At 34.1% G+C, this 115,343-nt stretch carries 94 protein-coding genes and 1 tRNA gene (1 of these 95 running past the window's edge); 51 read left to right on the top strand and 44 right to left on the bottom strand.

All coding sequences use genetic code 11. From position 1 onward, the window contains the following. From ACY2RS_RS12655 to ACY2RS_RS12665, 3 genes are all read left to right on the top strand, one after another. The coding region (locus ACY2RS_RS12655; RefSeq protein WP_490099031.1) for a T9SS type B sorting domain-containing protein at positions 1–1,938 on the top strand (1,938 nt) is incomplete at its 5' end. Between the two features lie 51 nt (positions 1,939–1,989). Beyond that, positions 1,990–2,949 carry a PorP/SprF family type IX secretion system membrane protein gene (locus ACY2RS_RS12660; protein ID WP_490099032.1) on the top strand — a complete coding sequence of 320 codons (960 nt, stop codon included), beginning with the start codon at positions 1,990–1,992 and terminating at the stop codon, positions 2,947–2,949. Between the two features lie 21 nt (positions 2,950–2,970). After that, positions 2,971–4,914 (top strand): OmpA family protein, encoded by a 1,944-nt coding sequence (locus ACY2RS_RS12665; protein WP_490099033.1) that lies wholly within the window; start codon positions 2,971–2,973, stop codon positions 4,912–4,914. Between the two features lie 122 nt (positions 4,915–5,036). On the opposite strand, the gene groL is transcribed toward ACY2RS_RS12665, so the two are convergent. The 8 genes from groL to miaB form a co-directional block, all read right to left on the bottom strand. Further along, on the bottom strand, positions 5,037–6,668 hold the full coding sequence (groL, locus tag ACY2RS_RS12670; protein WP_490099034.1) for a chaperonin GroEL: 1,632 nt from the start codon (positions 6,666–6,668) through the stop codon (positions 5,037–5,039). Positions 6,669–6,840: 172 nt separating this feature from the next. After that, positions 6,841–7,116, bottom strand: coding sequence for a co-chaperone GroES (locus ACY2RS_RS12675; RefSeq protein WP_490099035.1), 276 nt, complete (start codon positions 7,114–7,116; stop codon positions 6,841–6,843). Positions 7,117–7,312: 196 nt separating this feature from the next. Beyond that, on the bottom strand, positions 7,313–8,680 hold the full coding sequence (locus tag ACY2RS_RS12680; RefSeq protein ID WP_490099036.1) for a sensor histidine kinase: 1,368 nt from the start codon (positions 8,678–8,680) through the stop codon (positions 7,313–7,315). Positions 8,681–8,852: 172 nt separating this feature from the next. Next, complete coding sequence (secG, locus tag ACY2RS_RS12685; RefSeq protein ID WP_490099037.1) at positions 8,853–9,170, bottom strand: preprotein translocase subunit SecG; 318 nt, start codon at positions 9,168–9,170, stop codon at positions 8,853–8,855. Beyond that, positions 9,167–10,126, bottom strand: coding sequence for a DUF8458 domain-containing protein (locus tag ACY2RS_RS12690; RefSeq protein ID WP_490099038.1), 960 nt, complete (start codon positions 10,124–10,126; stop codon positions 9,167–9,169). Before ACY2RS_RS12690 ends, secG begins: the two co-directional genes overlap by 4 nt. 4 nt (positions 10,127–10,130) lie before the next feature. Further along, complete coding sequence (locus tag ACY2RS_RS12695; protein ID WP_490099039.1) at positions 10,131–10,646, bottom strand: LptE family protein; 516 nt, start codon at positions 10,644–10,646, stop codon at positions 10,131–10,133. Positions 10,647–10,710: 64 nt separating this feature from the next. After that, positions 10,711–11,988 carry a sigma-54 interaction domain-containing protein gene (locus ACY2RS_RS12700; RefSeq protein WP_490099040.1) on the bottom strand — a complete coding sequence of 426 codons (1,278 nt, stop codon included), beginning with the start codon at positions 11,986–11,988 and terminating at the stop codon, positions 10,711–10,713. 45 nt (positions 11,989–12,033) lie between these two features. Further along, positions 12,034–13,473 carry a tRNA (N6-isopentenyl adenosine(37)-C2)-methylthiotransferase MiaB gene (gene miaB, locus ACY2RS_RS12705; RefSeq protein WP_490099041.1) on the bottom strand — a complete coding sequence of 480 codons (1,440 nt, stop codon included), beginning with the start codon at positions 13,471–13,473 and terminating at the stop codon, positions 12,034–12,036. 128 nt (positions 13,474–13,601) lie between these two features. Here miaB and ACY2RS_RS12710 point away from each other — a divergent pair, with 128 nt between their 5' ends. The 7 genes from ACY2RS_RS12710 (at position 13,602) to porN (ending at position 23,121) form a co-directional block, all read left to right on the top strand. Next, complete coding sequence (locus ACY2RS_RS12710; protein WP_490099042.1) at positions 13,602–14,375, top strand: hypothetical protein; 774 nt, start codon at positions 13,602–13,604, stop codon at positions 14,373–14,375. Between the two features lie 264 nt (positions 14,376–14,639). Continuing rightward, on the top strand, positions 14,640–17,147 hold the full coding sequence (gene topA / locus ACY2RS_RS12715) for a type I DNA topoisomerase (RefSeq protein ID WP_490099043.1): 2,508 nt from the start codon (positions 14,640–14,642) through the stop codon (positions 17,145–17,147). 12 nt (positions 17,148–17,159) lie between these two features. Further along, positions 17,160–18,323 carry a formimidoylglutamase gene (locus ACY2RS_RS12720; RefSeq protein ID WP_490099044.1) on the top strand — a complete coding sequence of 388 codons (1,164 nt, stop codon included), beginning with the start codon at positions 17,160–17,162 and terminating at the stop codon, positions 18,321–18,323. Positions 18,324–18,434: 111 nt separating this feature from the next. Beyond that, complete coding sequence (gene porK, locus ACY2RS_RS12725) at positions 18,435–19,814, top strand: T9SS ring complex lipoprotein PorK/GldK (protein ID WP_490099045.1); 1,380 nt, start codon at positions 18,435–18,437, stop codon at positions 19,812–19,814. 55 nt (positions 19,815–19,869) lie between these two features. Beyond that, a complete protein-coding gene (porL, locus tag ACY2RS_RS12730) occupies positions 19,870–20,514 on the top strand; it encodes a type IX secretion system motor protein PorL/GldL (RefSeq protein ID WP_490099046.1) in 645 nt (214 codons plus the stop codon). Positions 20,515–20,555: 41 nt separating this feature from the next. Continuing rightward, positions 20,556–22,121 carry a type IX secretion system motor protein PorM/GldM gene (porM, locus tag ACY2RS_RS12735; protein WP_490099047.1) on the top strand — a complete coding sequence of 522 codons (1,566 nt, stop codon included), beginning with the start codon at positions 20,556–20,558 and terminating at the stop codon, positions 22,119–22,121. Between the two features lie 91 nt (positions 22,122–22,212). After that, positions 22,213–23,121 carry a type IX secretion system ring subunit PorN/GldN gene (gene porN / locus ACY2RS_RS12740; protein ID WP_490099048.1) on the top strand — a complete coding sequence of 303 codons (909 nt, stop codon included), beginning with the start codon at positions 22,213–22,215 and terminating at the stop codon, positions 23,119–23,121. 74 nt (positions 23,122–23,195) lie between these two features. Here the strand turns inward: porN and ACY2RS_RS12745 are convergent, their stop codons facing one another. Both ACY2RS_RS12745 and ACY2RS_RS12750 read right to left on the bottom strand, forming a co-directional pair. Then, positions 23,196–23,504 carry a rhodanese-like domain-containing protein gene (locus ACY2RS_RS12745; RefSeq protein ID WP_490099049.1) on the bottom strand — a complete coding sequence of 103 codons (309 nt, stop codon included), beginning with the start codon at positions 23,502–23,504 and terminating at the stop codon, positions 23,196–23,198. Positions 23,505–23,514: 10 nt separating this feature from the next. Further along, on the bottom strand, positions 23,515–25,272 hold the full coding sequence (locus ACY2RS_RS12750) for an aromatic amino acid hydroxylase (protein ID WP_490099050.1): 1,758 nt from the start codon (positions 25,270–25,272) through the stop codon (positions 23,515–23,517). Between the two features lie 203 nt (positions 25,273–25,475). Between ACY2RS_RS12750 and ACY2RS_RS12755 the strand changes: the two genes are divergently transcribed. From ACY2RS_RS12755 to ACY2RS_RS12805, 11 genes are all read left to right on the top strand, one after another. After that, on the top strand, positions 25,476–26,042 hold the full coding sequence (locus tag ACY2RS_RS12755) for a TetR/AcrR family transcriptional regulator (protein ID WP_490099051.1): 567 nt from the start codon (positions 25,476–25,478) through the stop codon (positions 26,040–26,042). Between the two features lie 80 nt (positions 26,043–26,122). Next, entirely contained in the window at positions 26,123–27,193 is a 1,071-nt protein-coding gene (locus ACY2RS_RS12760) for a 2Fe-2S iron-sulfur cluster-binding protein (protein WP_490099052.1), read from the top strand. 158 nt (positions 27,194–27,351) lie between these two features. Beyond that, entirely contained in the window at positions 27,352–28,308 is a 957-nt protein-coding gene (gene paaA, locus ACY2RS_RS12765) for a 1,2-phenylacetyl-CoA epoxidase subunit PaaA (RefSeq protein WP_490099053.1), read from the top strand. A 95-nt stretch (positions 28,309–28,403) separates the two neighbouring features. Beyond that, a complete protein-coding gene (gene paaB / locus ACY2RS_RS12770) occupies positions 28,404–28,691 on the top strand; it encodes a 1,2-phenylacetyl-CoA epoxidase subunit PaaB (RefSeq protein ID WP_490099054.1) in 288 nt (95 codons plus the stop codon). 6 nt (positions 28,692–28,697) lie between these two features. Continuing rightward, entirely contained in the window at positions 28,698–28,955 is a 258-nt protein-coding gene (locus tag ACY2RS_RS12775) for a four helix bundle protein (protein ID WP_490099055.1), read from the top strand. 181 nt (positions 28,956–29,136) lie between these two features. Continuing rightward, the gene (gene paaC, locus ACY2RS_RS12780) at positions 29,137–29,889 is read left to right on the top strand and encodes a 1,2-phenylacetyl-CoA epoxidase subunit PaaC (protein ID WP_490099056.1); all 753 of its coding nucleotides are present in this window, start codon (positions 29,137–29,139) and stop codon (positions 29,887–29,889) included. A 92-nt stretch (positions 29,890–29,981) separates the two neighbouring features. Further along, a complete protein-coding gene (paaD, locus tag ACY2RS_RS12785; protein ID WP_490099057.1) occupies positions 29,982–30,482 on the top strand; it encodes a 1,2-phenylacetyl-CoA epoxidase subunit PaaD in 501 nt (166 codons plus the stop codon). 59 nt (positions 30,483–30,541) lie between these two features. Continuing rightward, on the top strand, positions 30,542–31,324 hold the full coding sequence (locus ACY2RS_RS12790) for an enoyl-CoA hydratase-related protein (RefSeq protein WP_490099058.1): 783 nt from the start codon (positions 30,542–30,544) through the stop codon (positions 31,322–31,324). 56 nt (positions 31,325–31,380) lie between these two features. After that, positions 31,381–31,746 carry a four helix bundle protein gene (locus ACY2RS_RS12795; RefSeq protein WP_490099059.1) on the top strand — a complete coding sequence of 122 codons (366 nt, stop codon included), beginning with the start codon at positions 31,381–31,383 and terminating at the stop codon, positions 31,744–31,746. A gap of 68 nt (positions 31,747–31,814) precedes the next feature. Then, positions 31,815–32,996, top strand: a complete 1,182-nt coding sequence (locus tag ACY2RS_RS12800; protein ID WP_490099060.1) for a 3-hydroxyacyl-CoA dehydrogenase NAD-binding domain-containing protein — start codon at positions 31,815–31,817, stop codon at positions 32,994–32,996. Positions 32,997–33,084: 88 nt separating this feature from the next. Beyond that, entirely contained in the window at positions 33,085–33,498 is a 414-nt protein-coding gene (locus ACY2RS_RS12805; RefSeq protein WP_490099123.1) for a PaaI family thioesterase, read from the top strand. Between the two features lie 5 nt (positions 33,499–33,503). Here ACY2RS_RS12805 and ACY2RS_RS12810 read toward each other — a convergent pair whose 3' ends face one another. The 3 genes from ACY2RS_RS12810 to ACY2RS_RS12820 are packed head-to-tail and all read right to left on the bottom strand — an operon-like array spanning position 33,504 to position 36,255. Beyond that, positions 33,504–34,118: a hypothetical protein gene (locus ACY2RS_RS12810; protein ID WP_490099061.1), complete on the bottom strand. Its 615-nt coding sequence runs from the start codon at positions 34,116–34,118 to the stop codon at positions 33,504–33,506. A 13-nt stretch (positions 34,119–34,131) separates the two neighbouring features. After that, complete coding sequence (locus ACY2RS_RS12815; protein WP_490099062.1) at positions 34,132–35,394, bottom strand: hypothetical protein; 1,263 nt, start codon at positions 35,392–35,394, stop codon at positions 34,132–34,134. Positions 35,395–35,454: 60 nt separating this feature from the next. After that, complete coding sequence (locus ACY2RS_RS12820; RefSeq protein ID WP_490099063.1) at positions 35,455–36,255, bottom strand: helix-turn-helix domain-containing protein; 801 nt, start codon at positions 36,253–36,255, stop codon at positions 35,455–35,457. Between the two features lie 159 nt (positions 36,256–36,414). Here ACY2RS_RS12820 and pcaF point away from each other — a divergent pair, with 159 nt between their 5' ends. The 4 genes from pcaF to ACY2RS_RS12840 all read left to right on the top strand — a co-directional run bounded on the left by pcaF (position 36,415) and on the right by ACY2RS_RS12840 (position 41,451). Beyond that, complete coding sequence (gene pcaF, locus ACY2RS_RS12825; RefSeq protein WP_490099064.1) at positions 36,415–37,629, top strand: 3-oxoadipyl-CoA thiolase; 1,215 nt, start codon at positions 36,415–36,417, stop codon at positions 37,627–37,629. A 91-nt stretch (positions 37,630–37,720) separates the two neighbouring features. Further along, positions 37,721–40,261: a phenylacetic acid degradation bifunctional protein PaaZ gene (gene paaZ, locus ACY2RS_RS12830; RefSeq protein ID WP_490099065.1), complete on the top strand. Its 2,541-nt coding sequence runs from the start codon at positions 37,721–37,723 to the stop codon at positions 40,259–40,261. A gap of 102 nt (positions 40,262–40,363) precedes the next feature. Beyond that, positions 40,364–40,651 (top strand): GIY-YIG nuclease family protein, encoded by a 288-nt coding sequence (locus ACY2RS_RS12835; RefSeq protein ID WP_490099066.1) that lies wholly within the window; start codon positions 40,364–40,366, stop codon positions 40,649–40,651. Positions 40,652–40,698: 47 nt separating this feature from the next. Further along, positions 40,699–41,451, top strand: coding sequence for an enoyl-CoA hydratase/isomerase family protein (locus ACY2RS_RS12840; protein ID WP_490099067.1), 753 nt, complete (start codon positions 40,699–40,701; stop codon positions 41,449–41,451). Between the two features lie 2 nt (positions 41,452–41,453). On the opposite strand, the gene ACY2RS_RS12845 is transcribed toward ACY2RS_RS12840, so the two are convergent. Beyond that, positions 41,454–41,744: a hypothetical protein gene (locus ACY2RS_RS12845; RefSeq protein ID WP_490099068.1), complete on the bottom strand. Its 291-nt coding sequence runs from the start codon at positions 41,742–41,744 to the stop codon at positions 41,454–41,456. 108 nt (positions 41,745–41,852) lie between these two features. On the opposite strand from ACY2RS_RS12845, the gene ACY2RS_RS12850 reads away from it, so the two are divergent. Then, on the top strand, positions 41,853–42,449 hold the full coding sequence (locus ACY2RS_RS12850) for an acyltransferase (protein WP_490099069.1): 597 nt from the start codon (positions 41,853–41,855) through the stop codon (positions 42,447–42,449). A gap of 1 nt (position 42,450) precedes the next feature. Here the strand turns inward: ACY2RS_RS12850 and purT are convergent, their stop codons facing one another. Further along, entirely contained in the window at positions 42,451–43,617 is a 1,167-nt protein-coding gene (gene purT, locus ACY2RS_RS12855) for a formate-dependent phosphoribosylglycinamide formyltransferase (RefSeq protein ID WP_490099070.1), read from the bottom strand. A gap of 213 nt (positions 43,618–43,830) precedes the next feature. Between purT and ACY2RS_RS12860 the strand changes: the two genes are divergently transcribed. After that, positions 43,831–44,634, top strand: coding sequence for a T9SS type A sorting domain-containing protein (locus ACY2RS_RS12860; RefSeq protein WP_490099071.1), 804 nt, complete (start codon positions 43,831–43,833; stop codon positions 44,632–44,634). A 68-nt stretch (positions 44,635–44,702) separates the two neighbouring features. Here the strand turns inward: ACY2RS_RS12860 and ACY2RS_RS12865 are convergent, their stop codons facing one another. Next, positions 44,703–45,890: a pyridoxal phosphate-dependent aminotransferase gene (locus tag ACY2RS_RS12865; RefSeq protein ID WP_490099072.1), complete on the bottom strand. Its 1,188-nt coding sequence runs from the start codon at positions 45,888–45,890 to the stop codon at positions 44,703–44,705. Positions 45,891–45,894: 4 nt separating this feature from the next. Next, positions 45,895–46,998 (bottom strand): fatty acid desaturase family protein, encoded by a 1,104-nt coding sequence (locus tag ACY2RS_RS12870; RefSeq protein WP_490099073.1) that lies wholly within the window; start codon positions 46,996–46,998, stop codon positions 45,895–45,897. A 122-nt stretch (positions 46,999–47,120) separates the two neighbouring features. Between ACY2RS_RS12870 and rsmG the strand changes: the two genes are divergently transcribed. Then, positions 47,121–47,753 (top strand): 16S rRNA (guanine(527)-N(7))-methyltransferase RsmG, encoded by a 633-nt coding sequence (rsmG, locus tag ACY2RS_RS12875; protein ID WP_490099074.1) that lies wholly within the window; start codon positions 47,121–47,123, stop codon positions 47,751–47,753. Positions 47,754–47,842: 89 nt separating this feature from the next. Here rsmG and ACY2RS_RS12880 read toward each other — a convergent pair whose 3' ends face one another. Continuing rightward, on the bottom strand, positions 47,843–49,570 hold the full coding sequence (locus tag ACY2RS_RS12880) for a T9SS type A sorting domain-containing protein (protein ID WP_490099075.1): 1,728 nt from the start codon (positions 49,568–49,570) through the stop codon (positions 47,843–47,845). A gap of 240 nt (positions 49,571–49,810) precedes the next feature. Between ACY2RS_RS12880 and ACY2RS_RS12885 the strand changes: the two genes are divergently transcribed. Then, positions 49,811–50,536, top strand: coding sequence for a T9SS type A sorting domain-containing protein (locus tag ACY2RS_RS12885; RefSeq protein ID WP_490099076.1), 726 nt, complete (start codon positions 49,811–49,813; stop codon positions 50,534–50,536). Positions 50,537–51,021: 485 nt separating this feature from the next. On the opposite strand, the gene ACY2RS_RS12890 is transcribed toward ACY2RS_RS12885, so the two are convergent. Together ACY2RS_RS12890 and ACY2RS_RS12895 are read right to left on the bottom strand one after the other, a co-directional pair. Continuing rightward, positions 51,022–52,695, bottom strand: coding sequence for a DUF6029 family protein (locus ACY2RS_RS12890; protein WP_490099077.1), 1,674 nt, complete (start codon positions 52,693–52,695; stop codon positions 51,022–51,024). Positions 52,696–52,744: 49 nt separating this feature from the next. Next, on the bottom strand, positions 52,745–53,230 hold the full coding sequence (locus tag ACY2RS_RS12895) for a TlpA family protein disulfide reductase (RefSeq protein WP_490099078.1): 486 nt from the start codon (positions 53,228–53,230) through the stop codon (positions 52,745–52,747). 143 nt (positions 53,231–53,373) lie between these two features. On the opposite strand from ACY2RS_RS12895, the gene ACY2RS_RS12900 reads away from it, so the two are divergent. After that, positions 53,374–54,432, top strand: a complete 1,059-nt coding sequence (locus ACY2RS_RS12900; RefSeq protein ID WP_490099079.1) for an Omp28-related outer membrane protein — start codon at positions 53,374–53,376, stop codon at positions 54,430–54,432. Positions 54,433–54,513: 81 nt separating this feature from the next. Further along, the gene (locus ACY2RS_RS12905; protein WP_490099080.1) at positions 54,514–55,581 is read left to right on the top strand and encodes an NAD(P)/FAD-dependent oxidoreductase; all 1,068 of its coding nucleotides are present in this window, start codon (positions 54,514–54,516) and stop codon (positions 55,579–55,581) included. Between the two features lie 28 nt (positions 55,582–55,609). Here the strand turns inward: ACY2RS_RS12905 and ACY2RS_RS12910 are convergent, their stop codons facing one another. Continuing rightward, positions 55,610–55,981 carry a DUF983 domain-containing protein gene (locus ACY2RS_RS12910; RefSeq protein WP_490099081.1) on the bottom strand — a complete coding sequence of 124 codons (372 nt, stop codon included), beginning with the start codon at positions 55,979–55,981 and terminating at the stop codon, positions 55,610–55,612. A gap of 91 nt (positions 55,982–56,072) precedes the next feature. Here ACY2RS_RS12910 and ACY2RS_RS12915 point away from each other — a divergent pair, with 91 nt between their 5' ends. The 4 genes from ACY2RS_RS12915 to ACY2RS_RS12930 all read left to right on the top strand — a co-directional run bounded on the left by ACY2RS_RS12915 (position 56,073) and on the right by ACY2RS_RS12930 (position 58,867). After that, complete coding sequence (locus tag ACY2RS_RS12915) at positions 56,073–57,989, top strand: ABC-F family ATP-binding cassette domain-containing protein (RefSeq protein WP_490099082.1); 1,917 nt, start codon at positions 56,073–56,075, stop codon at positions 57,987–57,989. A gap of 9 nt (positions 57,990–57,998) precedes the next feature. Further along, a complete protein-coding gene (locus ACY2RS_RS12920; protein WP_490099083.1) occupies positions 57,999–58,178 on the top strand; it encodes a zinc ribbon domain-containing protein in 180 nt (59 codons plus the stop codon). Between the two features lie 63 nt (positions 58,179–58,241). Continuing rightward, a complete protein-coding gene (locus ACY2RS_RS12925) occupies positions 58,242–58,601 on the top strand; it encodes a SpoIIAA family protein (protein WP_490099084.1) in 360 nt (119 codons plus the stop codon). A gap of 193 nt (positions 58,602–58,794) precedes the next feature. Further along, a tRNA-Met gene (locus ACY2RS_RS12930) sits at positions 58,795–58,867 on the top strand. Between the two features lie 113 nt (positions 58,868–58,980). On the opposite strand, the gene ACY2RS_RS12935 is transcribed toward ACY2RS_RS12930, so the two are convergent. Both ACY2RS_RS12935 and ACY2RS_RS12940 read right to left on the bottom strand, forming a co-directional pair. Next, the gene (locus ACY2RS_RS12935) at positions 58,981–61,590 is read right to left on the bottom strand and encodes a hypothetical protein (protein ID WP_490099085.1); all 2,610 of its coding nucleotides are present in this window, start codon (positions 61,588–61,590) and stop codon (positions 58,981–58,983) included. Between the two features lie 18 nt (positions 61,591–61,608). After that, positions 61,609–63,357, bottom strand: coding sequence for an NACHT domain-containing protein (locus tag ACY2RS_RS12940; protein WP_490099086.1), 1,749 nt, complete (start codon positions 63,355–63,357; stop codon positions 61,609–61,611). Between the two features lie 179 nt (positions 63,358–63,536). Between ACY2RS_RS12940 and ACY2RS_RS12945 the strand changes: the two genes are divergently transcribed. The 8 genes from ACY2RS_RS12945 (at position 63,537) to ACY2RS_RS12980 (ending at position 69,579) form a co-directional block, all read left to right on the top strand. Beyond that, on the top strand, positions 63,537–63,737 hold the full coding sequence (locus ACY2RS_RS12945) for a hypothetical protein (RefSeq protein WP_490099087.1): 201 nt from the start codon (positions 63,537–63,539) through the stop codon (positions 63,735–63,737). Positions 63,738–64,004: 267 nt separating this feature from the next. Continuing rightward, positions 64,005–65,408, top strand: coding sequence for a hypothetical protein (locus ACY2RS_RS12950; RefSeq protein ID WP_490099088.1), 1,404 nt, complete (start codon positions 64,005–64,007; stop codon positions 65,406–65,408). A 2-nt stretch (positions 65,409–65,410) separates the two neighbouring features. Further along, complete coding sequence (locus ACY2RS_RS12955; protein WP_490099089.1) at positions 65,411–66,139, top strand: hypothetical protein; 729 nt, start codon at positions 65,411–65,413, stop codon at positions 66,137–66,139. Positions 66,140–66,197: 58 nt separating this feature from the next. Then, positions 66,198–66,488 (top strand): helix-turn-helix domain-containing protein, encoded by a 291-nt coding sequence (locus tag ACY2RS_RS12960; RefSeq protein ID WP_490099090.1) that lies wholly within the window; start codon positions 66,198–66,200, stop codon positions 66,486–66,488. 3 nt (positions 66,489–66,491) lie between these two features. Beyond that, complete coding sequence (locus tag ACY2RS_RS12965) at positions 66,492–66,788, top strand: hypothetical protein (protein ID WP_490099091.1); 297 nt, start codon at positions 66,492–66,494, stop codon at positions 66,786–66,788. A 113-nt stretch (positions 66,789–66,901) separates the two neighbouring features. Continuing rightward, positions 66,902–67,354 carry a hypothetical protein gene (locus ACY2RS_RS12970; RefSeq protein WP_490099092.1) on the top strand — a complete coding sequence of 151 codons (453 nt, stop codon included), beginning with the start codon at positions 66,902–66,904 and terminating at the stop codon, positions 67,352–67,354. Positions 67,355–67,377: 23 nt separating this feature from the next. After that, the gene (locus ACY2RS_RS12975) at positions 67,378–68,226 is read left to right on the top strand and encodes a relaxase/mobilization nuclease domain-containing protein (protein WP_490099093.1); all 849 of its coding nucleotides are present in this window, start codon (positions 67,378–67,380) and stop codon (positions 68,224–68,226) included. A gap of 111 nt (positions 68,227–68,337) precedes the next feature. Beyond that, on the top strand, positions 68,338–69,579 hold the full coding sequence (locus ACY2RS_RS12980; protein WP_490099094.1) for a type IV secretory system conjugative DNA transfer family protein: 1,242 nt from the start codon (positions 68,338–68,340) through the stop codon (positions 69,577–69,579). Positions 69,580–69,867: 288 nt separating this feature from the next. On the opposite strand, the gene ACY2RS_RS12985 is transcribed toward ACY2RS_RS12980, so the two are convergent. The 9 genes from ACY2RS_RS12985 to ACY2RS_RS13025 all read right to left on the bottom strand — a co-directional run bounded on the left by ACY2RS_RS12985 (position 69,868) and on the right by ACY2RS_RS13025 (position 80,885). Then, positions 69,868–70,611 (bottom strand): hypothetical protein, encoded by a 744-nt coding sequence (locus ACY2RS_RS12985; RefSeq protein WP_490099095.1) that lies wholly within the window; start codon positions 70,609–70,611, stop codon positions 69,868–69,870. Between the two features lie 2 nt (positions 70,612–70,613). Beyond that, positions 70,614–71,039 carry a hypothetical protein gene (locus ACY2RS_RS12990; protein WP_490099096.1) on the bottom strand — a complete coding sequence of 142 codons (426 nt, stop codon included), beginning with the start codon at positions 71,037–71,039 and terminating at the stop codon, positions 70,614–70,616. Then, positions 71,036–77,581: a hypothetical protein gene (locus ACY2RS_RS12995; RefSeq protein ID WP_490099097.1), complete on the bottom strand. Its 6,546-nt coding sequence runs from the start codon at positions 77,579–77,581 to the stop codon at positions 71,036–71,038. Before ACY2RS_RS12995 ends, ACY2RS_RS12990 begins: the two co-directional genes overlap by 4 nt. A 357-nt stretch (positions 77,582–77,938) precedes the next feature. Next, positions 77,939–78,322 carry a helix-turn-helix domain-containing protein gene (locus ACY2RS_RS13000; protein WP_490099098.1) on the bottom strand — a complete coding sequence of 128 codons (384 nt, stop codon included), beginning with the start codon at positions 78,320–78,322 and terminating at the stop codon, positions 77,939–77,941. 2 nt (positions 78,323–78,324) lie between these two features. Next, the gene (locus ACY2RS_RS13005) at positions 78,325–79,248 is read right to left on the bottom strand and encodes a hypothetical protein (protein ID WP_490099099.1); all 924 of its coding nucleotides are present in this window, start codon (positions 79,246–79,248) and stop codon (positions 78,325–78,327) included. Positions 79,249–79,266: 18 nt separating this feature from the next. Further along, positions 79,267–79,488 (bottom strand): hypothetical protein, encoded by a 222-nt coding sequence (locus ACY2RS_RS13010; RefSeq protein WP_490099100.1) that lies wholly within the window; start codon positions 79,486–79,488, stop codon positions 79,267–79,269. Between the two features lie 201 nt (positions 79,489–79,689). Next, positions 79,690–79,860: a DUF7222 domain-containing protein gene (locus tag ACY2RS_RS13015; protein WP_490099124.1), complete on the bottom strand. Its 171-nt coding sequence runs from the start codon at positions 79,858–79,860 to the stop codon at positions 79,690–79,692. A gap of 176 nt (positions 79,861–80,036) precedes the next feature. Further along, a complete protein-coding gene (locus tag ACY2RS_RS13020) occupies positions 80,037–80,579 on the bottom strand; it encodes a JAB domain-containing protein (protein ID WP_490099101.1) in 543 nt (180 codons plus the stop codon). A gap of 36 nt (positions 80,580–80,615) precedes the next feature. Further along, positions 80,616–80,885: a hypothetical protein gene (locus ACY2RS_RS13025; RefSeq protein ID WP_490099102.1), complete on the bottom strand. Its 270-nt coding sequence runs from the start codon at positions 80,883–80,885 to the stop codon at positions 80,616–80,618. A 213-nt stretch (positions 80,886–81,098) separates the two neighbouring features. On the opposite strand from ACY2RS_RS13025, the gene ACY2RS_RS13030 reads away from it, so the two are divergent. From ACY2RS_RS13030 to ACY2RS_RS13055, 6 genes are all read left to right on the top strand, one after another. Further along, the gene (locus ACY2RS_RS13030) at positions 81,099–81,257 is read left to right on the top strand and encodes a hypothetical protein (protein WP_490099103.1); all 159 of its coding nucleotides are present in this window, start codon (positions 81,099–81,101) and stop codon (positions 81,255–81,257) included. Positions 81,258–81,361: 104 nt separating this feature from the next. Beyond that, on the top strand, positions 81,362–82,960 hold the full coding sequence (locus ACY2RS_RS13035) for a recombinase family protein (protein ID WP_490099104.1): 1,599 nt from the start codon (positions 81,362–81,364) through the stop codon (positions 82,958–82,960). A 602-nt stretch (positions 82,961–83,562) separates the two neighbouring features. Continuing rightward, a complete protein-coding gene (locus tag ACY2RS_RS13040) occupies positions 83,563–83,988 on the top strand; it encodes a hypothetical protein (RefSeq protein ID WP_490099105.1) in 426 nt (141 codons plus the stop codon). Positions 83,989–84,019: 31 nt separating this feature from the next. Then, positions 84,020–85,465 (top strand): hypothetical protein, encoded by a 1,446-nt coding sequence (locus tag ACY2RS_RS13045; protein ID WP_490099106.1) that lies wholly within the window; start codon positions 84,020–84,022, stop codon positions 85,463–85,465. 207 nt (positions 85,466–85,672) lie between these two features. Beyond that, a complete protein-coding gene (locus ACY2RS_RS13050; protein ID WP_490099107.1) occupies positions 85,673–87,127 on the top strand; it encodes a hypothetical protein in 1,455 nt (484 codons plus the stop codon). 16 nt (positions 87,128–87,143) lie between these two features. Next, positions 87,144–88,040, top strand: a complete 897-nt coding sequence (locus tag ACY2RS_RS13055) for a serine protease (RefSeq protein WP_490099108.1) — start codon at positions 87,144–87,146, stop codon at positions 88,038–88,040. Between the two features lie 54 nt (positions 88,041–88,094). Here ACY2RS_RS13055 and ACY2RS_RS13060 read toward each other — a convergent pair whose 3' ends face one another. The 9 genes from ACY2RS_RS13060 to ACY2RS_RS13100 form a co-directional block, all read right to left on the bottom strand. Next, positions 88,095–91,850, bottom strand: a complete 3,756-nt coding sequence (locus ACY2RS_RS13060) for an nSTAND3 domain-containing NTPase (RefSeq protein WP_490099109.1) — start codon at positions 91,848–91,850, stop codon at positions 88,095–88,097. Between the two features lie 21 nt (positions 91,851–91,871). Continuing rightward, a complete protein-coding gene (locus ACY2RS_RS13065) occupies positions 91,872–92,633 on the bottom strand; it encodes a hypothetical protein (RefSeq protein ID WP_490099110.1) in 762 nt (253 codons plus the stop codon). A 7-nt stretch (positions 92,634–92,640) separates the two neighbouring features. Continuing rightward, positions 92,641–94,173 (bottom strand): UvrD-helicase domain-containing protein, encoded by a 1,533-nt coding sequence (locus ACY2RS_RS13070; RefSeq protein WP_490099111.1) that lies wholly within the window; start codon positions 94,171–94,173, stop codon positions 92,641–92,643. Further along, entirely contained in the window at positions 94,160–96,061 is a 1,902-nt protein-coding gene (locus tag ACY2RS_RS13075) for an AAA family ATPase (protein WP_490099112.1), read from the bottom strand. Before ACY2RS_RS13075 ends, ACY2RS_RS13070 begins: the two co-directional genes overlap by 14 nt. 186 nt (positions 96,062–96,247) lie before the next feature. After that, on the bottom strand, positions 96,248–97,363 hold the full coding sequence (locus tag ACY2RS_RS13080; protein WP_490099113.1) for a Fic family protein: 1,116 nt from the start codon (positions 97,361–97,363) through the stop codon (positions 96,248–96,250). 154 nt (positions 97,364–97,517) lie between these two features. Next, a complete protein-coding gene (locus ACY2RS_RS13085; protein ID WP_490099114.1) occupies positions 97,518–98,849 on the bottom strand; it encodes a tyrosine-type recombinase/integrase in 1,332 nt (443 codons plus the stop codon). A 465-nt stretch (positions 98,850–99,314) separates the two neighbouring features. Further along, positions 99,315–101,828, bottom strand: coding sequence for a TonB-dependent receptor (locus tag ACY2RS_RS13090; protein ID WP_490099115.1), 2,514 nt, complete (start codon positions 101,826–101,828; stop codon positions 99,315–99,317). Next, positions 101,815–102,729, bottom strand: a complete 915-nt coding sequence (locus ACY2RS_RS13095) for a FecR family protein (RefSeq protein ID WP_490099116.1) — start codon at positions 102,727–102,729, stop codon at positions 101,815–101,817. Before ACY2RS_RS13095 ends, ACY2RS_RS13090 begins: the two co-directional genes overlap by 14 nt. A gap of 46 nt (positions 102,730–102,775) precedes the next feature. Then, complete coding sequence (locus ACY2RS_RS13100) at positions 102,776–103,300, bottom strand: RNA polymerase sigma factor (RefSeq protein WP_490099117.1); 525 nt, start codon at positions 103,298–103,300, stop codon at positions 102,776–102,778. Between the two features lie 142 nt (positions 103,301–103,442). Here ACY2RS_RS13100 and ACY2RS_RS13105 point away from each other — a divergent pair, with 142 nt between their 5' ends. Both ACY2RS_RS13105 and ACY2RS_RS13110 read left to right on the top strand, forming a co-directional pair. Next, positions 103,443–105,224 (top strand): hypothetical protein, encoded by a 1,782-nt coding sequence (locus ACY2RS_RS13105; protein WP_490099118.1) that lies wholly within the window; start codon positions 103,443–103,445, stop codon positions 105,222–105,224. A gap of 22 nt (positions 105,225–105,246) precedes the next feature. Beyond that, complete coding sequence (locus tag ACY2RS_RS13110; protein ID WP_490099119.1) at positions 105,247–105,729, top strand: hypothetical protein; 483 nt, start codon at positions 105,247–105,249, stop codon at positions 105,727–105,729. Positions 105,730–106,023: 294 nt separating this feature from the next. Here the strand turns inward: ACY2RS_RS13110 and ACY2RS_RS13115 are convergent, their stop codons facing one another. The 3 genes from ACY2RS_RS13115 to ACY2RS_RS13125 all read right to left on the bottom strand — a co-directional run. After that, complete coding sequence (locus ACY2RS_RS13115; protein ID WP_490099120.1) at positions 106,024–110,094, bottom strand: DUF8693 domain-containing protein; 4,071 nt, start codon at positions 110,092–110,094, stop codon at positions 106,024–106,026. Positions 110,095–110,189: 95 nt separating this feature from the next. Beyond that, positions 110,190–111,791: a tetratricopeptide repeat protein gene (locus ACY2RS_RS13120; protein ID WP_490099121.1), complete on the bottom strand. Its 1,602-nt coding sequence runs from the start codon at positions 111,789–111,791 to the stop codon at positions 110,190–110,192. Between the two features lie 174 nt (positions 111,792–111,965). After that, positions 111,966–115,343 carry the 3' portion of a DUF8693 domain-containing protein gene (locus ACY2RS_RS13125; RefSeq protein ID WP_490099122.1) on the bottom strand. It continues 459 nt past the right edge of the window, so only the last 3,378 of its 3,837 coding nucleotides appear in the window; its start codon lies off the right edge, out of view; the stop codon is at positions 111,966–111,968.

Consider the following 115,343-nt stretch of genomic DNA (forward strand, 5'->3'; position numbering starts at 1 on the left):
GATCCATGTGATCCAATAGGAATTGATTCGACCGATACCGATGGTGATGGTCTTACAGATTGTGAGGAGACAACTGGAATCGATGATCCAAATACACCTTTAGATCCGAATGACTTCCCAGGTGGTCCATTATCAGATCCAAATGATCCATGTGATCCTGAAGGAGCTAGTTCTACAGATACCGATGGTGATGGTGTTACTGATTGTGATGAGATAGCAGATGGTACAGATCCAAATGATTTCTGTGACTATGATCCAGCAAGTGTAACGCAAGTTCCAGGGGCAGATTATTTAGCTGCAGATTGTGATGGTGATGGTGTTACTAATGGAGACGAACTTACAGATGGTACAGATCTATTTGATCCTTGTGATTTTGATTCTTCAAATGTTACCTTACCAGTATCTGGAGATTATTTAGCTGCAGATTGTGATGGTGATGGTGTTACCAATGGTGATGAGATTGCCGATGGTACGAACCCAGAAGATCCTTGTGATTTTGATCCAGCAAGTATTACTGTTGCTCAAACTGGAGAATACTTAGGTGCAGATTGTGATGGCGATGGTGTTACTAATGGCGATGAAATTGCAGATGGTACAGATCCAAATGATCCTTGTGATTTCGATGCAGCAAGTGTAACTGAACCTCAAACAGCAGCGTATTTAGATGCAGATTGTGATGGTGATGGTGTTACCAATGGTGATGAAATAATTAATGGTACAGATCCAAATGACCCATGTGATTTCTTTGAAGGTAGTATTACATTACCTCAATCTGGAGATTTCTTAGCTGCAGATTGTGATGGAGATGGAGTTACCAATGGCGATGAGATTGCAGACGGTACAGATATTAATGATCCATGTGATTATAACCCTGAAAATGTTACACTTCCTCAAGGAGGAGACTTCTTAAATGAAGATTGTGATGGAGACGGTGTAAGTAATGGTGATGAAATATTAGATGGTACAGACCCATTAAATCCATGTGATTACAATCCAGATAGCGTAACATTACCTCAAGATCCTGATTTCTTAGCAGATGACTGTGATGGCGATGGAGTTACAAATGCAGATGAAATTATGGATGGTACAGATCCTTCAGACCCTTGTGATTATATTGCTAACAGCCAAACTGTTGATCCAAGTAATGCTTGGAATGAGTTAGATTGTGATGGCGATGGTGTTACGAATGGTGATGAGATTATGGATGGTACAGATCCACAAGATCCTTGTAACTATGTAATAGCTAGTCAAACCATTACTCCTTCAGATGCATTTAACAATGCAGATTGTGATGGTGATGGTGTTACGAATGGTGATGAGATTATGGATGGAACAAATCCATTAGATATTTGTGATTTCGATATTGATAGTCAAACCGTGACACCTACACCAGAATGGTCAGATATAGATTGTGATGGAGACGGTGTAACAAATGGCGATGAAGTCTTAGATGGTACAGATCCTCAAGACCCATGTGACTTCGATATCACAAGTCAAACCATTACTCCAACAATCGCTTTCTTAAATGGTGATTGTGATGGTGATGGAATCCCTAATGGACTTGAATTAGGAGATGACAATGGTAATGGAATTCCTGATTATCTTGAAATTAACAATGGTAATCCAGACAATGAGCTTGACATCTATGATATTGTTACTCCAAATGGTGATGGCTTAAATGACTTCTTCTCAATTCGAGGAATCCATTTATATCCAGACAATAATGTTAAGATATACAACCGTTGGGGAGTGTTAGTGTATGATATGGATGGTTATGGTCAGAATGATAATTTCTTTAGAGGATTATCTGAAGGACGTGTAACTATTGCACAAGAGTCTGAACTACCTGTAGGAACTTATTATTATGTAATAAGGTATACCAAAGATAATGGCGAGACAACAAAACTTGCAGGTCCATTATACATTAACAGAAGATAAAACCAATCATAAACAACCCCATAGGTAACTGTGGGGTTAAAAATTAACCTTATGAAAAAACAAATTGTACCAATTTTAGCTTTATTGCTGATGGTTCTTTTCACCAAGGAAACATACGGTCAACAAGATGCTCAGTACACACAATACATGTATAATACATTGAGTATTAACCCTGCTTATGCTGGGAGTAGAGATGTATTTAGTTTGGTGGGTATTTACAGAAACCAATGGTTTAACAATATAGAAGGTGCTCCTAATACCTATACACTCTCCTTACACAGTCCTGTGGGTAATAAGATAGGCTTAGGACTTAATATTGTTCGAGATGAAATTTTCATATCCAATGAGACCTATTTTGATTTAGCCTTTAGTTATACTCTTAATTTGAGTGAAAAGGGTAAGTTGGCTTTAGGATTAAAAGGAGGAGGTCATTTGCTTGATATCGATACAGCACGTTTAAATACGGGTGCCTTTAATGATGGTGATGCAGATGCTCAGATCAATATTGATAATAAGTTTTCACCACAATTTGGTTTAGGGGCATATTATTACACAGATAGTTTTTACCTAGGTTTCAGTGCTCCAAACGTGTTAGAGACAGAGCATTTTGATGAGAGTACAACGATAAATAATAGCACTACTAATTCAAGCGCAACAGCACGAGAAAAGATTAATTTCTATTTAATTGGAGGGTATGTGTTTGAGGTGAATCCAGACTTAGATTTAAAACCTGCAGCCTTGATTAAAGCAGTTGAGGGAGCTCCAATATCTTTAGATATTTCTTTAAATGCTTTATTGAAAGATAAGTTAACTCTAGGTTTGGCTTATAGGTGGAGTGCAGCTTTAAGTGCAATGGCTGGTTTTCAAGTGACCGATCAGTTAATGTTAGGTGTTGCTTATGACCGTGAGACTACAGAATTGAATCAATACAACTCTGGAAGTTATGAAATTATGTTACGCTACGAATTATTCAAGAAGGAAGAACGATTGATTTCGCCTAGATTCTTTTAATTTTATAAAAATTTATTACGAATGAAATATTCAATCAAAATACTTATCGCAATTCTCTTTTTAAGTTTTGGGCATGCTGAAGCACAAAAGAGAAAAGTTAAAAAAGGAAATGAAGAGTTTGCTAATTACTCTTTTATAGATGCACAAGATGAATATCTGGAGCTTGCTAATGAAGGTTTTCGCTCTGAAGAATTATTTAAAGGTCTTGGTGATTCTTTTTATTTCACAGCAGATTACGTAAATGCTTCAAAATGGTATGGAGAACTCTATCAGTTTATGGAACTCAATGATTACCCAGAATACTTGTACAGATATGCGCAGTCATTAAAGAGTGCAGAACAATATGACTTGTCATCTACAATCATGAAAGAGTATAGGATAGCTGCTGGACTTCCAGAGAGTACTGTAGATGAAGTGCAAGTAATGAAGGATATCGAATATAATTCGGGAAGATATGAAGTTAAAAATGTAACCTTTAATTCGTCTCTTTCAGATTTTGCACCAGCATTTTACACAGACAATTTAGTGTTTGCATCCAATAGGTTTAAGGATAAAGATCCAAAAAAGCATAACTGGAACGACCAACCTTTTCTTGATTTATATGCAGTAATCTTAGAAGGTACGTATACAGGTGCTACTCCAGAAAAAATGGAAGATGCTTTCAATACACAGTATCATGAATCTACAGCGGTATATACCAAAGATTGGAATACCGTATATTTCACTAGAAATAATTATACAAAAAACAATTATAAGTCAGATAAAGATGGTACGAATAGACTGAAATTATACAGAGGTAAAAAGAATGAAGATGGAAAGTGGAAAGTGGAAGAATTGCCTTTTAATAGTAACCAATATTCTGTAGCACACCCTGCATTAAGCGTAGATGAAGAAACTCTATATTTTGCTAGTGATATGCCAGGAGGTTTTGGGGAATCAGATTTATATAAAATTTCAATTGAAGGAGATGGTTTTGGTGTTCCAATAAATTTAGGAGACAAAATAAATACAGAATTTAGGGATACCTTTCCTTTTATAAGCGGTGATAATGCAATGTATTTTGCTTCTGAAGGGCATTCAGGTCTTGGAGGACTAGATGTTTTTGTAACTGATCTAGAAGTGCCAACATTTGAAGAAATCTATAACCTAGGAAAACCAATCAATGGTCCTAAAGATGATTTCTCTTTTATTATAAATAGCGAGACTAGAGAAGGTTTCTTTTCTTCTAATAGAGACGGAGGACAAGGTTTTGATGATATTTATGGTTTCAAAGAGTTGATTCCAATCAAGAGACCTTGTAACCAATATGTAAAAGGAATTGTTAGAGATAAAAATACAAAGCAAATCATTCCCAGAGCTAAGGTCATCTTAATGAATTCGGATAACGAAATTTTAGCTGAGGATATTTCCGACGAAAAAGGTGCCTTCGATTTAGGTCAGGTAGAATGTGAACAAACCTATACCGCTCGTGCAACCAAAGAAGGGTATAGCATTGCGGAAAAGATTTTTACAAGTACTGCAGAACTAGAATTGGAATTAGATCTTGGTTTAGATATGACACCGTTGGTGGTAGAACCAACCATCGCTATTGGTACCGATCTTGCGAAGCTGTTAAATCTTGAAAATATTAACTTTGATTATGATAAGAGTTTTATTCGTCCAGATGCTGCAGCTATCTTACAACGTGTTGTAAACTACATGAACGAATATCCTACAGTAAAAGTAGATGTGCGTTCGCATACAGATAGTAGAGGTAGAGATGCGTATAACGAATCCTTATCGCAACGCAGAAACGTTTCTACGAGAGAATGGCTCATTAACCAAGGCGGAATTTCAAGAAATAGACTTTCTGGTCGTGGATATGGAGAAACTCAAATTACAAACGAATGTACCAACGGTGTTCCTTGTTCAGATGAGAAACACGAACGAAACAGAAGATCTGAATTTATTGTAGTAAGTAAATAAAGATTACATCCTAATATATAAAAAATCCCAAGTAGCGTTCTTGGGATTTTTTTATGAAGAACATAAAAGCCCTCACGTTTATTGTGAGGGCTTTTATTTTAAGTATAAGACTCTTTCTTATATTACATCATGCCTGGCATTCCACCGCCACCCATTGAAGGCATCGCTGGAGCGTCTTCTTTAATATCAATTAAAGCACATTCTGTAGTTAAAATCATTCCAGCAACAGAAGCAGCATTTTCTAATGCAATTCTAGTTACTTTTTTAGGATCAATAATTCCAGCTTTTAACATGTCTACATAGCTGTCAGATTTAGCATCATATCCAAAGTTTTTCTTTCCTTCGGAAACTTTATTAATCACTACGCTTCCTTCACCACCAGCATTTTCTACTATGGTACGCAACGGAGCTTCAATAGCTCTAGCTACAATTTGAACTCCTGTAGTTTCGTCTATATGCTCTGTGGTTATCTTTTCTAGGACTTTTTGAGCTCTTACCAAAGCAACACCTCCACCTGCAACAATACCTTCTTCTACAGCGGCTCTAGTAGCATGAAGAGCATCGTCTACACGGTCTTTCTTCTCTTTCATTTCCACTTCACTTGCAGCACCAACATATAACACAGCAACACCACCAGCTAATTTAGCCAAACGTTCTTGTAGTTTTTCTTTGTCGTAGTCACTTGTTGTAGTTTCAATTTGAGATTTAATTTGCCCTACACGTGTTTTAATATCACCTTTTTTTCCTGCGCCATTTACAATAGTAGTGTTGTCTTTGTCTATAGTTACTGTTTCTGCAGTTCCTAACATTTCAACAGTTGCATTTTCTAACGTAAATCCACGTTCTTCACTAATTACAGTTCCTCCAGTTAAAATAGCAATATCTTCAAGCATTGCTTTTCTACGGTCACCAAACCCAGGTGCCTTTACAGCAGCAATCTTTAATGAACCACGCATTTTATTTATAACCAATGTTGCTAAGGCTTCTCCATCAACATCTTCTGCAATAATTAATAAAGACTTTCCTTGTTGTGCAACAGGCTCAAGAATTGGCATCAAATCTTTCATAGATGAGATTTTCTTGTCGCATAACAAAATCATCGGGTTCTCTAATTCTGTTTGCATTTTCTCACTATCGGTTACAAAGTAAGGAGAAAGGTATCCGCGATCAAACTGCATTCCTTCTACAACATCTACATAGGTATCTGTTCCTTTTGCTTCTTCTACAGTAATTACTCCTTCTTTTCCTACTTTCCCAAAAGCTTGTGCAATAAGGGCTCCAATAGTATCATCATTGTTTGCAGAAATAGAAGCAACTTGTTGAATCATTTCGCTTGAGTTACCTACTTTGGTAGACTGCTTTTCAAGGTCTTTTACAATCGCTTCTACCGCTTTGTCAATTCCTCTTTTTAAATCCATCGGATTTGCACCAGCAGCAACGTTTTTTAATCCTTCTTTTACAATGGCTTGAGCCAATACGGTTGCTGTAGTAGTTCCGTCTCCAGCAAGGTCGTTTGTTTTGCTAGCAACTTCTTTTACCATTTGAGCGCCCATATTCTCTAGCGCATCTTCTAGTTCAATTTCTTTAGCTACAGAGACACCATCTTTTGTTACCACCGGTGCTCCAAACGATTTACTAATAATTACATTACGTCCTTTTGGACCTAAGGTTACTTTTACTGCATTTGCTAATGCATCTACACCGCGCTTAATTCCGTCGCGTGCTTCTAAGTCAAATTTTATATCTTTTGCCATAATTTTTGCTTTTAGCAAAAAGCTGTAAGCAATATGCTTTATGCTTTTTGTATTGTTTTTGTTATGCTAAAAAGTAATATGGTTATTACTTTACGCTTAGCCTTGTGTTTTTTGTTTTTTAGATAGTCTCATGAATGAGACTGTAAAGTCTACCGCCTATTGCGTTTAACAATTAAACTATCGCAAGAATATCTTCCTCACGCATGATTAAGTAATCTTTTCCGTCTAGTTTCAGTTCTGTGCCAGCGTATTTTCCATACAACACGGTATCACCAACTTTTACGGTCATTTCATGATCCTTTTTACCTTTTCCAACGGCAGCTATGGTACCTTGTTGTGGCTTTTCTTTAGCACTGTCTGGTATGTACAATCCAGAAGCTGTTTTGGTTTCTGCAGCTTGAGGAGCTACGACTACTCTGTCTGAAAGTGGTTGAATTTTTAATCCCATATGTAAAGTATTAATTTTTCATTTCCGCGCAGGCGGAAATCTATTAAACGTTATATTAATTAGTTGTTTAGCAATTGGCAGAAAGTATGCCAACACTCTAAAACTGACAATTTGAAAATATCATGGTACAAAAAATGCCAAGGTAGTGACAAGCTGACACTGTTTGGTGAAATTTGTAGTCTTTCGGGGATAGCTATTAGAGTGGAATATCTATTAAAACAGTAGTACCTTTTCCAATATAAGAATCTATTTCCATGGTCCCGTTAAGATGTTCAATTCTCTTTTTTATACTAGAGTGTCCCATTCCGTTGGACTTGCTTTTGCTTTTAGAGACATTAAATCCTTTGCCATTGTCTTCTACAATAATAGAAAGTGCTGTTTCGTGTTGAGTAATGTTTATAGTAGCTTTAGATGCGTTTGAATGTTTAACAATGTTAGTGACTAATTCTTGAACAACCCTAAAAATGGTTATTTCTAGATTATTTTCTAATCGGTCTTCTAAACCAAAGTCTTTGAGAGTTACCTCAAGATTCCCGTGTGTCGACACATTATTTGTAAGTTCTTTAATAGCAGGTAGAAGACCATTTTTAGCCATAACACCACTATTTTTTAAATGTGCCATATTACGTACCTCTTCATATGCATTCTCAAGAAGTTTACTTGTTTTTTCAAAAAGTTCACCCATTTCTTGAGCTTTATCTTTATTATTTGAAATATGATTAAATTGAAGTTTAGCCGCTGCTAATGATGCTCCAACACTGTCATGAAGGTCACTAGCAAGAATACGGCGCTCTTTTTCTTGCCCTGCAATCATTGCATTTATAGATTTTACTTCTTGTTCTTTTAGTATGGTAACTACTCTTTGTTTTTCTAAGTCGTAATTTGCTTGCGTCGTTGCTTTTTCTAATTCTATTTCTTTTATCTGATATCCAATAAGTAAGGCGAAAATTAAAGCTTCCAATAGAAAACCTATATAACTAATGAGTTGTATTTGAAACCCGAAGCGTTCTAAAAAGGTGTCAGCCCCAATTGTGATTCCTGTGTATAATACAATCATAGAGCAAGAAAAGTAAAGCAAACTGGCAGTGAGTATATACCTTGCATATATTGTTTTTATTTTAAAAAAGTAATAGTAGATAATGAGGCAATAAATAGTCAAGAAAGTTGCAAAGGCATCAAAACTCATCACAAATTCAGAATAGCCTATTTTAATGGCAATAAATGGAAAAACAACACTTGCAACTGCTAAGAGCAAAATCCCATATTTAAACAATGCATCAAGGGTAGGATGTTTTTTGTTTGTATTCAAAATGGTTCTTGAAGTCTGGAAATAAAAAGCAAAACTCAAACAAAGAAATGCACCATTATAATTCAATAAAACCCTGCCAAAAACATCTTTGAAATTACTACTAAAGATGTACATCACAATAAAAAACATGTACCCAGAATAATATAGATATACGCTTTTCTTATTTTGAATAAATAACAGCAAATGATACACTACCAGCATGAGTAGGGCTCCAACAATAAGACTATAAAATTTTGAGGTAATTTCAGCAAACATAGCGGGAGTTCAGTTTATCCGTAAATTCTTACAAAAAATAAATGTAAGCATTTTTGCTAGTAGCTATTCCATCAAATAGTGTGTTTTTTAGAATTATAGTACACTACGATTTTTAACAAAAAAAATGCCGACTCATTTCTGAATCGGCATTTTATATAGTGTATCGTAATTTTTACTCTGGCGCTTCTGCTGGAGCAGGTGCCGTAGTTTCAATGATTTCTGCATTTGGAACTTCAGACTGAACCGTTTCGATGCTTCCCATTAATGGAATGCTGGATAATAAGATCAAGGCTAATAATAAACCTCCTAAGGTCCATGTAGACTTATCTAAAAAGTCTGTGGTCTTTTGTACACCTCCCATTTGGGTAGATCCACCTCCACCAAAAGAAGAAGACAATCCTCCACCTTTAGGGTTTTGTACCATTATAACTACTACTAGCAAAAATGCTACGAAAATGATTAAAATTAAAAATATTGTAAACGTACTCATGATTCTTCTTTATTTATCAGTTTTTCTACTGCTCGAATTTGGTCTGCAAAGAAACCACTTTTTTCGGGATTTTTCAAAATTAATATTTTATAAGCTTGAATTGCCTTTTTATAATTTTTTTGTTGCAAGTATACCTTCGCTAAGGTTTCTGTCATCAAGGAGTCTGAAGATTTTGTATAATCTGCAGCCAAGTCTTTTTGAGGCGCTTTGTTTGTAACAGGTTTTATTTTTGGCTTTTCATTGATGAATTTTTCAATCAAATCAAACTTACGATCTTTCTCAGTTTGAGTATTTTTCTTTTCAGATGGTGCTGTATCTCGTTGAATAGGAGTTGCGGCAGTTAATTGCAGCCACTCGCTAAACGAATGTGAGTCCTTTTTAGAAAAATGCAAAGGCTTGTCGATTTCTAATATTTCCGAAGGGGACTTTTTATTTTCTTCGGAAATTTTAGGGGCTTGGTTGCTGTTTCCTGTTACATCAACCATTTGTTCAGGCTCTTTGTTTGTGTCTTTGGTTAAAGCGGTGGAAGTTGCAATCATGTGTTTTAAGACATCTTCCTTTTTTTCAAATAAATTTGGATTTAAAATCGCTTCTGCGTTCTGTAAAGCTTCTTTATTTTCTTGTTGTATGGTTTGAGAAACATCTTCCGAAATGGCTACTTCATAGTCGTTAATGGCTGCGTCATTAATTAAAATTTGACGCGATATTTTATGTTGCTCGAAAGTTTCCGAAGTAATAAATTCAAACAAAATATCTCTATTGGTCGTGTGGGCGGCGGTTAGCTTTAATGCATCATTATACCGAAAGCTTTCTTGGTTTTTGAGCCCTTTTAACCACAGTGCTCTAGCACTTTGAAAAAACGGATAGGCATCAATAACTTCTACCAATTGACTCAGTAACTCCCTATCTAGTTGCTGGGGAGTTGCGAGTAATGAAGTATAGGTTTGCGTGTTCAAAATACTACCAGTTTGCAAGTGATTTGTTAAAAATATCCTGTGTAATGCGCTCAAATATTTCTTCTAAAGCCTCGTCTAATTGAGATCCGTTGAGCAGTCCTTGTCCTGGGTAATCTTTGTAGAATGAAAAGCGTTGTTCAAAGCCCTTTTCTTCATTATTTTTATTAAAGAAACGCACATTAACGCTAATAGTAAGTCTGTTTTCTGCTGCGGTATTTTGTGAAGTTGCGGTAATAGGAGCCACAAAATACTCTATAATTTCACCCTCATAAGTAAGATCTCCATTATTGGTCACCAAATCTAAACTTGTTTGGTTTAATAACAAATCTTGTAGTCTTTGGGTAAATATTCTGTCAATTCCGGGTTCTACAATAGCAGCATTGTTTTGAAAATAATTTACCTGAAAAGATTTAGTCTTACTGTAATCAATATCGGCACCCGTAAATGAATACACGCCACAGCCTACATAAGAAAGACTTACGGTGAATAAAATAAAAAGAATAAACAGTTTTTTTTGCATGCTATAAGTTCTGAAATAGGAACGGTTTGTGCTTGTTTTTGGTATCCAAAGATACTATTTTACATTACAAATTGTACTGTTTGATTTTACGGTACAAGGTACGTTCCGAAATTCCTAATTCATCGGCGGCATCTTTACGCTTGCCATCGTATTTTTCGAGTGATTTCTTTATCAGTTCTAGCTCTTTTTCTTGAAGCGATAGACTTTCTTCTTCTTCAATTTCCTCGGCAAAATCGTAGTTCCTTTTTGGACTCTCATCGGTAACTGGAAGGTCTAGTACTTCTATATTATGTGGTTGTGTGTGGTCTGTGTCTTCATCTACAATGGCTGCAAGGACTGCCTCATGGTTTTGTTCCTCGTTGTAAATTTTATTAATCAGGCTAGAGTTTTCTTCTTGTACTTGATGTGCATTACCGCTTTTCATAAGCTCCATGGTCAGTTTCTTGAGATCATTTACATCGCGTTGCATGTCAAATAATACTTTATAAAGTATCTCTCGTTCATTGCTAAAATCTCCTTCTGCTTTCTTGTTACCAATCACAGCAGGTAAATTGGGGGTCATATTAGGTAAGTATTGACGTAAAGTGTTGCCATTAATTTCACGTTTTTGTTCTAATACAGAGATTTGTTCAGCAACATTACGCAGTTGTCTAATATTTCCGCTCCAGCGATAATTGAGCAATAATTGTACGGCACTTTCATCTAAGCGTACAGTAGGCATTTTGTATTTCTGAGCAAAGTCTGAAGCAAATTTTCTAAATAATAAGTGTATGTCCTCAGAACGTTCGCGTAAAGGAGGAAGGTTAATGTCTACGGTGCTTAAACGATAAAACAAATCTTCTCTAAATTTCCCTTTATCGATGGCTTCTACCATTTTTACATTGGTAGCAGCTACAATGCGCACATCTGTTTTTTGTATTTTGGAAGATCCCACTTTTAAGAACTCTCCATTTTCTAAAACACGAAGCAAACGAACTTGAGTAGGTAGTGGAAGCTCTCCAACTTCATCTAAGAAAATAGTACCTCCATCGGCTACTTCAAAATAACCGCTTCGCGTTGCTGTAGCTCCTGTAAAGGCTCCTTTTTCATGTCCAAAGAGTTCACTGTCAATAGTTCCTTCTGGAATGGCACCGCAGTTTACAGCAATATATTTTCCATGTTTTCTGTGCGAAAGGGCATGTATAATTTTAGGAATACTCTCTTTCCCGACACCACTTTCTCCAGTGACGAGTACTGAAATATCTGTAGGAGCCACTTGTATTGCTTTTTCTACAGCACGATTGAGTTTGGCGTCATTTCCAATAATACCAAATCGTTGTTTTGTTGCTTGTACACTTTCCATGTTTCTCTTTTTAAATGGTTTTCGATTTCATGTTCGATCTCGATTTCATTTTTTAATGACAGCCTCTCCAATCAATGTCGCACTAGTACAACTATTGATTTTTACATTTACAAGGTCTCCTGGTTGGTAGTGTTCTTTTGGAAATACCACCACAATACTTTGTTCTGTTCGTCCACTCCACTCGTTAGGGTTTTTCTTAGAAGCACGTTCAATAAGTACTGCTACTGTTTTGCCAACATAGCTCTGGGTGATTTCGGCACTGTGTTTTCGTTGTGCGTCCACCACTTCCATCAATCTTCTTTTTTTAGTTTCCTCTGGGACATCATCCTCAAATTTTCTAGCAGCCATGGTACCAGGTCTTTTAGAGTATTTGTACATGTATCCAAAGACAAACTTTACTTCTTCCATTAATGCTAATGTATCTTGATGGTCTTGCTCTGTTTCTGTAGGGAACCCAATAATCATGTCTTGCGAGATGCTACAGTTAGGTAGAATCTCTTTTATTTTGCGCACCAATGATAGGTATTCTTCTGTGGTGTGCTGGCGGTTCATTTCTTTTAAAATTCTATTGCTTCCGCTTTGAACCGGTAAATGAATGTGCTTGCAAATGTTGTTGTGCTTTGCCATGACATGAAATACATCTTCGGTCATGTCTTGCGGATTAGACGTAGAAAAACGAATTCTCATCTGGGGCTGTGATGCAGCTACTTGATCTAATAATTGTGAGAAGGAAGTTGCGGTTGCTTTCTCCATCTCAGTCGCATTTTTAAAATCTTTCTTAAGTCCGCCTCCATACCAAACATAGCTATCTACATTTTGACCTAATAGAGTGATTTCTTTATACCCTTTTGTTGCTAAGTCTTGGATTTCTGCTAAGATACTTTGCGGATCTCTACTACGTTCTCGACCTCTTGTAAAGGGAACCACACAAAAAGTACACATATTGTCACATCCCCTAGTAATGCTTACCAAAGCATTAATACCGTTACTATTTAATCGTACAGGCGAAATGTCACCATAGGTTTCTTCTTTAGAGAGAATAACATTCACGGCATCGTTGCCATCTTCTACTTCTGCTAATAGGTTGGGTAGGTCTTTATAGGCATCTGGCCCAACCACCATATCTACTATTTTTTCTTCGTCAAGAAACTTTTCTTTTAGACGTTCTGCCATACAGCCCAAAACCCCTACTTTCATTTTAGGATTATGGTCTCTTTTTACGGCATTGTATTTCTCAAGGCGTTTGCGTACCGTTTGTTCTGCTTTATCTCTAATAGAACAGGTGTTTACCAATACTAGATCTGCTTCTTCTAAAACTTGTGTGGTATTAAAACCTTGTTTGCTTAAAATAGAAGCAACAATTTCACTGTCGCTAAAATTCATAGCGCAGCCATAGCTTTCTATATAAAGCTTGCGGCTATTCTCTTTTTGAGGGGAGATATCAAGGGCATTGCCTTGTGCTTTTTCATCAATAATCTTTTTCATATGCTTAGGTGCGCTCTTTAAGGGGCTAGTGTCAATTAGTGTGCAAAGATAAAAAAAACAAGGTGTTTCTGCCATTATGGCAGCTTTCTTTTTACTATTTTAGTACCTTAATTTAAACCAACCAAAACATGCAAAAAGCTATTTTCACTAAAATTGAGCAAATGCCTTCCTTTGATTTTGGGAGTGTATTTAGCAGAAGTATCGAATTATTTAAAAAAATATGGGTAGAAGGATTTATTCACCTGTTGTTAATTTTTTTGGTGAGTATGCCAGCTATAATTATACTTTATATAGCTATGTTCGCCATTCTTGGAGTGAATTATTTTATGGCAGGCCCCGAAGCTTTTAACGGAGAAGAAGTTAGTCTTGCCATGCTGCCGTCTATGATAGGAGTGTTTTTGCTTTTCGTTTTAGTAGCAGCAATTATGCAAACCTTCAGCATTGCTATTATGGCGCATTTTTATAAAGTTTGTAAAAATGCAGATATGGGAACGAATACAAATACAGGAGGGTATTTTGGTTATTTGAAAAATGGAAATTTCAAAAAAGTGCTTACACTTTCTTTTGCTGTCATGGGAATTACATTGTTGGCGGCACTCTTGTGTTTTTTCCCGGCAATTTATGCAATGGTGCCAATGAGTTTATTTCTGGTAATTTTTGCGTTTAATCCAAATCTTACAGTAAAAGAATTAATAAGTGCTTCCTTTAAAATGGGGAATAAAATATGGTTGCCCACTTTTGGGATGTTAATTATAGCCGGAATTATTTCTCAGTTAGGGATGTTGGCTTGTGGTATTGGTATTTTGTTTACCGCCATGTTTGCTAGAATACCTTTGTATTATATTTATAAGGACACGATTGGTTTTGAAAATAGTACCGAAGAAATTGCCGAGCGTTTTTAGTGCTTCGGAAATTTTAGTTATTCATACCCATTCAAGAGGTGCCTTTTGGTTCTCATGAATGGGTTTTTTGTTGTTATTTTTTGTTTTTTAAAATAGTGTGGATATCTAAAATTTCCGACCGCGTGTCGCCTAAAGCTTTAGCGATGGGGCAAGAAAAGCATCCTAATATTAAGGAGTTTCTTTAGCTTTTATTTTTAAAAAAGTGCTTTGTAAATTTTGTTTAAAAAAAAATCACATACTTTTGTAGCCCAAATATAATAGACAATGGCAAAAAATTTAGTGATCGTAGAGTCCCCTGCTAAGGCAAAAACTATTGAAAAATTTCTAGGGAAAGATTTCAAAGTTCAGTCAAGTTTTGGACACATAGCAGATTTGCCTTCCAAAGAGTTAGGTGTTGATGTTGAAGGTGATTTTACACCTAAATATATAGTATCCAGCGATAAGAAAAAACTGGTAACAGAATTAAAGAAAGCAGCGAAGAAAGCAGAAATGGTTTGGCTCGCTAGTGATGAGGATCGAGAAGGAGAGGCTATTGCATGGCACTTGGCCGAAGAATTAGATTTAAAAGACGAAAACACAAAACGTATTGTGTTTCATGAAATTACAAAGACGGCTATTTTAAAAGCCATAGAGAATCCAAGAAAGATTGATTACAATCTTGTAAACGCGCAACAGGCGAGGAGAATTTTAGATAGATTGGTGGGATATGAGCTATCTCCAGTATTATGGCGTAAAGTAAAAGGTGGTTTGTCTGCAGGACGTGTACAAAGTGTTGCGGTGCGACTTATCGTAGAGCGCGAGCGTGAAATAGAGGCATTTACTCCTGTAGCTAGTTACCGAGTAGATGCAGAATTTACTACAACAGATGGTGCTAAGTTTAAGGCAAAACTTCCAAGAAATTTTGAAACCGAAGCAGAGGCACGTGCTTTTTTAGAAAAAAATATTGCAGCGACTTATGATGTAGCAGATCTTGTAAAAAAGCCTGCTAAAAAATCTCCAGCAGCTCCGTTTACAACGTCTACCTTACAACAAGAAGCAGCGCGTAAGTTGTATTTTTCTGTGAGTAAGACCATGACCATGGCACAGCGTTTATACGAAGCAGGTTTAATAACCTACATGAGAACAGATAGTGTCAATCTATCAAATGATGCAAAGACCGCTGCCGAAAAAGAAATTACAAAGTCTTATGGGGCTGAGTATAGTCAGCCTCGTAATTACAAAGGAAAATCTAAGGGTGCACAAGAAGCGCATGAAGCGATACGTCCAACAGATATGTCAAAGCATAGCGTTTCTGTAGACCATGACCAAGCGCGTTTGTATGATTTGATATGGAAACGTACTTTGGCATCGCAAATGAGTGATGCACAATTAGAGCGTACCAACGTAAAAATTGGAATTAATGGAATACAGCCTGTAAAAGAACAATTCACCGCAAATGGTGAGATGATTAAATTTGATGGGTTTTTAAAAGTATACCTCGAAGGAACAGATATTGAAAATGAGGAACAAGATGGTATGTTACCTAGATTGGTAAAAAGTGATGCTCTTGTAAACACTTTTATTACAGCAACCGAACGATTTACACGACCACCATACCGTTTTACAGAAGCATCTTTGGTAAAACAATTAGAAGAGTTAGGAATTGGAAGACCTTCTACCTATGCGCCAACGATTTCTACCATTATCAATAGAAATTATGTAGAGAAAGGAACTATTGAAGGGAAGGAACGTTCTTATCTACAAATGGTTTTAGAACAAGAAGGTGTAAAAGACAATAAACTCACCGAAATGGTGGGTAGTGATAAGGGTAAATTAGTGCCTACAGATATTGGAATGATTGTAAATGATTTCTTAGTAGAGCATTTCTCATCCGTATTAGATTTTAATTTCACAGCGAAAGTAGAGCAAGATTTTGACGATATAGCTGAAGGAAAAGAAAACTGGAAGCATATGTTGAAAGATTTCTACGGAAAGTTTCATCCAACAGTAGAAGATGTTAAGGAAAATGCTGAAAGAGAAAGTGGAGAACGTATTTTAGGAGAAGATCCTGAATCTGGTAGAACTGTTTTAGTTCGTTTAGGAAAATTTGGTCCAATGGCACAAATTGGAGCTCCAGATGATGAAGATAAGAAGTTTGCGAGTCTTCGTCCAGACCAACAACTGCATTTAGTGACCTTTGAAGAGGTGATGGATTTGTTCAAGCTTCCAAAAACACTAGGAGTGTATGATGGAGAAGAAGTAGATGTAAATAATGGTCGTTTTGGTCCTTATGTTCGTTTTGGTAAGACCTTTGTGTCTTTACCTAAGGGGATGGATCCGCTTGATGTAGATATGGCATTTGCAAAACAGCTTATAGAAGAAAAGAAAAAAGCAGACGCTCCTATATACACCTATGAAGATTTACCCGTTCAAAAAGGTACAGGTCGTTTTGGACCTTTTATAAAATGGAACAACATGTTTATTAATGTCAATAAGAAATATGATTTTGATAATTTGAGTGATGCCGATATTATTGAGTTAATTGAAACCAAGAAGCAAAAAGAAATAGATAAGCTTATCCATAACTGGGAAGAAGAAGGAATCCGTTTAGAAAAAGCTAGATGGGGTCGTTTTAACTTAATAAAAGGCAAGACAAAAATTGAGCTTCCAAAGACAACAAAGGCTGAAAAAATGACCTTAGAAGAAGCCCAAGGTCTTCTAGAAAAAAATGCTCCGAAGAAAAAGAAAAAAGCCCCAGCAAAGAAAAAGAAACCAGCCGCTAAGAAAAAATAATAGCACCGTCTCGTGATAGAATTTCTCTCCCCAGTATCGAATTCGGTTATTGCACACCGCGAAATATTGCCTATTGGAACCTTAGGTAAGCAAATTACATTGCATACTTCTGCTAATGGTCTTCCTGATTTAAAAGATGTCAAGTTTGCTATTTTTGGAAGTAAAGAAAATAGGCGTGATGTAAATTACATGGGTGCTGAAATAGATTTTGATGCTTGCAGGAAGGCGCTGTATTCTTTGTATCCTGGTAACTGGAAACACACCATTGCAGATGTAGGAGATATAGAAAAAGGGGATAGTGTAGAAGATTCTTATTTCGCATTAAAAACAGTTACGGAGGCATTACTTAAAAATGATATTATCCCAATCATACTTGGAGCAAGTCAGGATGCAATTTATGCACAATATAGAGCATATGACAGTATTGGTACTATGATTAATATGGTGAATATAGACACGCGTTTCGATTTAGGAGATGCAGATGCTGCAATTACCAATAAATCTTATGTAGGTAAAATAATCGTTGAGAAGCCTTATAATTTATTCAATTATAGTGTGCTTGGATATCAATCTTATTTTAATCCCCCGCAAGAAATTGCCTTAATGGATACACTCTATTTTGATGCATATCGTTTAGGAGCTGTAACAGCAGATATTAAAGATGTAGAACCCATCTTGCGAAATGCTGATTTGGTTACTTTGGATATTTCTGCTATTAAAAGTGCCGAATTAGGGGTTGTTTCTATAGAAAATCCTAACGGTTTTGACGGAAGAGAGATATGTAGTATTGCAAGATATGCTGGAATTAGTAATAAAGTAACATCTTTTTCGTTGTTTGAGCTAGCAGATTTTAGTAAATCTAGCGTTGGAGCCATGCTTCTAGCGCAAGTGATTTGGTATTTTATGGAAGGGGTAAATTTTAGAGTTTTAGACGATGATTTTACCGATGAAAAATGCTATACAACGTACAAAGTACCCGTAGACGATGAAATTTTAACATTTAAAAAGAGTAGTAAAACTGGGCGTTGGTGGATAGAATTACCTTTTATTTCTAATATTGATAATAAATTGAAATCACGTACGTTATTACCTTGCACCTATGGCGAATATTTGGGTGCGACAGATCAGGAAATTCCTGAAAGGTGGCTTAAAGCCCGCCGAAAGAATGAAGTTTGACCAATTAAAATTGAATAATTAGCTTTAAGGGTTTTTTAAGAAAATTGTTGTTTTTTTAAAAATATATTGATAGGTTTACGCCCTTGAATCTAGAATTTAACCTAAATACCTATGAAAAAGTTTATTGCATTAACTGCGATTGTTGCCTTATTGTCTAGTTGTAACTCTGGAGATAGAGGAGAACTAGTTGGAGCAAAAGGTAAAAAATGGTATCCTGAAAAACCCTTTGGAATGACTTTAATTCCAGGTGGATCATTTATTATGGGTAAATCTGGCGACGACTTTGTTGCTGTTGAAGATGCCCCGACCAAAACAGTAACCGTACGTTCATTTTATATGGATGAAACTGAAATTACCAACGCAGAATACAGACAGTTTGTAGAATGGGTTCGTGATTCAACAGTTCGTTTAAAACTTGCGATACTTGCCGATGAAGTAGGAGCTACTCCTGGAGACGGCGAAGGAAGTATTGGCGACTTTGCTTTTGTAGACAACCAAGATGAAGAAAAATCTCCATATGATCAATATATGGAAGACAACTATTATGGTATGGGAGATGACTTCTATGCAGGTAGAAAAATTAACCGTGATATTGATATTATTTGGGACAAACAAGAATTTCCAGATGAGTATTATGTAGAGGTTATGGATAGTATGTACATCCCAGCTGAGGAAGCTTACAATGGACAAAGTACTATTGATGTTTCAAAATTGAATTTCCAATATACCTATATGGACATTCAAAAAGCGGCTCGTGATAAAACGAAAAGAAGAAAAGATTTTATTGTAAAAGAAGAAATCAATATCTACCCAGATACTACTGTTTGGATAAAAGATTTTAACTATTCTTACAATGAGCCAATGCACAATGATTACTTCTGGCACCAAGCCTATGGAGATTATCCTGTGGTAGGTGTGAGCTGGAAACAAGCAAAAGCATTTTGTGCTTGGAGAACATTATACAAAAATGCACATCAGAAAAAGAAAAAGCGTAACTACGTAAATTCATTCCGTCTTCCTGGAGAAGCAGAATGGGAGTATGCAGCTCGTGGTGGTCTTCAAGGTGGAGATTTCCCTTGGGGAGGTCCTTACACTAAAAATGATAGAGGTTGTTTCTTAGCAAACTTTAAGCCACTACGTGGTGATTATGCAGCAGATCAAGCATTATATACTGTAGAAGCAGACGCTTATGAGCCAAACGATTATAACTTATTTAATATGGCTGGTAATGTTGCCGAGTGGGTTGACAGTTCTTACGATGCTGCATCTTATGAATATACTTCAACGATGAACCCTAATGTAAACGATGATACTAACATGCGTAAAGTAGTACGTGGTGGTTCTTGGAAAGATGTTGCATACTTCTTACAAGTAAGTACTCGTAACTATGAATATGCAGATTCTGCAAGAAGTTACATCGGCTTTAGAACAGTACAAGATTATATGGGTACAGATGTTACCTTAAATGAAAACTTCGGTGACGCGAGATAAAACGTCAAAAAAACTTAAACTTAAATACTTAACTTAAACTTAAAACTTACTTATTATGGCACAGTCAAAGTCAACTAAAAAATTATTTAACATGGCCTACGGGCTTGGAGCATCAATTGTAATCATTGGTGCATTATTTAAAATTCTTCACTGGGATTTTGGTTTCCCTTTTGATGGAAACACTTTATTAACAGTAGGTCTTGTAACCGAGGCAATAATTTTCGCAATTTCTGCATTCGAACCAGTAGACGAAGATCTAGACTGGTCATTAGTATACCCAGAATTAGCGGGTGGTGCTTCAACTAACAAAAAAGGTAAGCAAGAAGACGCACAAGGTCTTTTATCTAAGAAATTAGACGAGATGCTAAAAGACGCACGTATCGATAGTGAGTTAATGAGTAGCCTTTCTACAAGCATCAAATCTTTTGAAGGTGCGGCTAAAGGAATGGCTCCAACTGCAGAAGCAATGAACTCAACTAAAAAGTACAGCGAGGAAATGGCAATGGCAGCAGCTCAAATGGAATCTTTAAATAGCTTATACAAAGTACAAGTAGAGTCTACAAGCCGTCAAGCTGAAGCTAACGAGCGTGTTGCTGAAAATGCAGAACAGTTAAAAGCTCAAATGGAGCATTTAACGACAAACCTTTCTTCATTAAATGGAGTATACGGTGGTATGTTATCAGCAATGAACAGAAACTAAGATTGTTTTTCAAGAATTATTAATTTTTAAAAGAAAAAATTATGGCTGGAGGACAATCCCCAAGACAGAAGATGATTAACCTGATGTACCTGGTTTTCATCGCGATGTTGGCATTAAATATGTCAAAAGAGGTACTATCTGCATTTGGTTTATTAAATGAAAAAATTGATGGTGCTAATGTAGCAACAGCGCAACGTAATACAGCTTTCATGGAAGGTTTAGCTACAAAAGCAGCTGATGAACCAGAGCAGTACGCAGCAGTAAAAGAAAATGCTGATAAAATTAGTGCGGCTTCTAAAGAACTAGATGCATATTTAGCGACTATAAAGTCTGATATGTTAGCTGGTATAGAAGATCCAACCGATTATGAAGTTATGGATAAAACTGACTACCTAGACCAAAAATGGTTTAAAGGCGGTGATGTGTCTGAAGATGGACAGGCTTTTGTTGCAAAGATTGAAGCATACAAAACTAAGATGATGAGCATCCTTCCAGATAGCGCATATCCAGAAATTAGAAAAGCAATTGCTTCTAATTTCAAAACGGATCCTGTAACTGATGGTGACGGTGTTGAAAAATCATGGCTGTCATACAACTATGAGGGCTTCCCTATGGTTGCTTCATTAACTAAGTTAACTCAAATCCAAGCAGATGTAAATACGACACAAGGTGAAGTATTACAAAAGATGTTAGCTGGAAAGCAAGCAGATGCACTTTCTTTTAGTAACTACAATACATTCTTAGACGTTCCTAAGTCTGCATATTACCCTGGAGAAAAGTTTGAAGGTTCTATTTTATTAGGTCGTACAGATAACAGTACGCAACCTAAAAGAGAAGACTTGAAACTAGATGGAAGAGCACTTGTTAAAGGTAAAGACTATACTATTGAAGGTGGTCGAGTAAAACTTAACATTAGCTCTGGTGGTGCTGGAGATCACAAAATTACTGGGTTCCTTTATTATGGTGAAGGTGGTGACGAGGTTGAAGTTCCTGTAGAAGCTGGATTTGCTACAATCACTAAACCAAACGCTGCTGTAATTGCTGCAGACAAAATGAATGTGGTGTATCGTGGTGTTACAAATCCAATGACAGTTTCTATTCCTGGTATCCCTGATAACAAAGTATCTGCTTCAGGTGCAGGATTATCAAAAGTTTCTGGTAGTAAGTACAACATGAAGCCAGGTTCTGGTCGTGAGGTAACAATTACTGCTAGTGGAACATTACCTGATGGAAAGAAAATTAGTACTCCAGCAACCTTCCGTATCAAAGATATCCCTCGTCCAACAGGAACCATTCGTGGTGAAGATGGAAATGGTGGTTGTGTGCGTATGCAACGTCAAGGTTTAGAAAAATCTAGTATCGGAGCTGCATTACAAGACTTTGATTTTGATCTTAAGTTAAATGTAACTGGATTCAGTTTCAAAGTATCTGGACAACCAACAGTAAAAGTGAGTGGAAGAAAATTAAATGGTCAAGCAAGTGGTGCTCTTAAAAGAGCGAAACGTGGTGAGACAGTTCAAATTTTTGATATCACAGCTAAAATTGCTGGAAACAGCGGATATAAATTGAAGAAGATTTCTCCAATTTGTATTGAGTTAACAAACTAAGAAATACAATAATCACACTTGATGTTCGTTATTTTTGTAACTATATCAAGTGTGATTTTTTATCATCACTTTTTTAAATAAAAAGGAACAAATGAGATTAAGAAACATAATTTTAGGTGCTTTTATGCTAGCTTTAGGAATGTCAAGTGCTACTGCGCAATTAAACATTTTGAATGCTAAATCACCCGAAGAAATAGGTAAAAAGACAGAAGACCAAATTGCTTATGACAATGACGAACCATTACCATATGGATATATTGATGAGCGTGATGTGTTATGGTCAAAAGCTACTTGGGAAATTATCGATCTTGATGAGCGTGTAAACTTTCCATTATACTACCCTATAGACACCAATAATATTGGTAGCGATAGACGTTCTTTGTACGATGTTTTAGTAAAAAACATGAAAAATGGCACCATTAAAGATGTGTATTCAGATTCTTATTTTACCGAAAAAAGAACACTTGAAGATCTTGATGCATCTTTAGTATATAGAGATACTACAGATTATGGTATTGATCAATTTAATGCTGAAGGGTTTGTAGATGACGAATATATTAGAGAATTTACATTAGACGCAGCAGATATTGAAGAATGGAGAATACGTGGATTATGGTACTTAGACAAACGTCAAGGAGAGTTAAAATACCGTATCCTTGGTATCTGCCCTGTTGCTGGAGAAGCACGTTCTAAAGCATTTGGAGATGATGGTGGAGGAATTGACAATAGAGTTGAACTGTTTTGGGTATATTTCCCTGCAGCAAGAAAAGTATTGCACGATGCGAAAGCATTTAACCGTAAAAATACATCAAGACCTATTTCTTATGATCATTTGTTAAACTCAAGACGTTTTAACGGTCTTATTTATAAGGAAGAAAACGTTCAAGGTGATAGAGCTGTGAAAGACTACATTAACGATAACTCGTTAATGCAACTTCTAGAGTCAGATAGAATTAAAGAACAAATTAGAAACATTGAAATAGATCTTTGGAACTATTAAGAATACCGTTTCTTTTAACAACTAAAAAAAGCTTCACAATCGTGAAGCTTTTTTTAGTTTATGACGCTTTGTTTCTAATTCGAAAGCTTTTTATACAAACTCATCCATCCACCGCCATTCATCGATTCAATTCCATTGCTTTTTAAAACAGCCGCAGCACTTGCGCTTCGCATACCACTTGCGCAACAAGTAATAACAGGTTTGTTCCATTTTTTTATTTCTGAAATTTTAACACCTACTTGTTGTAGCGGAATGTGCTTAGATCCAGGAATTGCTCCTCCATCATATTCTGCTTTTGAACGTACGTCTAGTATAATGGCATCTCTTGACGTGAAGTCTTGAATTTTCTTTGATTTATTTCCAAATAGATTGAATAGTCCCATAGTGTGTTTTTTAATTAGTTGTTATCGTTTGTTGTTCTAATAAAGCTAGTCCTCCATCTATAAGATGTGCTATGCTAGCTTGGTTTGTTTTAAGCAGTGTAAGATGCGCTAATATTTCAGAAGAAGGAATAAGTTCATAAATTTCTAACACCAGCAACCAATCATTCGGGAAACGTAGTCGTGTTACATTGAAAATCTCAAGAAGTCTCTCAGATGCTTTGTTAGTACTAACTTCATTTCTTATCACTCGTACTTCTTTGTATAGCTCTTGTAGAAGTTGTTCATCTTCCGAACGTGTGGTTACTTTTTCATGTGTACTTAATTCGTGTTTTTCCAACTCAAAACTTAAGTAATCGGCAGCACCTGCAAAAGCAGAAACAATTTCTTTTCCAACTGCCATATCAAAGTCGCCATCTTCTGGTGAAAATAATACTTCGTCTTTGTATGTCACGGTACATTCCCTAAATTGAATGAGCATTAATTCGCCTTTCAAATTTCGCATTCCTGTAACGTTGAGTCCTTTTACATGTATACCGCTCTCAAATTCAAACTCAATAGGTTTTCCGTCATAGAAGTCATACGCTGCTAAATCTCTTGGCCCCATATTTTCGATGGCGAGATTAATACCTTTTAGTTTCCCTAACGGACTCCTAAAGCCATGGCTGTGTCTAGAAACTCCATGTCCTATCACTTCAGTTTCTCTAAAGGCTAAGGCCGTTTTTCCGGTGGTTTCAAAATAGACAACCTCATTGTCTTCATTTTTTATCATGCGCGTAAATACACCACTTACCTGCAGTCCTGTGCTTATTTCAATACTACCTAATTGTTTAGAGTCTATTAGTTTTTGTAAACCACGCCAACCGCCTTTTCGAACAGCCATGGTATTTGCAAAATTCTCAAGAACTTCTTGTAAATAAGCAAAGTCGGGTGTTACAAACAACTGTGGTTGCGGTTTTGTAATATCAAATTCTTGGTAGGCAGCATCTATGGTGTATGGTATTTTTTTTACACTTTCTTTCATACACCATTCGCTTTCGCCTATTGAAGAGAGTAGACCAGCACCATAAATCTTTGGGTTTTCAACGGTGCCTACCATGCCGTATTCAACAGTCCACCAATGTAGGTTTCTAATCAATGCAATTTCAGAAGGTGTTACTTCTTTGTTTTGCAATGCTGTTACTTTTTGTTCGGCAGCATCAATATTTTTTTGAGGTGTACCTTCCGCTTCTTTTAAAATAGAAAGCGTTCTAACCGCTTCATATAATTCCATGTCATGAGCACTAGAAATTGCCTTAGCACCAATTTCTCCAAAACGTCTCAAGTATTCTGCATAATCCGGACTGGCAATAATTGGGGCATGCCCAGCGCCTTCATGAATAATATCTGGGGCAGGTGTATATTCAATGTTTTCGAGTTGTCTAATATCGCTAGCAATAACCAACACCTTATAGGCTTGAAACTCCATAAATGCATTGGGAGGTATAAAACCATCTACAGCAACGGCTGCCCATCCAATTTCCTTTAAAATTCGATTCATTCCATACATCGAAGGAATGGTATCTATAGAAATCCCAGTTTTAGCGAGTCCATCAAGATAGCTTTCATGTGCTACTCTGCTTAAATAATCAACATTCTTGCGCATCACATAGCGCCATACAGCTTGATTTATAGGTGTGTAGTGTTCGTAGTTTTGAGGCTTGATATACTGTTTTAGATGCGGTGGCAATCTATCCAGTAGCTCGTTACTTTCTATAGCAGTTGCATTCATATATCAAAAGTAGTAAAATGATTGTCGATTGAAGATTTTAGATTGTAAATTTATGAATGAATAATATGTTGGAAGTCTGACTTTTGTTTTTAAAATTTTTATGCATTGTAAGGATACATAGGTTTTTTTTTAAATGCCTCAAAAGTATGCCAAATCAAAAATCAAAAATCGTTAATCTTAAATCAATTAGTATATTTACGATAATGAAATCTACCCGAAAAGAAGAAATTGTTGCTGTTGCAGCCACCTTGTTTAAAGAAAAGGGGTTTAGTGCGGTGTCTATGCGAGACATTGCTCAAAAAATGGATATTAAAGCAGCAAGCTTATACAATCATATCAAAGGGAAACAAGAAATTTTAGCTTCGTTAGTACTTACGGTTGCCAATGAGTTTACTAATAGTATGCTAACAATAACTTCTGAAAAATTAACGCCTCTAGATACCATTAGAAAAATAATAGAAGTGCATATCGATATCACCGTAAATCATGCCGAAGCGATTGCAGCCCTAAATAACGACTGGATGCATTTGGATGGAAAAGGGCTATTAGATTTTATCGCCATGCGAGATCAGTATGAAGCAAACTTTAGAAACATCATTAAACAAGGGATCGAAGCAGGGGAGCTACAACCCAAGCATCCAGAAGTGATATTGTTTTCGATACTCTCTACGCTTAGAACCTTGTACTTATGGAATGAAAAACGTGGCAAATTGGAAGTAAATGTGCTAAAGAAAGAATTGGTTTCAGTCCTTATTTCTGGGATTGTATAAGCAATACTTTTTCCTGTAAATAGCTATATTTGGTATTTAAACTAACAATCGTTAGTTTTGTATTATAATAAGTACAATTCATGGCTACATTTCATACATTGAAAATTAAAGATATCTACAAGGAAACTCCAGATTGTTCTGTGATTACCTTTGATGTTCCTTCTGAAATTTTAGATGAATTTCAATACACCCAAGGTCAACATCTTACCTTAAAAGCTATTATTGATGGTGAAGATACCCGAAGATCGTACAGTCTTTGTTCTAGTATGGTAGATCATCAATGGCAGGTAGCTGTAAAAAAAATACCGGGAGGTGTGTTTTCCACCTATGTAAATGAAGTTTTGCAAACAGGAGATTCGCTCGAGGTGATGGCACCTAGCGGAAAATTTGGTGTACCTATTTCCGAAGAAGAAAAAACATACATTGCTTTTGTAGCGGGAAGTGGTATTACACCTGTCTTGTCAATGATTAAAACCCATTTGGCTAAAGAACCTAAAGCGAAATTCAAATTATTCTATTTGAATCGTACGGTGAAATCTATTATCTTTAAAGAACAGATTGAACAACTTAGAAATCAGTACTTTGGAAGGCTCGAGATTTTCTATTTCTTAACCAAAGAACATAGAGATGCCGAATTGTTTAACGGACGCTTTACTTCGGAAAAATTAGATGAAATTTTTAAGAAGTTAGTATATGTGCCAGCTCTTAATGAAGCTTTTTTATGTGGTCCTGAAGAAATGATTTTTTTAGTAAAAGACAAACTAATCGAAGCTGGAATGCCTGAAGCAAATGTACATTACGAACTTTTTGTTACAGGACTAACCGAAGAAGATAAGCAACGTGCTGCTCGTTTAGCAGAGCAAAGTGTAGAAGGTATAGAAGTAACCATTGTGGATGGAGGTAAAGAATTTCATTTCACTATGACCGATGAATATGACAATATTCTTGATGCTGCCTTGGGCGCTGGAGCAGATTTACCTTTTGCCTGTAAAGGTGGAGTTTGCAGTACTTGTAAGTGCGAAGTGCTTGATGGTGCAGTAGAAATGAAAATAAATTACGCGTTGAGCGATAAAGAGGTATCTCAAAACTTAGTATTGAGCTGCCAAGCCGTTCCAACAACAGATAGTGTTAAAGTAGATTTTGACGTATAGTCTTTATCTAAAATGAAACGAAAACATTTCTCTCCCACTGGGAGAGATGCCCAAAGGGCATAGAGAGATAGCATTCTCGTGAAAACGGGTATCTTTTTGAAATTAGAGATTGTTTAATTAGCCTAAAGCTTACAGCTTAAAGCCTAAAGCAAAAAATCATGAGTGAAGATCAAATTAAAAACCTAGAAGAAATTTTTGAAGCGCGCATTGCACGTGACGAAAAGATTGAACCCAAAGATTGGATGCCAGAGAAGTATAGAAAGACGCATATTCGTCAGATTTCTCAGCATGCCCATAGTGAAATTGTTGGAATGCTTCCTGAAGGGAACTGGATAACCAGAGCTCCGTCACTTCGAAGAAAAGCTGCCTTACTTGCCAAAGTACAGGATGAAGCAGGACACGGTCTCTATTTGTATTCTGCTTGTGAAACCTTAGGGATTTCAAGAGATGAATTATACGAACAATTGCACTCTGGTAAAGCAAAGTATTCTTCTATTTTCAATTACCCAACAGTAACTTGGGCAGACATGGGAGCCATAGGTTGGTTGGTAGATGGTGCTGCCATTATTAACCAAGTGCCTTTGTGTAACACCTCTTTTGGTCCTTATGCAAGAGCCATGGTACGCGTTTGTAAAGAAGAAAGTTTTCACCAACGCCAAGGGTTTGAAATCATGCTAAAGCTTTGCAATGGAAGCCAAGAGCAAAAAGACATGGCACAAGATGCTTTAAATAGATGGTGGTGGCCAAGCTTAATGATGCTAGGTCCAACAGACGCAGAATCGGTGCACACAGAACAATCTATGAAATGGAAATTAAAGCGTAAATCTAACGATGATTTACGTCAGCAATTTATAGATCAAACAGTTCCTCAAGCCGATTTGTTAGGATTAACAATTCCAGATCCTGATTTAAAGTTCAATGAAGCAACAGGAAGCTACGATTTTGGAGAAATAGACTGGGATGAGTTCTGGCAAGTAGTAAAAGGACACGGTCCTTCTAACAAAAAGCGTATGAAAGCGCGTGTTGGAGCTTGGAATAATGGAGCTTGGGTACGCGATGCTGCCATGGCACATGCTGCTAAAAAAGAAGCAAAGAAAGTAGCAAAAGCTAGTTAAGTATAACTCCCCCTTTGAAGGGGGTTAGGGGGATGTTCCAGAAGAATGTTTCTTTATATAAACATAGTACTTGCTTTTGTAAGTATTTACAAGATATGACAAATAACAATTGGCCCTTATGGGAAGTCTTCGTAAGAAGTAAAAATGGATTAGAACATCGACATTTTGGAAGCCTACACGCTGCAGATGCAGAAATGGCTCTAGAAAACGCACGTGATGTCTACACAAGACGCAGTGAAGGTGTAAGTATTTGGGTGGTTGAAAGCAGTAATATTACCGCTAGTAATCCAGAAAATAATGGAGAACTTTTTGAACCCGCTCAAGATAAAGTATACCGTCATCCAACATTTTATAAGCTACCAGACGAGGTAAAACATATGTAGCATTATTTGCTTGAACTTGAACTTGAATTCGAACTTGAAAATGAAATGGAAAAGAAATTTGATTTAAGTGAAAGATTAGAAGATTTTGCAGCTGAGATTATTATTTTATTTGAAAACAAACCTTTGTCTTTCGCTGGAGAATATTTGGCAAAGCAACTAATACGATCGTCATGTTCTGCAGCTTTAAACTATGGTGAAGCATTAGGTGCAGGAACTGATAAGGATAAGATTAACAAGTTAAGAATTTGCTTAAAAGAGCTGTGAGAAAGTTTAAGGAATTTGAATATTCAAATTAAGGCAAACTTACTTTCAGATAAAAGCCTCTCAAATTTGAAAGATGAAAATGATTAATTGATAAGAATTATAGTAACAAGAATTAAAAACATTAAATAATGAAGTTTTACTTCGATTTCAAGTTCAAGTTCAACTTCAAGTTCGATTTCTCATGAAAGAACATTTATACAATTACATACTATCAATAGCAGACAACAGTCTCATCCTCGGCCAACGCCTAGGAGAATTGTGCGGTCACGGACCAACACTAGAAACCGATATTGCCTGTACTAACATTTCCTTAGATCTTATTGGTCAGACCAGAAATTATTATCAATATGCCGCTACGGTTCAAGGCGAAGGGAAGACAGAAGACGATATCGCCTTTCTACGATTAGAACGGGAATATAAAAATGTATTGTTAGTAGAACAACCCAACGAGCATTTTGGCTATGTGATAGGTCGACAATATTTCTTTGATGTATACCACTTGTTGTTTATGAAAGCGCTTTCGAACAGTAAAGATGAAACCTTAGCGGCAATAGCAAAAAAAGGAATTAAAGAAGTAAGTTATCACAAGCGTTTTTCTGGAGATTGGATCAAACGTTTGGGAGATGGGACCGAAGAAAGTAATGCCAAAATGCAAGAAGCTGTCGACGAACTTTGGGCCTATACAGAAGAACTTTTTGACATGTACGATGCGGCTAATGCAATGGTAGAAACTGGAATTGGGGTAGACTCATCTCAATTAAAAGATGCCTATTACAAAGAAGTAACGAGTTTATTTGAAGAAGCAAATCTCAAAGTTCCCGAATCGAAATACTTTATTCGCGGCGGTAAAAAAGGAATTCACAGCGAGCATATGGGCTATTTATTATCCGACCTGCAATACATGCAACGTACCTATCCAAATATGGAATGGTAATCTTTAAAACCGAAACCAAAATCGAAATCGAAATCGAAACTGAAACCAAATTCTCCCTTTGAGGGGAGATACAGAGGGGTGTTTTACTCACTATGATACTACAAACTTCACATATCGACCCACATCTCATTCCAATTTTGGAACAGGTGAGTGATCCCGAAATTCCAGTACTTACAGTACTAGATTTAGGAGTAATACGTGAAGCTATCGAGGTGGATGGTGTCATTAAAGTAAAACTCACTCCTACCTATTCAGGGTGCCCGGCCATGGATGTGATTGGAGATGATTTAAAAGCGGCTTTTCATCCTTTAGGCAAGACAGTTGAGGTTACTTTAGTGTTAGCCCCAGCATGGAGCACCGATTGGATTAGCGAAGCAGGTTTGCAAAAAATGGAAGCGTATGGAATTGCCAGACCTTTATCTGAAACCGCAGACAAAGAGGTACTATTGGGTAATGCTAAAAAAGTTATTTGTCCGCAATGTAAAAGTACCAACACACATTTAGTAAGTCAGTTTGGCTCTACCGCCTGCAAAGCATTATTTAAATGCGATGCCTGCCAAGAACCCTTCGATTACTTTAAGTGCCTAAAATAAAATAAGTGTCACCCTGAGCTTGTCGAAGGGCGTACTATGTCAAATTTATAGATGAATTTATGACCCAACCAATAACCAAACAAATCAACAACGGCGTTGCAACCTTAATGCTTAACCGTCCCGACGTATTTAATAGTTTTAATAGAGAAATGGCCTTGCTATTTCAAAATGAATTAGATGCTTGTGCTTCAAATCCAGAAGTTAGAGCGATTATCATTACTGGTGCTGGAAAAGCATTTTGCGCCGGTCAAGATTTAAAAGAAGTAACCACTCCAGAACTAAATCCCGGGTTTAAAAAAATATTAGAAGAGCATTACAATCCAATTATTACGCGTATTAGAGCTATCGAAAAACCAATAATAGCAGCGGTAAATGGCGTTGCAGCAGGAGCAGGGGCTAATATTGCATTGGCATGTGATGTAGTTGTTGCGCATGAAAAAGTAAGTTTTATACAAGCGTTTAGTAAAATCGGACTCGTTCCAGATAGCGCAGGTACGTATATGTTACCAAGGCTAATAGGGTTTGCCAAAGCATCTGCCCTAATGCTGTTAGGAGATAAAGTTTCTGCAGAAGAAGCCGAACGTATGGGAATGATTTACAAAGTAATTTCTTCGGAAATTTTCGAAGACGAGGTGCTTTCCTTGGCAACAAAAATGGCTAAAATGCCTACAAAAGCGCTTGGTTTAACAAAAAGTTTGTTGAACGAGTCTATGGCAAACGATATTACTTCCCAGCTTGCATTAGAAAGTAAATTACAAATAGAGGCCGCCCAAAGCGAAGATTACGCAGAAGGAGTAGACGCCTTTGTTAACAAAAGGAAACCTGAGTTTAAAGGGAAGTAGAGAATAAAGAATATCGAACCGCAGAATTTTGAATGTCGATGTAAACAAATTATAGTATGAAAAGCAATAAATTTGATTTAGAAGAGCGTTTGATTGATTTTTCAGTAGCGATTATATTGATTTGTAATAAATTGGATGGTAGTTATGCTTCTCAACATTTAAGTAAACAATTAATCAGATCAACTACTTCAGCAGCATTAAATTATGGAGAAGCACAAAGTGCCGAATCTAAAAAGGATTTCTTGCACAAGTTGAAATTGTGTTTAAAAGAACTTCGAGAATCTTTAGTGAATATTAAAATTCAAAAAGGCGCTAATCTTATTAAAGAAGATACTAAATTAGATGCTTTGTTTATTGAAAATAACGAATTGATTTCAATTTTTGTTGCAAGTATTCGAACTTCTGAACGTAAAGGGTCTTAATTTAAACTTTTAAAATTTCGATATTCGGTGTTCAAACCTCGATATTCGATATTCAAACATAACAGTTAATGGAAATTAAAAAGATTGGTATCATAGGAGCAGGAACCATGGGTTCTGGAATAGCACAAGTAGCATCAACAGCTGGTTGTACTGTGAAATTATTTGATTTAAATCAAGCGGCTTTAGATAAAGCCAAGGCAGCATTAGAGAGAATAACAGCGCGCTTGGTTGAGAAAGGACGTATTACTGCAAAAGAAAAAACGAGTATTCAAGATAATATTTCATACGTAACTTCTCTAAAAGAATTAGCAGATAGTGATATGACTATCGAGGCTATTGTTGAGAATCTGGATATTAAGAAAAAAGTCTTCCAAGAACTAGAAGGTTATGTGTCTTCAGACTGTATCATTGCCTCTAACACGTCTTCACTGTCTATCGCATCTATTGCCTCTTCATTAGAAAAACCAGAACGTTGTGTTGGGATTCATTTTTTCAACCCTGCACCGCTTATGAAATTAGTAGAAGTTATTCCGGCAATACAAACCAGTACTGAGGTGCTTAACATTTCCGAAGAAACAATTAAAAGTTGGAAAAAGGTAGTTGCAGTAGCTAAAGACACTCCTGGATTTATTGTCAATAGAGTGGCGAGACCTTTTTACGGAGAAGCATTGCGAATTTATGAAGAAGGTATCGCAGATTTTGCTACTATAGATCACGCCATGAAAAGTGTAGGTGGTTTTAGAATGGGACCTTTTGAGTTGATGGATTTTATTGGAAACGATGTCAATTATACGGTAACAGAAACAGTATTTACAGCCTTTTACTACGACCCAAGATACAGGCCAGCGTTTACGCAAAAACGTTTCAGTGAGGCTGGGTATTTAGGAAGAAAGTCTGGTAGAGGATATTATCATTATGATGAAAATGGACGTGTCTCTTCGAGCATAGTCGAGAAGTCTGAAGATACGGTGTTATTGAATACTATTTTTGAACGCATTCTTGTAATGCTCATCAACGAAGCCGCAGATGCCTTGTTCTTAAACATTGCAAGCGCAACTGCCATTGATGATGCCATGACTAAAGGAGTAAACTATCCAAAAGGTCTATTAGCATGGGCAAACGAAAAAGGAATAAACTGGTGTGTTGAGACCTTAGATGCTTTGTATGATGAATATCGTGAAGATAGATATCGTTGTTCTCCTTTGTTGAGAAGAAAAGCTGCGGCTGGAACCTCTTTTTTTGATTATTAATAGATACCCTGAGCGTGTCGAAGGGTTGAGTATTCATAATATTGCTTGTGCTTCGACAGGCTCAGCATGACAAATGACACTTGATTTTATGCCTTTATCTGGAGAAAAAATACCTTATAAAATGTTATCCCAAGATGCCTATAGCACTTGGCTTGGGATTGAAATTCTTGAATGTGAAATTGGTCACGTAAAAGTAGGAATGACCATTCGCGAAGAGATGCTTAATAGCATGAACAAAGCCCATGGGGGTATTAGTTATTCGCTGGCAGATACTGCTTTTGGGTTTACAGCCAACACCCATGGAAAATATGCGGTTTCTATAGAGACAAGTATCAATCATATTGAGGCTCTAAATGAAGGAGATTACATTACTGCCGAAGCTACTTTAGATCTTCAAAAAAACAAAGTAGGTTTTAATATCGTTGAGGTTAAAAGAGGCAATGAACTCGTTGCATTGTTTAAAGGCGTTGTCTATAGAACTTCTAAGGATTGGGAGGAATAATCTTGTTAAGATGAAATTTTTTGTGAGTTTGTCACAGAAATAACAACCCTAAAACTTACAGAAGTTGATGGGCCTTCAAAGGTTTGATTCGTTCCTTCTCTAAACCTAAAGTATTTTTCTTTTTCTGGTTGGTGCTCTTTTAATAATAAATTTCCTTGAGTACAAATTGCATATTGTAATTCACCTTGATTAGCCAAGCGTACTTCGTATTTAAATTTTGGATAGTTTACTTGTAAGGTTTTTTCTAGCCATTTACAATACTGCAAGGCGTTTTCTTTAGAAACAGAAAAGACAGGAAATTCCTGATAGGTTGGATGGAAAAAATAATTTTCTTCAAGGGTTTCATTTTTCCAAAGAGAAGAAACAGGAAGGTTTTTGTTGTAAAATGTTGGGTTGCTTGTTTTATAACTATCCACAAACTCTTTGTACAATTGATTTGAAACCAAATCACTAATGTAGACATTGGTGTTTGAAGTTGCTTCTTTTACAATAAGTTCACAATGCTCTTTAATAAAAGCGGGTAGCTTTCTGGTTTCTTTTTTTGAGAATTGTGCAGTAGCAGTAACACTTAATAAGAATGCTGTTACCGTGAGTGTAAATAAAATGGCTGTCTTTTTCATAAGTTGTTATGTATTATTGGTTCATTGGCCTTTCGCTAATCCAATGAAAACCACGATTCATCAATAAGAAATCGTCTTTTGTTTTTCGAATAAAGTTTACTTTCAGCGTATCACATTTGTAGATGCCTTCAATAGTCATAGTGCTGTCGGTTTGCACGTATTTAAAAGTATGTATTTCTGTAGAATCTCTATAGTTGGACCATTGCATCGTTTTTTTAATAATGTCTGTGGTATCGCTCCTTAAGCCAGAACGATTTTTAGGATCCATACCGTACAATTGTACAGAACCTTTTCTTTCAATTCCCAAATAACGCCATCTTTTTTTATCTGTTAAAAGCGGTGGGATGGTGTCGTTATTTTTTATAAAATCTACTGTTTCATAGAGCCCATAAAGTTCAGGTTTTGGCGCATTGGTTCCGTAGGTGTCTCTACGCTCTAGCTTTCCATCAATGTTAGAATATAGTAAGAAGGCTACAAAGATCCACTTCAAGGCAACATGAGCAGTACGCCATGATTTCTTTTTGAATACTGAAAAATACTGATACGTACTTGTGTTCTTAATATTAAATATAACATGAGCTAACCGTTTGTAATGAGCACCAAGAATAATTGCGGTCATGAGTAATAATTGGATAGAAAATATTTTTACAGGGACATCAAAAAATAGATTTACTGCTACAATGTTTGAAGTCACAGATAATAAAATGATTCCTCCTAATACAACTGTTTTTCTATGAAATAATAAAACCCCTCCAATAACTTCACCCAAACCTACAAACATGTTAAAGCCTGATGAAAACCCCATATATGTCCAGGCTAAACCCATTGGAGATGAGTCTCCGTATGGCTCTAACAATCTAAAAAACCCAGGGGCTGGAAATTGCAGTTGTATTACTTTTACCATCCCATAACTTAGCATCATAGCTCCAACAAAGTAGCGTAAACTTGCAATAAACCAGTAGTTTAGTTTTGAATAGTCTTTTTCTTTTCGCTCAAGTAAAGACCACAGTAACGTTCCAACTATAGCAACTACAAATAAGAAGAGGATGGTGATATAATCTCCTGTAGTATCACCACTGCCTCGACCGTTCATGTTCACTTCTCCTTCAATTCCAAGGATTGTATTTCCAAACCATGGAATCACGGTTTGGTAAAAGGATTGTGTCCACTCTGCAACGATATCCAGAAAAGGGATATAATACAGCGGAAATGGAAAAATCATCAAGCCAAAAAAGAGAAAGATGAATCGAAATAAAATTTTGTTGTTCGTAAACATATTGGTTTTTAAACCAAACATAAGCAAAGCTATTAATTAGAAATTGTACAAAAAAGACACCTAGCTAATTTTGAAATAAATATTTTCTTCTGTAATGGTGTCAACTTGTTTAAAAAATGTGCTTGGGGTCTCAGAAGAAAGCTGTTTGAACAGTTTGTTAAAATGAGATTGGTCATAATATCCTAGATCATATGCCAATTGCGCCATTGTTTTTTCTGGATTTTCAACCTTAATCTTTTCTAATGCTTTTCGAAACTGAATGGTTTTCAATAAAACACTCTCTGGAACACCGCAAATATTTTTAAAAGCTCTGTAAAATGTTTTAGAAGAAATGGGATAAATGCGCTGAACTTCTTTTTCGGCATGCATATTTTTGATGGCATCTTTAATAAAATCTGTATGCTTTTTTTTTGAAATTTTAGGCAACAAATAGGTTTCTAAAGCATTGTTTTTTTGTTCAGCACTGTATTCAAATAATTTAGGATGCTGTAAAATAAAATCATCAAAATCGTGAAATGGAATCGAATGTGTTTCAGCTCCAATAATTGGAAGTTTGTCAATAAATTGTGCTAATCCAAAAGGCTCAAATATCAGGCAAAATTCTTCAATATTACCTAGTGTTTCAATTTTTATGGGCTTGTAAAAATTATTGGTGTAAATACATTTAATTGATTTTTTATGAGAAGGTTTAACCAACATCTTGTCTTTAGAAAAATCAATCTCAACATCCTTGAAAAAACAAATTGGAATAGCTGCGTTAGGATAGGCATGATAGGATACATTGTCAAGAAAACCAGTGTACGAAAATCTAAAATATTCTTTTATTATTGGGTTTTTAGGATGTATAATTTTAAAATCCATTCAATGAAATCAATAGGAATATATATGGTATAGTTTGTTAACTTTGTGGAACTACATTTTATTGTAGGGCAACAAAATCAATAGCATCTATTAGACGCATTTTTAGTAAAAAAGTTGCAAAAAAGTTTAAGTAAAATGTAAACCCTTAAAAACTAGACATTGAAAGAAACATATATCGTTGACGGTGTAAGAACACCCATTGGAAATTACAAAGGAACCCTTAGTGCTATAAGAACAGATGATTTGGGCGCACATGTAATTAAAGCAGTGGTTGCAAAAAATCCAAACATACCTAAAGAGGCTTTTGATGATGTTATCATGGGCTGTGCCAATCAAGCTGGTGAAGACAATAGAAACGTTGCTAGAATGAGTTTGCTTTTAGCTGGATTGCCTTTTACTGTACCAGGAGAAACGGTAAATAGATTGTGTAGTAGTGGTCTTTCAGCTATTATACATGCCAATAGAGCTATTAAGGCTGGAGATGGAGATTTATTTATTGCTGGTGGTGTAGAAAATATGACCCGCGGTCCCTATGTGATGGCAAAACCATCAAGTGCTTTTGGTGGGGATAGTAAAATGTACGATTCTACTTTTGGATGGCGTTTTATAAATCCTAAAATGAAAGAAATGTATGGTGTAGATGGTATGGGAGTTACCGCAGAAAATTTAGTAGAAAAATATAACATCACCAGAGAAGATCAAGATGCATTTGCGTATCAAAGCCAAATGAAAGCCGCAGCGGCACAAAAAAGTGGCCGTCTTGCAAAAGAAATTGAACCAGTAACAATTCCGCAACGTAAAAAAGATCCTATTGTCTTTGCAAATGATGAGTTCATTAAACCAAACTCTTCTAAAGAAATACTCGCCAAATTAAGACCTGCTTTTAAAAAAGAAGGAGGAAGTGTTACCGCAGGGAATGCATCTGGATTAAACGATGGCGCAGCAGCTACGATTATTGCTAGTGAAGATGCGGTCAAAAAATACAATTTAAAGCCAATGGCAAGAATTGTATCTTCTGCTGTGGTTGGCGTAGCACCAAGAATTATGGGAATTGGTCCTGTAAAGGCTTCAAATAAAGCGCTTGAAAAAGCCGGGCTAAAAATGGAGGATATGGATGTGATAGAACTTAATGAAGCTTTTGCTTCACAAGCACTGGCATGTATCCGTGAATGGGGATTGGAAGATGATGATCCAAGAATTAACCCGAATGGTGGTTCTATTGCAATTGGACATCCATTGGGTGTAACTGGAGCAAGAATTGCGTATTCTGCAGCCTTAGAGCTACAAGAAACAAACAAAAAATATGCTTTAATTACCATGTGTATTGGAGTAGGACAAGGCTATGCAGCTATTATAGAAAATGTAAATCGTTAATTAAATCTAATTGGAGATTGATGATCAACGATTTTTGATGTAAGAGATATATTCAAAAATTTACAATCGTTAATCTTAAATCGTTAATCGAATGAACAAAACACAACATTACCTACAAGGCCAGTGGCATGATGGCGAGGGCGAAGGCATATTAATTCATGATGCAGTAACAGGAGATGCTTTTACAAGTATCGCTATGGGAGGACTAGATATTCCTGCCGCCTTGCAATATGGAAGAGAAAAAGGAGATGTCCTTAGAAAAATGACCTTTCAAGAACGTGGCATGATGCTCAAAAAATTGGCGATGTATCTTACCAAACGTAAAGAAGCTTTTTATGAGTTGAGTTACCGTACTGGTGCTACACGTGTTGATAGTTGGATCGATATAGAAGGTGGTTTTGGAAATCTTTTTGCCAATGCATCTTTGCGTAAGTTGTTTCCTAATCAAAGTTATCATGTTGAAGGAGATCCTATCGATTTATCTCGTGGAGGTCGCTTTATGGCACATCATATCATGGTGCCAAGAAGGGGTGTTGCTGTACATATCAATGCCTTTAATTTTCCTGTTTGGGGAATGTTAGAAAAGTGTGCCGTAAACTGGATGGCAGGAATGCCTGCGGTTGTATTACCTGCACCGCAAACCAGTTATTTAACAGAAGCCGTAGTAAGAGAAATCATTGCTTCAGGTATCTTGCCAGAAGGTGCACTACAACTCATAAGTGGTACTGCTAGAGATATACTAGATACTGTAAATTCTCAAGATGTAGTAACTTTTACGGGCTCTGCCCATACGGGACGCATCCTAAAAAATCACCCGAGACTGACAGAAGAATCGGTGCCATTTACCATGGAAGCAGATTCATTAAACGCCTCTATCTTAGGAGAAGATGCCGTGCCAGGAACACCAGAATTCGATTTGTTTGTCAAAGAAGTACGAAAAGAAATGACCGTGAAAGCGGGGCAAAAATGTACTGCCATACGCCGTATCATTGTGCCGCATAATTTGGTGGAAGATGTGCAAATTGCCATCGGAAAACAATTAGATAAAGTAACCATTGGAGATCCTCGTTTAAAAGAGGTACGTATGGGTGCTCTGGTGAGTCAGGCGCAACGTGAAAGTGTTAAAGAGCAGGTGGCCAAGATTGCCAAGACGGCTTCGATTGTCTACGGAAATATGAATGCCTTAGATACCGTTGGTGCAGATGCACAAAAAGGCGCGTTTATCAAACCTATTTTATTGCGAGAAGATCAACCGTTTAAAAATGAAGCATGTCACACTACCGAAGCTTTCGGACCAGTGAGTACCATTATGCCTTATAAAAATATGGATGAAGCTATAGAATTAGCTCAAATGGGGAAAGGTTCTTTGGTGTCTTCTATCGCTACCAATGATGATAGCCTAGCAAGAGATTATGTGGTAGGAGCTGCATCGCATCATGGGCGCATTTTGGTGTTAAATCGTGAGATGGCCAAACAAAGTACAGGGCATGGTTCTCCCTTACCAGCTTTAGTGCATGGAGGTCCTGGGCGTGCCGGAGGAGGCGAAGAAATGGGAGGTATTCGTGGTATTAAACATTATTTACAACGTTGTGCTATCCAGGGAAGTCCGACTACCTTAACTGAGGTGACGGGTATCTACCAACCAAAAGCGGCATACAAAGAGGCTCCACAGCATCCTTTTACCTACCATTGGGAAGACATTCAGCCAGGAATGTCTCTTAAGACTCATAATAGAACCATTACCGATACAGATATTGTTAACTTCGGAAATATTACATGGGACCATTTTTACGCCCATACCGACACCACAAGTCTGGACGGAAGTATTTTTGAAAAAAGAACAGCGCACGGCTATTTTATCATTTCCATGGCAGCCGGATTATTTGTGTATCCAAACAAAGGACCTGTTGCAGCGAATTATGGTTTAGAAGAAATTCGTTTTTTACGCCCAATTTATCACAATGATACTTTGTATGTTCGACTTACATGTAAGCAAAAAGTGGATAGAGATTCTAGAGGAAAAGAACACCCAAGTGGGATTGTAAAATGGTATGTTGAGGTATTTGATGCCAACGTCGATACAGCAAATGCTATTTTGCCAGACGGCGCAGAAAAAGAAGATCCATTAGTGTGTGTGGCTACCATTTTAACCATGGTAGAAAAGAAACAAGAGGTGTTTACCGAAATGACAACCGATAGGATCAAGTCTTGTTTGGCTAAACTTTCCGAAGAAAGCAAACCAAAATGGGGAATTATGACCCCGCAGCATATGATAGAGCATTTGGAGTACACCTATAAAATTGCTTCAGGAGAAATTCAAGATTTTGAGATTGCTACTCCAGAGAAATACCTTGATAAGGTGCGCGATAGCTTATATAATTATGAAAAATTTCCTGAAAATTCAAGATTTCCAAGTCTTGAAAAGGATACTTTAGCACCATTAGAACATCCAGATTTACAAACAGCAAAAGAAAAGTTTCTTGCGCAACGTTTTAAATATTTAGCCTTTTTTAATGAAAACCCAGACATGCTATTAAAAAACATTGTTTTTGGGGAGTTAAACAAATATGAGTGGTATTTAATTGAACGAAAACATTTGAATCATCATTTTGAGCAATTTGAATTGCTTTAGCAATTCAAATTGCTCAAAATTCCCAGCGAATGCGGGAATCTTTTAGTGACACCTAACATTATTAGTTTGAAATTAGTTAAGCAAAAAAATAAATTAATCTAATTGGAAAAATACTACGTCTATTTAATTACTAATAAAAAAGAAGGTGTTTTATATATTGGTAGTACAGGGAGATTAAAAACAAGAATATATCAACATAAAACGAAGGCACATCCCAAAACATTTTCTGCGAGATATAACCTTGGTATTTTAATTTATTTTGAGGTTTTTGAAAATAAGGAAGACGCCCTAAAAAGAGAAAAACAATTAAAAAAATGGAATCGAGATTGGAAAATAAATCTAATTGAAAAGTCTAATCCTAGTTGGAATGACCTTTATGATTCACTATAATTATAACCATTAACAAGATACCCGCCTGCGCGGGTACGTTCAAAACGATGACAGCACCCTACGTAAAAGAAGACATAAATAACGGAATTTCAACCATAGAGTTTTTCCACCCAGCGCACAATAGTTTGCCGGGAGATATCTTGGCAAAACTAGCACAAACCATTACCAATGCTGGGACCAACGATGCCGTAAAAGTAATCATCCTTAAAAGTGGTGGTGTGCGCACTTTTTGTGCAGGCGCAAGTTTTAAAGAATTAATAAATATTAACGATGCAGAAACAGGACGTGTTTTTTTTAGCGGCTTTGCCAATGTAATTAATGCCATGCGTACCTGTCCAAAATTTATTATTGGACGTGTACAAGGTAAAACTGTAGGAGGAGGCGTTGGTGTTGCTAGTGCTACAGATTATTGTATGGCAAGTAAATTTGCTTCCATTAAGTTGAGTGAGCTCAATGTAGGTATTGGACCATTTGTAGTAGGACCTGCTGTAGAACGCAAATTAGGATTGACAGGTATGTCGCAAATTGCTATAGATGCTAATTCTTTTTATGATGCAGAATGGGCAAGACAAAAAGGATTATATGCAAGTGTGTATGAATCAACCGAAGCATTAGATGCCGCGGTACAAGCTTTTGCTGAAAATTTATGTACTTATAACCCAGAGGCAATGCGCGAGATGAAAAAAATTATGTGGGCAGGAACAGAGCACTGGAATGAACTTTTAGCTGAGCGTGCTGCTATATCGGGACGATTGGTGCTAAGCGAATTCACTAAAGAAACGCTAAAACGTTTTAAATAAGCTTATTCAACACCAACAATGCTCTCAAGCGGAATTGTAGTAGCATTTTTAAGAACAACAAATTTTTTGGTAACAGCCCAAACAGTGGTATTCACTCTTAGTAATTTGTCATTTTTGTCCATAAAATAAATGTTTACTTTATTTCGTAAAAGGTTACCAAGTTTAGCTGCTCTCGTAAGTTGATGAGCACGTTCTTTTTGTTGGTCTTTGTTGATTAAAACATCTTGTTTAGAAAATTGTACGTGATGTATATCCTCTTTTGCAATGGTAAAGGTTCTAAGTGCAGTTCTCATAGGTTAATTTTTAATTAAAACTTAATTTTTCTTTTTTTTATTGTATACTCAGTCGAAATGTTTTTGAATTACTTAATAGATTAACATAATTTTTAAAATTTCAGCAATATGATTTATTGTTTTAAAGGACATATCCCAGTAGTGCACCCCTCAAGTTTTGTGCATCCTTTGGCAGCAGTTACAGGCAATGTAATTATAGGAAAGGATTGTTATATCGGTCCTGGAGCTGCCATTCGTGGTGATTGGGGAGAAATTATTTTAGAAGATGGCGTAAATGTGCAAGAAAATTGCACCGTGCATATGTTTCCAGGAAAATCTATTGTATTGAAAGCAGGAGCACATGTAGGTCATGGAGCTATTATTCATGGAGCAAATCTAGGACGTAATTGCATGGTGGGTATGAATAGTGTTATTATGGATGGAGCCGAAATTGGTGACGAGTGTATTGTTGGGGCAATGACATTTATAAAAGCTGAAACGGTGTTTGAGCCAAGACAATTAATCGTGGGAAATCCAGCCAAATCGATCAAAGAAGTTTCAGAGCAAATGATTGCATGGAAAACTGCAGGGACTAAATTGTATCAGCAATTACCTTTAGATTGTCATGAAACACTTCGTGAAGTGGAACCTCTTCGAGAAATTCCAGAAAATAGACCCGTACAAGAAGATTTCTATAAGACCTTGGCAGCGCTTAAGAAAAAATAGGCTAGGGTAGTACTTTTACTTGAGCAGCTAGCTCTTTTGTTTTTTTTGTGATTTCTGAAATATTAGTTTCAAGATCATCATAGCATACTACGACACCCATTCTTCTATAGGGTCTTGATGTAGGTTTTCCGAATAACCTAAAATCTGTTTTTGGTGCATTGGCGAGTACCTCAAGGTTTTCGAAACTTGGATTTTTAGAATCTTCTGAAGCTAGCAACACGGCACTTGCTCCATTTTTTTCGAGAGTGATTTCTGGAATTGGGAGGCCGATAATTGCGCGTAAATGTAGCTCAAACTCGTTGAAATTTTGAGTATTTGCTAGGGTGACCATACCTGTATCGTGTGGTCTTGGTGAAAGTTCAGAGAAGTAAACTCCACCTTTATTAGATATAAAAAATTCAACACCCCAAATACCATTGCCCGTAAGGGCATTGGTAACAGCTTTTGCCATCGCTTGTGCAGACTTTAAATGATAGTCGTGCATTATAGCGGGTTGCCAACTCTCTTGATAGTCTCCACGTTCTTGTCGGTGTCCAATAGGCGGACAGAAAAGGGTTTCACCGTTTTCTTGAGTCACAGTGAGTAATGTTATTTCGTAATCAAAATCAATAAAAGCTTCTACGATAACTTCGGCAACATCTCCACGAGATCCTTCTTGAGAATAAGACCAAGCTTTATGAATGTCGGCTTCCGTTTTAATGGTACTTTGTCCTTTTCCACTAGAAGACATGAGAGGCTTTACAACACATGGCATTCCAATTTTTTGAACTGCTATTTCAAGTTCTATTGCTGAGCTAGCATAATTGTAGTTTGCAGTTTGTAGGTCTAGTTCCTTGGCCGCAAGGTCTCTTATAGCTTTTCTGTTCATGGTGTAGTTTGCTGCTTTTGCAGAGGGAACTACAGTATAGCCTTGTTTCTCATATTCGTATAGTCTTTCGGTACGAATGGCTTCTATTTCAGGAACTATAAAGTCTGGATTGTGTTTTGCAACAATGGTGTCTAATGCATTTCCATCGAGCATATTTATCACTTCATGTTCATGAGCTACTTGCATAGCAGGGGCATTTTTATAACTATCTACTGCAATCACATATTGGCCTAAACGTTGTGCTGCAATTACAAATTCTTTGCCTAATTCACCAGAGCCTAATAATAAGATTTTTGCCATTTTTTTGAGGTTTTAACCATTTTAAAGCAAAGTTACCATTAAATAATCGTTTTTATTTAATCCCTATGAAGTGAATGGGATAGCTTTATTGACGGTTTTTTCGAGAGCTTGCGTTTTTTGAATGAGTTTATTATGAGTTTTACTAGTGTGTTTTTGTTTGTGCTTTAGGCTTTTTCCGCTACTTTTATTGAGTATTAATCAAAAATTAACATGATGAAAAAAATTATTTTAAGCGCTTTAGCAGTGCTATTATCGACTGGGCTTTTTGCTCAAATCCAAAACTATAATCTTGGAGATGTTGTTGATGATTTTACAGTAACCGATACCAACGGTGATACTTGGAATTTGTACGACATAACTTCTCAAGGTAAATATGTATACTTAGATTTCTTTTTTGATACCTGTCCTCCTTGTCAAGCGACCTCAAGGTACTTTAATGAATTTTATGACAAGTATGGATGTAATGAAGGTGAGGTTTTTATGATTGCTATCAATAATGGAACAGACAACAATGCGGAGGTAATTGCTTTTAAAGAAACTTATGGTGGAGAATTTGAACAAGCCCCAGCCGTAAGCTCTGAAGGTGGTGCTGGTGCTGTAGACTCTAATTTTAACCCTACAGCATATCCAACATATTGCTTAATAGGACCTGATAATACATTACTTAATAACGATATATGGCCAATTAGCAATGTTGGAGATTTTGAAGCAACGTTTGCGCAAGTTGGTATTGATCCAACTCCTATGCCATGTACAGAATTAGGTCTTGAAGACGCAGCTGCAGTAGATTTTAATGTGTATCCAAATCCTAATACTGGATCTCAAATTAACATTGCTTTAGGTGCAAATGTTGCAAATGCTGAAGTTATTATTTACAATGTGTTAGGAAGTGTTGTGTATACAAATACATTTAACCAAAATCAATTTACTATTGATACTAACTTGTCTAGTGGAAGTTATATCGTAAGTGTTTCAACTGAAGCAGGAACAGTAAATAAGAGTTTAGTAGTAAAATAAGTACTATGAAATAGTATATAAAAAAAGCACTGAGAAATCAGTGCTTTTTTTATGGGTGTACGTTTTAACTATACCAATGCATCTTTAATTTGTTGCATGGCATTTTTGATATCATCATCTGAAGCAGCATATGAAATACGAATACAATTTGGGTCTCCAAATGCATCTCCTGTTACAGTAGCTACTTTTGCATTCTCTAGTAGGTACAGCGAGAAGTCTGTTGCGTTGTTAATTTTTGTCCCACGTATCGTTTTTCCGAAGTAAGAAGAAATGTCAGGAAATACATAAAAGGCACCCTCTGGTTCATTGATTTTAAAGCCTTCAATTTCACTTAATAGATCCAAAATTAAAGTGCGTCTTTCCTTAAAGGCATCTATCATGTATTTAATTTTACTTGGATCACTGTTTAAGGCAGCAACTGTTGCTTTTTGTCCAATACAATTTGCGCCACTAGTTACTTGTCCTTGCATTTTATTGCAAGCACGTGCAATGTATTCTGGGGCTCCAATAAAACCAATTCTCCAACCAGTCATTGAAAATGCTTTGGATACGCCATTTACAGTTACCGTACGGTTGTACATATCCTCAAATTGAGCCATAGAAGCATGTTGAGCTGTGAAATTTATATGTTCATAGATTTCATCGCTAATTACAATAATGTCTGGGTATTTTACCAATACATCGGCCAATGCTCTTAGTTCTTTTTTACTGTAAACAGAACCACTTGGGTTACAAGGGCTGCTATAGATCATCATTTTGGTCCTAGGAGTAATAGCGGCTTCTAATTCTTGCGGTGTAATTTTAAAATCATTCTCAATAGCTGTTTTGATTTCTACAGGAACACCACCAGCAACTTTTGATATATCGCTATAACTTACCCAATAGGGTGCAGGTAACAATACTTCATCTCCGGGATTAAGTAATACTTGAGCTAAATTGTACAAGGATTGTTTAGCTCCGGTAGATACAACGATCTGAGAAGGACTATACGTAAGATTATTATCTCTCTTAAACTTGGTAATTATAGCTTCTTTGAGATCGCCATAGCCATCAACAGGAGTGTAAGAATGGTAGTTGTCTTCTACAGCTTTTATAGCTGCTTTTTTTACAAATTCTGGAACCGTAAAGTCGGGTTCTCCTAAACTCAATCCTATAATATTTTCTCCAGCTTGTCTTAGCTCTCTTGCTTTAGCAGCCATGGCTAATGTTGCTGAGGTAGCCATGTTGTTGATTCGGTTAGAAAGTTTATTGTTCATGTTTTTAAGCAGGTAAAACAGGTTTTTGCCCCATGTGTTTAAGATGTTTAAAATGCGCTATGATAGCTTTTCTAGTGGTCTTATACTCGTTGTAAGGAAGATTGAATTCTAATGCAGTTTCTCGAACAATTTTTGAAATTTTAGTATAATGCACGTGACTAATATTGGGAAAAATATGATGTTCTACCTGATGATTTAAACCACCAGTAAACCAATTCATGATTCTGTTTTTAGTCGAAAAATTAACAGTAGTGAATAATTGGTGAATTGCCCATGTGTTTTTCATGGTACCCGATGCTTCAGGAAGTGGCATATCTGCATCTTCTACTACGTGAGCTAACTGAAAAATTATACTCAAAATTACACCTGCTACATAATGCATGATAAAGAATCCTATTACTATTTTCCACCACGAAAGTCCAAAAAATAAAATTGGAATTACTAGCCAAATAGAGAAATAGATAGTTTTAGTAATAATTAAGATGCTCCATTGTGTAGATGGCTTCGGAAATTTTCCAAACGATAACTTTCGCTTTAAATACCTTTTTGTTTGCTGAAAATCTGTAGTTAATGCCCAGTTAAATGTAAGAAGGCCATATAAAAAGATACTATAGTAATGCTGAAACTTATGCATTTTATGCCATTTAGCATGTCTTGAAAATCGTAATACACGCCCAGCTTCAAGATCTTCATCGTGCCCATGAATGTTTGTGTAAGTGTGGTGCAGCACATTGTGCTGTACCTGCCAGTTGTAAACATTTCCAGCAAGTATATAAATACTGCTACCCAGTACTTTGTTGATCCATTTTTTAGAAGAATAAGATCCGTGATTGGCATCATGCATTACATTCATTCCTATGCCAGCCATACCAACTCCCATAATTACCGTCATAAGAATTTGAGCCCAAGTAGGTAAATTCAAAGTCAGTAATAAGAAATAAGGGGTTAGGTATATTGAAAACATGATTACAGTTTTTAAGTGTAATTTCCAGTTTCCTGTTCGTTGTATGTCGTTTTCTTTGAAGTAAGCATTTACACGCTTATTAAGAGTTCTGAAAAATTTTGCAGAATCAACTCTTGAAAACTTTAATTGATTGTTTGTCAACATATCAGTAGTTTTAATAGACTTTCAAAAATAAAACCGTAAAAATAAACATCTATTGCCTAAAAGGAGTGATCTTATTCATAAAGTTATAAAAGAAATCCTATTTTTGCCTTATAAAAATTATAATGGACGAATTACTTCACTATTTTCCAGATTTAACATCCCTACAGAAAGAACAATTCAAATTACTTTCGACGTTATACCAAGATTGGAATCTCAAAATCAATGTCGTTTCTAGAAAAGATATAGACGAAATATATCTTCGACATGTAATACATTCACTCGGAATTGCTAAAGTGCAGTCTTTTTTGCCAGGAAGTTCGATTTTGGATATTGGTACTGGTGGTGGTTTTCCTGGAATCCCTTTGGCAATTTTATTTCCTGAAGTGCAGTTTCATTTAGTTGACAGTATTGGAAAAAAAATTAAAGTTGTAGAAGAGGTTCGGGATGGATTGGAGTTACAAAATGTAAAAGTGACCAACGCTAGAGCAGAAACAATTACTGGGCAATATGATTTTATTGTAAGCCGAGCGGTAGCTCAAATGGAAACTTTTGTGAGGTGGATAAAAGATAGGGTGGCGAAAAAATCAAATCACGAACTTAAAAATGGGATTCTTTATTTAAAAGGAGGGGATTTGACAGAAGAGTTGTCTTCTTTTTCGAAAGCTTCAGTATATGCTCTTTCTGATTATTATAAGGAAGATTTTTTTGAAACAAAAAGTGTGGTTCACCTTCCTTTAAAGTATAAAGGAAAATAGCAAAAATTATAAATTAGAACATTTCAGAAGAAATAATAAAAAATGCCCTAACAGACGTTAGGGCATTTTTATATGATGTATCTAGGATATTATCTTACTACTACAAATTTCTTAGTAGTTGTAATGTCTCCGATTGAAATTTTAACAAAATACGTTCCAGCTGCATATTGAGATACGTCAATAGCTTCTGTAGTCGCAATGTTAGTTCTTGAAGTCATTAACTGACCTAAGATGTTGTAAACCTCAATTGAAGCGTTATCTGCATTGTTAATTTCTAATGTAGTACTTGCTGGGTTTGGTGATACGCTAACAGTAGAAAGAACATTGTCTTCTAGTCCAAGAACCCCATCAGAGTTAAAGTCTACTGAGAATCCAGCACCGTAATCTCCATTGAAAGGATAAATAACAACACCATTTGCATCTACTAACTCGATACCTCCATTACCTCCTACAGTAAGACCATCTCCAAAAGTGTCATTTGCAGTAAAGGTAATACAGTCATCATCGAAGTTGAATCTGTATTCAAATGTTGTTTGGTCATCACCACCTACAGTTCCAGAATTGTTTCCATCGTAAGAAGCAGATTCTAATACTGTACCAGCAGAATTTCTAAATTCCCAAGTTAGTTCCTCAGCCCAGTTGTCTGTAGTTACTGTTAAATCTATCGTTCCAACAGTTTCAACAGCAGAGTCAAAATCAGTTGAAGCTTCATTGTTATCCACTACATCGTCTGTAGCAACTTCTACGTTAACAGTGTTTGTAGCTTGTGGAGTAAAAGTGATTTCTGGTAATTCAACATCTGTGCTTTGTAAAGACGTTAAAGATCCAGTCCAAGTAAAGTTAGATGCAGTACCTCCATTAACACTGTAAGTAATATCTACACTAGTGATTTCATTCTGTCCTAAGTTTTGGATGTTGATAGAAGGAGAAACTGAAGTTGAGCAAGTCTCAGCGATATCTGCAACAGATCTAAGGTTTACATCATTAGGGTTATCAAGACCAGTTATTGTAGGAGTTGTTCCACTACCACTAGGGATAAGTTGTGTTGTTTCAGTAACAAATACAACAATTTCAAGTTCTCCTAATTCTACTGGGATTCCATTTATGTCTGTTGGTACCGTGTAGCTAAATTGGTTGCTGTATAGAGAACCAGTAGTTGTATTTGAGATTTCTACACCCCATTGTCCAGTAACAAGATCAATAAGTCTATGTTGGTGAACATAGTTGTTTCCCATATTCCCACCAGTTTGTGGCCCTAAGGTGTTGTTTTGAAGTATTGCAACATTAAACATGTTTGTAGCTTCTGGACTGTTTCCAGTGTAGTATGCTTCTACATCAATGGTCATAATGTTGGTTTGTACATTTAATTCAGCTTCAACACCAACATTTACGTAAGAACCTTCTGTGAACAATTGACTTGCAGCAGTTGCCCATGAACCTCTTCCCATTGCTGTAGCTCCAGCTGCTCCTTGTTCTAATCCAGGGAAATTTTGACGGTTTACGGTACCAGCAGGATATCCAGCCAATCCACTTTGTCCATCAATGGCAGCTCCCCATTGTGTTCTGAAATCTGGTTGATTTCCGTTTGGAGCAGCAAAACCACCAGAGTGTATGTTTACTAAATATACATTTCCAGGGTTGTTGTCTTTTAGTGCTTGTGCGATGGCATGTCCATCTGGGCAAAACACACAGTTAATTCCAGTAAATTCTTCAAGTATAACCTTTCTGTTTTCGGGGGTTGTACTAACAATAGTTTGAGCAAAAGCAGCAAGTCCAAAAAGGCATGCTACTATGCTAAGAGATAATTTCTTAATCATGATTTAATGTTTTTTAAGTTAACGTGATGCTAAAATACCAAAATTAATAGTGAAATAATAAAAAATTAACACAAAAAGCTTTGAAAATGAAAAGTTAATTCCCTACTGTTTTTGTAGGTTAAAAAGCTTGTCTTTAGTATTATAGTGGGGTGTGGTGGTTTTTTAATTTTTTTTGATTTAAGTATTTTTTTAACATAAAGTTGTATATTTACAATTCTATAATAATTAAAATGAAATGCTATGAAATTTAAAATATTACTAATCGCTATGTGTCTGGTTTCGGCTAACGTAAGTGCACAGTTTACTTTTTTAGACGTTGATGGTGTTCCAGTAGATAGTGGAACAACTGTTGTATTTGGTCAAGATCAAGTTGGAGATCCTGATGGATTTTTTTCATACTTTGTTAGAAATGATAACGCTACAGATGGAATTTTCATGAAAGCAGAAAGCCTTTCAATTACTGGATCTGATGGTTCAGATTTTGAAATTTGTTTTGGACTTTGTTACACTGGAATTACTGAAGGTCAAAAATTCCCTAACAACGGAAGCGAGTTTATTGCTCAAGGAGCACAAACGTTACCAGGCAACCACTTGGCAAATATAGAAGTAAGTACTTCACCTAAGGAATACGCTTTTAGATACTACCAAACAGATCAATCTGGAGCTACCGAGGTAGGAAATGAATTTTTTATTACTTACAGATACGACCCAAGTCTTGGACTTAATGATAACGCTACTGTTAATTTTGAAATTACAGCGACCTTAATTAGTGACTACCTAGAATTAACTGTTTTAGAAGGTGCTACTGTACGTATCCATGATAAGACAGGTCGTAAATTAAAAGACAAAAAAATTAAGCCAGGTACAAAGAGAATACCAATGACTGATTTACCTTCAGATATGTATTTTGTAACTGTTATAAATGACGCTAATGTTTCAGAAACCGTAAAAGTGGTAAAGAAATAATCGTATCAAACAATATATTATCAAAATGCCCAATGTATACATTGGGCATTTTTTTATGCGCTAGAATCTTTTATGCATTCATGACCAAAACGAATACTCTTAAAAAAGATATTTTACATGAGGAAACTAAGAGAATAGTATAAAAAGAGTGACCTCACCTCTTTTTCTTATTCGCAATTTCTTACGATTTACCTTCCCTTTAAACTCTGTTTTTATGAGACATTAACTTGTTTGTCACATAGTTTAAAACGATACATATAGAGGTATATATCCAAGTTATGTGCTTAAAAATGGAGTGAATGTTTAGTTGTCTTTCTTTCTTTGAGAAGGCATGACTGTTAAATTGCCTTTATGAACGTTTATGTGATGCAGTACTGTATCTAAGCGAAAAGATAATTGCTATTGTTTGAATAGAAGACATGCTTGTATCATAAAAAAAGAGGTCATCGTCACGATGACCTCTTTTTTTATGATATGTATTTCTTTTAGAAAGCGATATTTAAACTGGCGCTAACACCATTACTCTCAGGTACAAATCTACAAACACCACCTACGCAAATAAGACCTCCACGTTGTCTTCCGTAATTCATAGAGACACGAGAATTTCCTTTGGTATAACTACCACCAAGACTGTAGTAATGAATTCGTGATTCTTCTCCACTGTAACCAGATTCTCTATAATTCCAATTGTCGTATGCATATACTGCCCAATTTGAATTAAAATTATATTCTAAAACTAGTGCAGCCCAATTTTGTTGATCTTGTCTAGTCCATAGGTGCTGACCAACTGCTCTAATAGATTTTCCTCCACCTAATTTATATGTTCCTTCTACTACTCCAACATTAGACTTGATTTCTCCTTGTGTTCCTAAGAAACCACCTAAAGCTATAGATTTATCTATGTATACATTTTGATATGTAAATACCGAACTAAATGTTTTAGACCATTTTTTCTTTATTTCTACATTGAAATCTCTATAATATCTTGGGCTGCTTCCAATAAACTTAGCTTCATAAAACCTATTTTCTACATTATATTCTGCGTCTAAAGCTCCAAAATAAGAGAAGTTTGCGGCAATTTTTGTTCCGTATTTTCCTCCTAGAAGAGATCCCTTTTTAAGGGTGTAGTATACATCTACTTGTCCTCCAAGCTCTCCAGCACGTTGCTCTGCATTTTCTATGACCAAAGCAGGCTGAGGGTTGTATACATATATGTTTGTAAGTAAATAGTCTTGTTGTTTCGTAAGACCAGGAAGGTAATTCACAACTTGATCATTAAACTGGTTTCCAGCAGCTTCTCTGTCTGCAAAGAAATTGAAGTTTTCTAACCTTCTAAAAGTACCGTTAATTCCTAATCCTTTTTGAGCATAACCAAGATTGAATTGAAGTGCAGTACCATCGTACAATTTAGGAGAAACCAATTGTCCTTCAAAGAACAATGCATCTTTAGATTTTGATGCTACTTCAATACCTCCGTAAAAGTTACCCTTTACGACATCTAATCTACCTCCAATAACATTTACATTGCTTGGAAGTTCGGTTTGTGTTCCTACTTCTTGGTAGCGTCCTACATAACTAGCACCCATTTTTAGATCAATACCTTTAACACCAAAGGCTTGACTTAGATCTATGTTTCCATCAAGTCCTTGAAGCGTTCCGTTTGAAACATCAAACCCAACTCTTTGTTGTCCATAAAGTGCCGTGAAGTCTAAATAATTAGTTGGATTGTACTTCACACGTACTCCTCTAATAGCATTATTGATACCTAACTGTCTTTCTTCCCAAGAACGAAACACGAGACCACTACCAAATTGATCATAAAAATATCCTCCAGTAACATCTATTTTTTCATTCTTATAATTCAAGTAGTATGTTCCAACGCCATTCCCATTAGCGAATACAGTAGAGTATCCTAACAAGGCATCAGGAAGGTAAGCCTCGTATTGAATGCCGGCTGTAAAGTTTTTAAACGTGTAGGCCATTTGTAGGTAGTTATTTGCTCTAAAAGCATCATCTGGCTGCTCGAAATTAAGTCCTTCATCATAAAGGAGCCATTGAGAATTAGATTCAAAGCCTCCAAAAAAGTAGCCGTCGTTTGTGTTTTGAGAAATAGCTAGGCTGCTATATAACATAGCAATACCAACAAGTATATATTTCATAATTGGTGTCAGTTTGATTGGTTTAGTAAGCGTGTGTTTTTGTGCAGAATTATTTTGAAGAATATTCTTTTACTTTCTCATAAAGTTCGTTTTCTGCTCCAGGATTATATCCAGAATGTCTGTATACAATTTTATTGTTTTTAATAACAATAGTTAAGGGCACAGTTGAAGCTCCTAATGCTCTTTTAAGATCGTTGTTTGTGTCTAGTAAAATTTCATATTCCCATCCTTTACCATTGATAAGAGGTTTTACTCTTTTTACTGTTCTGCTATCATCTACAGATACTGCAATTAATTTTACACCAGTTTCATCAATCCATTCGTCATAAATGTCACTTATGGCGTCTAGTTCTTTTATACATGGAACACACCAAGTAGCCCAGAGCGAAACAATGGTCACACCGTCTTTATTTGCGGCTTCTTGAACAGAAGTTGTAGTTCCATCAAGTGTTATTAAGTCAATAGTTGGTAGCTCTTCTTGAGCAAATGTTGTTAGTGAAAAAGTTAGGGATAGAAGTAATGCAATTTTTTTCATTTTCTTGAGTTTTAATTTTTAAACAATAATAGTTAATATTTTACTAAATAGTAAGAGATATGAGTTAATTTGGAGAGTTTTTTTGTAAAGAATAAACAATAAAATCCATTATATTTGTAAGAACAATAAAAATGCCAAGAAATATGAAAAATAAAAATTTATTACTAATCTGCTCATTATTAGTTGTTTCGACGCTGATTATTTCGTGCAGCAAGTCAGAAGAAAATGTTCCACTCACCGAAGAGGTTGTTGAAATTACCGTTCAAAATTTTGTGCGACCTGCATCTTTGAGAAACCAAGAAATTCCATTTACAGTAATCACAGAAGACGGTACAGATGTTACTGCAGACGCTACTTTTTTTGTGAATGATACTGCTATCGATGGAAATGTGTTTACCTCAAGTGAAGAAGGCGAATTCGTAGCGTATGCAACCTACGAAGTTGATGGAACTCCGGTAACAACTGCACCAGAAACCTTTAAAGTAATTATACCAAAAAGAAAGGTAGTCCTAGAGGATTATACAGGAACATGGTGTGGATTTTGTCCTAGTGTTGCAGCAGCTATCGAAGAGGCTTCAGCCTTAAGTGATGATTTAGCTATCGTTGCCATTCACATTACTGCTAATTCTAACCCAGATCCTATGCATTTTGATGATGTAGAGATTCTTCGTGACGCTTTTGAAATCGATGGATTACCACAAGCGCGCATTGACAGATCCGAATTTTGGTTTTCTCCATATTTTGTAGAAGATGCTATAGAATCTGCTGGTGTAAATACAACGTCATCGATATCATTTAATTCAAAATTAGATGGCGACCAGTTGGTGACACAAGTAAATGTGATTTCTGAAACTGGAATTAACAGTGGTGATAAACTCGTTGTGTACTTATTAGAGGATGGAATTTTGTACGATCAAGAAAATTATTATGATTCAGATCCTACCAGCCCTTATTTTGGTCTTGGAAACCCTATTCCAGATTTTGAGCACAACCATACATTACGCATGGCTTTCTCTGCTGTACTTGGAGATGATATCCCTGGAGCAGGAGCACTTGAAGAATATTCTGTTACATACAACAACACAATTCCTGCTGACTACGTAAAAGAAAACTTAACTTTGATTGCAATGTATGTCTCTGAAGACAATTTAGCATACAATGCACAAGTTGGTCCAATTAATGCCGTAGTAGCTTACGAGTAGACCTTTTTAAACATAAGATTATTAAAAAACCGAAAAGTATATTTTCGGTTTTTTTATGTCCTATACTTGTATATTTGTGACTTGAAAAAAGTAGACTACATCATTGTTGGATTGGGTATTGGCGGATTGGCATTTGCAAAAACACTGCGAGATCAAGGTAGGTCTTTTGTGGTTTTCGATAAAGATATCCCAGGCGCTACATCGGCTTCTGGAGGTGTACTTAATCCAACCGTGTTAAAACGGTTTACAGCTGCTTGGAATAGTGAGGCCTTTATTGCAAAAGCACATCCATTTTATATCTCTCTAGAAAAGGACTTGCAAGAAAATGTTCTTTTTGATGCTTCCATGTACAGAATTTTGGCAAGTATAGAAGAGCAAAATAATTGGATGATTGCGAGTGACAAAGCAGTATTATCTCGATTTCTCTCTTCGGAAATTTTAGCAAACCACAACCTTGCTATTCAAGCTCCTTTTGGTCTTGGCGCTGTGCAAGAGGCTAAAACCATTCATCCAGCTTCTTTACTAAACGCTTTTAAAGAATTTTTAAAAGCAAAGCATCAATTCGAGCAGGAAGATTTTAGGCATGATGCTCTAGAAATATCAAAAGATGGTGTGCAGTACAAAGACATTGTTGCTTCCAAAATAGTATTTGCCGAAGGTGCTGGAGTAACAGATAACCCATACTTTACCTTACCAATCTCCCCAGAAGGGAAGAAGGTATTTGTTGGCAACAAAGGGGAGTATGTTATTATAAAAGCGCCAGCATTAAAAAGTAAAGCCATTTTAAAAGGCCCTGTCATGATGATTCCGTTAGGAGACGATTCGTACAAGGTAGGGGCAAGCTATGGGCGAGACGATTTTTCGAGCAACATAACACAACAAGCACGCGAGGAAATTTCAGAAAAAATAAAAAGAATGATTGCTTGCGATTTTGAAGTCGTAGATCAGGTTACAGGAATTCGCCCAACGGTAAAAGATAGGAAACCACTTATAGGGTGTTTGCAAGACGATACAACCATTTCTTTTTTAAACGGTTTGGGCACGCGAGGTCTCTCGATGGCACCTTTATTGGCAGAGCAGTTATTCGACTTCTTAGAAAATGATACGCCACTTCCAGAGGTTATTGATATTAAAAGGTTCGTGGGCTAATGCTTCTTGATTTTTAAAATTTCAGAAACTATACTTTAGACTTATCATATTTCATAAAGAAATTGATCCAAATGTTTCTAGAAATCCTCGTAATAATGGGTAGAAAGGCGATAAGGGTACCCACGATGGCAATAAATGCGGTGGTGAGGCTAGTTTCTAGCATGCCGTAAGAAATTGTAAATGCAGCAACGGCAAAGGCAATTCCAACTGCATAACTTACGTACATGGCACCGTAAAAAAAAGAAGGTTCTATTTTAAATTTTGTATCACAATGCGTGCAACGTTCATGCATCTCAAGCGTTTGAGATATGGCGTATGCATTTTTGTTTTTGTACATTTTTGCGCTGTGACAAACGGGACAAGTGCCAGTGAAAATACTATAGAGTTTTGTTCCTTTCATACATCGTTTTTAGTTTTTTTACCACTACAAAAATAAGCATCTTTGCAAACGCTACTAGGCTGTTTCTAGGGAGAAGTTATCAAAATAAATTATGCTTAATATACACAATCTATCTGTCTCATTTCAAGGAACCTATCTGTTTGAAAAAATAACGTTTCAACTTACAGGAGGTACTCGTGTAGGATTGGTAGGTAAAAATGGTGCAGGTAAATCTACCTTGCTAAAAATTATCTCTGGAGAACAAGAGTATGACGAAGGAGCTATAGCCATGGATAAAGAAGTATCTATTGGCTTTTTAAAACAGGACATAGATTTTACAAAAGGCCGTACTGTTTTAGAAGAATCGTATGAGGCGTTTACTGAAATTAAAAAACTCGAGGCTACCTTAGAAGACATCAACACCCAACTTGCCACTAGAACAGATTATGAGAGTGAAGGATACAACCAACTTATGATCGATTTAAATGATGTGCAGCATCAATACGAAATTTTAGGGGGCTATAATTACCAAGGAGAAACTGAAAGAATCTTGCAGGGATTAGGGTTTCAGCGTCAAGATTTCAATAAAGTGACCGAAACTTTTTCTGGAGGATGGCGCATGCGTATTGAGTTGGCAAAGCTACTGTTACAAAACAATGATATTTTACTCCTAGATGAGCCTACCAACCACTTAGATATAGAGTCTATTTTATGGTTAGAAGAGTTCCTGAAAAATTATGCTGGTGCAGTAGTGGTAGTAAGTCACGATAAAATGTTTTTGGATAATGTAACCAATAGAACTATTGAAATATCATTAGGGAAAATATACGACTATAATAAACCGTATACAAAGTACCTAGTGCAACGACAAGAGTTAAGAGAGCAGCAATTGGCTTCTCAAAAGAACCAACAAAAACAAATTGAGCAGACCGAAAAACTTATTGAAAAATTTAGAGCGAAGGCTAGCAAAGCCACCATGGCACAATCACTTATAAAAAAACTTGATAAGATAGATAGAATAGAAGTAGATGAAGATGATAACAGTGTAATGTCTTTGCGTTTTCCAGTAAGTATTACCCCAGGTAAAGTTGTTATTGAAGCCAAGAAGATATCTAAAAGCTATGGAGAGAATGAGGTGTTACGCGGTGTTGATTTATTTGTAGAGCGAGACACTAAAATAGCTTTTGTAGGTCAAAACGGACAAGGAAAATCTACACTAGCTAAGATTATTGTAGACGAGATTGAACATGGCGGAACTATGGATTTGGGGCATAATGTGCAGATAGGATATTTTGCTCAAAACCAAGCAGACTACCTGGATGGCACCAAAACAGTTGAAGATACCATGCTAGATGCAGCAGACGAGCGCACAAGGCCTTTGGTGCGAAATATTTTAGGATCGTTTTTGTTTAGAGGTGATGAGGTTGAGAAGTATGTGCGTGTTTTAAGTGGAGGAGAGCGCAACCGATTGGCTTTGGCTAAATTATTACTCCAACCATTTAATGTGTTGGTCATGGATGAGCCTACCAACCACCTTGATATAAAATCAAAGAATGTATTAAAAGATGCCTTAAAAAATTTTGAAGGGACTCTTTTGCTAGTGAGCCACGATAGAGATTTCTTGCAAGGCTTAACCGATAAAGTATACGAGTTTAAAGACCATAAAATTAAAGAGTATCTAGGCGATATTGAGTATTTCTTAGAGCAACGAAACCTGCAAAATTTACGAGAAGCAGAGAAACGTACTATGGTGGCAAATGCGGATACTAAAAAAGCAACGTCTGGAAAGCAATCATATGAAGACCAAAAAAAGCAAAAGTCCTTAACCAATAGATTGAGTAAGATAGAAAGCAATATCAATAAGTTAGAACGCGAGATTAAAGAGGTAGATGTGGAGTTGGCAATTAATTATGACGCTACCATTGCGCAACCTAACTTTTTTGAAAACTATCAAGCTAAAAAAGACAAAGTAGTAAAGCTCATGGAAGATTGGGAAATTGTAACCATGCAGCTTGAAGAACTAACATAATAGTAGTGTATGTTTGAACATCATTTTCAGTGTCCGTATTGTTGGGAAGAGATCTCTATGCTATTAGATCCTTCTATTAGTGCAAGTTATGTTGAAGACTGTGAGGTATGTTGTAATCCGATACAGATAAGCACCCAATTTAGTGCTATGGAATTGGAAGGTTTTACAGCAGCACCTATTGAGCAGTAAAAAACTATTGTAATCTTTTATTTTATAAGAGATTTCCTCTATTTTTGATATAATACTCCTCCTATGTTTTTAAATTTTAGTTTTTCAGAAGAGACCGTTGGTTACATCATAGATGGTGTCATGGATAAAGTGGCCATTGAAGAATTAAAAAACGAAATATTAAAGAAATTTAAAACACACGATACCATTAATTTATATCTAGAAGATTCTGGCATTGAGCGTTTTTCTTTGAATGCTATTGTAATAGCTACCTTATTTCCTGTAGAGCACCAACATAGATTTGAAAAAATTGCATTGGTAACCAATAGAAAATGGATTCATGCGCTTGGTGTTATAGATACTCTTGTAGCAGGCGTTACCATTAAAAACTTTACTTCTGAAGAAAGGTTAGATGCCATTTCATGGATATCTGAAATTAAATAATTCATTTTTCACTATAAATTATTGCAATACTAAAAAAGGGTTGTATATTTGCAATCCGAAATAAATCTGTCGGCATTATGAACCGAGAGTTAAAAGCTACGTAGATTTTTTTGGAACCCATATCGCGGGCTTAGCCCAGATAGTTAGCTCGTCGGGCTCAGAACCCGAAGATTACTTGAAGATAAACCCATATCGCGGGATAGAGCAGTAGGTAGCTCGTCGGGCTCATAACCCGAAGGTCACTGGTTCGAGTCCAGTTCCCGCTACTAGTAAAATCAAGGCTTCACAGAAATGTGAAGCTTTTTTTATTACAACGGGTACAGAATAGGTACAGAATGAAGTGGTTTTATTTGATGTGTTTTGAAGTCTAAATTAATAACTACACTATTTTTAGTCTAGTAGATTTATCGTCACCCAGACTTAAAAAATGCATTTGCCCGTTAAATTCACCTATAATTAACATTCGTTCGTCTTTAGTAATTATTGCAGATGTAACACTTCTTCCAATAAAAAGAGAAGAAATTTTCTTACCTGTAAAAATATTCCAGAGTATTATTTCACCTGAATATGATACTGAAATTAGATGTGGGACATTCTCCAAAATGAATAAATGAATAATTTCGTTAGAGTGTCCCTTGAAAACTTTTATACACTCTCTAAATTCAATATCGAATAATTCAATATCTCCATTTGATAATGATGTTATGCAATGTGTTTCTAAATTGTCTCTTTTAAAAGTTGAAGGGAAGTGAGGACTTGAATTATATTTTTTAGGTAAAAACTGTGTGTTATCATATTTTTTACTGTTGTTGTTTCCAATAATACGACCTTTAAGTGTATGTAAATTCCATAACATTATCAATCCGTCTTCTGAACTCGACAATGCATAATCACCACTATAGCTGATATTAATAGACGTTATAAGACCAGAATGTTTCTCAAGTTCCTTAATTAATTTGCCGTTTTTCAAATCCCAAAGACGGAGAGTTCCGTTTGTACTTCCTGTTACGAGGTTTTGTTCGTGATTATAAGTTTCAAAAGTTATCCCAAATCCACCAATTTTATCTTTTTCGTAATTATTTACAGGAAGTGTATGAATGCACTCTTCATTATTTAAATCCCAAATCTTTGCTGTTTTATCCCAGGATATTGTAATAGCAAATTTGCCTTTTTTAGTTAATTGCATTTTTGACACTTCCATTGTGTGCGCCTCAAATTTAGAAATACATTCTCCTGTTGTAATATCCCATATCTCAATAAATGAATTTGGGTCAAAAGATTCTCCCGATGTTATTACTATAAAAGGCTTACCACTCTCTTTATAAAATTGAAGATTAGTAATTGAAAAAATACTTTCTTTTAAAATTTTGTCTACAGACAATGTATCTAAATCAATTATTTTTATTGTCCTGTCTTTCGATACACTTATAATTTTATTATGTTTATATTGTATTACTCCAGTAACACTTGCATTATGGTTAAGAGATGTTTTTTGAGTGTTCTTTGTTATATCCCATAGGTTAATAAATTCATTCTGTGATGATACTAACTGCTCGTCATCAATTGATTTTATTTTGTTGACAAATCTCCACCCATCTAGTTCATTTAACACTTCTCCCTTGTACAAATCCCAAACGATTAATTTTTCATCGCCACCCCAAGTAAAAAAACGTTCATTTTTTAATGAGAATTCAATATTCATTTTGTTATAATTAGAATATCTTTTTACTTTTTTACTCTTATTTATATCCCAAATATCTACCGTTGCATTACTGTAGAATAGTATCAATCTTTTTCCATCTGTAGATGGCACAACGTCATTCAATAATACTTTTTCGCCTAATTTTTGAGTAATAGAGAATATTTCTTTTTTAGTTTTTAAGGAGATGATTTTTGTCTCCCCATCTAAACTCCAAAGAACACAATTGCTACTTGATTTCTGAATAATTATTTTATGCGTACCACAATCGCCATTAACTTTAAGAGACTTTACCTTTCTGTATTTTCCAAATCTAATGTCATAGATATTTAGAAATGCTTTGTAACTAGATATTTTATTGCTCCATTTGTAATAACCTGTAATTACTCTCGATGTCTTTTTTGTCCCTTTATAATTCTCATATGTTGCATAATAATCTATGCCGTTTTTTGGTTGTGATATTACTTGAAAAATTTCTAGAGTAGGTATTTTTAAAATAACTATTTCAAGCGATTCAGGACGTCTATTAGTAATGACGTATTTTTTGCAAGGGCTTATTTCAATTTGACTTTGAGAATCATAAGTATTTTTACTTTGCCACGAAATACTTTTAAAAACTTCTTCTTTTTTAATATTCCATAATGTTAATGTGATTGTTTCATAGTTATGGGAAAGCGATAAAAAGGAATTTGTATTAATTTCTTTGAGTTTCAGTATTACTCCCTCAGTTTCATCATTTTTAAATGTGCGAATATTTTCTTTAGATTCGATATCCCAAATTTTAATAACTCCTTTAGATGTTCCAGATATAATGTGTTTTTTGTTATTACTAACTTGGAGAGCAGTAATATCATCAATATGTCCTATGAATACCTTTTCAAGTCCACCCTGTTGAGTTGTTAGGCTTGGGATTAAAGGGCGTAACCAAACTCCTTTCGTTTTATCTTCTATAGTTTCGATAATATCATCTATATAAGGATTGTTTGCTTTTTCTAAAAACCCAATTAGTTGTGAATTAATTTGTTTAGGATGGTCTTTAAGGATATGAGAAGATTGCTCTAAAGAAGATAATATTGTTTCTAATGCTTCTTTTTTGTCTAAATTAGAAATAGTATGGTTTAATAATTTTTTGTAATCTTTTATAAGCTCTTGAATACCTACATAAATTATTTTTTCTTTAATAAAATCATAATCCAAGAGATAGTCTTGACTTTGTTCGTATTCACCTTCAAAAAGAGACAAGTCAATTATCTCTCTTAAAAATTCTATTTTTCTATTTAAACTTAACAAAGAACCTTTCTGTTTTTATTAAGCATTTTTACCTAATGCTTCATCTTTAATACTCTTGTAATATTTTAATTTGAGGGATTTGGCTTCTTTTGTAAAATCTTTTCCAACAGCTTTTATGAGTTTATCGCTTGCTAAAAAATCGAGAAAACTTTTATGATAAAAAGTATAGTTTTCATCATCGGTCTCATTTAAAAATTGAGACCAATTATTTAAAATTTGCTGAATTTCAACATTGGTTATAGTTTCTGTATCTAATTTGATGATATCTGTTAGAAAATCACTATTAATTGGTACTTTCATATCAGATAAAACATATATTGTTTTCCGTTTTACATCTTCACTAATTCCATCAGCCTTTGTCATCATCCTATCCCAGTGTTCTTTATAGTATCCCTCTAACCCTTGTGGTAATTCTTCAAGACTAACATCTTCATAATCACCTTCTAAAATTTCTCGAAAAATATACTTTAAGTACATAAAGTTTCCTTCACTTTTTTCTTCTAAAGTTTTAAGAAATTCCTTTTTTGATACTTTATGTGTTTTTAGATACTTCCCAAAGCGTTTGTCATTTGATGCTATCTTGATGTATTCGCGAACATCTTTCTTGTTATCTTCTCCTAAGTCTTCAATAAGATATTCATCATCTATTTCGGAAGGAAGTTTGATGCCTTTTTTGAACAACTTACGCATTGTGATAACAAAGAAAATATTCTTAGGTAGTGTACTAGGAAGATGTAGTATATTCTCTTTAGCAAAAAAAGTCAATTCTTCTTGCTTTAATTCGTCCAAACCATCAACAACAATAACGACTTTTTCGTCATTTTTGACCTTATTAGAAACCACTCGTAAAACAGTATGGAGAAAACCTCCATCATCACCATAATTCTCTGGAAACTGTTCAAATGGCAAATGGTATTTCTTAATTAATTGAGCACAAATATTTGATATAAAATCTTTAGTATATCTGTCTGTATTATTGTGTTGCGGATTGATTATATGAAAAGGATATCCAGTATTCTCAACTAATTTTATAGATAATGATGTCTTTCCGATTCCAGGATTTGCTCTAACATAGAAATATCCTTTGTTATTTCTTGATATAAATTCATCAATTTTTTTAAAGACAAATTCTCGCCCTACAAATACAGGCAGTATCTCGTTAACAATATCAAAATAGCTATTAACCCTGATTCTTGATTCTATAGTGTCTTTCGCGGAATTTGTTTCTGAAACTTCTTTTTCAGCTTTTTTATAGATGACTTTTTGTTTTGTGATTACTACTTCTTCAATAATTGAATCAAGAATAATCTTTTGATTATTATACGATAAGATTTTCCTTGTCAGTATACCTTTAAATAGTAATAGATTTTCACCATCAATTTCAGAAAATTCAAATGTATGATTTGAATTGACCTCTAATATTTTAATAATTTCTGTTTGATTTGCAGTTGTTAAATCTTCCCAATTGAACCTTGCTAATAGCTGATTAAGTGAGATTAGAATATCCCTTAACTCTTTATTCTTTTCAATTTCTTTTTTTAAAACAAAAACAAAAAGCAACTTAACAATATTCAGAGTAAGTCTGTCTTTATTAGGATTAAAAGCATTTTTAAGTGTTGACTTTGGAGGTTCTAAGTTACTTTTAAAAATTACCTTATATAAGGTACTCTTATCTTTATTATTTCCTCGCAAAAAAACCTTTAAGTATTCTATAAGTTGCTCATCATATCTTATATGTGCTGGCTCAGTTGTTTTTTGTTTATTCATTTACTGCTACTGACTAAAGTCCGACTTTAGTCTTTTTTATCTTGTTGATTTACTGTTGGTTATAAATTTATTTCAACGCTTCATTTCTTTTCGCTTTTCATCTCTCATAGTTTCGTAGTGTACAAAAATCGCAAGTGAATTCATTTAAGCACACATTAACATAAATAATACATAAAGATATGAATATTAGTATAGAAGATATCAGAAAAGCCATTTTAAGAGGCGATAAGGTTATAGGAGATGGGATTGAATTACCAACTCTTCAAACCACAGGGACATTTACTCAACGTAACTCATACGCAGTGTTAAAAGCTCGTGAGATATACGAGAAACATTTTCAAAACAAAAATTCATCAAATCATTCTAATGAAACTTATTAAAACAGCAAATGATACGGGCGTTATGCCCGTATCATTTCTAACCAAATTGCAAAACAAGTATCCTGTTCTCTTTGGTAATTTCTACAGGAGTACCCTTGATTTAGACATAAAACTTGAAATGCTTTCAAAATTTTTAGCATCAAAATCTGTGAGAAATATAATATTACTCAATGAGGCTTTTGTCAGCAATTATCACGTAGAAAAAATAAAACTAAGAAATAAACAATGGTTGTGCTATTACACTGCAATCAATAAAAACATACGGTTATGAATATACTCAATTTTAAAAAACAAAAAACAGAGAAACTAACGCTTATTAATCCATCAAAAGAGTTAGATACCACACGTAAACAATCAGAAACGTGGATTGGCGACAATGCTAAAAATATCGCTCAAACACTTACGAATGAAGTTGGTAACATTAATGAATTGTCACCTATTGCACATATTAATGCTTCATTTCAGGTAACATTAGATGATGTTGCTACTATCTACCTCAAAAACCTAAGTATTCATAAATCACATTTTGATGAACTCGATGATTTTGAAAACAAAGGTATTACAGGGATAAGCGATACCGAAGAAATCACAAGGCTAGAAGACGAATGTCAAACAGTAATTGATGAACTCAATACTAATCACGATGACGATATCCAAGACAAAAAAGACCGTCAAGACATTCTAAAAACTGAAATAAAAAACGGGAGAACGGAATTGTCTTCCCAAAAGAAGCATAACCTAAAAGCGAGTAAAATAGCAGCTTATATTATTATTCTTATCATTATGGGAGGCGAAATTTACGCCAACCAAGATAGTTTTTCGTTTGCTGGGTTTTCAGAACCTGCGCCGTTTTTTATGGGGCTTGCAATTGCTATGGTATCAGCAATGTCAGGTGTTGGAAAAGCAAATATTATTCGCAGTCAAAAATTCTCCAAACAGGCTAAGATTTTTTCAAGTATTGGAATTTTCCTTCTAATAGCCATTGTCTATTTTGTTGTTGGTTCAATTCGTTCTTCATTAATGCAATTAGAGGTTGCTGATGGTGGTTTGTTTGAACTAACAGGGTTTCATTTTATGATGTTCAACTTAGCGTTTTATATCGGAATTTTACTTTGTAAATTATTTGTTTATCCATCGCCTCAAAAGGTTTCTGACAATGAAAAACACGCTGTAATAAAAGCACAATTAGATAAGGATACTAAGGAGTATAAGCGTCTACAAAATGAAATAACCAACTCTTTTAAAACCAGAGAAACCAAAAAGAAATCAGTAACAAAACAGTACGCTCAACTGATTAAACCGTTTCAAACAAATATTACAAAAAAGAATGATGAGCTTAAAAATGCTGTTTTGGGCTTCAATGCAGAATTAGCACAAGCCAAAGCTTTTTATTCACAAGCAAATGCAGGGTATAAGGGGGCTGTGGCGCAATTAGTGAATTCGGTAAATATGTATCGTACTGGAGGAAATAATCAAATGGTTATCACAAACCTTAACAACCTTATAAATCCATTCGATGACATAGAACTTCTTGATAATCCAATTCCTGCTACCACACCAGATGTACAAAAAACATCAGAAAAACCAACTACGTGGGATATTCACATCCAAAATCAAGATGGAGATGATACCTCATATTCATTCAATATTAACCCAGAAAACAACGAATAATTATGAAAACTTTTTTTAAAACAATAGCCTTTTTATGTGTGTGTGCAATCGTCATCGGTTGCACCTCAGATGAACCAATTACAACGAGTGAAATCTATCTATTAGTAGATGTAACCGCTTCGGCAGAAAACAGTACTCAATTAGATTTTAATGCTCAAAAAGTGGCTGAATTAAGTGGCTTAAATGATAATCCAAAATCATTACAATTCACGTACTCACATTCCATATTAAGTGAGGTGTCTATGAATCAAGAATTTTCCAAAACCTTAGCGCCAGCAAATCCTGCGACTTTTAATAAATACCGTAGAAAAAATGCCATTAAAAAGTATCTGCAATCTATCGATGAGGGTATTGCGCAATTGAACAATGTAGAATTTGATAGACCTACCTCAAATTTGTTTATTAATATCAATACGACCATTAATAAGATTGCTGGAAATAAGGCGGATAATCAAATCGTAATTATTCAGTCGGATTTACTAGATAATAGTGCCCTATTTTCAGCCTATAACGCCAAGCAAATGCGACAGCTTAAAAAATCTGATGATTTTTTAATAGGCATACTTGAAAAGCACACCCCCATCACACAATCACTTGAAAAAATGGATATCATTATCGTGTATCAACCAGTAGCGAAAACTGACGAAAGTTTTAGGCTTATTTCATCAGTTTTCAAAAGCTACCTCATTTCAAAGGGAGTAAAATCTGTAAAAATCGTAGCCAACCTATAATTAACCACGCAAGCAGTTCTCTCAGAGCTTGGGAGAACTGCTTTTAAAACATTTCAATATGAATTTAGAAGATAAAAAACTTGAGTTAATGCTGGTAAATAAGCTTGATTTAAAAGAAGAGATAAAATCCTCGATTATCGAATTGATGTCAGAACTACAACTAAAAGACAAGATTTGGATAACTGGACAGGAAACAATGAAGTTACTATCTGTAAAAAGCCCTACCACACTTCAGTCGATGCGTAATAATGGACTTATTGAGTTCACTCAGCCTATGAAAAAATTGATTTTATATAAGCGTGAATCAGTGCTTGAATATTTAGAAAAACACTCGCAAAAACCGTTTTAAGTTATGTTCAAAAATAAAAATACAGAAGATGTACGCTTTCAAAAGCAGTACTGCAAAGGGTTTAATGTTGGAGTATCATTAGCAAAGCTCATATCTACTGACAAGCAAGACCTTACCAAAGAAATTCTATTTACTATGATTTTAGAACAAAGTAAGGATGTTTCGTATCACGCAACCCTAGCAGGGTTTTCGTATGAAATTGAGAATATGCGTAGCAAAGAACGACACGAAAACCGAATGAAAGAAATCCAAAAAATTAACGAGCAAACCCAGTCTCGTGATGACACATTAGAGCGGTAATTTTTTTATTAGGGAAATCAGAGTGTTCTGTGGTATAAACAAACACCTCGTTTTCAGAACCTTTTAAACCAATGTAATCATTGGTGATTTTACTTATTTATTAATCCGACGATATGACAGCAGAAGAACGTAAACAATACGCAAAACAGTATCGAGAAACCAAAGTCCATCGGGTCATAATTTTCTCTAAAGAACAATATCAATTGCTATTACAAAAAGCTGAGAAAAATGAGAAACCATTTTCGACAATGGTACGAGAATTAGCATTGGCTCAAGCCAGTAATGAATTAGTGTTACCGACTGACAACCAGACAAGCGAGGTGAAAATATTACTCGTTAGATACGGTACGAATTTGAACCAACTAGCCCATCTATGTAATGCAGACCATACCAAAATTTCGCCAGAAATTATTGAAAAAGTCAGAACCAATTTTGCAGAAATGCAACAAGCGATTGTAAAGATTTACGATATGCCTATTCCTGTAAAAGAAGTGGTGCGTAATACGTTACTTAAAAACCCTGCCTACGCAGATGATATTCAAGAAATTTTAACCCTGTTTAAATGATAATTAAGAGCCTCAGACACACAATGCGAGATGCGACGTATTCGGTTGATTATACGATTAATGGAATGTCGAATATTCCAGAACATCAATGGTTCGTGTTCCAGAATATTACTACTGGTACTGATAGAAAAAGTATTATTTCTGAATTCAACACAACTGCCAAGTATTTAACCAAAACAGCTAAACGAAAAAAAGTGTTTCGCTATCACGAAATTCTTAGCTTTTCTCGCGAAAATTCACGGGATTTATCGCGTAAATCATTACAAAGTATTTGTGGCCAATACCTTAAACTACGAGACCCACAAGGTCTGAGTAAAGCTATTTGTGTGCCTCATATTGAAGATGGTAAACATTATCATATTCATATACTCTTAACCTCAAACTTCTTAGAAAGTTCTCGTAGTAGTGATATGCGAATGGATAATGAAAGGTACTATCATATTCGTAGAGAAATGGAGCGTTGGACATTAAGAGAATTGCCAGAACTGCACCAAAGTACCGTGTATTTGCCAGAACACGAAATTGAGCAATTATTACCTGAGAAATATCGTCGTAAAAGGCGTTTACAACAGTTGGCAAAGCCTATCAAAAATAGAAATCAAACCAAAGAGTGGTTAGCACAATTGGTTGGTAAGATTTTACAGAAAAGTGCTACGGTTGAAGAATTTGAAATACGTCTTAATCAGCAATCAGAATTCAAGGTATTCAAACGAAATGGTATGCTATCAAGTATTATCTATAACAACCAAAATTACAGGCTAAAAAGTCTCGGGATTCCGCTGTATCAAGAAACGTTTACTGTCCTTAAGCGGATGAATGAGATACGCCAACTTGACTGTCAAAATGAACGTTCTCAAGATTTAGAACGCTAACCAACATCAAACCAATCTATTCATTAATAACACCCTATTAATATGACTTTTTCCTCTTATGCACACACGCAAAAATCCGCGAAATTTTTATCGGGCATTGAACGATTTTCTTTGTTAAATCGCCATAAGAAAGGATTAGTAATTGATGGGAGAAATCGTATCTCAGAAAAAGATTCTCTACAAGGCACAATAGTGCTTGGCGCTACTGGATATGGGAAGTCTACAGCTTTTGTGGTGCCTAATTTAATGGTAATTCGTAATGCTTCGATGTTTGTTATAGACCCATCGCAGGAACTTTATAGTTTAACTCATAAATCACTGTCCAAGTACTTTACGGTGAAATGTATAAACCTTATTGACACTTCGTTAAGTTCACATTTCAATCCATTGAGTACCGCTACTACTAATGAAGATATGAAAATGATAAGCGACGGTATTCTTTCAAGTGCATTTCCACAAGAATCTGCGAGTAGTCGGTTTTGGAATGAAGCGGCTAAAAGTTTGATATATGTCTTATTGGTAAGTGTGCTTCATCGCCCCGAACACAAAAACCTCTTGTATGTATATACTATGATTAATAGGCTTAATGAGAGTGACAAAGAAGCATTGACGGCAGAGTTATCAAACCATTTAGATGCTGAAACGTGGCAGGAGTACAAAGCAATTATAAGCCAACCTCAAAAGCTGTTAGGTAATATTGTGAGTACCGCTCGCACGGCATTATCGCCAATCGCTACCAATACGCTTAAAACGGTTGCATTGGAGAGTGATATTGATTTCGCTGAATTTAGAAAAACGCCCCATATTCTCTATGTGTGCGTAAGTGAAGATAGAATAAAGGAGTACTCCTTGTACTTGTCATTACTCTTCAGAGGCGTATTTGAAGAACTAATAAAAATGCCCAAAAAATCTGATTTAGTGCAATATCTACTGCTTGATGAGGCAGGGAATATTTTTATTCCCAAACTAGCAAATTATATCACGGTATTACGGAAACGTAAAGTTTCGGTTTCGTTGATTTTGCAATCAATGAGACAGTTGAAATCCTTATATAAGGATGATAGTGATACGATTATCTCTAACACTAAGAATCACCTGTATTTTCCAGGTCTTAGCTTAGAAACCTGTCAAATGATTTCTCAAAAAGTTGGGTGCACCATAGAGGGCGGAGACAGTACCTATTTCCCAACGAATACACATAAAGGCATAAGGAAACCGTTGCTTTCAATTGAAGCCGTAAGAACCCTTAAAAACGGACGGGGATTGTTTTTAAGTGGAAATAAACCAATTGCACTTTTGCGAATGACACCGTGGTATAAGAATTTTTGGATGAAACGTACACTCAAAAAATAGTTAGCTTATGTTTCATTCACTTATACTTTGGTTCGTGGTTATTAATCTGTTTCTATTCTTGTGGAACAGAACGTACTATCTATCGTTATGGAAGAAAGAACTGAGCTTATTTAACCGATATTTAAAATATTGTTTTAAGAAACTGTTATCTTTTGGCCTGTATCTTCTCAAAAAATTAGGTTGGTTCTTGCCACGCTTCCTCTATTGGCTTGGATGGTTGATACTTGAATTCTTAAAATTTATGTACAATGCTATTAAAGCACTTTTCAGTAACTTAAAATCATAGCCTTAATTGTCTTTACTTTTTTTATGTTCTCCTATATGAGATAATATTAAATAAGACATAAGTAATAGAACTAATACCCCATAGGATATTAATTCTTTTGTACTTGTTGTACTTTCTAAAATCACTTTTTCTATAACCTTTATTATTACATAAGACATTATTGAAGATAAAAAAAGAGTCTTGGTTAATTTTAATGAATCTTTTGCTAAAGAGACATCTTTCGGACTAGGTTTAGAACCTTCAAAGTAATTTCCATAATTGAAGTGGTAATAGAAATAGAATCCTATAAGTAGTAATAATGGTATTAGGTAAATAAATATGTGCTCAATTTTACTCAGAAGCTTCAGTTCTTTCTGTTTACTAATTTCTTTAGAACTTTTGATTTTTTCTTTATACTTTGATGCAAGACTCTTTAATTCTAATTTCTGTTCGTCATTTAAACTTATTTCATTTTCAATAAATTCTATAGTTTCTTGAGAGTAGTATGTTTTATTTTGAAAATCCGATTTAAAATTAATTGCAACTTTATAAATAGTAACAGTGATTAAAGCAATAAACAAGATGGTAATTAGGAAATGAATAAACCAATAAGAATAAAATTTTAAATTTTCTGAAAAAATTACAAAGCCTGAGTTTTCACCTTCAACTCTTTCAATTTTATTTTTTAGCTTTTTATTTAATTTTTCTAATATAATATTTCTTGATTTCAAATCAGTATTCTCTTTTTTAAAGCTATCTATATCCATAATTATTTTATTTTTTTTATTAATAAGTTAGCAAAAGATTTTCCTTTTTTTTGAAATTGTTTGTTTTCAACTTCAATTCCCAACGTTTCTATAGGGTGAGAGCTTACAATAAAAATATTCGATTTAGGTATTCCGTATTCTAAGAATTTTTGATAAAAAGTCATACCTAGTTTATCACCCCTTCTTGATGCTAATTCTCTATCAATGACATAAAAATTACATATGTCTTTATATTTATCTATTATGTTATTTATTAATTCAACTTTTTTGTTGTCAACAATATCTTGAAACATTTCTCTTAAAGAAATAAAGTCCCATTCATCGTCTTCTTCATCCGGGTAAGTTTTAAATCCTTTTTCAAGAAATTCAATTTCTAAGTTTTCGAAATGTCTTTCGTTATCTTCTAGTATTAGTACATTTTTTTTCATTGAACTGGCAGTTTAAGTAGTGAAATAAATTTATCAGAGAAATCAAAAAATCTTATTTGAAGGTTTTCATCGTTTTCTTTATTTATGTTTTCAATTATTTCGTGGCATATTCTTAACCCTTTTCCTTCTTTTCTTTTTGGTCGATTATCTCTCTTATCGTTAGCAAAACTTATTAAAATTTCTTCTTCATTTTTTGAAAGCTTTGCTATAACTCTAACCTTACCTTTTTTTCCATTTGTATAAAATTTAATATTAACTATTATTTGAGGAATAATGATGTCATTAACCATATCAAACATTTTTATTCTTTTATCTATGGCATCAAAATTTTGAAGGGTATAGTTTTTATTTATTTTAAATCTTACTTCTCCAATTGAAGATTCAAATATGAAACCTATAGCATTTTTAATACTATTGATTTCTAACATCTCATAATCAAAATAACTAAATTCATTTAGAATTTGAAGTTGAGACTGTATTGAATTAAGCGATATATCAATTTCTTTATAGGTGTTGTTATTAGTTACTGTTTCTTCACATTGGCTATAAAGCTTAAGACTATTTTCTTCAATAATACCAAAAAATTTAGATAAATAGTGAGTAAAATCATTTACGACTTTAAGTTGAGCTTTGTTCTCTAGTAGCTCCAGAAAAGTAGTTCCATTTGTTTTCTTTTTTAAGAAATCACTAAAATCCTGTCTTAATGCTAATAATAATCTTAGTTTTTTTTCATTGACTCTTTTGGCTTCATTAAGGTAAACTGTTAATACTGCTTGAGTATTTAGGCTCATAGCTTCTGATTTTTCTATATCTGTTGAAAATCGAGAAATTCTAATGATTAAAATAGATTTGTTGTTATCGAGAGCTTTGAATTGACTATTGCCTTTTATTTCTTCTTCACTAATTTTTATTTCTTTTCTGCAAACTAATTCTCCATATTCATTTTTTAATATTTCAAGATTAGAGATAACTTTCCCGTTAACAACATTATCATTTTCTAAAATTAAATTATTAATGTTCTTTACATCTTCAGATTTAAATTTTCCTTCACCCATAAACGATGTTAAAGAATCTGTAGAATGAACAATATCTATAGTATTTCGATTTTGTTTTAATGAGAATGTATGTAAATCTTCAAGACTATATCTTTCAATGTTTTTATAATTTACAGTTAAAAATATATCCTCAACTATGTCATTACTATTGCCGTTTATTATTCCCTTAATCTTATTTAAAATTTTACTAATGGTATCTTCTATTTTATCTTCAGGGTTAATGCCCTTATTAATAAAACCTTTTAATTGTAGAAATTGATTTAAGCTATCCTTCTTACTTACATTTGGCATTATAATGCTATTTTTTGTAGTGCAGGATTGAAGGTCATAAAGTTGCTTTAGTTTTAAATTATCCTTTTGGAATTTTATGAAGTCAAAATTCTCAATAGAGGCTGGTTCAATATTCTTTATTAAGTCCTTTGAGTATTTATTTATTATTTCCGTGTTCTCAAGTGTTAATAGTCTAAGCAAATGATTGTATGTTCCGTTTTTATTAGAATCATCGTTGTGCAGTTTTAATGCATCTAGTATTTCATCTAGTTTAACAGACTTTGTTTCGTGCAAATAGACAACCTCTTGTATTAAGGCTACAATATGATAAATGAATCTTTTTGAAGTAGAAAGCTTATATCTTTTCTTTGAAAGAAGTGTGTCAAATTCATTAATAAAATTACCATAAGTCTCCTTGTCCTTTTCATTAACTATTGCGTAAATGGGTTTGCCTGTATCTTTATCAAAACCTATAGCATTGGATATTAGCGGTTCATTATATTTTCTATATTCAGAGACTAATGTTTTATGATAATCTTTAAGTTCTTTTTCATCTTCGTTCAGAGTTAATAATTTACCTTCAAATTCTATTTCTTTGAAAAGATAATCCTTTAAACAATTTTGAGTGAAATCATATAAAGTTATTTTTATTAAAGGATTATTTAAGTAATCTTCATTTGAAATGATTTTCTCTAGTTCAATTTTAAATTCATAATTTAATTCTTGACAATCAAAAATTATGTCATTTGGAACTTCTTTTAATCGAGTAATTATTACATCTAATTTGGATAAAAAAGCAGAATGAAAAACAAAATTACTTTTAAGTTTCACAGATTTTTTTAATAAAAATTTCAAATCCTGATATAAACTAAATTGCCTTCTCTCTTTTAATAAGTAAATATCAATAATATTATCTTGATTAATTAACTCATCAATCTCTGTAAGGGTCTCTTTTAATTTAATTAGAATCCACTGGAAAGCTGTTTCTCTAATTTCTTTGTAATAAATTAAGGGTGTACTACAAATAACTTTAAGAATTACAAACTCAATATTTTCAGAATTTTCATCTATAATTCTTCTATGTTTTCTGTCATCCCTTAAACGCGCTTTAATAGCTTCCTTTAATTTTTCAGTAGAAATTTTAATTTGCTCTTCCTTTTCCTCAATGGTAAAATCGAAATCAATTTTCGGAAAGTAATTTTGAAGTCTCTTTAAAAACTTTTTGTTTTGTTCTTTTTTCTCTTTTTCATAACGTTCACGACTTACATTATCAAGAGTTTCAAATTCAAAGTCATATTGGAATTCTGCATAGATAGCATCTAAAACTAATAATTGGTATAGTTTTTTATTTCTTCTTTTGTTATCTCGTTTTAAATTTAATGAGTAATCTTTAATTTTATATGAAGGAGATTTTTGAAGATTATTTCTTTTTAAATTTTTACGTTTTTTATAAAAGCCTTCTCTTACTGCATCAAGTGATGAGTTTTTATGTAAAAAGTCATATTTCTCTCTTTCTATATCAATAGGGAAGTCTGTATTTGCTTCTTCTATGGTAGGGTTATGAATTTTGTCGTAATAGATTAATCTATTTTTTGTTTCTTTTAGTGGCTCATTGTTTTTAAAGGATTTTAACTTTAATAACAAGTTTTCTTCATCAGAGAATGACATTCTGTTAATGAGTGATATACAATAATCAATACCTTCTCCAGTAGCATTTTTATTTCTTATATATTTAAGTATATAGTTAGTTTCAAGAAAAGAATTGGCAGTAGAAAGAACATCATCTATATAAATAACTGTATCCGCCTTATGAAGCCCGTCAGCATATAATGTTTCTGAATTTTCTATATAATCCTCTTTTAATGATATAATTATACAATTTGCAGTATAATCAAATAAGTGTTCATTGATTAAATCTAAAAAATTTGACCGTGAGCCAGAATTTGGGGTAACAAGAACTACTTTCTTATCAATAAAGTCGCTTTTCAATTTTGATATAAAAATCTTTTTTAATTCTTTTATCCAAGCAACAATATTTTTGTAGTTGTATTTTATAATTTTACCTGTTCGATTGTAATATAAATATTGATTGTTTTTATTTTTTAAGTTCCCATACAACAAAGAACCTTCTAGAAATAGCTTGTCATAAAACCGTTCGCCTAATAGATGATTAAATGGCTTTGTTTTAGGAAATCCAAAAATTAGTTGAGGTGTTATTGATGCTGAGCCAGTTTCAATTAAGCATTTTTCTTGGTAAGGATTTTTTGAACTGTAACAAAGATTGCAATTCTCAGCTTTATGCCACTGTGTATACACAGGGACTAAGTATTTTTGCCATTTTTCATCAGTTTTTCCAGTACTTTTTATATTTTCAGTATTATACCTGTTTACTGAAATTTTCTTTTCTTTTAAATTAGCTTTTTTCCAATTAGATTGATAATATATACTAGGTTTTGAGTTTACTTCTTCTAGAAAATTCTTATTGTCATCTAAATAATGCTCTAGGAATTTTTTGTTCTTTTCTCTATGGGCAACTAGAACAATATTATATATTGGATTTTGAATATTTATTTTAAAATTCTCATCAAAAATATGTTCATTATTTTTTTCTGATTTTTTAACAATTTCTACTAGCTGGTCTTCAATTTTAAGTGAGGTGCTAAATGTTGAAGCGATAGGGACAACAATAATAATTTTTTCTTTTAATTTATGTTTCTCCCTAGATAACTTTCCATCTTTATTTATCGTGAAGTGGTTTATGTCTATATTCTGTTCCTTGAATTTATTTTTTATTTTTTTGTGCAAAAAGTTTCTTATTGAACTAACTAAAAAACTAGAATAGTTTTCGTACCCAATCAGTGTAATTGAGTTTTCCTTTGTATTCTCTATTTTTTTAAGTTGGTTATTCCATATGTCAACAGCTATTAAATAGGATAGAGGCGTTGTGAAAAAACTATTCTGAAATAATTTTTTTGCATAGTAGAAATCAGAAATATGAATTTTAGAACCCAGTCTAAAATGAGTGTTTGTGATTTTATAGCCTTTATTATTTGTGTTTTCTGTTTTCTTATCTATTAACAAAGTATTTAATGAGTATTGAATAGATTTTTCAAAAAGCGAAATAGAGTTTTCATTTTCTGTACTTGTTTTAAGTAAGACTTCGAAATAGTGAAGATTTTTTCCATTGTTGAATAATATACTATTGAAATGTTCAGAATCTCTATATGAAATGTCGCTTTTTTGAAATTCAAAAACATCTTCTTTATCGCTAAAGCTATAATGGTGTTTCCATATTTTTGTGTTTAAATAATTAAATTCCGATATGGTCTGTCCTGCTAGTAGATTAGCTCCATATCTGTAATATTCACTATCATTTCCTTGTTCGTCTTTTTTTGTTTTTTTTGAATAGAATAAAATTCTAGATTCATTTTCCCAAATATTGCTTTTATCATTTTTAGTACTGGTGCTGTGAAATAATTTTCTTAAATCAACAATCGATTTAAAAACCGACAATTCAATATCGTAAAGAATAATATTTTCAAACGCAGGCGTTATGGACCAAATAAAACGCAACCAATGACTTGCGTTTTTTATTTGAGAAATATCTTTACAAGAAATAGCAATAACATCCTTATCTCTTTTTAAAGTACTTATTTTATTAAGCTCAGCGAAAAAATATATGAAGTCATCATATTTTGTTTGTTTGAGACCGTTTTGAAAAACTGGGGAATAATGGACTAGATTTTTCTTTTTGTCCTCATAACTTTGTAATGACTTTGTGGTATTATCAAAATAGCAATTATTGTTAAATTCTTCTAGTTCCTTAAAAGTATTCGTATTTGTGCTTTTAGAATGATTATTACTAATATTTTCGTTTTGGACTCTCTCCCAAATTTTTATAGGAATTAAGCAATTATAGTTTGTGCCATAAATGATGAAATCTTTATCGTTTAATATTTTTGTGCTAACACCTTCTGTGTTGTTGTAGAATATTGCTTTTTTTTCACCAGAGGAAGTTTTGATATACCCCTCATATTTGTCTTTAATCAGTCTTGTGAAATACTGTAAACCAATTTTAGTAATTAGTTTGTTTTTTTGAATTGATAAATGATTTACTGTGTTTTCACCAGTTAAGAATAGGTTATGAAAATCAAAACCAGTATCGTCTATTATTTTAATATCATCATCAAAAGATATATTTAAGGTTTCTTTCAGTATAGAGTTAACATTATTACTGTTATTTTGTTCATTTATATTTAATTCATTTAAAAATCGCTTTTTACATTCTTTAATATTTTGAACGTACTTAGTTTGTATATTTTCAGTTCCTAAATCAATGACATTTATATCTAAAAAAGCATTTTGTGTTTTTAATTCGAGATATTTTTTTTCATCATCAGACTTTATTTTTAATAATCTTTCTTTATCAAAATTTCTTACAGTAATAACGCCTTCATTATATGTTGAATGTTGAATTATATTGAGAGCTAATTCTTTTAAGCCGTTAAGAATTTCGTGTGTAGATTGGATTAAATCAATAATGATTTTTATGTTTTTTTTGCGGTCTTCTGCCTTTTGTAGACCAAAAAAAACATCTTTTTTTCTATCCTTTTTATTTTTATGAATTAGGAGGTATAAAATTGATATTTCTGCAAACGAACAGTTTTTTAACTTTGACATTTTTTCTTTGAAGTCCTTTTTTTGTTGACCTCGTGTTAAGTCATTTATTTCAGAGATTAAATTATCGTAATAATAAGAGTAGAGTTGATTGCTTAAATCTATTTCTTTTGCGAAGAAAGTGTCAAAAGTATTTTCTGTAATATATAGTGCAGGAATGAAATTTCTACTGGCTTCTAGTTTGTTAATTGATATCTCCACTATTTCTCCACCATTTCTATCAGCATATTTACCTTTTACTACGAGATTATCATTTGGTATAAATGAATAATAAAGGTGTTTAATATGAGACATTTGAGATGATAGACTAAAAAACCTATCAGAGTCTATTTCATCTAAAAAGTTGAATTCTACTTTTAGTCCTTCAATGTTTTTAAAAAGTAGTATTAAATATGAGTAGAATACTGGGTCAATTTCTCCATAATGAGTTTCATTATCACTTTTAGAAAATTTTATTTGAAGACTTTTTTGTGCTATTAATTTGTCAATATTACCTAATAAGTCGTTAATTTCTTTATACCCAATATTTGTTACATTCATATAATCTGTAAGTAATGTTTATTTTGCCACAAGCAATTTAAAGATTATCTACTTAAAATTAGTGAGTTATGTTAAATTTTGTTTTTTGTGGGTTTCCAAAGGGTCGCCCTTTGGCAAGGAAGCCAAATTTTCAATCTATACTGATTGTATATAGATTTGGCGTACTTGCTTTTGCTCTGCAAGAGCAATCTTTTTTGAGTTCTTTGTGTCTTTGAGGTGAGGCAGAAAAGAGAGAAAAGATACATTTCGCAAAATCTATATAGGCTAAACTCTTTTTTAATATTCTTGAATGCAAAGAATTGAAATGAAAGAATTTTAGGAATGTGTTTTATCCAATTAAGAATTTTTTGTTATTAATTAGTCTTCTTCAACAGCCTTTTTATATTTAACTGATTGTTCAAATCTATTCGCCGAACTTTCGGACATATCATTGTCTATATATAAAATTTTAGCAATACTGTCCATAAAAGGCTTAATTTCTCTAATTAACTTTCTTTTTCTTTCATCTTCAACAGCATCTTCCCTTAAAGCTTTAAATATAAAAACATCTATTGGTACACCGATATTAGAACAGACCTTAGTTAAAGTGTCTATAGTTATTTTTCTTTTTTTATTAATTAAATCTGAATAGAAAGAGGGAGAGATTTTACATAATTCTGCAAATTCTTTTTTCTTTAGTTTCTTTTCAAATCTAATAGATTCAAGCGTTTCTGATATGTTCAATTTTTTATTGCTATCCATCTCTAGTAATTTAAGAGTATATAAGTAGAATTACTTTTACACTTTTGTCTATAAAATGCAAGGTTAAAAAGGTTCGTTTTATTAAGATTTTCGATTAACTTGTTAAGAGAGTGTACTATTTTACTTTGTATACTCTGAAATTTTCCGATTCTTTTGTAAAAAGGAATATTTTGTAATACTAACGAGTTATCAAGATGTTTTTCTTTTAAAAAGCTATTTGCGATACCATCTAGATAAGAGTTTTCTTTATGATATATATCATTATTCTCTGGATTAGGACAACCGTTAAAAATAGATTTTGAGTAAAAACAGCCATCACCGTCAGTATCAGGACAACCATTAAGTTTTTTGAGATTAATTATTTCTATAAATATATCTTCTTTATAACGTATACTATCATTTTTTGTATTAGGACAACTGTTAAAAACAGATTTTGAGTAAGAACATCCATCATTGTCAGAATTAGGACAATCATTAAGTTCTTTGAGATTAATTATTTCTATAGATACACCTTCTTTATAACATATGTTATCATTCTTTGTATTAGGACAACTGTTAAATAAATCAGAAGTTTTATAATATGATAATACTCTACTCGACTTGTTAAAGATATCTTCTCTAGATAATGCTTTTTTCATAGAAATTATAAAAGTAGATTTTCCAATATCAATATGACTTATGATGCCGATACTAAGGATGTTTCTTTTTTTCTTATTTCTTTCATCACTTTCTACAATTATCGGGATAGTTTCAGTATTATTTGTTCTTCTGTAAAAATCGATTGTTCTGTAGGGTGTTTTTTCTAAAAAAGTCACTTTATGACATAAAGTCTTTTCAGATTTGTTTTCGGTAGTTATGGCGTCAAATCCATTTATAACCTTAAACCTTTGCCCTGGAGTAATCGGTTTTAATTTTCTTATTGACATTTTATGTGATTTTAAATGTTATAAAAACTCATCATTAAATCTTTGAGTGATATTAAGAAATATTTTTTGTGCGATTTCAATATCAACTTGAGCTGATTTTATGTAGGTAATATTATGTTCAATATAAATTTTCAAATTCTTTATTGTAATGGAGGCATAACTATAATTCTCATCTATATATTTATCCAAAATCTTTGCGATTTCAGACAAATCTTTAATAACTTTATTAATACCATCCATTTAAATTAATTTTATTTAAGCTGAATTAAGTACTCAATATATTAAAAAAATTATTAAGTTGCGAATTTTTATATAAATTAATTGTACTTCCATAATTTCCTTGCTGTCTCTTCAAAGGCAAATCAAGCAAGCTAATTGATTATTTAACTGATGTTCAATTTTCATTGATTGACCTATAGATTCTTCATATTCAGTTTTAGGCTAGATGATATCTTCATAATATTTATAAAAGAATTTTTCTGTATCACGGTAATAAATTAATGAACTAACCATTCCTGAAATACAACCGTGTTGTAATAGGTCTTTTAAAAAGCAGATAATGTTTTCTTCTGAATCAATGTCTAAAGTTTTAATAGCAACTTCTTTTTCTATTGAATTTTAATGAGATTAAAAATTAAATATGCCCTTTCTTAATAAAGTCATAGACCAAACTGGCAAGGAAGAACTCGTAGCGGTAAATCCTTGACTAGTTTGAGTCGGCTTCATATTTTTGTAGATTTTTATTTTTTTAATCTCTTTTGGTAATGAATAAATGCAATTAAGTTTCATTATAGTTCTTCATTGTCTGCAAATGAATAGTAGTCATCTTTCGTTAAAATGATATGGTCGAGAAGTTTGATATCTACTAATTGGGAAGCTTGCTGAATTTTTCGAGTAAGAATTTTATCGGCTTGTGACGGATTTGTGTTGGAACTAGGGTGATTATGGCAAGCAATCATAGCTATTGCTCCACATTGTAATGCTCCTATTAAAATTAATCGAATATCTACTACAGTTCCCGTAATACTGCCTTGACTATGCGGGTATAACCCAATTACTTGGTTGTAGTTGTTTAAATACAGAATTTTAAATTGTTCTTGTAGTTCCAATGTGTCATTATTCCAAAATGCTCTAAGGATTTCTGATGCTTGATAGCTATTAAGTATTTTAATACGGTCATCGGTAGCAACTTCTTTATTGTATTGGATTTTGATTTCTGCAAGCGGGATTTGTTCTAAAACTCTGGCTCTGAATTCAGTTTGCAGTTCTACTTTAGTAGGTTCAAAAGGCTTATGAAGATAATCTAGTGATGATTGTTTGGGTGTATTCATTTAAAAAAGGTTAAAAAGTAAAGATGTATTGAGAGTTTATAATTCCCCTCTTATTTTGGCTTCTAAATATTCTCTGTATTTCATACCTTCAATCCTTTCGTGTTTTAATATATCAGCCCGAATACTGTATAATTCATTTATATTCCCAACTATGCAAAATGGATTGTTTGTGTGTTCTTCGCAAATGAACTTGACCATAATATGATTATGACGAAGTTCTCTTAAATCAATTTTTGCACCTTTTCCAATGTCGAGTTGATGGAATTGAGAAATTAGACGGCTACGTACCTTGATAATGTGTTCCATATTAAAAATGGTTAGGAAATAGAAAAAAGCCCTTTCGCAAAAAAGGACTTTTCAGTACAAGATATTTAACACAAAACAGCTTAATTTCCTGAGAAATTAGCTTGTAAAAACACACTTTTATGTAGCATTAATAATGGCTCAAAATAAGTTATGCACATTGCTATTCAGTATGGTATAACGGTTCTCCATTATTCTATTTACTAGCCTCTTATAATGACAAAATGGAAATCAAAAGACATTACCGACTTTCAAAAGCTCTATCTCAAGCATTATGGAGTAAAAATCAATCGAGACGAAGCTGATATCAAAATAACAGCTCTGGTAGGTCTTATTTCTTTAGCTATAGAGGTAGAAAATTCACAAAAAAAATAACCCTAATGGGAACATATCAGAACTAAATGGTTATTGATATTATTTTCAATCTCCTTTATCGTATTTGAACTTCTTTCATCATCTCTATTTTTTTACGCAAATCAATGAATTGCTTTATTTATCTCCGAAAATCAACCGAAGACAAAAACCGCCAGGTACAATCTATAGATGACCAAAAAAAGATAATGTACGAAATAGCTCGTACTCGTGGGTTAAATATTATAGAAATATTTATTGATGAAAAGTCAGCAGGAAAACCATATCAACGTCCTGCTTTCCAAAAAATGATGGAAAGGATTCATTCAAACGAAGCACAAATAATTCTTAGCTGGAAAATAGATAGGTTGTCCCGTAACCCAGTAGAAAATGGGCAAATTTCTTGGATGCTCCAAAATAATATTATTAAAGAAATAATCACTGCAGAAAGAAGTTATTTGCCACAAGACAATGTCCTATTATATATGGTAGAAAGTGCTATGGCAAATCAATTTATTAGAGATTTAAGCACTAATGTAAAACGTGGAATGAGTAGTCTTGTTGAAAAAGGAATATACCCAAGTAAAGCACCTTTAGGCTATCTTAATTATGGAACTAAAAAAGACGGAAAAAGTATTATTCCTGACCCTCAATATTTTTCTATAGTAAAAAAGTTATGGGAACTTTTATTAAGTGAGCAATATACGTTATCCGAAGTCTATAGAATTATGAAAAAAGAGTACCCTCTTTATAGAAAAGCGAAAATATTGTCGTTTTCCTGTTTTCATAAATTATTTCATAACCCGTTTTATTGTGGTCTTTTCAGGTGGGCAGATAAATTACACTTGGGAATTCACGAAAAGATGATTACTCAAAATGAATTTGAACGTGTACAAAATGTAATGCACAGAAAAAATAAAATCCGTCGGCGTAATTTAGAGTTTGAATACAAAGGTGTATTCAAGTGTGGATTTTGTGATGCTCAAATAACAGCAGAAAGAAAAACAAAATTTATTATCAAAACACAACAGAAAAAGTCTTTTGACTATTATCGTTGTGTTCACCGTAAACGAGATATTAACTGCAAGGAAAAACCACTTTCCAAAAGTTTAATAGAATCACAACTGAAAACAGAGATTGAACGGATTTCTTTACCAAATGAAGTGTTTGACTTTGGTATTGAGAGAATAAGTGAGCAAAAGGGAAGTAAAACACATTTACAGGTAACAACTTCATTTAACTTAAAAAGGCAAATTCAAACCTTAACAAGACAAAAAAATCAGATTGAAAATAATTTAGTGATAGAAATAGATTCAGAAATTCGTTCAATAATGAAGCGAAAGTATGAAGAACTAAAAATTAATATTCAGCGACTTAATGAAAACTACGATACGTTACAGGAAGAAATCGCTAATTATCATTTGAATATTATTGAAGCATTGAAGGTTATAAAAAATGCAAAAGAAGTTTTAGAATCTGGAACAAGGGAACAGAAAAAAAGCATACTCCTTTATTTAGGTTCGAACTGGGAAATAAAGGATAAAAAGATAGATTATAAGCCACATTTCGTTATTGAAGCTGTGCTTAAAACTAGAAAATTTATTCGCCTTAAAAAAGGCTTGTCCGAACCGACTATTGCCCTCTTTACTAAAGGGGAAACCCTTAGTAGTAAAGAGATTAGTTTTGTTTGGTATACCCTATGGGAGTTTATCAGGAACTGTAACTAATAAAAAACATTCTTTAAAAAAACGTTTATTGTTGATTAACAAGCTCAAACTCTTTTGTTAGACCATTTATTTTCTCTCTTGTATCTATATGGTTTCCATATAGATAATTGTAATTAGGTATAGTTCTAGTATTACTGCCATTGATTGACTGGTGCATTGAATATGTAAGCTGTGTATCGTAACGTAATAGCTCAATAATTTTTCCAGTTTTTAGGTGTTTTAGCCGAGAGCCTATTTTGAAAGGAGGTGTTTTTATATGTTGAGATTTGAAGAATTATTTATATCGAAATTCTGATATTCCTTAAAGCTATTAAATAATTTCTAACTTTGTAGTTCAAAACAAAATTATAAGCCTATTGATATAACATAACCATAACATACATAAGATAGCGTAAGCTAATATTCTTTTCAGATAAAACCGCCAATTTTAAAAGAGCAAAGGAATTATTAAGACTACGCGCCTGAATGGGCGTGTCCTCTTGTTGGTTTCAATTTGCTCGTGGTACTTGGCGGTACCGTTCTGTGATTGTTTATACTGGCTTGAGGTTCACGCTTTCTTTTTTCAAATATGCTTGCTGAACCACAAGTGCATTCTAAGTTAAATGAAACGAGAACAATTCAGAACAAACCGCCAAACTTTCCAAACATTATTTCTTGCCACACTACTAATCTCACTACAAAGTTGTGCGCAGAAAAATGAGACGAAACAAGAAGAACAAACTACTAAAGAAAAAAGCATTGATTATTCGATAGCGAGTAATATTATTGACCCCGATACTTTGAAACAAGGGAGCGACCAGAGGAATATATTTTATCATCCGTATTTTCTGAAATTATCCCACGAACAGGCAAAGAATTTAGAGCCTCAAAAGGTTAAAGAAGAATTTGCGAAATTGGGTATTACAATTGAGGAAAATAAGAGATTTGGAATAGCATATGTTTTTTTTGACACCTCTATAGTTAATCATAAGAAGTCTTGCCAAAATTGGCAATACTTTAAGGACTTAGCCCCAAAAACTCAACATTGAAATCCTTAGGGATTTCTGCTATAATGTTGTGATGCCCGAAAAATTATTTTCAACTCTGCAAAACAAAGCTGTCTCTAACGAGACAGCTCATTCTCTTGGAGAGAATAAGGATTCACTCTCTTTGGAACACCTTAGTTATAGTGCAAAACTAAGAAGTAATAAACTGAAATTGAATCAGCAAAAAGATGAATTAGACCATAAAAAAGCAGATATAGATTTGGACGATGCAATTTCTTCGTTAGAGATTTCTGACGAAAAAGAATTAAGTGTTTTTTTAGAAAGGAATTATCCGAATAACTCAAGGGCTAAGATTATTGCTGAGAAGTATTTTAACTTACAATTAGAGTTAGGGAGAAATCCAACAAATTCAGAACTGAAGAGTAAGGTTAATACAGAAACTATAGAGGAAAGTAATCTTTCAAATGAAGATAAAATAAAAAATTACAAAGCTCAACTGACTGAACAAGGCAAATCAAAGACAGAAATTTTACAGTTGTTAATTAGTAAGTTTGAAGGAAATGAAGCAGTTGCAAAGTGGATAGAGAACTGGCGAAATTTTATTCAGTTGCACGATTTTGCAAAAAGTAAATCACCCCGAGAGCAAAAATTGATAGGCAAAATTATTGCCAAAGCTGACTTTTTAGATGAAAACGCTTTTACAACGTCACTTACTGAAATTGCTAATAGTTCTGAAATTTCATCTACTACCAAATTAGAATTGTCGCGGGAATTTGGCGCAGATGTTTTTACGGTTGATGCAATGGATTTTCAGCTTAAAGAAATTAAAGCGCATAGTAAGGTAATCAAAAAGGAACTAAAAACGAAATCACTCGAACGTGAAAAGTTAGGTGGTGATATTAAAGCGTTAGAAAATGAATTAAAGTCGTTACCGCTTGATAGTCCAAAACGACAGGAGTTGGAAGCAATAATTCAGCAGAAAAAAGAGGTTATGCAAGATACTGAAACAATTATTGAAGATTTAAAAGAAGCGCAACCCGACAATATTTCGTTCCAATTACGTGAGGGATTTAATGCTGTGCAAAATCCCGATGGTAGTCGAAGTATTAAAATTACTGAAAGTGATTTCACTATACGATTGCCGAGCAATGTACTTCCGTTTACAGATACTAAAAACCTTAGAGCAATTAATGTGGCGTTTCCGTTTGCTATTCTCAAAGAGCAAAATTTCGCAGAATTTTTGTTCCGTCCTAACCTAGAAAATGGAGTTGTGCCTTCTAAATCTCAACGGGATTTAGGGCATTTAATCCTCTCGTCTTTGGGGTATGATGATACAAAGATTTTGAGTAAAATGGATACACAACAACTTCGTAGAGATTTATCGCATTTAGTGCCTCAAAATGGTAGAACTAACCAAGAGTATTTAATTGATTTAGGTGTTTTTGATGTTGCTTCTCAATCTTTAAACAAGGATAGATTGGATGAAGTATTAAAAACTGTTCGAAAGAAAAAGGAATGAATAAACAAATGTTATTTAGTGAATTAACTTTTTAAATTCTCAATCATCTTCAAAACTATAATAATTGTTTTGAGTAATTATTTTCACTTATTTAATTTGAACTATAGAAGTAAATGATTTGATAATTGGTAATATACCCGATATTGGGTATGTTTTATACCTTAGTATTTCATATTTTTATGTCATAAACTACTAATAGTCAAAACAATGAATTTTAAATGGATATTATTTGGAGTAACATTATTATTATGCGTTCCAGTCTCAGCTCAATTTGGTAGAGATGAAATTAAGAAAAGTAAAACTGTAAAAGACGAAATCACTTTAGGAGTTAAGGATGAAAACAATTTAGATTTATATATTGATACTTCCCAAAAAACTGAAAAAACCCTTAATGATAAAGATTACTTTCAAGTAAAATCTAATGAATTTAGAGTATATGCTATTTTTGAGAATCCTCTCCAATATATTTATAGGACATCTCAAAAGGAACTTGATGATGAATTATTTATAGCATCTAGGGAGTTTTTGAATAATGCTGCTAGTTATATCCAACAGGTTCAAGCCGCTTCTGTAAGAGGTAAGCGTGCTAGGCCAGTAATAAATGCTCCTAGCACTGCCACATTAGAACCTAAGTTTGTTGAGATGTTCCTTCTTGTAAAATCTCAAGACAACAGTTTTTTTACTAATAACACTTTATTTTGGAATGCTATGGGTGCTTTAGATTTATCCGAAACCAATGAGAGTGTGGCAGAAAAATATAATGATGCATTTGCGAATTTACAAGGTATAAACAGTATATCTAGTATTACTAGTGTATTGAATTCTAATAAAACTGCTTTAAAGAAAAATCAAGAGTATTTAGATGATTTAGATAAAAGATATGATGACCTGAAAACCCATTTCTCTTTGATTACTTTTACCGCTAGTCAGGTTCATTTAAGTAGTCATATAGATAATGTAATCAAGGAAATAGGTAGTGATATTGAAGCTTTAAAAACTACTAAAAAAGATATAGATTCTAAATATGATAAGATAAAAGAGCTATTTGATACAATTGAAAAAGAAAAACACAAGTTTGGCGAAGATAAATTTCTTATTGCTAAGCCTATTTCAGTAAATAAATCAAAGAGAACAGAACTAACGATAGTTCTTGAGAAAGTTACTTTTAATGATACTGAAAAGTCTATTAAGATTGATAATTCAAAAACTTTTCTTGTAAATATTAGGAAAAAAACAACATTCATTCCAGTCCTAAGTAGCGGTGTTTTATATACCAATGTTTCTTTCCCTCAATTTGGCACTGATACAAATGAAGCAGGAGAAACAATTATATCGCAAACCGAAGATGAAGATAATGAACTTGCAATAGCGGCATATCTTAATTTGTACTTAAACAACTCTTGGGATGTTCCAGCCTTTTTTCAATTTGGAGTTGGGCCCTCAAAAGAGAAACCTTTATTCTTTTTAGGAGGAGGAATTGAATTAGCTCCTAAATTTACTTTATCAACTGGAGCTGTATTTACTTGGTATCCAAAACTAAATGACCTGAGTGTTGGCGATGTCGTAGGTGGTTCTTCTATAATTAATGATGATATTAGTTTTGAATTCAACACAAAACCAAGATTTTATTTTGGTTTAAGTATCGATATCACGAATAAGTAATTTTAAAAATATAGTTATGAAAAGAGTCTGTTTTTTTAGTCCCATTTTGATGCTTTTGTTATTTAGCTGTAATCAAGTAAATAAGCCATTTATTCAGGATATTGATAATGAAAAAAGCGTCGTTAAATATGAAGATATTATTGGAGGTGATGAAGTGCCAGATATATCTGAAGTACCTTGGCAAGTTGGTCTTTTAGAGCCACAACAAGATATTGAATGCTTCTGCGGAGGGAGTATTATTAGTGACCGCTGGATTTTAACGGCAGCACATTGTTTATATTATGAAGATTGGTTGGGACGCTTACAGAGAAGAACAGTATCAGATATATTCATATTTGCCAATTCTTCTAATTTAAATCAGGGTGGAGAAATATACGATGTGATAAACATAATAGAGCATCCTAATTACAACCAAGTGAATCAAGATAATGATATAGCCTTATTAGAATTGAGTTTACCTATAAGCTTGGTTACAAATAATCAAATAGTGTCCTTGCCAACAAATCAACAGGAATACCAAAATCTTAATCAAGTAGGTAAAGAACTATTCGTTTCTGGTTGGGGAGCTACTGATGTAAATGGAACTGTTTTTCCAGAAATTTTACGGAAGACAACCGTATCAGTTAAAAACCATAATACCTGTGAAGTAAATTATAGAGCAACAAATAGTGCTGTAACTGATAATATGATTTGTGCCTCAAGCCCAGGAAAAGATACTTGTGGTGGGGATAGTGGAGGGCCACTTTATACTATAAATGAGGATAGAGGTGTTCTACTGGGTATTACTAGTTGGGGAGGAAACCCTTGTGCTGACCCAAATTTATATGGAGTTTATACAGATGTTTTTAATTACCGTGAATGGATAGAAAGTAATTGTAATAATTGCTTGGATTTTGATGACTCTATTTTATAATTACAGAAGTTTTATTTTTTTAGAATACCCGTTAACGATAAATTTTTTTTAAAATCAACGTCTATCTGGTCTAATGAAATTTCTCATTCTTTCTCCTTCGGCACTATTGTACTCAGACTGAATTCGTTTTTTTAGATAACTTTTTATTGGAATATATCTTAATTGCTCATTTGATGTGTTTAGTATATCTAATACTTTTTCCCATCTCTTAGCGTGTAACTCTCCCCAAATAACTTCACCCATTTGTACTCCAGGATTACCGACCCAATCTATAGTTTTGAAAAAATCAACATCGTTATTAAGACTCAAAAAATACAAGAACAATTCATCGTGTTTTACCTGTAGATTTGTTCTAATGGACTCAAAAATCACCTCTACATAAGTTCTGTTAGTTAAGTTCTTTTCTATTAATTTTTTTATAAATACAAAAGCTGTCTGTATCTGTTTTTCATCTAAGTTGTTAAAGAGAATAGATACTGAATGACCTCCAAGTCCAAAGTAGAAGTCATTATCCATTAGATAATTGATTACTTTTTCAATTTCATTTGTTCTGTTTGGATAATTCCATATAAATGAGATATCCATATTTTTATCATCTCCGTGTAATTTGTTAATTGAAAAGAAATAGGAGAAAAAGTCAAATAAAAATTCTTGATGCTTTTTATAAATGTTAGCAAATCCTTTAAGTTGATAGTCAAAAGAAACAGAAGATTTTGACAGTACAAATTGTTGAAAATAAGACTCTTTTATTAGTAAATAGTCATTTTCAAGGAATTCTAGTCCATCCTTAAATGGATATTCAGATAATCGAATACTAATTGATTCTGTTTTAATCTTACTATGAACAATACGCATTACTTCCTTGATGGCATTTCTAGATTTGTTTGAATACTTAACATATTGGTCTAGATATAGGTAAGCATAGATGTTTATCGATTCTATAGTTTTAATGAGTTTATTATAATACTTGTTATTAACATATTCTTTTGGTAATCTATCTAGAAAATTAAGTTTCCAATAAATACAATTTTTATTATCCCAAGAATCTAGTATTTCCCATAATTTTAAAGCAGAATCTTCAGAATTAACAACTATTGTTGAAATTGTCCTATGTAAAGCCCTGATGTCGTAGTCTTTTTTTAAGTACGCTTTTAGTAGTGAAAGTCCAAGCTCATTGTTTTGTGTAAAGTTTTCAGATAAAATTATTTCTAGTGAATTCTCAATTTGAGAATGGTTACTTTCTTTAACACTTTGAGTATTATCAATTGTAGTTAGAAAAGAATCAAATTCTAACTTTGAATTGAATGTGAAGTTTTCTTTTAAGTCATTGCTCTTTACTTTTTCATATTCACGCCAGTCGTTAAAGTCAAATTCATCTTTATCTCTAAACCTGTTCCAGTCTAGCTTTTTATAATCTTGATATTCTTTGGTGTCAAAAATTGGCTTTAACTCCAAATAGCTCATATTAGATAATTTCTTTTCTCTACTAAGAGTAGTTATTAATCTATTAGCGACATATGCCTCTTTAAAAGAACTTGGAGAAAAGTATTCTTTGATAAATGGAATTAATAGGGTCAGGTCAAAATCAAGAATTTCTGGATTTCGTTCTCTATAACCTGGTTTGTATTTATTTATAGTATTTATTACTTCCTCTCTGTAGTCATTAGTTAGTAAAAATAATGTTTCCCATATATTGGTTCTTATGTTCTTTATTTCTTCAGTAGCAGGCAAAGGATAATCGTAAAAGGAAATCGTGTGTTTTCTTCCTCCGTGTGTAATATGATAGGAATGTTTTAGAAAGGTCTCAGCTATAGCAAAAAATGCAATGGAGTAGTGTTCTTTTTTATCCTCGATATTATCCTTTAAATACTGAATAAAATTAGCTTGTCTTTGATAACCATATCTTTCGTCGGGTTCATCAAAAATTAGGTTCTCTCTAATTCTACGAATAAACTCGGGCAAGTGTTCGGGTCTTTTTCGTATATATTCAAAACCAAGCTGTATCGCAGGGATGAAAGACTCCGTTTGTTGCCTAAAAAACCTTGAAATATAATCTATAGTTTGTTCTTTACTATGTACAAAATCATTTGTCTCATAATGAGTATTATATATCGGAGTTATTGGTTCAGGAATTGCATTTGTCTGCGATAAGAAATATGCTAATGTCACATCTGGCTTGTTAAACCAAAATAAATCTAGAAACGCTAATAATTTACCTTGATTTGAACTAACTGCATCAATGTACTTATCAAATGAAGAACTTATTTTAGTAAATACGTTTTCATAACCAAACGAATGACTAGAAGGATATAGCGCTTCTTTAAAAGAGAATTTATGGCTATCAAAGTAGTTAAACAAAAGTTTTTCAAAGGATAAATGTTTGTCTCTTATAAAAACTATATAAAAGAAGTAAGTTGCCATTACCTGTTCAGATATACGTATATGATTATACTGGACTTCTACTAATTCTCTTTTGTGCAATTCCTCTATAGCCTCATTGAAAGTATAGTAATCTAATTCAAAAATAGAAAGTAACTTTCCAATTTCTTCTTTGTTCTCTCTTTCAATTGTAAAGAAAAACGAGACTATTCCTAAAGCTTTTAATAGTTCAGGCTTTTCAAATAAATTAAAATCCATTGAGAAACTTGAAAAATAAGTCTCAAATAAATCGGAAACATCTCCAAATAAAAAATCAGATTGCTTTTCTAAAGCTACACGAGCACCCATAATGGCTAACCTAGGATTTCCATCAGCAATTTCTACAATCTTTTTTTGATATTTATGATTTACAATTCCAAATGAATCACTTTTTAATATATCAATGATTTCTTCATCCGTAAATTTCGGTATGTCTATTGTTTCTGAAACAAATTCAATACTGGAACTTCTTATATCTACTAATGCATAATTCCTGACTGTAATAACCAGTTTTAATTTACCTGTTCTATTTTCTTTAAAGATTCCAAAAATTTGTCTCAAATTTGGAAGCTGTCTATTTGCGTCATCAATAAGTAATATATAATCTTTATCTGGTCTTAATTGAATCTTTAAATCCTCAAAAATATCTACATCCTTTTTTGCAATAACATAAGATTCAAAAGAGGGATTCTCTTTCTTGAATTTTTGAATAGCTTCTATTCCAATCTTAGTTTTACCTACACCAGGAGCACCAGATAAAATAAGCAAATCTTTATAAGATAGGACGTTATTAATTTGTTTCAACTCTGTATTCCTGTGAAAAAATATATTGTCTAGTGGAGTAGATAGCTGATTCGCTTTATTGTTATACTCTGAAATGAATTTATGAAAAGGTAGAATTTGTCCTGTGTCGAGAGCAATACCAAGGTATTCCCTAGCAAGCAATAAGTATTTAGACATTATTTCTAAAGCAATAGTATCTATACCAATTAGTTCTAACGATACTCTTTTATTCTGAATATACTCTTGAATCTTCGTTTCTTCCTCAACGGAAAGTCTACTGTTATAGCAGATGATAATTTTATGAATCAATTTAGGATTAACACCTGTCTTTGATTCATCCAAGCATTTATCAATATCATCTGTGACTTTTGTAACTAATGAAGTTGCCTGTGTTGTAAATTCAACATAAGCTAATTTATTATCAGAAAGTCTTAAAAATGTATCTGGAGTACCTACAATGGTTTTTTGCTTTCCTAATTGGCTGCCACTTCTATTTAGGCTAGAGTATTCTTCTTCTCTTAATGACAAATAGTTGTCACATAGATTTTGAAATTCAGCACCATCAATGGCCAATAATTTTTGTTCTATTAATTGTAATCTTCCAGACATAATTAATTTTAATCTAAATTTTTAGTTCATAAAATAATGGTTTAACTTTTCATAGTATTCGCTACTATTGAGCAGAATCATAGGTGCTTCACAATAAAAGTCATTATTAAATCTAAATTCAAAGAAGAGGGCGTATTTATTGGGAGGTTTGAAAGCTTCCATAGAATCAGAAAATAATTCAATTTGGAATTTGAACGCTCTTATCATAGGTACTTCTAGTTCTTCTTTTAATATCGTTTCTTCGGTTTCACCTTCAATAGGCATTTTTATTTTATAAGTTACCGATGGTCTTAAAATTTCAGGTAGCGGAATATGTGGACCGGATAAGCCAATTGGTAATCTTTTAACTTTAACTCTTATACTAGTTAATAGTAATGTTTTATTGGAGTTGTTTATTAAGCTAAAATTGAATATTGGAAATAATGAGCTTAGCTTTACTGCTTCGAAAGAATTTTTCGCATTTTTTATGGGTCTCCAGCTACAATTTTCTTCATCAACTGAAACTGAAATAAATTGCACTTTTGAATTTCTATTTCTTAAGCTGATTTTTTTGTTAATTACAACTTGTTTTGAGATATCTTCCTTAGTGATTTTTGAATGACAAGTTGGGCATAAAAGGAGTAAATTTATCAATTCATTGTTCGAAGGGTCTTCATCAATGTGATGAATTTGAAAATGCTCAACATCTTCATTATTACAAAATGGACAAGCTGAATCTATTTCCTTTTGTAATTTGGCTCTAACTTTAGTTATTTGAGGTATTGGTTTTCTTTTCTTCTTCACTGTAATTCTAAATTATATCCACTCCTAATTTTATTAATTTTTCTTTTGTAACCTTGGTAGTTGATTCAAGACAAGCAATACAAAGTATTTTTCTAGCTCGACTAAATGCAACGTAGCCTAGTCTAGGATAATCACTTGTTGCTTTTTCATTATGGGCATCACGTATTGCGGTATCTGTTTCTAACCATAGGTTGAGTTCTTTTTCTGTTTTTGCTACGGCTAAAACCGCATCAACTTCTAATCCTTTAAATCTATGGATGTTAGATACCATTATTGCATTAGTGCTTCTTTGAGCTTCAATACTAATTCTTAAATTATCTATTTTGAAGGGAATACGGTTCTTAACCTCTAGACTTAAAGCTTCCGTTACAAACTTTACAAAAGTATTTTCGTTATCAATTTTACCATTTCTTATTGCTCGGATGATTTGGACGCATTTAACTCGTAAGTCAAAAGAAGTTTCATTATAGGTTTCACAATATTGCGACTGGTTTGTATCTAATACAGATAGTAAAGTATCTCGAATTTCATTAATAGGTGAAATATTTATGGATTTGTCAGGAGATAACACGTTCCCTTTTAAGGCAGCAACAGCTTTTTTTACTACATCATTTTTTTTTGCAATTATTCCTCTTTCAATATGAGGAATGCTATGTGCTTCACAGATGTCAAAAAATGAAGGTAGCATTGATGTTATATCCGAGGGCTTATTAATGAATTTTACATTTTCACCAATCATAGAATTTATTTTTGTTTGTTCAAATGTTTCAGAACCATATTGCCTTTGACTAAAATGGTTTAGAAAGTTCACAATAGGTTCTGCTGACCTTCTATTCGATTTGTTAAGGATGGTTAGGTACTGAGAGCTTCGTGAAGCTTTTAAGATGGGAAGGTTATTGAAATTTCTTATTGAAGAATCAAAGCTCTGAATATATTGTTCAGGGTCTCCTACACAATATATAATTGTTTTTTTTTGTTTTCTTAAATCTTCAATAACTCCAAAAATTTTATTGTTGGTGTCTTGAAATTCATCTACGAAAAGATATTGAATACGATTAGCTGTAATTTCTTTTATTCGTTTGTTTTTAAAACATTCTTCTGCTAGTGCAAGAGTTTGGTCATATGTTATGTAACCATCTTTAAGTAATGCACGTTTTATCTTGCCTCTAATTGCACTAACTGCTTTAATATCATCAGGTCTATTTTGATTTTTGAATAGTTTTTCTAAAACATTATCTATGCCACATTGAATAAATAATTTTTCTCCTTTAACGTCTTGGTTATTAATGCTAGAGTAAGGTATTACTATAAACTTGTTTAAAAATGAATGAGTTGTTCCAATAAAAAGGTTTGGAGGAATTGATATCTTTTTAGAGAGTCTCTTTTTTATATTCTGAGTGGCAGAATTTGTATAAGTAATAACTATCATATACCTATGGTTCTCAAGATTAGGAAGAGCCTTTATTATTTCATCTACCATTCCGTGAGTTTTTCCCGCACCAGGTCCTGCAATGACTAATGTAGGTTTAATTGCTGGCATCTGTTTCTGATTTTGGTGGGTGAATAACATCTATACCTTTTGTTATGTATTCAGGTATTTTGAAACCTTTACTGTCATTATTAAGATGTATTGCAAGTTGTAGTGCAAATTCACTTTTATATCCTTCTATCAAGGTAAAAAACGTTTCAATGTTTATAGGGTTTTCACCTATTCCATCAACTAGCGCTTTTCCGGCAATGGGCCTTACTATTTTAATGACCGAACACAAAATGCTTTTACCATCACCTGTGTTATTTGCGGCTATCAAGTCTTTTTCAAAGGTTGATAGAGTTGTAATTTTGACTTCTATCTCAGGGATTCCTTTATAGGCCTCTTTTAAAGCCTCTCCTCGATGTTCACTAGCTGTTCCAGTGTCTCTGTCAGTTAATACCAAGCATTTAGTATGGAATCCATTTTTAATAATACTAAGGAAATTTTTGAATGCTAGTCCATTAACATTTATTACTGCGCAAGACGATTTCTCAATAGTTTCTTTGGTGTGAATTTTATAGAATATAGGGAATAATAATTTTTCTGAAATGCCTTCTACTAAAGTTAGTTTTCTAGAATAGAATAAGTTGACATTTTCAGAGTCCAAGTACTTTTTCAGATAACTAATTTGTCTCTTTTCTTCAGCAGTTTCACCAAATCCTTCTAGCACGTAATGAGGTTCTAATTTGTCTTTTTTGTAATGAAGGACAACAGTATTTTCAAAATCTATTTTAGTAGTAATGTGATTGGAATGGGAGGTTAGTATCAGTTGGATATCCTTTCTATACTTTCCTGTGTCATCTTTAATCAAGGTGTCTAAATTTTGAGCAAGATGATTTTGAAGATTTGCGTGCAAATGTGCTTCTGGTTCTTCAATGCCAACAATTCTAAAATAAGTAGTCTTTATCCGTTTAGGGTCTTCGATAAAAGAAAGCATTAATGATATAAATAGCAGGTTGTTTCTTCCAGTACCATTTCTTTCAATTTTGATAGGATTGTCGTTATAAATCAAGCTCAATTTACGTAGTAAATCATCCACGTTAGGTAGTGAGAAAATTAGGTCTACTATATTGTTTGAGTTTTCTGTGCTCAATGAGATTTTATCAAGCTGTTCTGAGATACGAGTTTTAATTCCAGAAATTGCGTCATTATCTTCAATTGCTTTCTGTAAGCCAATAAGTTGCTTTTTTAAATCTTGATATTCCGTTTCCTCATTAGCATTCAATACCCTAAAAAGTAAACTACTATTCCTGCTAGCGGATAGTTCCGTTTTTGCATCTCTTAGTGCGTCTAAAAGTTCAAATTTTAATTGATTAAGATGATAAGTGTTTGCTAAAGTTTCATTTTGATTACCCCCATAAATGCGATAATGGTATTTTGATATTGGAAAATTCAAAAGATTTAAAATTTCCTTTTCAGGAATTTCTGCATAAGCTTCAGTACCAATTTCCTTTTCATAATCCTTTAAAAATTTTCTTTGTCGTTCTATCTCTTCAACAGCATTAAAGGAAGATACTGGAGCAAAAGAATAGGTTAAGGTCGCTTCTGTAAATTCATCATTACTTGTCCATTCTGTAATTACTGCTTCTTGTTTTTCATCAAAATCAGTGAGAGTAGCCTTAATCTTAATTACAGGGTAAATAATTTTGTCTGGTGGTATAGTAAAGTCAATGATAGCTTTTTTAAGTGCTGAAATAGCGTTATAATTAAAGTCTGAAATTTCTAAAGTACGCCTTTTAAAGAAGGATACTTCTTGGCTAAAAATTAAGCCAAGGGAATCTAGTAGATTAGATTTTCCAATGTTATTTTCTCCTATAATCTGCGTGAGCGGTTTTAAGTCGATAGAGAATTCCGTGAAATTTCGATAGTTCTCAATCTCTAATTTTGATACGTACATCTTTAAGTTTTATTTATACTATATTCTAAGCAACAAAAAAGCCAATGAATATCCATTAGCTTTTATAAAATCTATATTTGGCTTAATCGACTTAAAGATAATAATTTATGAGTTTTTTTAGATGAGGATTTCCGTAAATGTTATTATTATCAATCTTTAGCAGAAAGTTTTTTGTAAATAATTAAGTTACCTAATATTTAACGAATAACGAGTGCTTTTAAATGTTCCTGTTTTGGTCAAAATTTCTTTTTCGACTAAATCTGCCAAATCTCTGGTTGCAGTAGATTCAGATGTTTTAGCAATTTTCACATAGTTTTTTGCACTTAATCCACCTTTAAAACCAGTGTAGCCTTCTTCAAAAATTCGTTTAACTACTTTTAATTGTCGGTCATTTAGCTGTGTTTTATAACGGTCAAAAAACTTTGTTTTTTCTATAAGAAAATCAATATGTTTCAAAGTATTATTTTGAGCATCAAGTATAGTTTTACCAAAGTATGAGAGCCACTCTGTGATTTCTAACGTTTTGTTGTTGTTTTCTAAAAAAGTATAATAGTCTTTTTTATTAGCTTCTATGGTATGAGAAAGAGAAATCAGTGTTGGCTTTTTTGTACTCATAGCAATAGATTTTTCTGCAATAGCACGTCCAATTCGTCCATTTCCATCTTCAAAAGGATGTATACATACAAAATATAAATGAGCAATTCCCGATTTGATTAACGGAAACATATCCAACTCATTCTTCTTAGTATGTGCGTCATTAAACCACGTAATAAATTGCTCCATTTCTCGTGGAATTTCTTTTGATGGCGGAGCTTCAAAATGTACGTTTGGTCTATCTAATCTGCCTGAAACAACTTGCATTGGTTCTGTATGTGTTCTATACGAGCCGATATTTGTTAAATCACGTCTACCGTTGGTAATCATTTTATGCCATTCAAAGAGTTGGTCGTGAGATAAAGGTTTGTTGTAGTTTAAATACAAATCCACCATCATTTCGGCAATACCGAATTCGGCAGGTGGTACTTTTCGTTTTTCAACCGTTAACCCTAAATTTCTTTTGATGGAAGATTGAACACTATCTCTGTTTAAATACTCGCCCTCAATTTCAGAAGTCTTCATTGCTTCATTACTCAATATCTCTACAAGTAAATCATCTTTAGAATCATTAGAAACGTGCTTTAATGCACCAACCACAGTTCCGCTATTTTGAATAAAAGTTTGCTCTAATTCTGTAAGACTTTCTTTGTTATATGTGAATTGAGGCCAATTTTTTAGTAACCAATTCCAGAGAATGTGTGTCATTTGAGCTATATTCTTATTATTTATCGCTCAAATTTAATCATATTTTGAGCGATAAAGCAAATTTAATCGGCTCATTTGAAGAAATAATGATGATGTAACGCTTGTTGAACTGGAAATAACTCGTTAAGAGTTATTCTATTTCAACAATGCCACGTTAGAAATTAATAACAGCATCCAAAGCATCATCAGCCTCTTTATGGATAAAATTAGCCTGATAATTTATAGTTGTTTTTAAGTCACTATGACGATATAGTTTTTGTAGCATTAAAGGGTGTATTGCATCTCCCGCAATATTACCAAATGAATGACGAGCAATATGATTAGAAATATTTTTGTCAATTTCGCACATTACAGCAATTCGCTTTAAATATTTGTTGAACAAACTTGAAGCGTTACGTGATTTCGTAAAAACATCTTTTGGGTCTTTAGGGTTTACGTTAGCTAAAAAGGGAAAAATATAACCATTGTTTTTCTTCTTATTTTTATTGTATTCTTTTAAGATTCTTTCCGCTTTTTCTGGAACTTTTAAGCTTAAAGGCTTTTCATTTTTATTCATTATGTACATTAGCCTACCATCTTTAATATCTGACCATTTGAGCTGTACAACATCTGAAATACGAATACCCGCAAAATAAAAAGCGATAAGCCAAACATTATGTGTATGCCAAATAGAACTTTCAGGCTCTAGTTCTAGAGTTTCTATTTTTTCAACTTCTTCTTTGGTTAATCCTATTTTTAATCCAGAACCAATACGAATTTTTTCTTTTTCTCCAGCGAACGGGTAATATTTGCTGTCAACTAAATCGTCTTTAATGGCAATATTAAATAGCGTGCGAATAAAAATTAGTTGATTGGTAATAGTGCGTGTTTTCTGTCCTAGATAAGCAGTGCAAAATACTTTGTATTTCTTTATAAACGCTATGTCAATATCCTCAAAATATAATGCGTTGCTTTTATTGAAATCTTCTAAAGCATCAAGCATAGTATACTCGCCTTTTCGAGCTTTGCTAATACGGTCTTTTCTTCGTTGTTTGATTTCTTTAATAGCCGTTTCTTTATTGCGAGTTGATTTTAGATTTAGAAATTCTTCAATATTATATAGTATGGAAAGTTCTGCTTTAGCAACCGAAAGTGTACCGTTATCATATTTTGATTTAACACGTTCAGAGGCTATTTGAAAAAAAGAAAGTTTACGTGTTTGGCGTTTTACTTTATTTTTAACTTCCTTACTCGTAATGGAGTCGTTAGTAGCAAAGACTACATTATTAGCTTCTAATAGTTTTTTTAATAAAAAATTATTGATGCGTTTAGAATTTGGGTGTGATGTTTTTACTTGTCCACTATCAGCGTTCCAGTCTTTTTCTAAGATATACTGACCTAAAAAGGTATAATTAGTCTTGTAATCTTTGCTTATTCTTAAAGCGAGTGGAGCAGTACCATCTTTTCGCTGCTTATTTTTTCTTCGTATAATTTTTATTGCTGCCATAATTCGTAATATAATTATACAAAGGTACGAATAGTGATTCAAAAAGGGGTACAGAATAGGTACAGAATGAAGTGTTTTTTAATGATATTATTTGATTTCATTTAAAACTAAAATATCATAACTTATTGAAAATAAGTGTATTTAATAATATACAAATAGTATTAATCTAAGGCTCATAACCCGAAGGTCACTGGTTCGAGTCCAGTTCCCGCTACTAGGAAAATTAAGCCTTCACAGAAATGTGAAGGCTTTTTTATTTTATTTAGTCATAGGTTCGTTCCGATAGCTATCGGAACCAGTTCCCGCTACTAGATTGAAAAGTCCAATTCTTTGAGTTGGGCTTTTTTTGTTTTGTAAAATAAAGTGTTATTGGAGGAGAAGTTTATGTTTGAAGCATAGTGGAATAAGGGTAAGTCCAGTTCGCGCTACTAAGTAAAAGGTTTAACTCTTTGAATAGGACCTTTTTTAAAATAAAACCCTCAAACTTGCATTTGGTGTTAAACCAAGTGCTTTTTGAACAAATTGTTCAACTTCGCCGTTATCATTAATGCGATAGTAATTGTTTATTTGGTTTTCTTTATCTAATATGTTCCATACAGAAATACCTGCTTGAAGGGAAGTGTTTCCTATTTGAAATTCATAAAGCGCCGAAGCATCCAAACGAAGATATGCTGCCAATTGGTCTGAATTTGACGGATTGTAATTAAGTTCTCCATTAACAATTTCTTGACCAGTTACAGGTCTGGTTGTTGGCTTCCCAGTATGCCAATTGAGCCCCGTAGAAAATTTAAATCCTTGATAGCGATAGGTAAAACCTAGTGTTGCTGAATGTGTAATATCTAGATTGCTAGGGAATCTTCTTTCTGGGAGAGCTGCAAAAGTATACTGATTGTCCATGTAAGAATAACTCAACCAAGTATTTATATTTTGATAATGTTTTTTAGCTAAAAAATCAATCCCAATTACATCATAACTCCCATTGGTTTTTTCAAACTCATATTGGTTTTGAAACCCTTGACTTTGTGTGGTAATACCATCCACATTTTTATAATATGCCTCTACACTAAATAACCAGCCTTTTTTATTGAAATTTAGTGCAGTTCCTAGCTGCTTACTTATTATAACTGGGATGTTGTCATCATTAGCTAACTGCCATCGTCTTTTTTCTACCCCTAAGAAATCATTTTGGAAGTTGATGGTTTGCGAAATCGTTTGATGTTTTATTTCTCCTGAAAATTCAATTCCATAATAGTCTAGAAAGTTTTGATTAAAACTAATTCTGGGTTCATACAAGTGTTTTTTAAACTTGTCCAAATAATTATAACGAAAGCCAAGATGGAGCTGTGTTTGCTTGTTTTTAGATTGAAAATTGAATTGTGAAAAACCACTATGGGTTCTTACAACTTCTGAGATTAATGTTCGAATGAGCGGGTTGTCTACATCATCTAAGTTGGTAACCTCCGATTCTATAAATTGGTACCCAAAATCCAGCCCCATGGTCTCACTCAATGTATAGTTAGATGTTACTTTAACTCCTGTTTCAGAGACTTTGTTTTCTTGTAAAAACCGTTGCGATTCAAATAAATTCGCATTTACGGCTCTTAGTTTATAATCTGTTTCATAAATGTGTAATGATGTTTTAAAATGGTCATTCCATGTTCTTGAATAAAATAGACCACCACCAATACTGTTTTGACTTATAGTGCTCTCACGAGAAGTGCTATTTCCATCAATCGTAGCATTTTCGGTAAATACTAATGCATTGTCAATATTGATAAAGTTCGCTCTAATAAGATCTTTGTCGCTTACCTCATATAGCCATCGTAGTGAGATGTCATAGAAGTCAAATTGTTGGTCAGTATTTAATATAGAAGCTTCATTGTTTGCCACTTCGGTATCTTGTGCAATTCTATCAAAATAAATATCATAGGTAGGTGTGACTGCAAAATCACTAATTGATTTCCTTGCAGCCACCTGTAATGACGATTTTTTTCCTATAGGAATGTCTGCAAAGCCATTGGCATCGATGAGGTTGATACCTAAATTTGCTTTAAAACTGGAATTGACTTCTTCTTCGGTTTGCATAGAAATGCTTCCTGAAACACCATCTGAATATGAAGCATGGGTTCCATTTTTTAGTAAAGAAACCTTACTTGTTATTTGCGGATTGAAAACAGAAATAAGACCAAAAAAATGACCCGATTGGTACATCTTAATATCATCCCAAAGAAGTAGGTTTTGGTCGTGTGTTCCGCCACGAATATTGATGTTAGAAACCGTCTCATTAATGCTTTGAATACCCGGGAAAGCTTGTACCGCTTGCAAGACATCTGCTTCAATGAGTCCAGGAAGAATATTAAATTTTGAAAAATTCATCTCAAAAGCACCTGTGCTTAGTTTATCAATACCCTCTACAAGATAGTTTGAAATAATAATTTCTTGTAAGGCTTCTTGTTGTTGTATAAGATAGATGGGTGCACAAGTACTTGTGTCAAAATATTTTAATTGACGTACAACCGTCTTGTAACCAAGATACCGTATGGTAATAGATTCTTCTACAGAAGATAGCTCCAATATAAAGTAGCCTTCGTTATTTGTAGTGACAGCATTTTTATCCGCTTGAATGGTAGCATAGGGAAGGGCCTCTTGTGTTTCTATATCTTTCAAATAGCCGCAGAGCACGAATGTGTTTGTAGATTCTCGAACTGAAATGAAGTTGTTTTCTAAAAATTGAAATAGAAGTCCCGTTTCTTCGGTGAGTCTGTATAATGCTTCTTCTAGGTTTATGGCTGCATCTGGTTGTGGTACTTTTATATTCTCAATAGTGTCTTCTAGGTAATTAAAAGTATAGCTAAATTTTAGTTCAAGAGCAGTTAATGCTTCTTCGAGAGATATCAAATCTTGTGTATCTTGACTATAGGTCATGGTGCCACAAAGTAGCAAAAAGAAGTATAGTATGACGTTATTAGTCTTTTTCACCCTTTGATAGTATTACTTGATGAGGCGACACTATGTTGTAGGTTAATTCTAAGGGTTCAGATATCGAATGTAGGGCGTTTTCAAGACTATCATGAACAAAGCCACCTGTAAAGAGCTGAGACTTCTTTTCACCAGTGTATTCGACAATAACCTTATACTGTCGTTCTAATTCTTTTATGACTTGATAAAATGGAACCGATTTAAAAGTACTTCTATTATGAGTCCACTGAGGGGCTTGGTTGGTGGTTTTGCTAAATGATAACAGACCATCATACAATCTTAAGGTTTCACCAACTGATAGGTTTTTGATGGTATCTTCAGTCTTTACTTGTACCAACCCTTCGTAACAAATTACTTCAAAATAATGTGCTCTTTCTTTTACATTAAATTGGGTTCCTAGCACAGAGATGGTCCCTTGATTTGTAATAACATCAAATTGTTTTCCTTTGGCTACTTTAAAAAACGCTTCTCCTTTTAGCTCAAGTTGTCTTTTAGTATCCCAATTTAATTCATTAAAGGATATTTCAGACATAGCATTTAAAACTACTTGAGAAGTATCTGGGAGGTCAATGATTTTCTTTTCTCCTGCGAGTGTTTGTATTTCTGAAATATTAGTTGAAAAAAAGAAGAAATAGATGCCAAAAGCTATCACGGCAATACTAGCAATACGCATAAGGGGACGTATCCAATCAAGTTTCTTCACTTTGGTGGTACTAGGAAGACGATCTTCCATGGATTTAAAACTAGGGATTTCAGAAAAATGTTCGGCTTTAAAGTATTTTGAATTGTCTAAAATAGCTTGGTGTAACTCAAAATCTTCTAAGGCCTCAAAAGCTTGACGCTCTTCAGCGCTAAGCTCCTCATTGTTCAGCCATTTTTTTAAAAGGTATTCTTGTTCCATTTGTTTCTTCTTAATTACATAACAACTAAGTCTGTAAAAATCCTGACTATTTTTTGTTAAGTTCTTTTATTTCTTTTTTTAAGGAATCAAAAGCGCTGTAAATACGGTATTCAACAACTTTTTTTGTGACCCCTAACATTTCAGCAATATCAGCATGCTTCTTTCCTTCTATTTTACATAAGGTAAAAGCAACACGTTGTTCTTCGGTGAGTTTGCTTAGAGCCTTTTGATACTTTTTTAGAAATTGTTCTTGTTCAAAAAGAAACTCAGGATTTTCATTTGTGTAATCTTTAGGTTTTGTCTGTTGATGTTTTAGCACTACTTTTTGATGTTTAATCTCGTTCAAGGTTAAATTATTGGCAACTGTAAATAAAAACGAGCGTGCTGTATCTGGTGTTACTTTTTTGCAGTTTTCCCAAAGCTTTATAAATGCATCTTGCATTTTGTCGCCAGGATTGTAGCTGCTACCATATTTGTAATAGAGAAAATCGTGCACATCTTTGGCGTACTTCTCGTACAATCTAGAGAAGATAGTCTTGTTGCAAATATCTGAATGGAGGTTTGTTTTCAAATGTGTATCTCTTTGAAATTGAAATAAATGTACAAATAAAATGGAGTCGTATGCTAGCTATTTTAATTTTTTATAGGAAATTTTCAGGATATTCTATGTTAGAGTTGTTTTAGTAGTATAGCATTAATTAAATTGAACTATTATGAAATCACTTATTAAAAATTTTGGAATTATACTACTACTTTCAATGACTATATTTTCTTGTAGAACAGAAGATATGGAAATTATTGAAGCTCCAGAAGAAACAACTGGAATTAACTCTAACGTAGCAAATCTATTATTGCGAACAGCAACCAATGATGGTTCTTACGACAATATTTTAGATGGCGCTAGTTGTTTTAATATCAAACTACCAGTAACAGTTATTGCGAATGGTATTGAAGTCACCATTGAAAATGAAAGCGATATTGATATCGTCGAGGATATTTTTGATAAATTTACCGATGATGTTGATACCCTCGAGATTATTTTTCCGGTTACTATTGTCTTAGATGATTATACAGAAGTAGTCATAAATAGTCAGGCAGAATTAAATGCAGCGGCGTTTAATTGTCCTTCAGATAGCGATGATGATATAGAATGTATCGATATCCAATATCCTATTACGGCCTCTATATTCAATCAAAATAATGAACTTATTGAAACTATTATTGTTACTAATGATGAAGAATTATTTGACCTTTTAGATGATATTGATGAGGATATTATTATTTCATTTGACTTTCCGATATCAGTAATTTTGGCTGATGGCACAATCATTCAAGTTGAGAACTTCACAGAGCTAGAGAGCGTGATTACAAGTGCTATAGACTCTTGCGATGAAGATGATGATAATGATATCAATGATGACGATTGTGATGAGTGTACTACACAGCAACTAACAGATGTGCTTACAGGCTGTGAGGATTGGATGGTAGACAAATTAGAACGAAATGATAATGATTTAGAAGACACCTATGTAGGATATATTTTCAATTTTGATACTACTGGGCAAATTACTGTAGCTTATAATGGGATGTCTTATAATGGAACATGGTCTGCAACTGGTGAAGGAAATAATATCACGGTCAATATTAATGTAACTGACTTACCAGACTTTAATGATAGTTGGAATTTACATGAAATTGAAGTCGATGATGAAACAAAAGTAGACCTTAGACTCGGAGATGATAGACTTCGTTTTGAATCAGATTGCAACTCTGGAGGTGGTGGAGTAAATGATGCCTCTCTAGTAGATGCCCTTACTGTAGGTGATTGGTATGTAAACTACTTTTTTGATGATATAGATGAAACTGCCGACTTTGCCGATTTTGTTTTCAATTTTGCAGTCAATAACACAGCAACCGCAACAGATACCAATGGAACTACTAATGGTACTTGGACAACTTCTGCTGGAGATGAAACAGAGCTAGAGCTGAATCTAAATTTTGGCGCAAATTTTCCGCTTGATGAGCTTGCCGAAGATTGGGATGTACTTGAAGTGACCAATGATATTATTCGATTAAAAGATGTAAGTGGTGGAGATGGCTCTATTGATTTCTTAACTTTTGGCCGCGATCCATTTTCTGGTGGAGGCGGAGGCACTGGTGATGGAATAGGAGCATTCTTAGATGACGGCAACTGGTTTGTTGCTTCATATATAGATAGTGGTGACAATGAGACAGCAGATTATGCTGGATATACCATGGACTTTAATGAGGTTAATGGTACCGTAATTGCTACCAATGGAGGAAATACAAATAATGGTACATGGCAAGTTCTCAACGCCGGAAACAAACTCTTGCTTGATTTTGGAAACGATTTCCCTTTTGAAGAATTTAATGATGATTGGGATGTACTGTCGGCCACAGAAACTCAGGTTGTTCTCCAAGACATTAGTGGCGGCGGTGGAGGAACAGATACGCTAACACTTCAAAAATTGTAAAAACCATTTAAACCTAATACTCATGAAAATCAAATTTTATAATCAGATTCTTGTAGCCATAACCTTCACAATAGTATTGGCTTCATGTTCAAACGATGATGATACTAGTACTGTTGTAGACAACGCACAGCAAATTAGTCAGATTGAAAATACAGCTGCTTCTGGAACCTGGCGCATCACAAATTTTAATGATTCGGGTCAAGATGAAACTTCAGATTTTGCAAGCTATAACTTTACATTCAATGCAGACGGTTCACTTGTCGCTTCTAATGGGTCTAACACCATAACGGGTACTTGGTCAATTACAAATGATAGTAATAGTAGCAGCAGCAGCAGCGACAATGATATTGATTTTAATATATTTTTCCCAGTTCCAGAAAGCAATGATTTTGAAGATTTAAATGACGATTGGGATATCGTTTCTACAACAGCTACAAAAATTGAACTCATTGATGTTAGTGGCGGTAATGGAGGAACAGATATCTTAGAATTTCAGAAAAATTAAAATGAATTTGGTTGGTTAGTTGATGAATGATTGGCCTCACTTTTAATGAATTTTTTAAACTGTATTGAAGTGAGGTCATTTGTTTTATTGAAAAACAAATTCAAGTAAACAAATGCTAAAATGAAACATAAAGTAAACATCTGCATATCTTGATGTCCCTAAAAAGAAACATTTTCCCTTTTGAACATGACCTACTATCTTTTCTTCAACCCCCAACATTTGTTGTTGTGGGGTATTTAAAATCACTCCAGAAGTTGCCCCCAGGAGTGATTTTTTTATTACAATTTTGTTTTTTTATTTCTTGATAACTCGCTTCGTTACAGCGCCATCTTTTGTGTTAATCGTTACAAAATACAAAGCGCTTTCTAAGGCACTCATGTCTATTTGATGTGTCGTTCCAGAAAGTGGTATTGTTTTAATAATCCTTCCTTGAAGATCTGTAAGCGTTGCAGCTGTTGCTTCGGTAGTTGGTGTTACAATAGTTACTACGTCACTAGTAGGGTTTGGAAATAAAGAAATACTGTTTTCTAAAATTTCCGAGGTATTTAAAATAGCATCCTCCATAAAAAGAAGTGTGAATCTATTATTGAAAGTTCCTTCTGCACTGGTGAAACTATATTTTTCTTCGGAAATATTAGTCACCACACCTGTTTTATTATCTCTCAAGTATACGGTAGCTTCAGAAATGTTTGCGCCCGCAAGATTCATAATAGAAATGGTATAGTTTTCTGTGTCACTTGCTATTTGTGTAGAAAATCCAAGTTCAATTTGCAGCTCATTTTCAAAAGCTTCTCGCCCTTGAATACCTAATGCCATGCTGCCGTCTTCAAGATGAGAATAAAGCGATACGGGTACACCTACTCGCTCGCTATCATATCCTAGATCGAAGTTTGGAGTTGCTCCATTGGTAAACCCAATTAACGCAGAACTACCTAATCCATAGGTACTGTTTTCTATGGCTAACCAAATGTTATCGTGATTTTCTGGAGAACGCAGGGTTGTATTTCCGGTTGTTCTACGCATAGCATTTGAAAAAGTAGCCGTTTGTCCAGTTCCAGTTGTTGCTCCATTGTTTTTGATAGCAAATCCTTGTCCTGTAGCGATGAAGAAATCTCCTGTTCCTGGCATTGTTGGACTTCCTGTAGAAGCTGGGTTAAAGCCTGTAGCATTAAACGTTGATATGTCTGCCATATTAAAATTAGCAGAGTTTGCACCAGGGAATGTATTGTCTGGTGTAGAATTATGCTCCCATAAATAAAGCTCATCTACAGCATCGTTTGTGTTTATAAAATCTAATGCTGAAATTGCAGAGGCATATGGGTTTGAAAGCGTATTCGGACTTGCATTTTTTGTACCATTAAATCCTAATGAGTAGGTGAGGATCCCATTATTTAAAGTTCCTTTAGAATACTGTAAGTCGTATTGTCGATTACCATCTTGAATGGATGCCTGTGGCCAAACTAAATAACCCTCTGCAGGATTAAAAATACTTGTGTGCTGGGTCCAGTCATTAGTATCCACATCCACGAAATTCGTACCGCCGGGGAACGCGGTTTGAACATCAGGATGCGGACTAAAATTTGCCGTGGTATGTGCTAAGGTTCTAAAGATAGGGTTGTCAAGACCTTCTGGAGTGTCTACTGTCATTGGGCTTCCTAAGACCATAAAATCTCTTGGCTTTAGGGTAGGAGTTGTTAAGTTAACCTTGATAGTTCCGTTATTGATCGCTTTTGCATTATCATTTATTTGTACCAAGCTACCTTGATGTGCAATTACTAAGGTTGCATTTTCTGCTACAGTTACTGTACTTTCTACTTGCACGAAATTTTCAGGACTAATTGTTAGTGTAGCATTTTCTGCCACTGTTAGCGAACAAGCAGTTATATTTCCTAAGCCTGGGGTTGCGGTATCATAGTCACCTTCAATTATTGCCTCCGTAGATGCGTCAGGTAATCCATTGTCCCATGTTCCAGCTGCTGTAAATGTAGTTGAAGTAAAACAGGTTTTAAAGCGTATCCAATTTAAATCTAGATTACTTCTTGTGGTATTTAGTTTGATAATATGGTTTCCCGCAGGGATTGTAAATACACTCGATGAGAATGTTCCATACGTTCCGTTAGGGACTCCTTGACCTCCAAAGGTAACTTCTTCAACTACCTCATTGTTTTCACGCAGGATTTCCATTTTAGAATCACCAGGTCCAGAAAAACTTGCCGCTCTAAAATCTATGATAAAATCGGTTTCTTCTTTAACATTTACTGCATATTCGAACACATCGAGATCTCCAATAAAACCTATGGCAATATCTCCAGCATCTTCTCCAGAGTTAATAGTAACTTCTCTAGCTCCTGGATTTGAAGGAGCGCCTTTTGTATAAGCAAAAAAGTCTTCTGCTTCTATTAATCTTGGAATTTCCCAATAAGCTAACACAGTGATATCAAAGGTTACTTCTTGACCATCTGCTGTAAATGCTTTTATTTCAGCAACGCCAGGTTCATTAAAAGTGGTAACAATACCATTTTGATCTACTGATGCTATTTGTGTGGCATTCGATACCCAGGTAACTGAAGTTGTTGTAGGTGCAATTAATATGTTTAGGTCTTGTTGCGAATCTAAAAACATGGTTTCTTCAAAATTTTCATCACGCTGGAGACTTGTTGCTACTTCAGGAAAATCTCCTAGTGAACCATCAACAATCATTGCTGTTCCTAATGTAAGCCAACCTTCTAGGTCTGCATCTTGTGTTTCATTTGCAAATCTTACTGGAGCTGCATTAGGATATGTTTTTGGTGTGCCATCTGGCAGCGTAATTCCTTCTTTTAAGGGGTTTAGAATACGAATCATAAATGTGTAAGTACCATCATCCAGAGCTTCAGTGGAGATAAAGGTACGTTTATTATTATCATTATCTGGATAAATTTTGTTGAGGTTCCAGTTGCTAGAGGTTCCAAGGGTTACAAAATCGTCCCCTGCTGCATTTAAGTATCCAAATTCAATATCCCATTCGGCATACATGGGAGCAATTCCAGTATTCTGAATATTTACTTCAACTGCAGGGTTTCCATTTTGGGCAGAGACATTAAATTCATTGACATAAAATGTATAGCCCATTTTTTTTGAGGCTTTTATGGTATTGTCCCAAAAGGATTGGTTGGATTGCCCTGCATACGGGAAGTTTTCTGGATCTGGCATATCTGGCGTAAAATGATTTGCACCTTCTAATCCAATAAACTGCTGTTGCATTACATAGTTTTGGAATACAAATGTAGGATGTGTTAACTGAAAAACATCTTCTACATTTTGTGGTACATCTTGTCCACCCGTAAGTCGAGCATCACCAATTACTTCATAATCAAAATCTCCATTGGCGCTAAGTTCGCCCCAAATTTTTGATTGAAGTTCTGGATCCATTTCACCGCCAATCATTTGGTTTTTCCAATTTTCATCTACATTAAAACGTTCTAAAGTTGGTAAGAAAAAGTAATCTAGATTTGGATCGTCTGTGATAGAAGCTCCAAAATAAACTCCATCGCTGTACCCAACTTCTTGAGGTCTTGGAAGCTCAGGAACTCTGGCAACTAAATTTGTGTTAGGGAAAGCAGCTTGATAAGCATCAATCATTCTTCCTTGATTGAAAGCACTCATTTGCCAGTCTTCTTTAACAAGTCCGAGATTTACTCCATTCTCATCTACTAAATCATCTATATAGTTTTCTCCAAAGCCTAAGCCCCATTCACCAAAGATTCCGTACATACCATAATGGAAAATAAACACACGTTCATCTTGATCGTATTTATTTCCTAAGGCTGTGATGAGCGCCACTATGGTATCTACTAATGTGGTATTGTTATAATCTACTACCATGGAAGGGTTTCCTCCACCATCGTTTGGATCATAAGGAAATACATTGGCATTTACGTCTGTGTTTTGTGTTTGGCCCTCATCGGGTCTTCCTTGGTAATACAACCTTCTCACACCGTCTAATGTTGGTGGAAGATCGTGTTTAGCACCTACATAGGTGGTGACCCCATCTTCTACAATAATATCAAGGGGATTTATACGATTGGCATCGTCTACGTTTATTTGAATCATTGCAAAACGGCCCGCTTGCGCCTGTGCTTCGATAAAGGTGTCTATTTCTCCAAATTCGAAACCACCGGTGTCATTTAGTAGTTCTCCAATACTAAAGTTTTTGCTAGAAATACTGTGAGGAAATTGATTGTCTGACCCAAAATTGGCTGCAATACCTTTTAGTGGGTTAAGTTCTAAACCTGGTACATCTTCATTAGGATTTAATGGTGTCCATGATTGTGCATACATTGAAAGTCCAAATAGGACTGTGAGGATAACAAGATATTTTTTCATAGATATTGTTTTTTATCAAATTTCAACAACCATAGAAAAAATGGTCTCACGTGTATGGGTGAAATTATTTAGTGTGAGAAAACTATGAAAAAAACTTAGCTTTTAGTCGAGCGTTTTAAGGCGTTTGTAAGCAATGATATTTTTTTGTATTTGGTTTCTTTGATGTCGAAGTACTCGTACATTCTTCTGAGGGAAGATCCAATGCCATCTACACTCAAAAATGCTTTTTTTGCAATATCTTTATTTGTTATTTCTGGATTTTCTAATAAAATTTTTAGCACGTTCCAATCGGTATCGTTGAGTTTTCTGTCAATAGAGGCCTCGATGCTATTTCTGTCAAGCTCAAATGTATTTGAATCTACAATGAGTTTAGAAGCGCCTTTGTTTTTGAGGACTTTAATTTCTTCTAGTAATGCATCTCTTTTCTTCTTGTTTTTTTGAGTATTAGATCTAAAGTATAAAAGAATGCATGCTATAAGTGCAACAGCTCCTGTAATGATGGCAAAATTTGTTTTTAGTTGTTTGAGTTTAAGGGCTGTTTGGACTTTTTCGTTTTCGAGTTCGGCTTGGTATAGTTTCACTTCAAAATCCTTTTTTACAGCTTCACGTATGATGGTGAATTTGTTGTTTTCTACTTGAATACTGTCATTATACAATGTATGTAATTCAAACATTTTTAAGGATAACTCCGATTTATTTTGAGCTTTGTAACATTTATATAATAGTTTATAAAGTTCTTTTTTGTTGCTTTTGTTTGTCTTGTCTGTTAATAGAGTCAAGATAGATTCGGCTTTTTGAGTAGCTGTATTGATATCTGTTTCAAAGGCGATTTGAGCTAAAACAAGTTCTGAAACTATGATTCCTGGTTTTTGGTTCATAGCGGTATTAATTTCTAAACTTTTTTCGGCGTATGCTTTTGCGATCTCTAAGTTTCCTTGAGCAAGGTTTATTTTGGCTAGGAATCTGTTACATTCAGAAATATAAAATTGATTTTTATTTTGTTTAGAAATTTGAAGCGCCTTTTCAAAATTTGCAATTGCCTCTTGGTTCATATCGTTTTTATACTGTATAGTGCCAATGTTCATTAAAAGAACTGCCTCTTGTTTGTTTTCAGTGTCTTGAACAATATTGAGTGATTTGCCATAGTAGTCTAAAGCCAATTCGGTATCACCAATTACCTGATAGATGCCTCCTAAATTATTAAGCATGCGTACCTCTCCTATCTGATCCTTTTCTTCTTGAAAGGTTTTTAATGCTGTAGCATAATATTGTGTAGCTTCTTGATAGTTTTGTTGATGACTTAACACAATGCCAATATTACCCTGGACGGTAGCTTTCAATATAGGGTGTTCTAGTTCTGAAGCAAGTTTTAATGCATCATTGTAGAGCGCTTTAGAAGTATTCAACTCTCCCTGAATACGAAGTATAGTAGCCTTATTACTTAATGCCCAAATAATTTCTTTATCGGCATTTTTTTCTTTTGCTAAATGGTAATGATAGTCTGTTGCCAGCAGTGCGCTATCTGTTTTTGAGTATTTAAAAGTAGTGTAATATTCATTTAATGATTTAAATCGAATAGAATCAGGTTCGTTTACATTTTGCCATTTTTGTTGAAGTGAATCTCCTTTGTTTTGTGCAGAAACAATGAAATTACAAAAGAGTACTATGGCTAATAAGAGTATGTGTCTTAGATTCAATGCTGAAATTTTAGGGATCTATATATAATTATAAAAATACAGAAAAACCTTACTGATGCCTAATAACAGGAATATAAATCCAATGGTAAGGTGATACCATAAAAAAGCGCAAGTTAAAAACTTGCGCTTTGAGTAATCAGCTGCACTATTGAGGAGATTGTTATAGTTGCGCTGTTACTTTTTTATTAATTGTTTTGTTATCGAACCATTTAGGGTATTTATCTGTACAAAGTACAAAGCCCTTTCTAGAGAGCTAATGTCTATTTTGTAGTTTGTTTCAGTAAATGGAACGGTTCTAATCACTCTGCCTAAGGTATCCATAATCGTTATTGAAGTGATTTCAGAATTTGGTGAAACAAGAGTGAAAACATCTGTAGCTGGATTTGGAAAAAGCAAGATATTGGCTGCGAAAATTTCCGAAGTATTTAATGTTTCCTCTTCCGAAAATTGCAATGTAAATCTATTATTAAACGTTCCTGAAGCACTAGTAAAGCTATAAGGTGTTTCTGAAATATTAGTTGCAATTCCCGTTTGGCTATCTTTTAAATAGACAGTCGCTGCTTCTATGGCTGCTCCTATTCGATCTTTTATTGAAATAGTATAAACGGCATCCTCTTTTTTTATCTGTGAGGAGAATCCTAATTCAATTTTGATGTTTGTGTTAAATGCTTCACGTCCTTGTATCCCCAAAGCTTCTGAACCATCTATTACATGAGAATACAATGAAACGGGCACGCCAATACGTTCTGTGTCAAATCTCGAATCGAATAGAGGTGTTGCTTCTTCTGTGAATCCAATTAAAGCAGAACTCCCAATGTTAAACACTTCACTTTGTATGTTGAGCCAAATATTGTTTTTGCTTTCTGGGGTTCGAAGGGTATTGTTTCCATCTAGCAAACGCATGGTGTTGGAGAACAAAATATTTTGACCAGTTCCAGTAGTAGCCCCATTATTTTTAATAGCAAATCCTTGTCCTGTAGCGATGGATATATCATCTGTGCCCGCCGGTGTAGGACTACCTGTTGATGCTGGATTGAAACCGGTTGCATTAAAGGTAGAGATATCTGCCATGTTAAAATTGGCAGAGTTTGCTCCAGGGAATGTATTGTTTGGGCTCGAGTTATGTTCCCAGAAGTATACTTCGTCTACAGCATCATTTTTTTCAATAAAAGCTTCAGCAGAAATGGCAGAGGCATAAGGGTTAGCAATAATACTTGGACTTGCGTTTTTATTCATTTCAGGTGTTCCAGTTCCAGTACCTGTAGTATTATAATCGAGTGCGTAGGTAATATCACCATTGTTTAATGTTCCTTCATTATATTGCAAATTGTACTGCTCATTTCCTTCATCAATAGAAGGTTGAGGCCACACATAATATCCTTCTCCTGGGTTGAAATTTCCTGAGTGATTTGACCAATCATTATTGTCTTCGTCTACAAAGTTTGTTCCACCTGGAAATGCAGCTTGAACATCTGGGTGTGGTCTAAAATCTGTAGTATTAAGTTTTAATTTTCTAAAAATTGGATTGTCTTGCCCCTCAGGAATTGCACTGGTCATGGGGTTCCCTAAGATCATAAAATCTCTAGGTTTTAATGTTGGTGTTGTTACGTTTACATGGATGGTTCCATTGTTAATTACGCTACCACCTTTTGAGGTTTGCACAACACTACCTTGATGTTCTACAAATAAAGAACCGTTCACAATAATATTTTCTCTAACTTCAATATAACTATCTGGATTAACGGTTACTGTAGCATTCATTTTTATTTCTAAATCTCTGGCAGTAATGTTCCCATCTGTTTCAGTACTGTATGGGGCTTCTATAACAGCTAACATATCTGAAGTAGGTGCATCATTATCCCAACCATCCAGTGTGAATGTTGTTTTTCTAGCGGGTAAAGCCCATATAATGGCACCCTCAATATGTTGTTGGAAATTAGTGTCGCTGTTATAATCACCATCATTATGTCCGAGTGCTGTATAAAATGAACGTACAGGAATTGTTTCATTTCCTACCGTAATTGATGTTTTGTACCAAGCCATAGGTCTAGGGGCATCATAACTACTATTTCCAGTAGCTTCTACAAAAAGAACATTGTTATTGTCTGTGCTTAACTGTCCTCCATTTTGTTCCCAATAGTAGTATTCTTCGGTTTTATTCCAGGCACCTCCTAAATGATCTGCCGAAGGATGTTTTTCAAGGATATCCATGGTATCGTTATGATTTGAAGGAGTATGGTTTGGACCATTTTGTACAATACCACCTACCAATTCATTATAGAAAGGCCAACTACCATCTCTATAAGTATCTGTGGCGGCATGGATTCCCATAAAAGCACCACCGTCAGAAATCCAATTTTCAAAAGCCTCTTGCTCTCCAGAAGTTAGCAAGTCATTTCCTGAAGTGTTACACCAGATAACCAAGTCGTAATTTGCCAAGTTTGTTTCGTTAAAGTCTGAAGAATCTTGTGTTTCTGTGGTATTCCAGAATCCATTTGTATTTCCTAAGCTTGTAATAAGATTAATACCATCGTCTATAGAACTATGTCTAAAACCATTTGCACTTTGATTGGTTTCATGGTAAACAAGAACATTTGGTATTGCTGCATTAGATGATTCTATAGTAATTGTCCCTAAAATGGACCAACCTCCTTCTAAAACATTGCCTGCAACCCATTCGCCATCAATAGTAGGGAGGTCATTAGAAAAAAGAATGTATGCATTTCTGGCATCAAGATTCCATGAATTCTCTTTTACTATATCTGCATCAGGCTGAATTAATCGTAATCCTATTGAATAATCATTAGCCGAGATACCCTCTAAGGATGAAGTAAGTGATAGTGTATGCAGGGTCTCATTTGCTAGGATTGTTCTTAGATCGTATGCTGCATTAAAAATTTCGACAGCTTCGTTGTTTTCATCAAGGAGGGCAAATTGAACATTCCAATCATAATACATGGGTGCGACACCAATATTCTTAATTGATACCTCAATTTCTAAATCATCTGTTTGTGAAATAATTTCGGGAAATACTGCTGTTTCTATTTGGTAATTATATCCCATTTTACGGTGCATGGCCATGAAAGACTCACATCTGGTGCCACTTGGATCATTTTCGCAAGGTCTAATATCGCTACCCAGTTTCATGGTAGAATAATGGCCCGTAGTAATCATGTTCATCCCAACAGGTGTCTCATATAAAGCAGTCATATATTCCTCAGTATCATCTATTGGTGGAGCTTCGCCTCCGATTGGCCCCTGGAGCCATTGTGAGTTTAAAGAAACAGAATCATCAAACTCATTGCTGTGTCCGTTATTTGGTATAAAAAAATCATTGTGGAAGCCAATAGCGCCTGCCGAGGTTAGCGGCTCATCCCAAGGCTGACGTCCCATTACTTTTTTATTTGAAAATAAGGTTTTGCAGGTGTTTAGTATCTGTTCTTTTGATGCAAACTCAATATCAAAAGTTGGATCGTCATAACTAAAGGTGTGCCATTCACCCCAGTACCCCAAAAGGCCTATTTGTATTGTATACACCCTAGCATCAATATT

The sequence above is a fragment of the Patiriisocius sp. 208BN25-11 genome (assembly GCF_058147145.1).

What these genes read in the sequence shown, in the direction of transcription:
- ACY2RS_RS12660 (WP_490099032.1), top strand. Translation starts at nt 1,990, where the DNA reads ATGAAAAAACAAATTGTACCAATTTTAGCTTTATTGCTGATGGTTCTT.
- ACY2RS_RS12665 (WP_490099033.1), top strand. Translation starts at nt 2,971, where the DNA reads ATGAAATATTCAATCAAAATACTTATCGCAATTCTCTTTTTAAGTTTT.
- groL (WP_490099034.1), bottom strand. Translation starts at nt 6,668, where the DNA reads ATGGCAAAAGATATAAAATTTGACTTAGAAGCACGCGACGGAATTAAG.
- ACY2RS_RS12675 (WP_490099035.1), bottom strand. Translation starts at nt 7,116, where the DNA reads ATGGGATTAAAAATTCAACCACTTTCAGACAGAGTAGTCGTAGCTCCT.
- ACY2RS_RS12680 (WP_490099036.1), bottom strand. Translation starts at nt 8,680, where the DNA reads ATGTTTGCTGAAATTACCTCAAAATTTTATAGTCTTATTGTTGGAGCC.
- secG (WP_490099037.1), bottom strand. Translation starts at nt 9,170, where the DNA reads ATGAGTACGTTTACAATATTTTTAATTTTAATCATTTTCGTAGCATTT.
- ACY2RS_RS12695 (WP_490099039.1), bottom strand. Translation starts at nt 10,646, where the DNA reads ATGCAAAAAAAACTGTTTATTCTTTTTATTTTATTCACCGTAAGTCTT.
- ACY2RS_RS12700 (WP_490099040.1), bottom strand. Translation starts at nt 11,988, where the DNA reads ATGGAAAGTGTACAAGCAACAAAACAACGATTTGGTATTATTGGAAAT.
- miaB (WP_490099041.1), bottom strand. Translation starts at nt 13,473, where the DNA reads ATGAAAAAGATTATTGATGAAAAAGCACAAGGCAATGCCCTTGATATC.
- ACY2RS_RS12710 (WP_490099042.1), top strand. Translation starts at nt 13,602, where the DNA reads ATGCAAAAAGCTATTTTCACTAAAATTGAGCAAATGCCTTCCTTTGAT.
- topA (WP_490099043.1), top strand. Translation starts at nt 14,640, where the DNA reads ATGGCAAAAAATTTAGTGATCGTAGAGTCCCCTGCTAAGGCAAAAACT.
- porK (WP_490099045.1), top strand. Translation starts at nt 18,435, where the DNA reads ATGAAAAAGTTTATTGCATTAACTGCGATTGTTGCCTTATTGTCTAGT.
- porL (WP_490099046.1), top strand. Translation starts at nt 19,870, where the DNA reads ATGGCACAGTCAAAGTCAACTAAAAAATTATTTAACATGGCCTACGGG.
- porM (WP_490099047.1), top strand. Translation starts at nt 20,556, where the DNA reads ATGGCTGGAGGACAATCCCCAAGACAGAAGATGATTAACCTGATGTAC.
- porN (WP_490099048.1), top strand. Translation starts at nt 22,213, where the DNA reads ATGAGATTAAGAAACATAATTTTAGGTGCTTTTATGCTAGCTTTAGGA.
- ACY2RS_RS12745 (WP_490099049.1), bottom strand. Translation starts at nt 23,504, where the DNA reads ATGGGACTATTCAATCTATTTGGAAATAAATCAAAGAAAATTCAAGAC.
- ACY2RS_RS12750 (WP_490099050.1), bottom strand. Translation starts at nt 25,272, where the DNA reads ATGAATGCAACTGCTATAGAAAGTAACGAGCTACTGGATAGATTGCCA.
- ACY2RS_RS12755 (WP_490099051.1), top strand. Translation starts at nt 25,476, where the DNA reads ATGAAATCTACCCGAAAAGAAGAAATTGTTGCTGTTGCAGCCACCTTG.
- ACY2RS_RS12760 (WP_490099052.1), top strand. Translation starts at nt 26,123, where the DNA reads ATGGCTACATTTCATACATTGAAAATTAAAGATATCTACAAGGAAACT.
- paaA (WP_490099053.1), top strand. Translation starts at nt 27,352, where the DNA reads ATGAGTGAAGATCAAATTAAAAACCTAGAAGAAATTTTTGAAGCGCGC.
- paaB (WP_490099054.1), top strand. Translation starts at nt 28,404, where the DNA reads ATGACAAATAACAATTGGCCCTTATGGGAAGTCTTCGTAAGAAGTAAA.
- paaC (WP_490099056.1), top strand. Translation starts at nt 29,137, where the DNA reads ATGAAAGAACATTTATACAATTACATACTATCAATAGCAGACAACAGT.
- paaD (WP_490099057.1), top strand. Translation starts at nt 29,982, where the DNA reads ATGATACTACAAACTTCACATATCGACCCACATCTCATTCCAATTTTG.
- ACY2RS_RS12790 (WP_490099058.1), top strand. Translation starts at nt 30,542, where the DNA reads ATGACCCAACCAATAACCAAACAAATCAACAACGGCGTTGCAACCTTA.
- ACY2RS_RS12795 (WP_490099059.1), top strand. Translation starts at nt 31,381, where the DNA reads ATGAAAAGCAATAAATTTGATTTAGAAGAGCGTTTGATTGATTTTTCA.
- ACY2RS_RS12800 (WP_490099060.1), top strand. Translation starts at nt 31,815, where the DNA reads ATGGAAATTAAAAAGATTGGTATCATAGGAGCAGGAACCATGGGTTCT.
- ACY2RS_RS12805 (WP_490099123.1), top strand. Translation starts at nt 33,085, where the DNA reads ATGCCTTTATCTGGAGAAAAAATACCTTATAAAATGTTATCCCAAGAT.
- ACY2RS_RS12810 (WP_490099061.1), bottom strand. Translation starts at nt 34,118, where the DNA reads ATGAAAAAGACAGCCATTTTATTTACACTCACGGTAACAGCATTCTTA.
- ACY2RS_RS12815 (WP_490099062.1), bottom strand. Translation starts at nt 35,394, where the DNA reads ATGTTTACGAACAACAAAATTTTATTTCGATTCATCTTTCTCTTTTTT.
- ACY2RS_RS12820 (WP_490099063.1), bottom strand. Translation starts at nt 36,255, where the DNA reads ATGGATTTTAAAATTATACATCCTAAAAACCCAATAATAAAAGAATAT.
- paaZ (WP_490099065.1), top strand. Translation starts at nt 37,721, where the DNA reads ATGAACAAAACACAACATTACCTACAAGGCCAGTGGCATGATGGCGAG.
- ACY2RS_RS12840 (WP_490099067.1), top strand. Translation starts at nt 40,699, where the DNA reads ATGACAGCACCCTACGTAAAAGAAGACATAAATAACGGAATTTCAACC.
- ACY2RS_RS12845 (WP_490099068.1), bottom strand. Translation starts at nt 41,744, where the DNA reads ATGAGAACTGCACTTAGAACCTTTACCATTGCAAAAGAGGATATACAT.
- ACY2RS_RS12850 (WP_490099069.1), top strand. Translation starts at nt 41,853, where the DNA reads ATGATTTATTGTTTTAAAGGACATATCCCAGTAGTGCACCCCTCAAGT.
- purT (WP_490099070.1), bottom strand. Translation starts at nt 43,617, where the DNA reads ATGGCAAAAATCTTATTATTAGGCTCTGGTGAATTAGGCAAAGAATTT.
- ACY2RS_RS12860 (WP_490099071.1), top strand. Translation starts at nt 43,831, where the DNA reads ATGAAAAAAATTATTTTAAGCGCTTTAGCAGTGCTATTATCGACTGGG.
- ACY2RS_RS12865 (WP_490099072.1), bottom strand. Translation starts at nt 45,890, where the DNA reads ATGAACAATAAACTTTCTAACCGAATCAACAACATGGCTACCTCAGCA.
- ACY2RS_RS12870 (WP_490099073.1), bottom strand. Translation starts at nt 46,998, where the DNA reads ATGTTGACAAACAATCAATTAAAGTTTTCAAGAGTTGATTCTGCAAAA.
- rsmG (WP_490099074.1), top strand. Translation starts at nt 47,121, where the DNA reads ATGGACGAATTACTTCACTATTTTCCAGATTTAACATCCCTACAGAAA.
- ACY2RS_RS12880 (WP_490099075.1), bottom strand. Translation starts at nt 49,570, where the DNA reads ATGATTAAGAAATTATCTCTTAGCATAGTAGCATGCCTTTTTGGACTT.
- ACY2RS_RS12885 (WP_490099076.1), top strand. Translation starts at nt 49,811, where the DNA reads ATGAAATTTAAAATATTACTAATCGCTATGTGTCTGGTTTCGGCTAAC.
- ACY2RS_RS12890 (WP_490099077.1), bottom strand. Translation starts at nt 52,695, where the DNA reads ATGAAATATATACTTGTTGGTATTGCTATGTTATATAGCAGCCTAGCT.
- ACY2RS_RS12895 (WP_490099078.1), bottom strand. Translation starts at nt 53,230, where the DNA reads ATGAAAAAAATTGCATTACTTCTATCCCTAACTTTTTCACTAACAACA.
- ACY2RS_RS12900 (WP_490099079.1), top strand. Translation starts at nt 53,374, where the DNA reads ATGAAAAATAAAAATTTATTACTAATCTGCTCATTATTAGTTGTTTCG.
- ACY2RS_RS12910 (WP_490099081.1), bottom strand. Translation starts at nt 55,981, where the DNA reads ATGAAAGGAACAAAACTCTATAGTATTTTCACTGGCACTTGTCCCGTT.
- ACY2RS_RS12915 (WP_490099082.1), top strand. Translation starts at nt 56,073, where the DNA reads ATGCTTAATATACACAATCTATCTGTCTCATTTCAAGGAACCTATCTG.
- ACY2RS_RS12920 (WP_490099083.1), top strand. Translation starts at nt 57,999, where the DNA reads ATGTTTGAACATCATTTTCAGTGTCCGTATTGTTGGGAAGAGATCTCT.
- ACY2RS_RS12925 (WP_490099084.1), top strand. Translation starts at nt 58,242, where the DNA reads ATGTTTTTAAATTTTAGTTTTTCAGAAGAGACCGTTGGTTACATCATA.
- ACY2RS_RS12940 (WP_490099086.1), bottom strand. Translation starts at nt 63,357, where the DNA reads ATGAATAAACAAAAAACAACTGAGCCAGCACATATAAGATATGATGAG.
- ACY2RS_RS12945 (WP_490099087.1), top strand. Translation starts at nt 63,537, where the DNA reads ATGAATATTAGTATAGAAGATATCAGAAAAGCCATTTTAAGAGGCGAT.
- ACY2RS_RS12950 (WP_490099088.1), top strand. Translation starts at nt 64,005, where the DNA reads ATGAATATACTCAATTTTAAAAAACAAAAAACAGAGAAACTAACGCTT.
- ACY2RS_RS12955 (WP_490099089.1), top strand. Translation starts at nt 65,411, where the DNA reads ATGAAAACTTTTTTTAAAACAATAGCCTTTTTATGTGTGTGTGCAATC.
- ACY2RS_RS12960 (WP_490099090.1), top strand. Translation starts at nt 66,198, where the DNA reads ATGAATTTAGAAGATAAAAAACTTGAGTTAATGCTGGTAAATAAGCTT.
- ACY2RS_RS12965 (WP_490099091.1), top strand. Translation starts at nt 66,492, where the DNA reads ATGTTCAAAAATAAAAATACAGAAGATGTACGCTTTCAAAAGCAGTAC.
- ACY2RS_RS12970 (WP_490099092.1), top strand. Translation starts at nt 66,902, where the DNA reads ATGACAGCAGAAGAACGTAAACAATACGCAAAACAGTATCGAGAAACC.
- ACY2RS_RS12975 (WP_490099093.1), top strand. Translation starts at nt 67,378, where the DNA reads ATGCGAGATGCGACGTATTCGGTTGATTATACGATTAATGGAATGTCG.
- ACY2RS_RS12985 (WP_490099095.1), bottom strand. Translation starts at nt 70,611, where the DNA reads ATGGATATAGATAGCTTTAAAAAAGAGAATACTGATTTGAAATCAAGA.
- ACY2RS_RS12990 (WP_490099096.1), bottom strand. Translation starts at nt 71,039, where the DNA reads ATGAAAAAAAATGTACTAATACTAGAAGATAACGAAAGACATTTCGAA.
- ACY2RS_RS12995 (WP_490099097.1), bottom strand. Translation starts at nt 77,581, where the DNA reads ATGAATGTAACAAATATTGGGTATAAAGAAATTAACGACTTATTAGGT.
- ACY2RS_RS13000 (WP_490099098.1), bottom strand. Translation starts at nt 78,322, where the DNA reads ATGGATAGCAATAAAAAATTGAACATATCAGAAACGCTTGAATCTATT.
- ACY2RS_RS13005 (WP_490099099.1), bottom strand. Translation starts at nt 79,248, where the DNA reads ATGTCAATAAGAAAATTAAAACCGATTACTCCAGGGCAAAGGTTTAAG.
- ACY2RS_RS13010 (WP_490099100.1), bottom strand. Translation starts at nt 79,488, where the DNA reads ATGGATGGTATTAATAAAGTTATTAAAGATTTGTCTGAAATCGCAAAG.
- ACY2RS_RS13020 (WP_490099101.1), bottom strand. Translation starts at nt 80,579, where the DNA reads ATGAATACACCCAAACAATCATCACTAGATTATCTTCATAAGCCTTTT.
- ACY2RS_RS13025 (WP_490099102.1), bottom strand. Translation starts at nt 80,885, where the DNA reads ATGGAACACATTATCAAGGTACGTAGCCGTCTAATTTCTCAATTCCAT.
- ACY2RS_RS13030 (WP_490099103.1), top strand. Translation starts at nt 81,099, where the DNA reads ATGACAAAATGGAAATCAAAAGACATTACCGACTTTCAAAAGCTCTAT.
- ACY2RS_RS13035 (WP_490099104.1), top strand. Translation starts at nt 81,362, where the DNA reads ATGAATTGCTTTATTTATCTCCGAAAATCAACCGAAGACAAAAACCGC.
- ACY2RS_RS13040 (WP_490099105.1), top strand. Translation starts at nt 83,563, where the DNA reads ATGAAACGAGAACAATTCAGAACAAACCGCCAAACTTTCCAAACATTA.
- ACY2RS_RS13045 (WP_490099106.1), top strand. Translation starts at nt 84,020, where the DNA reads ATGCCCGAAAAATTATTTTCAACTCTGCAAAACAAAGCTGTCTCTAAC.
- ACY2RS_RS13050 (WP_490099107.1), top strand. Translation starts at nt 85,673, where the DNA reads ATGAATTTTAAATGGATATTATTTGGAGTAACATTATTATTATGCGTT.
- ACY2RS_RS13055 (WP_490099108.1), top strand. Translation starts at nt 87,144, where the DNA reads ATGAAAAGAGTCTGTTTTTTTAGTCCCATTTTGATGCTTTTGTTATTT.
- ACY2RS_RS13060 (WP_490099109.1), bottom strand. Translation starts at nt 91,850, where the DNA reads ATGTCTGGAAGATTACAATTAATAGAACAAAAATTATTGGCCATTGAT.
- ACY2RS_RS13070 (WP_490099111.1), bottom strand. Translation starts at nt 94,173, where the DNA reads ATGCCAGCAATTAAACCTACATTAGTCATTGCAGGACCTGGTGCGGGA.
- ACY2RS_RS13075 (WP_490099112.1), bottom strand. Translation starts at nt 96,061, where the DNA reads ATGTACGTATCAAAATTAGAGATTGAGAACTATCGAAATTTCACGGAA.
- ACY2RS_RS13080 (WP_490099113.1), bottom strand. Translation starts at nt 97,363, where the DNA reads ATGACACACATTCTCTGGAATTGGTTACTAAAAAATTGGCCTCAATTC.
- ACY2RS_RS13085 (WP_490099114.1), bottom strand. Translation starts at nt 98,849, where the DNA reads ATGGCAGCAATAAAAATTATACGAAGAAAAAATAAGCAGCGAAAAGAT.
- ACY2RS_RS13095 (WP_490099116.1), bottom strand. Translation starts at nt 102,729, where the DNA reads ATGGAACAAGAATACCTTTTAAAAAAATGGCTGAACAATGAGGAGCTT.
- ACY2RS_RS13105 (WP_490099118.1), top strand. Translation starts at nt 103,443, where the DNA reads ATGAAATCACTTATTAAAAATTTTGGAATTATACTACTACTTTCAATG.
- ACY2RS_RS13110 (WP_490099119.1), top strand. Translation starts at nt 105,247, where the DNA reads ATGAAAATCAAATTTTATAATCAGATTCTTGTAGCCATAACCTTCACA.
- ACY2RS_RS13115 (WP_490099120.1), bottom strand. Translation starts at nt 110,094, where the DNA reads ATGAAAAAATATCTTGTTATCCTCACAGTCCTATTTGGACTTTCAATG.